Consider the following 107682-nt stretch of genomic DNA (forward strand, 5'->3'; position numbering starts at 1 on the left):
GGGGGGGGGGGGGGGGGCGGGCAGAGGCGGGGCGGGCCAAACGGGGGGGGGGGGGGGGGCGCGCGGGGGGGGGGGGGGGGGGGGGGCGGGCCGCCCCCCCCCCCCCCCCACGGCGGAACCGTCGACGGGGCGGGGTTCGGGGAGGTCATGTCCCAAGGACGACGGGACGGCGCTGACGGTTGCCAGGGGGTGGGTTGCGCCTCGACGTAGGCGACGATCGTGATCGTGCGCGCAGTGTGTCGCCCAGTGGGCTCCCTGGTCGGCTGGCTCCGACGGGTTCACGCAGCGCGGTCCGCACGCAGTCCTCTCGCCGGGGAGCGCCGGACCGCGCTTCGGTGTCAGCGCCCGGTTTGCATCATGCGCAGGGCGATGGGCCGGGACACCGCCGGTTCCGCCCGGCGCGCGAGGGCGTTCGCCCCGTGGCCAGCTTCCCGGGCCTCCCACAGGGCTTCCGCGAGAAGGGAGTCCGCCGTTCGGTCCAGGTACCGGGCGTAGAGCTTAGCGTCCCGCGCGATGTCCACAGCACGGAGTTCGGCGGGGCTGGTTTCGCTGTCGAGCTTGTCGGACCCGACAGCAGCAACCTCCTCGTTCTGCTCGTCACTGTCGCCGCTGAAACGGACGATGCAGCGCAGGTAGGGGTTGCCGTACTCGTCGGTGAGCCGGACGGGGATGTCGGGGTCCTGACTTTCTTCGTCGACCACCCAGTTCTGGAGCACCTCCCTGCCGTATTCGGTGGAGGTGCCCTCGTACTCCTCGATCTCGTCTCCGATGATGACGACGTACCAGTTGGGGTCTTCGGCGTTGTCGGTGGCTTCGATGGTGTGGTGGAAGCGCATGGGGTCCCCCTTGTTTGTGGCGGTTGCCGCACCTCCACCGTAACGGTAAACGCGTTGACCAGTCAACGCGTTTACCAGCATGCGGGGGGCGTGGACCCGGAAGCGGCCCCTCCGGCAGGGGTGATGAGTACGGGCCGAGACGGCGGCCAACGCCCCTGGTACACAGACCAGTTCGTCGGATCCCACGGTGGACGCTCTCGTGTGCGCGGGCATCGGGGTGGCGGCTCCCGGCCCAGCGGCGGCCTCACCCGCTCGGACCGCCGCCGACGCCCAGTACGCCCAGTACGCCCACGGGGCGGCAATCGGCTGGTACCGCTCGCCGCCCTGAGGCCGGCGGTGCCGGGGCGGGTCAGCTCCAGGCCCAGACCATGTGGCGGCGCGCGGATGCGATCGCCGGCCTGGAGCTCCTCTGGCGGTGCTCCAGTCGGTTACGCCTCGCGTGTCCGGACCGGCACCTTGCCCCTCCCGGGATCACCGCGCGCCACCTCCGCGCGGTCCGGGCGTCCCGGAACGGGCCCGCGAGAGCTGTCGGAAGCGGGGTACGACGGCGCCGACGGACGAACCGCCGGACAGACCAGCGTCTCCCCCGCCGCCCACCTCCGCGACGTGTGGGCTTGACCGTTCACTCAACTGCGCCCCACGACCGGCCCCGTCTGCGTCCGGGCGTCCCGGCAGCGGTTCACGGTGCGACGTCGTACTCCACGACAGCGTCCGGGCAGGCGGCGGCGGACTTCAGCAGCGCGGCACGCTCCGCCTGGTCGGCGTTCAGCCCCCAGCGGAGCTTGGTGGCGGTCCAGTCGGTCACGTAGCCGCACCGCGCGTCCTCGGACGGCGGGAGCCAGGAGGCGGGGTCCTTGTCGCCCTTGGACCGGTTGGTCTTCGCGGACACCGCGATGAGGGACCGGTCGGAGCCGAGGTCGTTGGCATACGCCTCACGGCGCTCCGGGGTCCAGTCGTACGCCCCGCTGTCCCACGCCTCGGCGAGCGGCACCATGTGATCGATGTCCAACTTCCCAGCGTCCGTCACCTCGATGCCGTCGTACGCCGACATCCACGCCCCACCGCTGAGCACGCACCGAGCCCCCTGGACCGGCTTCGTCGTCGCCTCGGCAAGCAGAACCTCGGCCCGGGTGGAGCAGCCGTCGCCGTCCTCGTCGATCCAGTGGTGGAAACTGTCGCGCTCGTACCCGTCACGCCGTTCCGCCGCTTCGGGGAGTTTCGCGACGGCATCCGCGAGCGGCAGTCCGCCGTCGGCGGGTGCGCCGCCGGGCGCACCGGACGGTGACGGTGTGGCAGCGGAGGCGGAGACGCTCGAGTCGGGCTTCGCGTCGCCTTCCGGGCCTGCGGCGCTGGGGTTGCAGCCGGTCAGGCAGACGGCGAGCAGGGTGAGGGTGATCGGGACGAGACGACGGCGCACGGTCGCACTCCTGGGCTGGGGAGGGGAAGGTCGCCTCATGTTCCCAGGCAGGGGATGGGTTGTGACAGACGGTCATGTGTGCTGGATGTCGCCCTGCCGTGCGGGCGGTCCTCCGGTGGCGGAGGGCTCGTGTGCGCCGACGGCGGTGGAACGCCGGCTGCCCGGGACCAGGGGTCCCGGGCAGCGGTGTGGTCGAGCGGCCGGTCAGCAGGTCTTGTAGTCGACCTTGGTGGAGTTGTACGAGCAGGAACTGGCCTTCGCCCCGTTCGCGCGCTTCAGCGTGGCGGTGTCCTTGTCGTTGTTCCAGACGTACGCGGCGCGGCCCTGGTACCGGTTGGTGGCGGTGTTGGTGCCCTTCCCCGTTCGGACCGTGACGGTCTTGCCCTTGGCCAGGGTGAAGGTGCCGAAGGTGTACTTGTGGTTCGAGGCGTCGGTCAGGGTCCAGCCCTTCAGGCTGACCGCGGCCGACGTGCTGTTCGTGATCTGGACCCACTCGCCGTTGAGGCTGGAGTTGGTGCGGATGTCCGAGCCGGGACTGTCGTAGTACACCTTCGAGATGTGGACGGTGCCGGCGGCCTGCGCGGACGTCGGCAGAACCAGGAGACCGGCGGCGGCCACCACGATCGTCGTGGCGGCCAGGGTGCGGGTACGGAGCATGTGCTTCCCTCGTGATCGGAGCCGGGCAACCCCCCTGTGCGGGCCCGGCAGACGATCACCCTACGAACCACCCGCCCCCGAAACGTTCCCTGTTACGCAACCGGGACGAATACCGCCAAGAGGCGGCCCTGCTGGCTGGTACCGCACTGGACGGAGTGAACTGTCATTCAGGTCTGCTTCAAGGTGAGACGCACACAACGACGGGCCCCTTGGCCTGCCGTCGGGCCGCCAAGGAGCCGGGGCGTAGAAGCTACGCCTCCCGGGGCTGACCACTGGGACGATCGCGGGACTTGGTGGAAGGGATCACGGTGTGACGTGGAGATCGCCGGAGCCCATGCTGAGTACGCCCGTTCCTGAGCCGGTACTGCGGCCGAGATGGGCGGCGGAGCCGAAATGGGACGGGTTCCGGGCCCTGGTCTCGGTCGAGGATGGCGGCCGGGTGGTGTTGCGGTCTCGGCGAGGCACCGACATGGCGCCTGCATTCGTGGAGATCGTGACGGCGGCCGGGCAACTGCCCGAGGAGACCGCGCTCGACGGGGAGCTCGTCGTCTGGGACGACGCGGGCCGTCTCGCGTTCGAGTGGTTGCAGAACCGGCTCGCCCGGCGCGGCGCCAGCGCCTTACGGGCCGCAAGTGAGTGGCCGGCGCACTTCGTGGCATTCGATCTGTTGCGACTGTCCGGTACGGACACGATGTCCTGGCCGTACGAGCGGCGCCGGGCCGAGCTGGCAGCGCTGTTCGCGGAGCGGCGGCTGACGGCTCCGTGGACGCTGTGCCCTTCGACGACCGACGCCGCCGTGGCGGGCCAGTGGCTGACCTGGTCGTCCGTCGGGATGGAGGGGCTGGTCTTCAAGCGGCTCGACGGTCTGTACCGGCCCGGGGTGCGGGGGTGGCAGAAGTACAAGGTGCGTGAGACCAGCGAGGCGATCGTCGGCGCGGTCACCGGGCCAGTGTCCGCGCCCGGCACGCTGTTGCTCGGCCGGTACGACGAGCAGCGGCGTCTCCAGTACACCGGGCGCACCACTCGCCTCCCCCGGGCCGGGGCCTTGCTGGTTGGTGGCATGCTCGCGCCGGTGCGCGGCGGGCATCCGTGGGCCGGGTGGTCGTTCTCCGCCGGGTGGGGCAGCCGGGAGAAGCTGGCCGTCACGCTCGTCGAGCCGGTGCTGGTGGTCGAGGTCGGTGTCGACGTCGCCCGCGACGCCTCCGGGCGATGGCGCCATCCCGCGCGCTGGCACCGCCCGCGCCCCGACCTCTCCGTCGCCGAGGTTCCCCGTCTGGCCGGCCCGGCCGGGAGATCGTGATGCCCGGCCCGGCCGGTGCACTTCGTCCTTCCCGTTATGACATAGCAGCGAGAATCGAACTAAATTAGAACAGTGAGTGATGACGATGCCTTCGGCCCTGCCCGCACGGCCCTGAATCTGCCGAAAGCGGACGGCCCTCTCGTGCAGGTGACACTCCCGGACGGGCAGACGCTCTACGCCGTAGTGAAAGCCCGACGGCGGGAGGCCGACGACACCTGGTGGTACGACCTCCAGGTCCACGTCCCCAGCCAGGGCCACGAGCGGGGACGGCTCCTCGTTCTGCCCGCCGCTGTCGACTTCCGGGTCCCGGCCTCCCTGTGCGGGCCGGTCGACGGACAACCGTACGACCAGGTTCCCACCGAGCGGTACGGGGTCGCACCCACATGGACGGTCGAAGCGCCGGTGTACTTCGGCCCGGAGCGCGGCCCGGCCCGGATCGTGCACCGCGGGGACTGCCACGCGGTCGGTGATGTCTCCCGGCCCGCGACCACCGACCAGGCCCGCACCATGCTCGCCCGCTCTGATGCCGCCTCTTGCCACACCTGCCGGCCCGACCGGGTCCTCGGACGCGCTCCGTAGCCGAACTGGCCCGCGCGAGGAACGCGGGACGCACTCACCCGGGAGACATGGCGGTTTCTTGTTCAACGCACCCGGATCGTGCACGTGGGGGCAGGAGCAGGAGCAGGTCGTTCACGATGTTGGCGGCGTCAACAGCGTCCTCCAGCAGGCGCAGGGCGTGGCGAAGAGCGTTCGCGAGGGCCGGGTCATGGACGAGTCCCCCCGGACCGCGGTCCGGGGCGGGGCCGCGCATGACGTCGTCGAGGAGTTTGCGTTCCACCACGTCCTGCGGATAGGGCAGCTCGGCTGTTCCTTTATCAGGCAAGGGCGCGCCCGCGTACATGTGCATGACGGCCTGGGCCAGGCCGATGCGCAGGCTGTGGGCGTCCATACGGATCTGCGCGAGGTACCGCGACAGATCGCCGGGGGTGGAACAGGCCGCGCCCTGGATGTCGCGGGCCCGGCGGTAGGCGAGCTTTTCGTTCATGGCGCCATCCTGGCGTGCCAGGCGGGAGCTGGTGCAGTCCAACACAGTTAAGCCGACGTGCTGTTCGGCGTTCTCGAACAGCAGCTCCTCTGCGGTGGGAGAAGTCGTGGGTTACCGCGCGACACTCCCGCTGCCGACTTCGAGGAGCAGGAGGTCGTAGACGGGGCCGCCGGGTTCGTTGCGGTAGGGGCCGGCGTAGGTGTAGCCGAGGCGTTCGTACAGGGTGCGGCCGGCGGTGTTGTCCGGGCGGACCAGGAGCGAGGCGTAGTCGGGGCTGATGGCCTTGAGGAGTTCGGCGTGGAGGCGGGAGCCGATGCCCTGGGACTGCCGGGCTGGGGTGACGGCGAGCTCGCACAGGCCCATGAGGCGTCCCGCGCGGACGTGCTGCGGGATCTCGGGCAGGAGGTCGCCGTACCAGTACTCGGGTGTGCAGGGGAAGGCGTAGCCGAAGCCGGTCATGGAGCCGTGCGCGTACGCGGCGACGAGGGTGAAGCCTTCGTGGCGGAGGTGGTTGGTGATCTGGTGGCGTAGCGCGGTGGTGGAGTGGCCGTCGGTGGTGGCGCCGGGGGTGTTGACGAGTTCGGGGTGGGCGTCGGCCCAGAGGTCGGTGAGGGTGTCGAGCAGGGGTGGGATCTGGCCGGGGCCGTAGGTGCGGATGGCGAGGTCGGTTTGGGTGTGGGTCACGGTCGTCCTCCTCCGGGGGCGGTGGTGGTGCGGTATTCCTCGATCCAGTCGGCGACCGCGGGGGTGCGGCTGTGTCGCTGGAGTGCGGTGTGGACGTTGTGCAGGGACTGCAGCAGGCGGTCGGAGCGTACTTCGGGGAGGAACGCGAGGAGTCGGCCTGCGGCTTCGGCGGCCGCCTCGGGCTCGGGCCGGTCCCTGACTGCATGGTGGATGGCGACGTCGGCGGTGTACAGGGCGCGGTTTCTGGTGAACGCGTCGCCGTGGAGGAGGACGGCTTGTTCGGCTCCGGCGGCGGCGCGGTCGTGCTGGCCGAGGTCGGCGCGGGCGAGGCTTTCGAGGCCCGCGAGTTCGCCGGGCGCGTAGAAGTCGAGCCAGCCCGGGTCGGCGTCGTCGCGGGGGCCCTGGGCGTAGAGGGCGTGGGCGCGGACGATTGCCTGGTCGGTGGCGGTGGCGTCGCCCATGAGGGCCCAGCCGCCGGCTTCGCGCATGTGGAACAGGGAGAGGAGTCTCGGGGAGCCGAGGCGGCGGGCGACGGTCTGGGCGCCCTGGGCGGCGGCGATCGCTTCGCGGGGGCGGCCGGAGGCTTTGGCGAGGAGGGAGAGGCAGCCGAAGGCGTGTGCTTCGAGGGCGGGGTCGTCGGCGATCCGTGCGGCGGCGAGGGCCTCGCCGTACAGGGAGTGGGCGTCGGCTGAGCGGCCGGAGTCGTAGGAGAGCCATCCGGCAGCGATCGAGAGGGCGCCGGTCGCGGTGCGCAGCTTCGTCTCGGTGCGGTGGGTGTAGGTGCCGGACTGGAGCCACTGGTAGGCGGTGTGCAGGGCCTCGGCGGCGGCCTGGCGCAAGGGGGCGGAGCCGTGCTCGTGGTCATGGGCGTAGAGAGTGGTGACGGCGTCGTTGACGGCCCGTACTTCGCGTGCGCCGATCTTCCCTGGTGTCGGTCCGGTGGTGAGCGGGAGAACCAGGAGGGTGGCCGCGCCGTCGAGGAGGAAGGTCCGCCGGTCCGGCGCCCGGGCCGGTTCTTCCTGACGCCCGTACGCGCCGGTGAGGGACTGACCGGACCGGGCGGCCCGCGCGGGGAGGGTGAAGCCGAGGTCGGTCATGCTCCGGCCGTGGGTCATCTTCGTGAGGATGCGCTGGTAGACGGCGCGGGGGCACCGGACGTTGCCGTCTTCCCAGTCGGCGACCAGGCGCGGGCCGCAGGCGACGTTCTCGCCCATCGCCTTGCCGGTCTCGTTGACCTTCGTCGCGAACTCCGTGCGGCTCATCTGGAACTCGAGTTCGCGAACCGCGCGCAGCCGGGTGTTGGGGACGGGCTTGCTGGGGTGGTCGTTCATGCCGGCTCCGGGTCGGGTGCGGCGACCGTATCCCTTCCCGGTGCTGCTCCGCCCGGGATTCGGCCTGGTTCACCTGGACTTGCATCGCTCTTTCATCGGTGTGACATCGCGTCCGCACAGGCGTTGCTGCTTGGGTAGTGCGTTACGTGACGTCTGATCAGGGAGATGGCGATGGCACCTGCTTCCATCGGGAGACCGGCCAGCTCGGGGGAGCCTGCGGCCCCGGAATGGCGTGAGCTCGCCACGGTCACGGATGCCCAGCGGATCCGGTGGCGGGGGCACCGGGCCCGTACGCGGTGGGTGGAGTGCGGACGAGGGTGGGACGCGGTGGCCGTCGAACCGATGGCCGTTGGACTCGACGCGCTCACCGCGATGGGCGCGGGCACCCGCGACGGCTACCGGGTCCTGGTCGACCACCTCCGCGACCAGTTGTACGTCCTGGTGCCGGCGGACTCCCGCGACGTGTTCGCGGGCGTCCCTGGGGTCCGGGTGCTGTCCGTGGGGCACCAGCTCCTGGCCCCCATCACGCCGCAGGACGGAACGGCCGCCGCCGACTGGATCAGCCACCCGGACACCAGCACCCCGAGCGCGGGGCTCGTCCCGGCCGTCCCGTTCGCCGACCGGTTACGGCACCTCGCCTCCCCCTCCTGCGCGACGGCCGCGTCGTGAACGGGCACACCGTGCTCTACGACCCCGAAGGCCGCGTGGGCGCCCACCTCCCGCTCGACCGGACCACGCACGAGCACCTGCTCCGGGCGGTGCTGTCGTGGACCGATCCAGGGGCGTTGCGGCCCGACGACTACGAGCAGATCGGGCTTCTGCTGACCGGAGCCGCCCGCGCCGTCGCTGTCGACGTACACGACTGCGCGAGCCGTCTCCCGGACCACGACGGCCGGCGCCTGTTCACCGAGATCGTGCTCGCGGAAGCCGACGGCCCCCTCTCACAACGCTCCCGCAACCTGAACGGAGTGAAGACGAAGGCCGGTGTGCTGCGTGCGCTCTACGGACGGCTCGACCGGCTGCAGGACGTGGCTACTGCTGGGACTCCTGGGCGAGGACTCGGGTGATGACCCGCATGGGGATGTGGCCCTTGTAGTGAAGGTCGTGGCGTTGAGCTTGGTCGGTCCAGCGGATCAGGTGGTCGCGACCGGCTCCACCGGCCCCGGCCCACCGGTTTCGCAGCAGCTCGTAGAGCTTGTCCCGCCAGCGGTTGCGCGGAACATCCCAGGTCCGCCATGCGCGGGTGAGGGGCGGGAGCGGGGCCTCGCTGGCGCCGGGCAGAGAGGCGACGGCGAGCTCGACGGCGGCCTGGGCCTCCGCCATCACGGCTCGGGCTCTGGCGATTTCCTCTTCGGAGTGGGGGCAGGGCCACGTACCGGGCATCTCGGGATCGTCGCGCAGACGCGCGTCTGAGTCGATCTCCACGGCCTCACGTGTGCGCAGTCGGTCGGCGCGGGCCAGGAGGAGGATCGAGGTGACCCACGGGGCCAGTTCGGCGGCAACAGCGTGCTGGGCGCGCGCCAGGGACTCGGCGCTCGTGGCGGTGATCGAAACCCGGGCCACCGGATGGTCCCCGTCGTAGAAGAGCACCTCGTCCGGAAGGGTCTCGCCCGAGTTCTCGGGGTCGGCTCGCCGGAAGGGCGGGAAGTAGAAGTGCGCCCCGATGTCGTCAAGGGCGTCGTCGGTGCGGACGGGAAAACGCAAGCGGGGCAGCGGGACGTGGGGGTCGATGGCGTCGGCGTGCACCGTGCTGGCCTCGTACTCCTCGATCTCCTGCACGGTCGGCGGCGCGAGGGGCGGTAGGCGGCGCTCGATGACGGACTTGGTCTCACCGTCCGACGTGCTGCCCCAGAGGGTCACCCGCACCGCAGCCGGGACGAGGTGCCGCCCGGCCCCGGGGCGTGTCCAGTCCAACCGGCTGTCACCGAACGACTGGGCCGCCGCGCTCAGCCACCGTTCGCGCCCTGCTAGCGTGCGCGCCTGCATCACCTGCGAAAACGCGGCCTCCGCGATGTCGTCGAGGGTGCGCGGGGTGTCCTCCAGGTCGAGCTTGTGTGGGCCCGGTCCGCCCCACACCAGGCGTTCGACGTGCTCCAGCTGCCAGCCCTCTCCGACCCGGACCTCGACCTGGTACCCGTACCGGGCCAGAGGGATGCCGGGGACGTCGCTGTGAGTCCAGCGCGGCTGTCCGTCCAAGACCGCGCCGGCGCGGACCGTTTCCTCGTACAGGGCGTTCGCCTGGTCGTGCTCCATACCCTGGCCCACCGTCGTCCACAGTCCGGTGGCGTCGTGGCGGAGGACCGCCCACTCGCGGTCCCAGACAGCATCCGCATCGAGCGCGAGGTCGACACGGCGCTCGGCCTTCTCACCCGTGCGGTACAGGGTGGTGCGCACCGATTGGACCATGCTCACGGAAGTGCCTTCCTTCTGGGGCCGCCATGGTGCATCGCTCCCCCGGCAAGCCTGCTCCACGCTGCGGCATCGACCTCTGCCCTCAGCACCACCCGTATCGCTGTCGGAATGACACTGATTGAGAGGCTTCGCCGCCCGCTGGTCCGATTCTGACAGCATCACCCGAGCGCGTCCGATGAATCACCGAACCCAGACTCGCAGCCGGAGTTGCGGGATGTGCTGCCCTGAGCCGCTGGAGTCTGCGTGCGGTTCACTCGACGGACTGAAGGACAACGCCTCGGGCTCACCGGGCACCGCCCCCGTTGGGAACCTGGAGGGCTCTCGGCCCTCGCAGGTCCTCGCTTACCACCATGGGTCCGCCGGCCATCGGCCCGAGACCATCTTCGGTGGCATCTGCTACGAGTTCTCCACTGGGACAGTCGACCTTGCCCGTGGCGCTGATTGACCTTCGGGCCCTGGGTCTGGACAACTTGGTCGGCGGCGAGCTGGCCCCGCAGCCTCAACGTCTGCGGGGCCCGTCGGCGCCTGGCTCGACGACGGCGCCGAATGGTGCTCGTGGTTCGCGAGCACGTTGCTGCTGCGCAGCGTGGAGTGGAGTCCGGTCAGACCGAGGCGGGATCTGTCAGACGAACGGTGTCACCGGCTTCGGAGGTGGGCCTGGGGTTGGCCGTCTGGGTTTTCGAGCGCGCCGGTGAGGGTTTGCCCGTCTGGGTGTCCGTAGCGCCACCAGACAGGTCCGTGAGGCCCTTGCCGCTGCAGGAGGGCGAGAGTGGTGGCGATGACGGGGACGGTTCCGGTGTAGTCGCGATAGCCGCTTGGTCCGCTGTTCGCGGTGGCGGCACCGCTGTGCCATTTGCCTTCCCAGGCGGTGGTGGAGAGGTCACGAATCGCCGTGATGCGGTTCATTGCCGAGGTCGGGCTGAGGCTCTTCGCGAAGACCAGGGCGAGTGGTGGGTACCCGCCTCGGCCGGAGTCATCCCACAGCGTTGACCAGAGCGCGGTCTCACGGCCCTGATGGCCTTTCACCGTGCGCTCGAAGAACGTCCGGTAGGCCATGATCTTCTGCGCGACCGCGGCGGCGGGTTCGGTGTGGGTGTCCACCTCTACGAAGAGGACCGGCACGCCGTCTTCTGGGGCGGTCAGGATCGCGTCGGCGTAGAGGCTTCCTCGCTCGGGCGCTGCGAACGTCCCGCTGACGGGGAGAGGGACGTTGGTCTCCCATCCCCGCAGGTGCCCGAGCCCTCTCGGTCGTGAGGGGAGCGTGTCGGCCGGTCGGTCGAGTGCCAGCGGCGAGGGTGAGTGGGGCGTTACTGCGGCTGTGCGGCGAACTGGCTTCGTGGGCAGCGGTGGCGACTGGCGGAAGGCATCGACGGTGTCTGTGACGGCGACGGCGTGCGGGGCGCCGATCATCGCTGCGTCTCGTGCGGTACCGCCCATCTCGTGGACCGGCCGCCCTACCTCCGAGGCTGCCGCCGCAAGGCCGGCGGAGGTCAAGTTCCAAAGGTCTCGCCGCACGGGGCGCCCGGTCGGCGACATGAAGGACGTCCGGCCCACGGACTCCGCCAATCCGGCGTACCGCAGGTCTTTGCACGCGTTGCGTACCGTCTGCACGTCAGCGGTTCCCGGCAGCACCAACTGCCGCAGTTGTTCGGCCGTGGCGACCTTCACGATTCCCAGCGCGAGGAGCACCAGCCCTCGCGCCTTCGCGGTCGACTTGTACGGCCATGCACTCGCCCCACCCATACCTGCCCATCCCTCTCCTGACGCCTACCAGCGTCAGGTGTTCCCCGGCCGCCCCGTGTCCCGGCTCGGCGCTCCGCGATCCGGCCTCGCCAAGAGTGAGACACCCCGCTCTCGCCGATGGTGTCGCCGAGGTGCCCGGGGCCCCTTTCGCGGGTCTACCTGCGCAGACACGCAGCAGCACCATGATCACTGTAGGGAGAAGTGTAGGGACAACTGTAGGAACAGATGTAGGGGGGTGGGTGGCAACCCGAGGGCCGGAGCTCAACCTAGACAGCCAGCCGAGAGGTGAGGGCCGTCGGGTACCGACTTGGATCGGCCGCCATCATGACGCCGCACCGAGGGAGGTCCGTTGCCCGGTACGCCTCGACCCCACAGGGCGCCAAATGGGGTCCGACCTCGAAGGAGGTCGTCCCGGGGCCGTTTCCAATGGAAACGCTGGTCAGTCGCGGGCGGAGAAGCAGCTGGCCGACAACTGCGCCTGTTGGCACGGCGACTGGTCGCACCGGTGGGAGCAGCACATCCCTTCTTCTTCTGACGCAGCCAGGAGGCCACCCTCAGTCGGTGGCCGGTGTCGAGGCCCCGGGCTACAGCTCGCCCGCGCGCGAGTCCTTGAGCCACCGCCAGACGCCTGCCGGATCCGGGGCGTAGAGGGAGCGGCCTCCGGGGTATGTGCCGTGGTCGCTGAGGATGGCGGTCCACGGGTCGTCGTCATCGAGGAGCACCGGGACTTTCTGCCCGTCCAGCGGCCCTCCGTGCAGTTCAACATCGATCGGCTTGTCCATCCCGCCACCGTACGGACACGCGGTCCCCGGGGTGGTGAGAACTGCATGTTCACGGGCGGTGCTCTCGGTAGCTGGTAGCGCCCGGCTCCGAGCAGTTGACGTGTCACTCGCCGCCCGCGTCCTCGCCCTCGTCTTCGTCCTGAGCGTCGGCTTCGTGCGCGGGTCCGGGCGGCACAACGGGTTGCATCCCGTGTGGCCACACGTATGTACGCGTCACGATGGAGCCGGGGCCACCGGCCAACGCACCGGAGACCGTGTAGGTGATATGCCCGTCGGGCCAGTCGTATCGGGCCTCGACCGAGCAGTGGATCCAGCTGCTCCCGTCCCATACGTACATGCCCGGCCTGCGCCCGGCGGGGTAGGCCGTCACCCGGGGCCGCGACCCTTGCTCCGGGGACCATGGTCGGCGCTCTTGCGGGTCTCGGTCCGGACGCCTCTGCGGGGTCCCGTCGTCGGTGTTGTCGTTCTCCACGTCGTCGAGGGTATGCAGCCAGCCCCCCGTCCGGAGGGGACGGGGGGCTGCTGTCGTGTGGGGTGCGGCGGGGTCAGGTCGCGGAGAGCGCCAGGGCGGCGACCAAGAGCACCAGGATGTGTGCGGTCTGGTCGACGTGTGCGGCTCCCCCGCGCTGGGCCCAGGCCTGCTGACGGGCGATCCGCATCCACGCGGTGATCGGCCACCGACGGTCCAGGATCGCGTGAGTGGTCGTGATCCAGGTCAGGGCACCGAGGGCCGGGAGCGCCGGGATCGGGAGGTCGAGGACGAGGTGGCCGATGACGAGCATGACCCCGGCGACAACGAGGTGGGTCCCGGCGTGGGCGGCGTTGGCCCGCCATCCGGCGGCGCCCGCGGCGGCCTTGTGCTCGGCCTGGTGGTCGGTCTGGAGTGCGTAGTCGGCGGTGAGGTGTCCGGCGTAGAGCAGGACGAAGAGTTCTGGCAGCATGGGGGTCCCCTCGGTCTCACGTGGCTGGGCGGGAAGCAGGGGCGGCCGGCGCCGGGAAGTGACGGCCGCCCCGCCTTTCACTCTGTGCTGCTGGTGCCGAAGTTGAAGGTGCCGCCGTTGATGACACCGCCGACGATCCCGCCGTTGTTGACGCCGCCGAAGAGGCCGCCGGTGATCGATCCGCTGTTGTTGTACTGGGGCTCGTCGCTGTTCGGGTTGTCGGTGTTCTCGCTCGTGTTGTCGTTCTCGTTGCTGTTCTTGCTGAAGACGCCCATGGTGTTCCTGCTTTCGTTCGGGTGATCGGTGGGTGAGTGGTCAGCGGCCGAGGTGGCGCAGGCCGCTCTCGTACATCCGCCGGATAGCGGACTGGCGCTCGGCGTCGCCGAGGACGATGACCGCGATCCGGCCCCAGGAGACGCTGTACCTCTCCCGGATGGTGACGACCTGCTTGGCCGCCCGCCGGTCCAACTCCTTCGCGAGGGCCTTGGTGTGCATGGCGGCCTGCAGAGCGAGGTCGACGCTGTACTCCGTCACGTTCGCGCCTTCACCGAGGGCCTCCAGGGCGTAGGCGAGCTGGTCGCCTTCCACCGCGCGGAGGAGGTAGCCGTGCGGGTCGTCCTCGGGAGCCCAGGTGATCTCGACGGTGCGGCCGGCGGTCTTGGTGATGGTCACGGACATGGTGGTTCTCCCCTGATCAATCGGCCTGCACATTGTGCATAGGAAGAGAATGGCAGACCCCTGCACAATGCGCAAGGGGTTCCGGTGATGCCCGCCCAGCAGCCCGACCTCGCCCCTCCCGAAGAAGAATGCGCGGCGCCCTCCCGCAGGACGTCAGACGCAGGGCAGGCAATCGGAGACGGGCCAGTCGATGCGCACCCCCCGGCGGATCAGCGCGGTGAAGCTGTCGACCTGGCACATGGGCGGCTGCTCCTGGGTGAAGCGGCGCAGCGCCCGGTACACGCTGTCGCGCAGCTGGCCGTCGGTCAGCGTGGACGCCTGCTCCTGCACCTCGTCGAGGAGCTGCCCGGCGCGGGCCGCTCGGGACAGGGCGGCGTCGGCGAGCGGCCCTTCGGCGAAGCCGCCTCGTACGGACAGGCCGGGCTCGATGAAGGTCATGGTGACGGTCCTTTCCGCCCGGCCCCGCCGGTCTCCGGGGCGGAGACGCGGTCGCGGAACCGAGCGGGCGGGAACCTAGAGCACCGGGTTCGCTAGTGTCGCGTCCCGCTCCTACCGGCGGCGCCCGAACAGGCCGCGGCCCTTCTTCGCCTCCGCTTCGGCCGCTTCCCGCACCGCGGTTTCCTCCGCCTCGCGCCGCGCGACGCGTTCGGCCTCGAGCCGGGCGACGTGCTCCCTCTCGCACGGCCCGCGCAGGCCGTCCGTCTCGCTGCGCCAGGAAGACTGCCGGTTCGACTGCCAGCGTTCGTCGGTGAACTTCGTGCCGCACCGGGTGCACACCGGCCGCTGTGCCCCCGCTCCGCGGCCTTGCGTTCCGCCTGCCGCCGGCGGGACTGCTCCTTTTCCCTCTGGTAGAGCCGCTCGCCGTCCGGGTTGTCCAGGGCCTCGCTCAGCGTCTGCCACTCCTCGCGCCCGAGCCTGCGCCACACCCTTCCCGCTGCCCCGGCCTGGTCGGCGGTGATCCGCTCCAGCTCGGTGACGACCACGGGCGGCGCCCGGTGGTAGTCGACGGCCGTGTACCCGGCCCACGGGTACGGGGTCCCGGCGAAGTAGCGGCGGGCGGCCTGCTCGGCCGATCCCGCCGGACGCGCATCCGCGGCGACGTCCTGCCCGCCACGCGAACACCGCCCGGAGCCAGGCAAATGCTGCGCGGCAACGAGCCCCACGCGCCTCACACACCCCGAAAACGCCAAGTAACCGACTCCAGCGGTATCCAGCGCACCTTCACGCACCGCTCCCCGGACGACGACCAACGACGCACCCGGCCAGCACTCACGTCGCCGACTCCCTTCACCCCAGACAGACCCCCACCGCCCCCGGCAGCCCCCGGGGGCTTCGTGCTTCCTGGAGGACTCCGTCGTGCCGACCTACGAAACCCTGCCGCGCTTCGCCGTCGACCTTGACCGCCTCACTCCGGAACAGCGTCGGAAGTTCCGCCAAACCGTGGCGGCCTTCGTCGAGGACCTGCGCACCGGAGGACGTTTTCGCGCTGGCCTCCGCGTCAAGCGCGTCCAACGCGCACCCGGCGTCTACGAGCTCACCTGGTCCATGGGCGCCGGCCCCGCAGGCCGCGCAACGTGGCAGTACGGTGCGGCGCTCCGTCCTGGCACACCGCACGTGATCTGGCGTCGCATCGGTACTCACGACATCCTCACCGGCCCCTGACGCGAGGACTCCCAGTTACTTTCCCGCGTGAAACCAAGCCGGTCCGGCTGAGGTCGCGGGCGACGGTCGGACTCCCAGGAGCTGGAGTCCGACCGTCGCCCGCCAATCCGAGAAGGGCTAGATCACTCCGCCTTCGGGAGCTTGATCGCCACGGCCCTGTCGATCTGCTGGAGCAGCGACCCGATCGCCTGGATGAGCGGCACGGCGATGTACGGCTGCGCTTCAACGGCTCGTCGGGCTGTCGCCTTGTTCACCGTCTTGGCCGCTTCCTGGAGGGAGGCGAGGGTGTTCCGAAGACGCTCGATGTCCTTCACGGCAAGGGGGTCGGCCTTGCTATTGCTGGGTTTCCGGCTCGACTCCCCACTTGGGGAGTCCGTTCCCAGCGAGCTGATGTCGGGGACGTCCTTGGTCTTCTCTGTGCCGTCGGCGCTCTCGTTCGGGGTCGCCAGGAGTTCACGGACCCGACGACCGACGTCGGCGGCTTCGGCGTCCTTCGGGAGGACACCGAGGTCGTTGACGACCTTCTCGACGAGGTCGCCTGTGACTCGGGTCCGGCACCGGACGATGGTGTCGTAGACCGTGATCGCTACCTTGTCGCTGGTCTGGCGGCGCAGCTCGGTCATTTTCCGGACGTGGTACTCCAGCGGTTTGTGGCCGAGGTTGGCGAGGGCTTCACCGACGCGCCACTCGTCCTTGAGCCGGTGCAGCTGGGACTCGGAGATCTCCCATTTCTCCCAGATCCACTCCGCGAAGTTGGGGTTCTCCTCGCGGTGCAGCTGGGCGGTGCTCATCGTTTCGAGGGCCTTGCCCGCGATCCAGAACGCTTGGTGCAGGTTGTCGACGCCCGCCTTGCAGACGGCGAGGTCTTGGCGCTCCTCGTCGGAGAGTTCGTCCGTGCCGTGGGGCTGGTAGGGCGACGGGATGGAGGCGAGGGTGGTGCCGGGGAGCGCCTGGACCACGATGCTCGCTGCGCCGCCTGCGGGCATGCCTCCGAAGAGGCCGCCCGCCTGCTGCTGGGGGGCTTGGGTGTCGACGTCGAACAGGCCAGCCATCAGGCAGCCCTCCTGTGGTGCTCGAAGATCTCGGTGGTCAGCGTCCGCATCTCTTTGGCGAGCGGAATGATGGTGTCCGGGATGACGTCTTCCGCCTCCGCGCGCCCGGCCCTCACATCGCTCTGGCTCGCGGACTTCGGAAGCAGGTCGGCGTACTCAGCGAAGAGCAGCCCCTTCTTTCGGGCGTTGCGGGCGGGGACTTCGCGGTAACCGACGAGTGTCTCGAGGATGGGGGCGCCCTCTCCCAGGGTCTTGCGGATGTCCTTGCGGACCGCCGCGTGCATCAGGGTGGCGGAGGGGTTCGAGCCGTAGAGGAACGCTCCGGCGATCTGGAGGTGGGGGTTGATCTGCTGCTTGATGACCTTGAAGTTCTTGCTGATGCGCTCCATGCCCGAGATCGAAGAGTCGTCGGAGCGGGTCGGCACGATCAGGGTGCGGGCGGCCGCGAGCACCAGCTGCTCAAGGATGTCGTTCTCGGGGGCGCTGTCGAAGATGATGCGGTCGTAGAGCGGGGCGATCGGGGCGAGCGAACGGGCGAGGCTCTGCACGACGCTGGGACCCTCCTGCATGAGGCGCGCCATGAGGATGTTCGCGATGTCGGCGACGCGGGGGCCCCCGGGGAGCACGTCCAGGTTGGGGCGGACTTCGCGGATGGGCTGGAGCGGAACCCGGTCGTGGATGGCCCGGTAGAGGCCCTCGCCGTCTATGGCGGAGGGTCCTTGCGGGTGGATTCCGCGGCCGAACCGCTTGATGCCGAGGTCGTCATCGTCCTGGCCTGTGACGCAGATGAGGAGGGTCCGGTGCCCGTCGGCTGCGGACTCGCCGGCGAGGTGCGCGGAGACGGTGGATTTGCCGACACCGCCTTTGCCCGTCCCGACGGCTGTGCTGCCTTCGGGGGGTTCGATCGTCTGCGCTCCGTCTGGGTTCAGCACGGGGTGCCCTCCTCTTGCTCGTGTGTGGACCGCACCGTGCGCGGCAACCGCATCTTGACATACCCCGATCCCTTGGCAGGACTGGCCTGAGGGCATCACTCCCCACTTGGGGAGTCGACAGCAGCGCGCAGGATCCATCAGGTGTCGGACGGTGCGGAGTTGACGCGCTGGGCCCCAAAACGCAAAAAAGGCCCGCACTCCCCCGTGGCGTGTTCGCCGGGGAAGTGCGGGCCTTGGGTTCGGAGTGCTTCAGGTTCGGTTGCCCACCTGTGTGGAGGGAGTCGGCCTGGTCGGACGCCAGCGGTTCCAGCGGGTCGTCCAGTAGCCGCCGTTGGGTGCGACGGCGGCTGTGAGGAGCTCGTCGAGTTCCCGCAGGCGCTCGGCGGCGAACCAGTTGGGCTGGAAGTCGGCGCCGTGGCAGACCGGGCAGAGGTGGTCGTGGCCGGCGTACTCGTACTGGGGCGGGCAGCCGACGTCTTGGCAGGTCGGCTGGGTGGGGTCTTCGCCGATGCCGGCGCAGTAGGGGCAGGGGGTGTGGCGGTAGTCGATGGGTGCGCCGTCGTGGAGGTCGGAGTGGAGCTGGGCAAGGCCGGGGACGCCGAGCTCGCGCAGCAGGGCGTCGGCGGCGAGGACCTGGCGGTCGACGGTGGTGTGGTGGTGAGTGGCGAGCATCTGGGCGGCGGTGCACCAAGCGAGTGTGGAGCGGTCGATCGGGGCGACGTAGGAGCTGGCCCAGGGGTCGGTGGGGTCGAGGTCGGCGACCGGTGCGGGCGGGGCGGTGAGCGGGATGTTGTGTGCGGCGAGCTGGACGGTGACGTCGGTGATGCGGCGGTCGAACTGGTCGAAGACGGTAGTCATCGGGTCTCGATTCCTACGGCCGCCGAAAGCGTGCACCCTCGGCGGCAGGGCGGGTGTCAGGTTGCCGGGGTGGTGGCGGCGGTCTGGTTGAGGACGTAGCAGCGGAGGTCGATGTCACCGAGGAGAGCGGGTGCCTCGTTGCCGAAGACGAGCGAGCCGACCGTGACGACGAAAGTCCTCGTCACGGCGTCGCTCCCCTTCTTCATCTCAGCGCCCTGGAACAGGAGGTAGCGGGCCGTCAGGTACGTCGCGACGGTCAGGCCGGGGTCGGCCAGCAGGGCGAGGGCCGCAGCGCGCAGCGTCGCGCTGTCGCGGGGTTCGGGGGTGGCGGTGTAGATGGGGTTGCCGCCGGTCTCCATGCGGGTGGCGTCGATGCCCCGGGCGGCAACGCGGGCGGTCAGCTCGCGGGCGATGCGACGGGCGGTGCGGCCGCGGATGATGCGGTTACCGGGGACGTGTTGTCCGTCCGGCAGGCGCACCCAGGTCTTGAGGATGTCCCCGTCGACGTCCTCGACTTCGAAGCGCTCTTGGGCGAGGCGGCCGTAGCGGAGCATCGCCTCGTAGGCCGGGGTGGGGAGTCCTCCGGCGTAGGTGCGGGAGCCGGGGTCCCACTTCGCGCCGTCGCGGAGCCGGCCGACGCGGCCGATGCGGTCGTAGTTGTGGTGTCCGGGGCGGATCGGCGTACGGAAGCGCTCCGCGTCGTGAGGGATGCCCTGACCGAGGCGACCGCCCGCCTGCACGGCCAGGGTGTAGCGCCAGGTCACCAGGTCGGTGTGGACGGTGCGGAGCGCGGCAATCCGGTCAGCGCTGGTCGCGGCGGCGGCCCACAGGTCGGAGAGCCGGTCGCGGGCGGTGGTGGCGGCCTCGGCCTGCCGGTCGGCGAAGGCTCGGATCTCCGCCTGCTTGTCGGGGTCGGCGGTGCGCAGGGCGAGCGGGCTGGTGGGGAAGCGGTCGGGGGTGATCAACGCGGCGGTCATGGCTCTCCTGTTCAGATGCGTCTGTCTGGTGTGGTCACTGGCAGGGGGGGTGCAGAGCGGCGGAGCGTCGCACCCGGTCAAGCTGGTTCCGAGGGCCGGGTGCCGGGTGCTCAGCAGCGACGGCAGCGGGGGCCGTGCGCGATGCGGCACAGTTCGGCAACGGTGAAGCCTCCGAGAGTGCCGGTGTGGGTTACCTCGGATTCCGTCACGCGTCCGCGTCCGCTGCCGTCGGGGACGTCGATCTCCCACCCGGTGGTGACGTAGCGCCCACGGCCGACCTTCTTGATGTGGCCGACCGTCTTAATCCGGGCCCGCTTCGCCGTCTTCGCCTCTCGGCGGTCCTGCGCACGCGCGGTCGCCTCCCCGCTGGCCGTCTCGTACGCGCTCTGCTGGTCCGCCGCTGCCTGTGTGACTGCCGCCGCTTGCGCGGCGCGGTAGCGGTCCTCCTCCGTGCTGACACGGTCGATCTTGCGGGTGAAGAAGCCCATGACGCCTGCTTTCAGATGCGGGTGAGGTCTGGGGGTGTACGGGTGTGAAGCGGCGGAGCACCGCGCCTGGCCGGGGTAGGCCGGGCGCGGTGCTCCGGTGCCGTGGTGGTGTCTCAGGCGCCAGAGTTGGTGGCGGCCTTGAGGATGGAAGCGTGGTCGAACGCGAGGGGCGGGAGGTTGTGCAGGGGCCACCAGCGGGCGGTGGCGGCGTCGTCTCCGGCGGTGATCTCGGTGTCGGCGGGAACGACGGCAAGGTAGGCGGTGGTGCTGTACCGGCCGCGGGGGTCGCGGCCGGGCTGGTCCCAGGTCCCCAGTTCGAGCAGCTCGGCCGGAGAGACGTGGACGCCGGTCTCTTCGGCGAGCTCGCGGACGGCGGCGTCGCGGTTCGACTCGCCCGGGTCCCAGTGGCCGCCCGGGAGAGCAAAGGCGCCCTGGAAGGGCGGCCAGCGACGCTCGATCAGCAGGACACGGCCGTCGGGGGTCAGGGTGACCACGTCGGCGGTGTAGCGGATGGTCTCGGTGTTCTCGGTCATGTTCACCTTTCGATGTGGCCGGCGGGCTGGTCCCGTCGGCTCAGGCGTGGTCGTCGTCGCGTCGGCCCTTGGGCTGGGCGTCGGAGGCGTACCGGCCGGTGCGGCGCGCCTCTTCGGGGTTAGCGGTGAGCCAGGTCTCGGCGCAGGTTTTATGGGTCGGCTCTCCGGAGTGGGAGCGCAGGGAGGTGGGGTGTCCGCACAGGGTGCAGAGGCGGTCGGGGCGGTGGTCGTAGTGGCGGCTGTCGCGCCAGTCGAGAAGGCCGCCGGGGGCCGGGACGTAGCCCGGCTCCCACAACAGCTTCCTGGTGCGGCGGGTGCTCACGGGCTCAGGCCGGGCAGCTGCTCCAGGACCACGGCGAGGAGGTCCGGGTGCGGCCGCCAGGGGCCGAGCTGTCCGCGTGCGGGGATCGGCCGGGCGAGCGCCTGGACGTCGTCGAGCACCAGGTGCCAGGAGCCGGGGTGTGCCCACGGGGTGCAGGGCGGGGCGCCGTCGGGGTCCTGGTGGCAGTCGTTGATCCGGGCGACGCCGACCACGGCGCCGGTCACCAGCTCCCGGTCGCGGACCGTACGGGCGACCTGCGGCAAACGCAGCGCGGGCCGCTCGATCTGCTGGGCCGCGTGCAGGAGCACCCAGCCGGTGCGCCACGGTCGGGGCCGGTTCTCCACCGTCTTCTCGCCGGTGAGGATCGCGGTCGTCCACGGCTGTCGGATGGTGATGCCGCGGATCCAGTCACCGGCCGGTACGGCGGTGGTGGTCATGCGGCACGTCCCGGTAAGGCGGTGCCCGGGCGGCCGAGGCGGCGGCCGTTCACGGACGGCACTGCGGCGTGGCCGGCGGTCGCCAAGGTGACGGTGCCGGTGTGCTTGCCCTGGTACATCGCCGCGTCGGCGGCGCGCATCAGGGTCGGCAGGTCGCGGTGGCCGACGGCATGCGGGGTGGCGGCGCCGAGGGACACGGCCAGCGGCAAGGTGCCGTCCGCGTACGGGACGGCACGCTGCATCAGCTGGGCGAGGTGGTCGAGGCGCAGCGCCTGGTGGCGGGGTTCGATGCGGGTGATGGCGGCGAACTCGTCGCCGCCGAGCCTGCCTGCGACGCCTCGGGGTCCGGCCCATTCGGTGAGGCGGCGGCCGATCGCGGCGAGCGCGGTGTCGCCGGCGGCATGCCCGTGCGTGTCGTTCAGCTGTTTGAACCTGTCGGCGTCCGCGAGGACCAGGACGACGTCGCCGGGGTGGCGGTCGAGAAGGCGCTGGGCGCGGGTGGTGAAGGCCTCGCGGCGCCAGCATCCGGTGAGCGGGTCACGGTGGGCCTGGGTGAGGCGGTGGTGCAGGACGGCGGTGTGGAGGGTCCATCCGGCGAGCGGGACCGCGAGCGCGGTGATGTGCAGGACCCGGGGCGGTAAGGCGGTGGCGGCGGGCATACTGGTGGCTTCCTTCTCATCTCTGGCATGGGCGGGAAAGTCCGGGCCTGCCGATTTGAGCGGCAGGCCCGGACGCTTTTGTGTTCAGGGTGGTGCGGCTGAGCGGGTGCGTCGTGGTGGCGGGCTCGGTGGCCCGCCACCACGACGCTGAGAGACGGTCAGCAGCCGCCGTCGCGCTGGGCCGCGTCGGCCATCGACTGGGTCAGGCGGCGCTCGGCTTCGAGCTGCTCCTCCGCCGCCCGCTGCAACTCCGCCAGGCGCTGGGCCTCTTCGTCGGTCATGGAAACTCCCTCCGTATGAGCCGGCTGTTCCGGCTCCCCGCCCGCCCCCGATCCCGGGCCGGAGCGCGGGAGCGGGAACGGACGGGGAAACGTCCAGATACTCAGCGGGAGCGGTGGGCGCGGTCGCGGGCGGCGCCGAGAAGAGCCGCCCGGTCGGGGTGCTCGTCGACGACGGCGTGCAGGGCGTTCCACCAGGTGCGGGCGTAGCGGTCGCGGCGGATGAGGTCGCGGAGCTGTTGGCGGGCGCGGCGGTAGTGGGCGGTGAGGGTGTCGCAGAGGCACTCGGCGTCGGGGTCCTGAATGCGGGCCATGCAGGCGGGTGCCAAGCAGAGCACACCGTCGGGGTCGGTGAACCAGAAGCACCCGGTCGGCACGGTGTCGGGTGTGGTGGTCACGGGGTTGGTGCGGGTGCCGCGTCGTACGGATGCGCGTCGGGCGGTACGGGGGGTCACGCGAGCTCGTCTCCTTTCTGGTCTTCGCGGGAGCGGGGGAGGGGGTGGTGCGCCGTTGTTCGCGGTGGGGTCTGGAGTGGGGCCGTCCCGGCCCGGTGGGCTGGGCCGGGACGGCCGCCGGTTCAGTCCGTCCGGTAGCGCTTGGTCTGGCGCAGGATCTGGTTGCGCTGGATGTCCAGGGTGTCGGCGATGTCCTGCTGGGCTCCGTGGTAGCTGGCCTGCAGGGCGTCGATGGTCGTCCAGAACTCGGTCTCGGCGCGCTCGTGCGCGGCGTCGCGGCGCTGTTTGGCCTGGGCGACCAGGTCCCGTAGCTGGGTGCGGGACTGCTCGTCGGGTCGGGGGGGCATGGTGAGCTCCATTGAGGTCTGGGGGACGATGTGGCTGCCCCCCGTTTCTTTGGAGCGGGTTGGGAGGCCCGGGGCGGCCGGTGAGGTTGGTAGCCGGAAGCGGCCGCCCCGGGGCGCAGTCACCGGCTGCGGTGCGTGCCGACGAGGGTGCTCACGCGCTCGGTCAGGTGGCTGGTGCCGCGCGTGGTGATGTCGCCGGAGACCGTGTTCGCGTGGAGCACGCCGTAGGCGGCCGGGGTCGCGGAGACGTGGATGTCGCCGGAGACGGTGTTGGCGCGGCCCTCGGTGCCGTTGTACGCGCCGATCTCGATGTCGCCGGACACGGAGTTGATGTCGACGCGGGCGTCGACCCGGTCCACCCGGACGTAGCCGCTGGCGGTGTTGACCCGCAGGGTGTGCACACCGCGGGCTTCGATGTCGCCGGAGAGCGAGTTGACCTCCAGGAGCTGGAGGTCGCCGCGGGCGGTGAGGTCGGCGCTGGTGGTCTCCAGGCGGAGCGAGGACATGTCGCTGGGCAGGCGCACGTCGACGGTGATGGTGCCGTTGCGGAAGCCGGAGACGGCGGTGCCCGTCGTCATCGTGCTGCCCTCGGTCTTCGGGACGCTGACGGTGAGGCACTTGAGGTGCTTGTAGGGCCTCTCCTTCATCGTGGTGGCGCGCACCGCGTCGGCGAGGGGGCCCTCGATGTCGCTGGTGCTCACCGTGATGACCGTGTGCGTCAGCGTCGGGTCGACGGTGACGTTGACCGTTCCGACGTGGCTGATGACGTCGGTGAAGAGTGCGCCGGGGGCGAGGGCGGTGAAGGTCTGAGAGGTGGTCAAAGCAGCTCCTGGGTGCGGAGTGTGTGGGGACCGGTCGGCCCCTACACCTCGATAATGCATCCTTCGAGGATGCATTTCAAGCGGATGGCATCTTTCAGGGATGCGTTTTCTGGTGCCGGTCAGGCTGCTGCCACCACCGGGGCCGGGGAGTCCAGCCCGGTCCCGCGCAGCGCGTCCAGCACGTACGCGTCGAGCCGGGCCTCGTGCTGGGCGGCGGTGGCCAGGCCGGCGGCGCGGGCACAGGCGTAGTAGACGGCGTCCCGGCTGGCGCCGGTGCCCTCCAGGGCGTGTTCGGCGGTGTCCTGGGCAAGGTGCTCGGCCCACTGCTGGGCGGCGGACTCACGGCGGGCGCGAGAGATCGCGATCGCCGTCGACTGTGCCCTGACCCCGCTGCCGGTGCTGCGGCTGCCGCACAGGTGCCAGGTCCGGCGCCGCTCGCGCATGCCCTCGGGGTCGGCGTCCCAGCTGGCGGCCCACTCGATGGCCCGCTGCGGGATCTGCTGCTGGACGACGTCCAGGACCTCACGCCCGCGGACACCGAGGGCGGGCCAGGCGTCGGTCTCCTCCACGACGCGGATCTGGTGGGCGAGCAGACGGTAGGGGTAGTGGTGCGGGCTCCAGTTCCCGGTGTCGCCGACCGGCTCCACGATCCACAGCCGCACCGGCCAGACGGCGGACCGGATACCGGTGTCCTCCAGCGCCTCGCCCACCCGCTTGACCATGCGGAAGTAGCTGAACTCGGACTCGTCGAACCAGGGGCGGCCGGGGCGGGGGTGGTCGATGACCTGGCCGACGTGGTCGGCGAGGCTGACCGGTGTGCCGGCCTGGCGGCTGCGCTCGATGATGCCGTCGGCCGGGGTGGCCATGTACCAGGAGACATCCTTGGGCGTGCGCGTCATACGGTCCTCCGTGAAGGTGTGCCGGCCGGGGCCGGTGCGGCAGCGGGCGGTGAGGCCGGTCCCCTCGTGTCTGGCGGGTTGAGGGGCCACTGCGGCCGCCCCGACCCCGGCGGGTGCGGGATCGGGGCGGCACAGAATGCGCTCAACTAGGCAGGCCAGCGGGGTCAGCGGGCCATCTCGATGCCGTCACGCAGATGGGTGCGCGCCCAGGCCAGCAGCGACGCCTGGTCACCGTCCGGGCTGGTCAGCGCGTCGGTGAGGTGGGTGACCGCGATGTCCAGCTCGGCGCTGGCATCCCGCCAGCTGCTGACACCGGATCCGCCGAGGACACCGCTGACCCGTTCGACCAGATCGATGAAGGCGTTCGGGGCGAGGCTCCTGGGCGGTTGCTCGCCGAGGAGAGCGGCAAGGTCGGTGGCGAAGCAGTCGCTCAGCGCACCGAAGGTGTCGGTCTTGGTCTGGACGGCCACAGTGGGCCTCCTTGTCAGATTGAGCCGGACGGGAAGAGGAACGGGCGGGTCACCGGCGCTGGTGGGGCCGGTGACCCGGGGACAGGCGGGGGCGGGTTGTCGGTGGTTCGTCTCAGTCGCGGATCGCGGCCGCGGCCTGCTCCTCCAGGTCGGCGCGTCCGTCGGGGTCGTCGTCCTGGTCGTCGTAGGCGGGGCCGTGGACGGTGCAGGCGATGTCCTCGTCGCCGTCGAGTTCGCCGTTGAGCGCCCGGTACAGGCAGGTGACGCTGTAGGCGGGCACCCACGCGGTGCCGGTGCACTCGTCGTCGTGCGGGCACGGCACCCGAACGTCGAACCCGACGTCGCCCGCGCCGTCCACGTCGGTGCGCAGGGCGAGGGTGAGGTACTGCTGGCCGAGGCGGATCTCCGCGACGCGGTCGCCGTCGGCGATGTCGGAGCCGGGCTTCCACTGCCACAGCGGCAGGATCTCCGCGCCGAAGATCCTGCGTACGAGGTTGAGATCGCCGAGGCCGTCGCCGCCGTCCAGGCCGAGGTCGGCCTGCCGCGTCCCGCTCAGGTGCTCCAGGTACGGCAGCAGCCGGTGAAGGCTGTCGGCGAAGACCACCTCGTTGAAGCCTTCGGCCAGGAGCGTCGGGTGGGAGCGGACCATCGCCGTATGCTGCTGGCGGACCGTGTCGTCCGGCACCGTCCGGTTGGCGGGGCGCGGCCGCTGACGGTCCGTGCACACCGTCGCCGGGGTGGCGACCATGACCGCGATGGCGGGCATCCCGTGCCGTTTCGCGGCGGCGACGAGCGGCTCCCTCGTCGCCCTGGACACGTTGGTCGCGTCCACCACGGTGAACAGCCGTCGGCGCATCCGCGCTTCGAGGAGCAGGTGCAGAGCGGCGACGGCGTCACCGGTCGCGTCCTGGTCGCCGGCGTCGTCGCTGACGGTCTCGCGCAGCGCGTCCAGGGACAGGACCTGCGAGGCGGGCCACGTGCGCGCGATCGTGGACTTCCCGGCGCCGGAGGCCCCGATGAGGACCACGAGGCTGTGCTCGGGCACCTGCGGGTAGGTCGGTGCGGTCATACGGTCTCTCCTTGCGGATGAGGCGGGCCGCCTGGAGGCAGGGCCCGCGGGGGCGTCCCAGCGTTCGGCCGGGACGCCCCGGAAGGTCAGTCGCTGGTGGGCTGGTCGGTGGAGCGGTAGCGCTTGGTCTGACGCAGGATCTGGTTGCGCTGGATGTGTTTGGCGAGGTCAGTGGGCCATCTCAATGCCGTCACGCAGATGGGGCGCTCACTGCTCGCCGTCCGTGCCGGTCAGTGCCTCGGTGAGGTGATCGGCGGCGTAGTCCCGTCGTCGCGCTCGGGCGGCGGGCCCGGAGAGCAGGCGTTAGCGATCACCGGCCCTCGCGGGGTTCCCCGGGACCAGCGGGTGTAGCCGATGGCGCTGGACACATAACTCGTGAGCATCATGCTTCCCGCGTTGTCGATGCGGTCCCGCAGCTCCTCCATGTGCCAGTCCGCGCGCGCGAGCCGGTCAAGAAGCCAGCGCGCGTCTTCCTGCGTGATCCGGTCGGGGCGGGCCTGAAGGGCGGCGATCCGGGCTCGCTGCTCGGAGATGTAGTGGTCGCCATCCAGCGTCGGCACGACGGTCCCGGGCGTGGGTTCGGGCATACGAGATCTCCTTGCGGGTGAGGGTGCCGGCCAGGCCGGATGAGGCGCTGGCCCGGCGTGGGCGGTGAGCAGCCGGGCGGGCCGCACGCGGCGGCCCGCCCGCAGGACGTCAGAAGGGCGGTTGATCCGTCCAGGTCGGGACGGGCAGGAGCCGGACGCGCAGCTCCGGCCGGTCCGACCAGCAGTCGCATGCCTCCATCTCCGGGAAGGGGCCGCCGGTCCACCAGCCGCCGTCGCCGTGGCAGCGCGGGCAGTGGGGCCGGGGGCGGGCGGTGACACGGATGTGGTGGCGGTCGGCGGACACCTTCCAGTGGCCGGCCTTCAGCGCGACGGCGGCCGCCGTCGCCGCGGTGAGCGGGACGGCGGCGGCGAGCAGCAGGGCAGCGCGTGCGGTCACCGGCCCGCCCTCCAGGACCGGTGCGCGGCGGGGGTGCTGTCGCAGTCGTTTCCGCCCGCGTCGCTTTCGTGGGGCATGAGGCCGCCGGAGGTGCTCAGCTCGTCGAGGATCTGCAGGAGGTCGGGTTCGTCGGCGAGTTCACAGCCGGTGTAGCCGCGCCCGCAGGCGCACGGCACGAGCAGGGTGAGCACGTGCTGCTCGGGGTCGGCACTGGTGGCGGTGTGGTGCAGCCAGATGCCGTTGCCCAGAGACGTGATGGCGCTCGGCGTGATGTCCTGCTGCGGAAGCGCGTGGTGGCCGGTCCAGTCGCAGGCCTCCAGCACGCTGCCCAGGGTGTCCTGGTAGTGGCTGTAGACGTGGTTGTCGGCCTCCGTGGCGGCGGCGTCCCGTTCCTCCTCACGGCGGGCGGCAGGGCCGAGCTGTGCGGCGATGTCCAGCAGTCGGGCGTACGGCGACGTGGCCGTGCGATCGAGCGTCTCGGTCATCGAAATTCCTTTCCGGAGTGATCAGGCGGCGAGCCGGTGAGTCACCGGAGCCGCAGTCGTGAAGTACGTGCCGGGGCTGGGTTCGTAGCCCTTGTCGCAGGGGTCGCAGCGGCCCTGGGTGCGCAGCGGAAGGCAGTAGACGTACCGGCGCTGGCAATCCGGGCAGGTGGACCTGGCGGCCATGGCCCGGTCCAGTGCCCATTCCTGAGCGAGCGTCGGTGTCCTCTTCGGGGTCGCCAGGTCGATGCGGAGCAGGTAGCCGCGGGTGGGGTGGCGGCAGGACCAGTTCGGGCGGGTCGCGCACAGTCGGCACCGCAGGATCGCGACCGGCCCGGTGTTGTCGCCGGGGCTCAGTCCCATCTCCCGCAGAGCACGCCGGGTGACAAGGCCCTCGGGAACGGCGCCCCGGTCGAACTCGGGCAGGAGGGCGTCGCTGCGCGGTACCCGCACCGCCTCGCGGTGGCGTTTACGCCGGGTGCGCATCACCGGCTCCAGGTTCCGGGCAGCGGGTGGGGGCGGTAGGGGTGGCGGGGGCCGGGGCGCTGCGGGCGGGGCCGGCCGGTCCGGCGGCGGGGGCGGGGCGAGAGCACGGAGGACCTCCAGAGAGCGCGATGCGGTGTGGGCCTTGCACGCGGCCCGGTGCTGGGCTGGGTGGGGCTCCGGGGCGGCCGGGCCTGTGGGCCGGCGGCCGCCCCGGGCGTTCAGTGACCCGCCGTGCGGGCGGTGAGGGTGGCGCGGGCGGCGTCGGCGAGGAGCACGGTCAGCTGGTGGCCGGTGTCGACCGCGTCCTCCAGGCGCTCGATGAGCTCGGGGTCCAGGCCCTGCTGGCGGGCGCCGATCAGCAGGCCCTCCAGGTAGTGGACGTCGGCCAGGACGTCGCGGCGGGCCTCCAGGAGGCCGGGCTGCACGTGCAGCTCGTCGACGTTCCAGGCGGCGGCCTGCGCCGCATGGTCGGCGGCCTCGCGGTTGGCGGCCGCGGCCTGCTCGGCGAGCAGTACGTCGAGCAGCTCGGGGTCGGTGCGGGCGTAGGACCAGCGGGGAGAGGTGAGAGCGGCCAAGGCCTGCTTGAGGGTGCGTCGGACGGACACGGGACCTCCGTGAAGCGGGCAGCGGCGCGCCCCGGCGACGGGCGTCGACGGGGCGCGAGGGCGTGGTGCGGGGGGGGTGTGTTCGCGGGCTGGGGGGAGTGGCTCCCTGTCAGCTGGCCGGGGTGTACGGCCGTACGAAGAAGCGGGGGGAGCCCTCGTGGCTGGTGGTCCTGACGAGCAGCAGGTCGGGGTGCGCGTCGGCCAGCTTCCGCAGCGCGACCTCGATCCAGGGGGTGGTCCGCTGGATCGTGAGCCGGTCCCGGTCCAGCGCGTCAATCCGGAACTCCTGCTCCTCGACCCTGTTCTGGCGCACACGCACCCGCTTGTGCAGCAGGTTGTGGACGGTGTCGTCGTCGGGTCGGGCAGGGAGGTCGCGGGGCAGGGCCCGGCAGGTGCCCGCGTGAGTGTTGGCGGCCTCGGCGGCGTCGAAGAGATCCATCCAGTCTCTCGCCGTGCTGGGGGCCTTGGCGTAATGGCAGCCCAGGCAGGCGACGGCGTACCTGTACCGCTGGGACGCGGTGTAGACGAGTACGACCGCGTGGGCCTGGGTGTCGTACCGCTGGACGACGGTGATGCCCTCGGGCTTCCACGTCTCGCCGGTCACGATCTCCGGCCGCACCGCGGGGACGGGCTCTTGGGCCTGTGGGACGGGTGCGGCGGGCCTGCGGGTGAAGAGGTCGCTGAAAGCCACGGTGGGCTCCTTCGTGTTCGGGCGGGTGAGGGGGCAGTGCTGCGCCCCGCCGACCGGGGTGGTCGGCGGGGCGCCGGGGTGGGACGGGTGGCCGGGCGGCCTGTACGGCTCTCGCCCGCGTACGGGGTGGGCGAGAGCCAGGCAGGACGACGGGTCAGCGAGGTCAGCGCTTCTGGAGCGGGTGCACGTTGTCCGGGACGCCGGGGGCCGGCGGGGTGGGGACGTGGATCTCGGGGCGGATGTCGATGGTCGGGGCCTCGGTGTGGACGAACAGCGCGGTGCGCAGGGTCAGGCCGCGTAGCGCGAGGGTGGAGGCGGCGGCCCAGGCGAGGACGGCGAGGCCGGTGGCGATGGTGCGGCCGTCGGCGGGCGTCGCGCTGTGGACCATCGCGATGCTGACGGCGCCCCAGGCGGTCCAGGTGAGGCGGGCGCCGCTGCTGCGGAAGAACCCGCCGACCAGGCCGAAGAGGCCGACCACCTGCCAGAGGGTGTAGACGGTGGAGGCGGTGATCGGCAGCGTCGCGGAGCGGGTGGCGATGTAAGAGCGGACCGGCTGGTCGACCACGGCGAAGACGCCGGTGGACGTGTCGGCGCCCACCTCGACCCGGGGCATAGCGGTGAGTAGGCGGTGGAGCGCGTCGACCAGGACGTCGGCCGCGGTGTCCATCAGGATGAGGACCGCGCAGATCCCGGCCAGGCCGATCGCGGCCTTCAGCCAGGTCGCCATGGCGTGCCACCCGAGTTCCGGGGCCTGGCGCAGGTCTTCCCACCGCTGGTAGAGAACACCGCCGTCGTCCCACGCCTCCTGCCACGCCCTGCCCAGCCGGGCGAGTAGCGCGGTACTGGGCGAGTCGTCCGGGTCGGCGGCCGACCGCTGGCTGGTCTGGTCGGAGAAGTGCGGCTTGGGCTGGCCGTTGAGGGGCTTGTCGTCGAAGGGCATGGGTGGTGGCTCCCTGGTTCAGTTCGGGTGAGGACGGGTGGTACGCGGCCGGGCGGCCTGTCCCGCACCCGAGCGCCCGGGTGTTCCGGGGTTCGGGTGCGGGGCGGGTAGTCCGGGGGAGCGGGTCACAGGCCGCGGGTGTCGGCGAGGTCGGCGGCCTGGCCGAGGGTGCGGACCGGGACGCGGCCGTCGGTGCCCTTGAAGGAGTCGTTGAACGAGGGCACGGAGTCGTAGCGGTCGCCGAACTGACGGCGGATCGCGTCCATCACGACGGCGACGGCGTTCATCTCCAGGCCGAGGTCGCGGCGGGACTCGACGCGGATCGCACCGAACAGGCACAGGGCCCCGTCCTCGTCCTGATAGGCGCCAGCGCACCAGCCGCCGGTGAGAAGCCGGTGGTGGGCGCGCTGGAGGAGGGCGGCGACGGGGGTCGGGTACGGGGTGGGCGGCGGTTGGAGCGTCGGGGTGAGCGGGACGGTGACGGTGTCGGCCAGGTTCACGTGCTCGGTGGAGATGTGGGCGGTGTTGACCTCGTGGGCGACGGCAGCCTCGTCCAGGCGCAGGGTCATCTCCGTGTTGATGAGGGCGAGGCGCTCATCGAGGGACAGGGGCTTGGGAGGGGTGGGGGCGACCAGGGCGTTCCGGGTGCGGGCGGGGGTGGGTGGCATCGGGGTTCCTGGATCGTCGGGGGTGAGCACGGCCGGTGGGGGTGCGTCCTTCCGGGTGCGGGCAGGGCCCGGCCGGTTGGCCGGGCCCTGCGGGGTGTGCGGGTGGGTCAGACGCCGGTGAGGTTCTTGAGTGCCTCCAGTGCCTGGCGGGTCGTGGTGACCGTGTCGCGGCGTGCCGTGGGCTTCGCGCCGCTGGGCCGCTTGCCGCCGCCCTTCTTGGGCGCCTCCCCGTCCCCGTTCTCGTCCTCGTCGAGGTCACCGAACTCGCCGGGGCGGGGCGGCAGGGTCCAGTCGAACCACAGGTCGCGTGCCTCGAGTTCGCGGATCTCGTGGTCGGTGAGGGTCGCGACGACGTCGGGGAAGAAGTCGTCCAGGCCGTCCTTGAAGTTCATGAACAGGGTGCGCAGGACCTCGGGCTGCTTGGCTTCGACGATCCAGCCGGCGCCGCCGGTGTTGGAGTCCGCCGGGGGTTCGGGCTCGCCGCGCATCACCCGGTCGATCCGGCCCGCCTCCTCCGGCGAGAAGCTGCGGGGGAGGGGGTCGGGGACGTTCTCGGACGGGATCCCCAGGTCCTTGAACATCCGTCCCACCTTGCCGGGCGCGACCTTCAGCACGACGGGGATGCAGTTCTCGCGGAGGTTCTCGCACAGCAGCTGCGTGAAACCGTCCTGGACGAAAATGCTCTGTCCGGCGACCTTGATGCCGACGCCGTACTTGCGGCCCTTGACCGACACCTTCTCGGCGAGGTCCATGATCTCCGCGCCGTAGTCGCCGTGGCGGGCCGCACTGAGGAACTCGTCCAAGTAGGCGGACAGCATCCGGTAGGGGCAGCCCGGCGACTTGGGGTCCCAGTCGTAGACCCGGCCGTCGGCCCACACCATCTCGCCGCGGATCTCCATCAGCGCTTCCAGGGTGCGCAGGAGCCGGATCATGTAGAGCGCGCCGACGCCGTAGCGGTCGGCGTACTCGCCGAGCTTGGCGGCCTTCTCGTCCGGGGCTTCGGCCGCGAGCCAGACCACCGCGCCGAACAGGGCGTCGGCGGCGACGTGGAGAGCCATGAGCTGGGTCTTGCCGCCGCCGGACGGGGCGACGAACAGGCCGTGCGCCGCGCCCCGGTCGGTGAAGACCCGGTTGCGGGCGGGCTGCCCGTTGCCGAGGTAGCCGGTCACCCACCGCCCGTTCTCGTCCGGGGTGAGGAGCTCCCGGGTGGCGGGGAAGACCTGCGCCAGCGGGCTGGAGTCCCAGAGGGAGACGAGGACCTGGCTGCCGTCGAGGGTGACGAACAGGCGGCCCTCGTCGTACTTGGTCTTCAGCACGGCGGCCAGGGCGTGGAGGTTGACGCGCGGTTCGCCCATCTCGTCGGGGACCTGGGCGATGTAGTGGGTGACCTTCCGCTCGCCGTCGCGGACCTTCTTGACGAACTTTGAGCCGGGCACGGGCCCGCCGGCGATCCGGTCGGCCCACCACTCGTGGGTGGTGGGGGCCTTGCGGCGGCGCTCGTTCGCGTCGGGGGTGACGTGGACTTCCTTCCAGCCGGGTCCGCCTTCGCGCCCGTACTGGCGCACCACGTCCTGGATCCGTACGTCGGTGGTCTCGATGCCGAACGCGGCGGCGACCGCTTCCTCGGTGAGACCGGAGATCGGCCGTCCCGGCTCGGCGGCGCGCAGCAGCAGGGACAGGTCGTGGGGCATGCCCGGCTCCGGGGTGGCCTTGACGACGATGGTGCGGCCGGGCATGCCGCGGTTCTCCCACAGCCGGCGGACCTGGCGGGTGAAGGCGTCGGCGCCGTCGTCCGGCTGCGCGCGGGACGGCTCCGGAGCGGGAGCGGGGCGCGGCTGCGGTGCGGGGACGGGGGCGGCGAGGGCGGGGCGGTGATGGCGGCGGGTGTGCCGGGAGAAGGGCATCACCGCCCAGCCGGCTGCCGCCCAGGAGGCGGCGAGGATGCCGTCCAGGCACCAGGGGCCCCAGCCGATGGTGTGCCGTGCGGTGATGTCGATGGCGGCCGCGAGGACGAGCGGCGACCAGCGCAGGATCCGGCGGCCGGCGCCGGTGTCGTCGCTCTTGGCGGCCAGGACCCAGCCGCCGACACCGGCCGCGCCCGCCAGCTGCACGACCGTGTTGACGGGACTGTCGGCGAGCAGGTTCGGGGCCGCGGCGAGCACGGGGGCGGTCAGGGTGTAGAGGGTGCGCTCCAGGGCGACGCTGCGCGGCACGGACACGGGGTGCTCCTTCGGGGATGCGGCGAGGGGCGGCCCGCCGGTACGTGGCGGGCCGCCCCTCGGGGGCTCGGGTGGGGTGCGGGTCAGTGGGCGAAGAAGCCCGGCTTGGGGGTGCGCTCCTTGCGGTTGGAGCGGAGGGTGTCCAGGCCCTCGTACAGGCGGGCGTGGGTGCGGCGGGTGTCGTGGGCGAGGCCGGAGACCTCCTGGGCCGTCTCGTGGAGCTTGCGGACCTCGATGGCGGCGCCGCCCAGGGCGACGGACACCTGGTTGGTCATCTCCACGAACTTCTTGTCGAGTTCGGCGTTGGCGATGGCGACGGCCAGATCCTCGGTGCGCTGGGCGTTCGCCTTCATGCGGCGCAGCAGCGTCCCGAGTTCGGTGTCGGCCGTGTCCATGGCCGCGCCCAGCGTCTTGAGTTTCTGCTGGACGGCCTTGTAGCGGTTGTCGCCGTCCGTGCGGGCGGCGGCACCGCCACCGGTGTGGGGTACGAGGTCGCTCATCGGCGGGGTTCTCCCTTTCTGGTTCTAGTCGTGGTGGGCGGCGGACGAGGCGTGGGCCAGGCCCACCTCCTCCATGGCCTGCATGTCGGCGCTGTACGTGCGCCCGACGGCAAAGGCGGCGAGCAGGGCGGCCTCCGAGGCGATTCCGCACTCGGTGGCGCACCGCTCGGCGACCTGCTTCATCCGGGCCGCGGCGTCGGCGAGGTCGGTGATCTGGTCGACGACCCGGGTGTCGATGTTGTGGTCGCCGACCAGGTCGGCCGCCATGTCCCGCAGCGCGTCGGCGACCTTGCCGAGCGCGACGGCCAGCTCCTCGGCCCGCTCCGCGTCGAGCCCGGCGGCGATCGCGATGTTCACGATCTCCGTCAGGTACTCGCCGAAGGTGACGTCGGTACGGTGCCGGGCCGCCATGCCGACCTGGCCCGAGGAAGGCTTGCTGACCTGGGATGCCACGGGGTCCTCCTGTGCGGTGGGACGGCTGGTGCCGGGACGCTGGGTGTGGGGCTCCGGGGCCCGGGGCAGGCCCGGCGGACTGCTGACGTGCACGCCAGCCGGGTCGTCGACGACGACCGCGTCGACGATGTCCTCCTCTTTGGCCGGGGCGGGGCGCGGCGGCCGGGCGGGATGGTCGGGCCACTCCGGCGGGAGGGGTTCGCCGTGCACGCTGAAGAACGGATCCCCCTCTCCGGTCCCGGACCCGGTGCTGAAAAAGCCGGGGCCGGGACTGACGAACGGGTCCTCCGCCCCGGCGCTGTCGAACCCCGGCCCGGGCCGCGAGTCTGCCCCGCCGTCCCGGTCGCCACGGTCGGTCCTCAGCCGATCCCGGAGCCGCTCGGAGAAGCTGCGGTCATCGTCCGGGTCGTCCTTCAGATCGTCGTCCTCCGGCCCGCCACCGGACGTGGCGCTGGACGGGTCGGCCGGCTCCTCCTTCCCCTCCCTGGATGTAGCGTCGGGCTCCGCGTCCTCGGCGTTGGCCTTGGGCTTGGGCTCGGGCTCGGGCTCCGCGCCCTCGGCGCCTTTGGTCTTGGCGTCCTTGGCCTTGGGGTCGGTGTCCGTCCCGGTGCCGTCGTCCGGCGTCGTGGCTGCGGAGGCGTCAGGTGTCGTCTCGTCGCCTTTCGTGCCGTCGCCCGGCTCCTTGGCGGCGGAGCCGTCCTTCGACGGTTCTGAGGGCTTCTCAGGCTCATCCTTGGCCGTCTTCTCGGTGGTGGCCTCGGTGTCCTTGTCACCGGTGCCGTCCTTGGACTCGCCGTCCTTCTCGGCCTTGTCCTTCTCGGCCTTGTCCTTCTCGGCCTTGTCCTTCTCCGCCGCGCGGCGGAGCTCCCAGCGCCGCTGCGCCTCCTCCTTGACGGCGGCCCCGAGGGTTACGCGGTCGTCGGTAGCCGCCTTGGCCGCCTCCCGCTTCGCCTCTGCCGCCGCCTCCCGCTTCGCCTGCCCTGCGGCCTTCCGCTCGGCTTTCGCCTTGCGGCGTTCCTCGCGGGCCGCCTGGACGGCGGCGCGGTCTTGGTCGCGGTCCTTGGTCCGGTCGGCGAGCTTCGCGGCCTGGTCGGCGCCGCGCCGCTGGTCGCGTGCCGCCTGACGGGCGGCAACGCGCTCCTGGCGACCACGGACCCGCTCCGCCCGGGGGCTGGCGGCCGGCGCGTCCTTCGACTTGCCGCCGCCGCCCTTCGAGCCGCCGTTACCGGTCCCGGAACTGCCCGAGCCGCTCCTGCTGCCCGAATTTCCCTTGTCCGTACCGGCCTTGCCCGACCAGGGCCCGCCAGAGCCGTTCTGACGGCCTTTCGGGCCGCCGGACGACTCATTGCCCTTCGCGGCACCCTTCCCGCCACCAGCGGGGCGGTCAGGGCCCTTCCCGGGCGAGTTACCGCCCCCCGGCCCGCGCCCCACGCTGCCGGAACCGTTCGTGCCCGAGCCCCGGCCTCCGCCCCGGCCGGAACCGCCGCCGGCCTTCGAGCGGTCGCCCTTGTCAGCGCCCAGGCCGGAGCCGGAGGACCGCGCAGCGTCGGCCTTGCTGCGCGCTGCCGCTCTGTCGCCCTTCGCTTTCGCCAGTGCGGCGTGGAGTTTCGCGTTCTGCTCCATCATCGCGGTTTCCTGAGCGGTACGGGCCCCGACCAATGCGGCTTTGCGTGCGATTTCCGCCTCACGGAAAGGCGCTTCACCGGCATGCCGGTCACGCGCCACCATCAAGCGGAGTTCCAGCCAGTCACCGAGACGGTCGGCGAGAGAGCGGCGCTGCACATATTCGCCCTCTTCGTATTCGCCGCTCTCTTCTTCTATTTCCGGCGGCGCAATCCCTTCCGACCGCAATGCTGCGGCCGGGTCGGGGGCGGCCGGAATGGCGGGGAGTTCCATAGTGGTCTCCTCCGGCGTTTCCGGGGGAGCGGCGGGAATGTCCTCGGGGGCGGGGACGGTGTCGCTGTAGTCCGGCATCGGCGGGGGGACGTATGAGGGATCGTCGGCCCAGGGGCCGCGGACCAGAGTCCCGCCGTCGTCGTCGTCGGACACGGCGCGCCTCCTTCCAGGGGGTTGACAGAGCGTGGGGTCTTGTGTGCACGCGTGCACGGGTGCACGTGTGCACGCTTTACGCGAGGCGAAGGCCCCGCCGGGAGCCGGCGGGGCCTTCGCTGGTTACGTTCAGTGACGCGGGGGGTTCTTCTCCACGACCCGCTCGGCGTAGGTGAGGAGGTCGGTCCAGAGCCGTTCGCGCCCGGCGGCCCGCTCGTCCAGCGCCGTGATGAACAGGCGGCATACGAGCGCGAAGCCGACGTGGACGTCGGTGCGACCGGCTTTTGCGCTTTTCGAGATCCCGGACCGTGCCAGGCGGAGCCAGAATTCCATCTGGCCGAGTTCGCCGCGAGATTCGCGGGCTTTATCCGCCTCTTCCTTCAGCCACTGCTGGCGCCGTGCGGCGGAGCGTTCTGTGCTGGTGAGGGGGCGGTTCACGCCGAGTTCCTGTTGCGCAGGTCGTAAATCGACGTGGGTTCACTGTAGCGGGTGCCGGAGCCGTTGTCACCCCGCTGTTCCCCGGAATTCGGGGTGGGCGGCGCGGCCTGAATCGGCTGCGGGTTCTTCTTCCGCGCCTTTTCGAGTTCCTTTTCCTTCCGGGCGCGCAGGGTATTCACGACCGTCTCGTCGTGCGCGTGCCTTTTGTAGGCGCTCTTTTCGAGGCCTTCGGTGAGGCTGTTGAGGTGGTGGAGAACGTCCTTGAGGGCCCGCTCGACGGGCATCGCCCGCAGCTTGGCGTGGTACCAGCGGTCGCCCTCGATGTGGTTCCTGCGCAGGTGCACGCGGGTCTCGATGGCCAGGGTTTCCACGTTCTTGCCGATGTCCAGCAGGACCCTCTGGATGTCGGCGAGGTAGCGGGCGGTGGCCTCGGGGTTGGCGGCCACGTCCGCCAACGGCGACGACGTGGCCCGGTTGGGGGTTTCGTTCACGGGAGGTGCCTCCAGGGCGGGGTCGGAGCTGCTGTACTGGTGGACGTGACTGCTTCCGGCAGTCGCAGCGAGGGCCAGCCCGATGACTGCGGGCTGGCCCTCACTGGTGTGTGCCGGACGGTTGGGGCGGGCCCGGCTCGGAGATCCGAGCCGGGCGAGCACGGCGTGACGGATGCAGCGTTGGGGAGTTGCACGCTGAGGTCAGTCGTACCGCTGACCGGTCCGGACCACGGGCCACCGGTCCGGACCGGTCAGTGGACCGGGTTCTGCTTGAGGGCGACAGAGATCTGTCCGGCGCGGTCCGTGGAGATGGACCCGCCCTCAGTCCGGACCGCGTGGGCGATGTTGGTCCGATTCAGCGGCTCGTTCGCGGTCCGCAGCCGGTCCAGCGCGGTCCGCTCCAGGTCCGTGAGCGTGATGACCGTGAGGTCCGGACCGTCGTGCGCGTCCCGGTCCGGACCGGAACCGGCGCCCTCACCCGGGCGGGGGTCCGGCCCGGACCGGTCCGGGCCTTGCGGTCCGGCCTCGGGGTCGGCGGTCCGGACCGTGACCCTGGCCGCCGCGGGTGCGCCGTGGGTGGCGGGCACGGACCGGGCGGTCCGGTCCGGACCGGCAGAGGTCCGCTGGTCAGCGCCGGTACGACTGGCCGGACCGGACTCAAGGGCGAGCGCCGGTCCGGCGGTCCGGTCCACGACCCCGGCGGTCCGGACCGGACCGTGGACCGCGTCCGTCCCGTCCGGACCGGTCCGGACCGGATGGGCGCCGTAGTGGACCGGGCGGACCTGGGAGGGGATCTGGTCCGGTCCGGACCGGTCGGCGCGGGTGATGGTGAGGACGGTGGGGATGGCGGCCGGTCCGTGGTCGCCGGTCCGGACCCGGGGGACGACGACTCGGTGGAGTGCCCGTCCGGTCCGGACCGCTTCCCGGTCCGCGAGGCGCGCGGTCCGGACCGCGTCGCGGTCCGCGAGCCGGGCACCCGCTGCGGTCCAGGCCCGGTCCAGGGTGGTCAGGTTCGCATCGGTGATCGCCAGCGACCAGGCGGTGAAGCTGTGGACCGGGTAGCGGGCCCAGCGGACCAGCCCGATCGACGGGCGGGCCTTGGCGACCTTGCCGTCCTCACGGAGCTGGCGCCGGTGGATCAGCGAGGCGTACAGCTCCCACAGGACCATCCCGACGATCGACATCGCCGCGAAGGCCACGGCCTTCGGCGTGAAGTGCCAGTAGGTGATCTGCTCCGTCCAGATGCCCGCCTTCGCGTCCCAGACCCGGCTGCCCTCCTTCGGCAGCCCGGAGGCGTGCCAGAAGTTCATGACCGCGGCGCCCATGGCGAAGATCCACGTGCTGACGCGGTAGAGGGTTCCGGCGTCGCCGCCCTGGCGGGCCTGGTGGTACATCCACCCGACGAACGCGGTGGACAGTTCCCAGGCGGCGGCGAACAAGATCGTCCAGGGGACGACCCAGCCGAGGATGTCCTCGGCGAAGCCGGCCTGCCCGGTCCACGCGACCGCCATCGGCGCGGTGATCGGACCGATCACCAGCAGGCGCTCGGAGTTGACCTTCATGAACTTCTTGGCCCGGGCCGCCTTGGTGGGCTTGCCCTCACGGGCCTTTGCCTTCCGGGCGTCCTGCGCGTCCCGGCGCTCCTGGTGGGCCTGGCGCTTGAGGCGCTTGCGCTCCAGCGCCCGCTCGGTACGGTCGGTGGCCTGCTTCATCCGGGCAGCGGCCTGGGCCACCAGGTCGTCGGCGGCCTTCAGCGTGACCTCGGCGTCGGCTTCCCGCAGCCGGGCCTTCGCCAACGCCTGCTCCGCCTCCTGGAGGTCCGACGTCCTCTTCGTGCGGGCGTCGGCCAGGATCCGCTCGGCCTCCTCACGCTTCGTGCGGGTCAGCCGTTCGGCGTCCGCGGCTGCCGTCGCCAGCTGCCGGGTCGTGTCCTCCTCGGCCAGCTTCCGGGTGCGGGCCGCGTCCTCGCGGGCCTCGGCCAGCTCCCGGGCGGCGTCCTCACCGAGCCGGGCCGCCTGCGCTCGTGCCCGGCGCAGCTCCTGCTCCGCGTCGGTCGCCGCCTCACCACGGACCCGGTCCGCGTCCTCGGCGGCCGCCGCCCGCGCACCGGCCGCCTCCCGCGCCGCGTCCTCGCGCAGCGCGGATACCTCCTGCTCGGTTGCCTCGCGCTGCGCGGTGAGCTCCAGGACGGTGCGGGAGTGCAGCGCGTCCACGTCGGTACGGGCGGCGGCGAGCTGCTGGCCCGCCTCAACCCGCGCCTGGTCCAGCACTCCGAGCGCGTCGACCCGGATGGCGGCAGCCTCCTCGGCTGCCTGCTCCAGCAGTCCCCGGGCCGCCTGCTCGGCGTCCTGGCGGATCTGCTGTGCCTGCTGCTGGGCGCGGCGTTCGATGACCCGGCCGGATCGCTCGCCCTCGGCGCGGTGGCGGGCCGCGACCGCACGCGCGGTCACCTTGGCCTGCGCCGCGTCGGCGTGCGCTTGGTCGCGGATCTGCTGGGCCTCCTGCTCCGCGTCGGCGTGGAGCAGGCTGGTGCGGGTGGTGGACTCGGCCAGCCGGCGCCCGGCTTCCTCGGCGACCTCGCGCATCACCTGGCGGGCGTGACCGTCCGCGGCGGTGCGCAGCACGGTCGCCTCCCGGTCGGCGGCGGTCAGGAGGTCTTGGGCGCGGGTCTCGGCTCCGGCCACCAGGACGCGCGCCTCCATGAGGGCGGTGTCGCGGATCAGGTCGGCGGCGTCGGCGGCCCGGTCGCGGGTATCCGCGACCAGGGCAAGTGCCTCCATGTCCACCGTCAGCTCCGCCGCCGGCCCGGCCGGGGCCGGGACAGTGTCGGGGGAGGTGGCGGTGGGCTGCGGAGCCGGGCTGGTGGCCACCGGCGTCGGCTTCTTGCGGGCGGGGGGCCTCTTGCGGGCGGTTCGTGTGGCGGCCACGCCGCCTCCTTCCAGGTCGGTGCCGCCCTCACAGGGCAGCGGGGTTCGAGTGGTCCGGGCCATGCCCGGAGAGGGAGGAGCGAAAAGCGGGCATCCCGGCGCGCGGGCGGCCGGTCCCAGAGGGGGCACCGGAGGGCGGGCCGAGAACCGGTTGCCGCTCCCGGGGTACGGGAGCGGCAACCGGGCACCGCGTTCTCCGGGTAGGACGGGGGTAGTCAGGCCGCCGGGGCGTCCGGCACCTGCGGGGCATGCTCGGCCGCGCCGTAGGTACGGGCGAAAGCCGCCGCGGCAGCGAGCAGGCCGAAGACTTCCTCGACCCTGCGGGCGGGGTGCTTGTCCCAGTCGTTGTAGTCGGCGTGGGGCGCACCGGTCAGGGCCCGGATGAGCAGCGCGAAGATCCAGCGCAGAGCTACACGTGTGTCGGTACTGAAGCGGCGGTCGGAGTCGGTGTCGATGGCGTGGGTCAGGGCGTCGCCGATGCTGCGGCCGGCCGAGTAGGTGGGGTTCCAGCCCGCGGTGCGCAGGATCGTCATGGCCGTCTCGGCGTGGGCGGCGATCCGCTCGCCGGTCAGAGGCATGCCGCTGGGGCCCCAGCGCAGCCAGTCGGTGTAGTCCTCGGCCAGTGCCCAGGCGCGCTCGATCAGCGAAACCGGGGTGCTGGACGAGGTGGAGGCGGCGATCGTTCCGGCGACAAACGTCTCGATGTCACGGACGAACTCGTCCGCGGTGGCCTCCAGGTCCTGGCTGCGGCGCAGGCCACGGTTCAGCTCGAACATGTGCTGGTCCTCTCGACGGCGTGGTTCCGGGCTGTCCGGCTCCCCCTCACCGCCGCTGCCCGCCCCGCCCCGCAGCGTGTGCGGGCCGGGGCGGGCAGCGGCAGATCGGGCAACCGTCAGACCGGGCTGCGGTCCGTATCTCCGGCGAGGGTGGCGACCTCGCGCAGCCGCTCACGCTGGGACTCGATCAGCTGCTCGGCGGCCGCAACCATCGGGGTCGCCCGGCCCCAGAGCACGGTGCCGTTGCGGACCACGGCGTACTGGGGGAGCGGGCGCGTGTAGCGGCTCGCGAGCCCGACCTCCCACGCGGACGCGTCGATCCCGCAGCCCTCGGCCACCGTCGTCAACGACAACCCGTACTGCCAGCCGGTGACCACGTGCTGCTCGTCCACGGCGCCGGCGAGCTCCTCCGCGACCGTGTCCCACGCGGCGGCCGCCGACTTCACCACGGTCTCCACGTCGGTGAGCCGCAGCAGCTGCGCCCGCCACATGCCGTCCGTGCTGCGCCAGAACTGGTCGAACGTCGCCGTCAAGCGGCTGCGCGCGGACGTCCAGGCCGCCCAGAGTTCGGCGGCCCGGGGCAGGAGCGGGGCGATCTGACGGCGTAACCGGGCCTGCGCCCACAGGATCGCCGCCGCCTCGTACTCGCGGTCCAGGGCGTCGGAGTCCTCCCGGGACAGCTCGCGCCACGCGCCCGCCGGTACCCGGGGCTGATCCTCGGTTCCGCTGAACGGCTCGAAAGAGAAGCACAGGTCGCCCTGGTACCTGCCCGCCGCCACGCCCCGGAAGTGCGGGTGGTGCAAGCGGGCGATGGTGAGCTCGATGTTCGCGGCCACGGTCGGCTCGGCGGTCGCCGTGATCGGGTGGACGGGGTGGCGGCGCAGGCCGGTGTCGTCCAGGGGGTGGCGAAGCGGGATGGTGTGCGGCACCTGCGGTCTCCTCGTGATCGAGAGGTCGGTTGAAGCACCCTCGGCGGGTGCGGTGGTGGAGCGGCGTGCGGGCTCTCTCCGGCCCCCTCACCGCCGCTGCCCGCCCGCGCACGGTGCGCGGGCGGGCAGCGGCGGATCGGGAAACCGTCTGAGCGGGCGGGTCAGACCTCGTCGAGCGGGACGCGAACGGTGCCGTCGTCGCCGTTGGTGCTGTTGATCGCGTTCATTGGGGCCTCCTTGGGCGTTTCCCGAGCTGGTCGGGCTCGGCACCGCCCCGCCGGAAGGGCGGGGCGGTCCCGGGCTGGGCCAGAGGAGAGAGCTGTCCGGCTCCCCGTCACCGCTCGTCCCGGCCGCCGGGGTTCGGCGGCCGGGACGAGCGGATCAGGTAGCTGCCAGCTGGCAGACCGGTCAGGCCGCGAGCCGGTGCGGGGCAACGGCCCGGTTGTCGGGGAGCAGCTCGCCGGTGTCCTCGAAGAGCAGGACGGCGTTGCACAGGAGGCTCCAGCCCTGTTCGGGGTGGGCGGCGATGACGCGGGCGGCTTCCCGGGCGGGACTGGTGGCCGTGGGGCACGTCGGCGTGTGGGTGCACAGGGAGGCCGGCAGGGTCTGGGCCGCGTCCGGGGTGACCGTCATCGGGTCGGCGTGCTGGTCAGAGGACTGGGCGGGCGTCAGGGGGTGCGGCATGCGGGGTCTCCGATCGGTCAGAGTGCGCGGAGGGTGCGGAGGTAGGCGTCCTGGAGGTCGGCGAACCGCTCGTAGAGCGGACGGCCGGTCTTGCAGGGGGTGTCGGGCTGGCAGGTCGTGCAGTCCCCGCTGTGGTCCCGCCACGTGCGGTGGGCGGCCATGTAGCGGGTGAGCAGGCTGTCGGCCATGGGTGACGTCCTTCGGTGGTACGGGGGTGGAGGTCGGCGACGGTGTGCCCGCGGTCCCACGCCCTGGCGGCCGCCGTGGCGGCGGCGACCAGGAGCGCGAGGGTGACCGGGTGGGCCAGGCCGTACGCGGTGATGGCCCGGACCGCGCGGTGCTGGGCGGTCCGGGCTGCTCGTATCGGGTGCACCAAGCTGCTACGGCTTCTTCTTCGTGCCGCCGCCGCAGGTGCACGGCTCGTGCTGCACCGACTGGTACTTCTTGCCGTCAGCGCCCACGTGGTTGACCGTCACCAACTTCGCCGGGTGCCCGCAGGAGCTCACCGGACCGGCGCCTTCGCCGAGGTCAGGGCAATCGCCTGGGGGCAGGGGCCGGAATGCCAGCCGCTGCACGTCCCGCACGCGTACTCCGGATTCCGCGCGGCACGGTGCACATCAGCCGGAGGGATCCACGGCGGGCAGGTGCAGGTCCAGTTGTTACACACCCCGCACGCCTCCTCCGCGCCCCGCATCGGCAGGGGACGGGTGAGGCGCAGGACCGGCTGACGCTCGTAGCCGGGCATCATCTCGGCGAGGGTGCGGCGCGCCCGGCGGCCGGCGGACCGGGCCCGGGCGTCTCCGTCGTCGACGAGCTCCTGGACGAGCTGGTGGAACTGGTCGGTCTCGTCCCGCTCGGGACCGCGCTTGTTGTCGTCCCGCTCCATGTCCTCGAAGAGGCCGGCGCGCGGAGCGAGGATGACGGTCGCGAGAGTGGTGGTCATGCCGCCACCCCCCAGCCCGCCCGCGCCCGGCGGCCGGTACGGATGGTGCTGATCCGGGCGGCGAGGGTCCGGAGGACGGCGTTCTGGGCGGCGGTCCGCAGCGCAGTGTTGCGGACCGCCCCGTACCGGCCGCTGTCCGGGCTGGTGATCGCCTCGGACCGCAGCTCGGCCACCAGGCGGTCGAGCTCCTGGCCCTCGGTGTCCCGGTCGACGGCCGTCGCGGCCGCCAGGCGCACGGCCTGACGGTCACGCAGGTCGGCGAGCTCGGGACCGGTGAGACCAGCCCGGACCATGTCGTCACGGTCCGGGCGGCCGTCCCCGTCACGCAGGGCCAGTTCGGTGCAGGCCGCCCGGGCCGGGCAGCCGACACAGACCCGGACCACCTCGGCGCGGCGGGCCTGCCACTCGATGTACGGCTCGCCGTCCTCGCGGAAGAAGAGGTCGAGGTCGACGGTGGCGCACTCGGCGCTGGCGTCGACCGCCGCCTGGAGTACGGCCCGGCGCGTGTGCCGGGCCTGGGTTGATGTCATCCTGGGCATGCGCGTTTCCCTTCGTGGAGGGTGAACTGCGAAGACGAACCCCCGGGGTTGCACCCCCGGGGGTTCGTCGTTTTCTGCGGCCGGATGGCCAGGACTGCTCTACGAGCAGCCACGGCCGTCGCCATCCGAGTGCGGTGCGGATGGCGGCGGCCGTGGGCGTTCGTCGGCGGACGGGAGGTCAGGCGGCCAGCGGTTCAACGACCGCCGGAGTCGTCTCGGGCAGCGTGACCACAGTCGTGAGCTGGGCCGCGTGGTACGAGGGGGACGTCCTTTCACGGACGACCTGCCGGGCGGCCTGCGCCAGCCAGGTAGGGATGTCGGCCTCCATACCGGCATCCGTTCCGACGTGGAGCGATCCGAGTGCCATCGCCCACGCGGCCCGGGAGATCTCGGGACCCCGCCGGTGGTCGGCGAGGTCGAGCATGTCGTTGACGTAGGCGAGAAGGGGCTGCTGGTAGCGGCCGAACTGGGCGGCGGGACGGAGCAGTCGGGGGGCGTTCTGCATTGGGGTTCCCTTCGGGGCGAGGATCGGCCTGGGCCGAAGCCCAGGGGCTACGAGCAGCCACGGCCCCGGCCGCCCCCGCGTGCGAGGGCGGCCGGGGCCGTGGTCGATCGTCTCGATGCGTGGGTCAGGACGCCGGAGTTTTCCGGGTGTACTGCCTGCCCAGTTCGGTCTGACGCCGCTCGTGCGCCTCTTCGTTCTGCGGCAGCATCGGGAGGTCGGGGCCGCGGAACTCGGAGAGCGAGCCCGGAGACCGCGGCGCACAGCGGTTGTTTGCCCTCTCGACCGCCTCACCGCCGTACCGGGCCCACTGCGCCTCGCGAACGGACCCTGCCGACTGCTGCCGCGCGGTGCGGCGTTCCCGGCTCCCCACCTGCTCGCTGGCCTCGCGGCGAGGCAGCTCCTTACCGAGCACGCGGACGTAGCGATGGGCGAGTACACCGCCCTCCCCGCAGGGCTGGCCGGTGCCGCACTCGACGCATCCCGCGTAGTGGGCGAGGTAGGCCTGGCGAGCCGTCTTCAGCGTGGTATCCGCGAAAAGGCGAGTAACCGGCGGGGCGGGGGCCGGAATCGGCTTGTAGAACTGCTGCGCCGAACGCCGGTTGTCCTGCGGCATCGCGTCCCGCAGCAGGCGGTTCTGGCGGGCCTCCCAGCGCCGCACGTCGATGTCGATGACGACGAGCTGGTCGCTGCCGGGACAGCGGGGAAGCTGTTCTCCCTCGTGCTCCCGGATCTTGAGGACGGTGTCGCCCATGATCCGGCGCCAGGTCCGGCAGTCCGGACACGCGATCGATTTCGTTTCGCCCTCTCGGACGTTGTAGTCCTCGGGAGCCATGCTGCTGAGACGTAAGGGGGCGCGGTGGTTGGTGTTCTTGGTCCGGACGCGGCCGGGACGAACGCGGGGCATCGAGTCCTCCTGATGGCGAAAGGCGTGATGCTGCCTTCTCCGCCGCGCCAGGCCGACGAGCCTTCCGGTTCGCGGTCCTGGCGGACAGACAGCGCAGCAGCGCTGATCAAGGTGGATCTGTGGTGCTCGATATTCGGTACAGGCGCCCGGCCGGGGGAGCTCGGCTCACCCCACTGCCCCGCCCCAGAGGACGGCGACCTCCTGCTGTTACAAGTCACTCAGTGCATCCAAGGGATGACCGAGAACCGCAACTCAACTAGTTGTGTTGCGGTCTCGATTAACGCACCTTCGTGTGCCCCTGTCAACACAACTAGCTAAGTTTTGTGTGTTTGGTTGTGACCTGGCGTCCCCGCCGCGGGCTATGCGCCACCAGCCCTCATAGGCGCTACGCTTGCTGGACTTAGCTAGTTGTGTTCTCATCATCGGCATGACGATCGAAAGAAGGGCCGTGGGCACCAAGAAGGAGCCGGGAAAAGCGGACCGGATCGCCGCAGACTTCGCAGCAATGATCAGGAGTGGCGAGCTCGCCCCCGGCGCGCAGCTCCCGAGCGTTTCGGAGCTGCGCGCGGAGCACGGGGTCGCCTACCAAACCGCGCGCGATGTGTACCGGACCCTTGAGCGCGAGGGACTCGTCTACACCCGCCACGGCAAGGGCTCATTCGTCTCACCCATCGTGAACAAGATCAACCGAGACGGAACGTCCCGATATCAGCCGACAGCGCGAAGCGCCGGCCAGGCCCGTGGGGCATTCGCCGCGGAGTTGCAGCGGTTGGGGCTCGTACACAGACACGACTCCAGCCCTACGGTGATCGCGCGCCAGCGTCCTCCGGAGGAGATCGCGAGCATCTTCGGCCTCAGCGCCGACGCCGACGCCGTGAGTCGGCTTCGCGTGATGCGTGCGGGGCGGCTGGATGCTGCCGTGGATCCCGACGAAGGATTCCCTGTGCAGATCGCGATCTCCTGGTTTCCTGCGGAGATCGCGGCCGGAACGGTTCTTGAACAGCAGGACACGGGACCGGGAGGGAGTAAGAGCCGTCTCGCCGATCTGGGGTACACGCAAACCCGGATCACCGAGTCCCTGGAAGTCCGGCTGCCCATGGATTCCGGTGTCGGTGGACTGGACGAGTCGGCGGCCCTCGGTATCTCCGATGATCAGCCGGTTTTCGTCCTTCAGCACGTCGCAGTGACCTCTGCTGGATCTCCGGTTGAGGTAGCAATTCACGTGATGCCCACCAGCATCTGGCGCCTCACCTACAGCTGGGACATTTCCACCTAGGTTTCCAACCGTCAGGAGTAGATTGCATGGCCAGCAACATCGTCCACGGCGACAAGATCATCCGTGATGCAGGTAGTCGCTACCGCACAACACAGCGCGAGGAGGGCGGCGCGCGAGGGGCGTTCGACGGCGAGGTTCGACGCAGCGGCGGAACTCCTCGTTCAGAGGTGACCGTTCGCTCCGAGGCCGCCCCGGTGAACGTCGCGTCCGCGCTGGGACTGGAGCCCGGCACGGAGGTGACGGTCCGAGCCCGCCGCATGTACGTCGGTGACCGAGTGGTACAGCTCGCCACCTCCTACATCCCCGGTTTCGTCGCAGACGCGGCACCGGCGGTGAAGGAGCTGGACACGGGGAAGGGCGGCATCATTTCCCGTATGAGCGACGCGGGCTATGCCCAGGTCTCGGTGACCGAGGACGTCGATCTCGAACCGGCATCGGAAGACCAGGCGCGCGCCCTGGACACTGCCGCAGGTCACCCTCTGCTGACGATCACCCATATCGGATACGCCGAGGGCGGCCGGCCGGTCGAGTTCACCCGTCATACCCTCGGCCCGGGCTGGACCCTTCGGTACGAGGTTCCTGTCGCCTGATTCGCCTGACGCAACTCCGTTAGAAACACGAAACCGCTCCGTCTGCCAGGACGGAGCGGCTTCTGATCGACTCGCCCGAGCTCCTACACTCCCGAGTCGTGTCCGGTGAGGTGACCTCGCCGGGGTGATGCCCGTGGACCCAAGGGTCCGCGTGGTCACCTGTACCCAGATTAGGCGGTCCGCCTCGCGGATCGCCACCGTCTGCGTACCCTACTGGGTCACATTCCCTGGTCATGGCTCCCCTATCGGGGAGATCAACCGTTATGTACCGCCTGCTCAACCCAGGTCCGCGCAAGAGCGCCGCGCCGGCTGCCTCAAGCGTGAACCGAAGCGTCCCCGTGGGGGGCGTCGAGCCTCTTCTCCATGAAGCTCCACCGGCCACCTGGAGCCGGGGGGGTGGTGGTCCCCGGCGGGACGGTCCTCCACAGGGAACCGTCGTCGGCGACGAGCAGCAGTCCCTTCGCGTGAAGGTAGTGCAGGGACTCGCGGATCCCGTCGCGAGCCGCGCCGAGGTACTGGGCGAGCTCGGATGCCAGTTCCGTGTCGCGGAGGATCAGGTCGATCTGTCCGGCCGCCGCGAGCGGGATGTTCAGACCGTAGAACGCCGAATGCGGTCGGTGCCGGTGCAGGCTGGTCCGGTACCGGTGCGGAGGGCGGGGCAGCCGCTGGCACTGGGCGGTGATACGCGGGCCCGTCTGGGTAGTGCGGTACGTGCGCTGCTGAACGAGAACGGCCTTAAGGGTGCGCCGGATTCAGTGCGGCTGGCGGTGTTGGTGCTGGCCTCGCGGACGCCGTGGGAGACGGGTGTGGTCGAGATCCGCACGCGTGAGCTGGGCCGGTGGATCGGGTTGTCCAAGTCCCGTACGGCTACCGCCGTCGTCCCAGTCATGCGCACGTCCGGCGTCGTCACGGTGGAGACGGCAGAAGGCGAGTTCACGCAGCACGACGGGCTGCTGTGCCAGGTGGAACCCATGAAGGCGGCCCGGGGTGTGGTGGGTCACCCGTTGAACCTGCAGAAGAAAGAGCTCGCCACCTTCTGGGCGCTGATGGAGGCCGTGATGGCGCCGGGCTGGGCGCGCCGGGACGGCTCGGTCACTCCGGCCGGGCTGCTGGGGAAGCGGACGGGCCGGGGCGGGGCGACGGAGCGTCTGGCGCTGTTGTTGCTGGTGCTGGAGGCGCGGGAGAACGGGTGGGTGCGGCTGGGCAGCGGCCGGGTGGACACACGGCATGGCCGTCCGGTGGCGACTCTGGCTCGGCTGCTGGGCTGCTCTGTGTGGGTGGCTGAAGGAGTGCTGGAACGGCTGGAGGACATGCAGCTGGTGGTGCGGCCCCGGGTGAAGACGGTGTCCAAGCTGAACCATCGGAGCCGGTTGGTGGTGCCGGCGGTCGCCGCCGCGCACGGCCGCAGGGCCGCTCTTCGCATCGTGGAGGAGCGCACGGACGCCCCGGATCCCGATTTTTCAGACCTCGTCGATCCGGTAGGGCCTAGTGAGCCCGTCGGCGCCGAAGAAGAAGTGCAGGCCAGCGGCCCGGAGGAAGGCAGCGGCCCGGGGTTTTCAGAGCCCGGCGTTACAGGAACCCTTCACACTGATCACACTCACCTGGTTCCCCCGGTCGTTCCTCTTCAGCTCTCTGGTGGCTTTTCCGGCGAAGGCCGTGGAGCTGGAGGTCCGCTGCCGGATGGCGCCTGCGAGCGCGAGGACCAAGCCGTCGACGGCGAAGACGCCGCGGCCGTCCCCGGGCCCCGGGCGGCTGAGGTCGGCCCGCTGCGCGGGGAACAGCCCAAGAAGTCCCCGGTCGATGAGTGCGACGGACAACGGGCTGCCGCCAGGCCTGGTGCCGGTACCGGTGTCCGCCAGCAGGCCGTTCGTGGTGGAAAGGCGCAGCAGCACAAGCGAGTGGACCTGCCGGAGGATTCTGGTCTGCGGGTCGCGTTGGGGCCGGTCTCGTGGCTGTGGCAGGGGCTGTCCGGGTTCCAGCAGGCCCAGGTCGAGGCGGCCGTCGGGGCGGAGCTCGGGCGGCTGGAGGGCTGGACGGGGCAGCAGGAGCGGGCGGCGAGGCGGCTGGCGGCCCGCCTCGCCGCCCGGCTGGAAGAGACCGGCGGTGAGGACCGGGTCGACCGCCCGTACGGGTGGCTGATCGGGCGGGGCCTGGTGCAGCGTCAGGCGTGCGCGGACCGGCGGTGCGACGACGGCACCCGCCTCGACACCGGTGCCGCCTGCGAGAGCTGCGCCAACGTGCTCCACGTCCGCCGGGCCGCCCGGATCCAGGTCACGGCCGGGGTCGACCAGGAGCTGCCCGGCCTCGATGACGCCGCCCGCCGCCAGGTCGTCGAGGAGCGGCTGCGCACCCGGACGGCCGTCGACGCGGAGCACTTCGTGCGGCGCCGCGAGGCGGCCCGCGTCCGGGAAGCCGAGCGTGAAGCGGCCCGTGCCGCCGCCCGGGAGCGGGCCGAGCTGGAGCGCCAGGCCGTCGCCGTCGTGGAGACGGTGCGCCAGGCGCTGGCGTGCGAGGACTGCGGGCAGGACGCGGCCGGTGGGCTTTGCGAGGCGTGCGGCTGCCGCCGTGAGACCGAGACGCTCACCGCCCGGACCGTGCAGCTTGTCGCTGTCCGGACGCTCGACCCGTCGGCCAGCACGGTTGACGTCGCGGCTCTCGACGCCCGGGTCCGTACGGCCATCGACCGCAAGGTCGCCGTCGACTGGGCGGAGTTCCTGGTGCTCTCCGGCCCGGCCGACCTCGAGGACGACCTCGCGCGCGCCGACCTCGCGGCCGCGCTCACCGCCCGCAGCACCGTCCAGCAGATCGCCGACCAGGCCGCGGCCAGCGCGCTGGCCGCGTTCGGCCGGACCGACGAAGCCGAAGCCGAAGCGGACCGGGCCTACCGGACCGAGCAGGGCAGGAGGTGGTTCCAGCACAACCCGACCGGTGAAGCCGCCGTCGCCGCTGCGACGAAGGCTGCCACCACCGCCCGGAACCGCGTCGCCCAGCACCTGCTCGCGGTGCGCCTGGAGCAGCTGCGTGAGCAGGCCACCGCAGGGCGCCGGTCCGGGCAGGCCGGGGCCGGGTCGTGGACGGACCGGCTGCCGGAGCTCGCCGCCCGCGCTCTCGACGGTGACACCGCCGGGGCGGTGATGGCGTGAGTGCCGAGTCGGAGTTGAGCGGTGTCGACCTCGCGCGCCAGGCACTGACCGCCGCCCGGGAAGCGGCGAGGAAGAACGGCGCCGGTCGGCCGAAGCCGAAGCGGCGCCCGGCCAGCACCGTCGTACGGCGTGACGGGCGCGAGCCGCTCGGGCTGGGCAGCGCGATCAGCCGGATGCTGACGGAGCGTGGCATGACCGCCCCGGCCGCTGGCGGCAGCGTCCTCGCACAGTTCGACACGATCCTCGCCACGGTCGCGCCCGAACTCTCCGGACGGGCCCGGGCCGTGGGCTACGACGCGGACACCGGGCGCCTGGACGTCGTCCCCGACAGCCCGGCGGCGGCCACGAAACTCCGGTGGACCGCCCCGAAGCTGAGCGCGGCCGCCAACGCGCAGGTCCCCGGGGCGAACGTCCGTACCGTGCATGTCCTGGCGCCCGCGACGGCCGGCCCCGCCGTGGCAGCCGAGCCGGTCCCGCCGACGGTGGTCCCGCCGACGGTGCCTGCTGGACCTGCCGTGCGTCTGCCCGCACCGGAGGGCTACCACCAGGCGCTCGCCGCCCACCGCGCCGCCCGCCCGGCGAAGACGACCACCGACACGAAAGTCCGGGCCGCCATCGAGCGGCAGATCCGCGAGCAAGCCCGCGAACCCGAAGACGACTTCGGCGACGGCCGCAAGGCCCTCGAAGAGCTCCGCGCCAAGGCCGCCGCGCAGCAGCGGTCGTCCTCCAGCGACGCCGCACGGGCCCGAGCTCTCCAGCGCCTCGCCGCCGAACGCGCCGGACTCGCCACGCTCACTCCAGCGAGGCCGGCCGCCACGCCATTGACGTTGAATCAGACAGCCTGACCCCACCCGACCGGCCACGCATACCTCATGCGGAGTACGCATATGCCCAGTACAGAAGACGTGTTACGGCTCACGATCGGCGCCCTGATGCGCCTGACCGGCGAGCGGCAGGCCGACCTCGCGGATGGAATCGGGCTGAGCCAGACCCAGATCAGCCGCAAACAGGCCGGGAGCGCCGCGTGGTCCCTGAACGACGTCGACCGGCTGTCCGCCCACTACGGCATCCCCGTCCCCGACCTTCTGGCCGGAGTCGACCGCGCCGTCCACTGCCTGCCCGTACGGCGCCGAGCACCCGCACCCGGCGCCGCCCAGCTCACGATCAGCCCGTAGCCGTGGCGCTCGGGGAGTTCGTCGCCCAGCAGCGTGGGGCGACCTCCAGCGACGCGACCCGAGCCCGGGCACTTCAGCGTCTCGCCGCCGAGCGAGCCGGGCTCCCTACGCTCGCGCCCGCCGCTACGGCCCCGCACCTGCCGCGAGCGGCATAGCGTCTGCTGGAGCGCGCACCCGCTCCATGTCCTGCGGTGCAGGTCAGGGCTTCGGCTGCGCGATTGTCAGTGGCGTCCTCTACTGTCAGTTCCGACCGGTTGACACTGTGCAAGGGCGGGGGTGGTTCATTGTGGAGACTGAAGTTCTCAAGGCGTTCCGTTTCGCGCTGGACCCGACCCCTGCTCAAGAGCAGCAGCTGTTCCGGTGGTGTGGGAACGCGCGGTTGGCGTTCAACTACGCGGTGGCGGCGAAGCGTCGGGCGCATGAGGAGTGGCGCGGTGGCGTGGCCGCTCTGGTTGAGAGCGGTGTTCCGGAGGCGGAGGCGCGGAAGCAGGTGCGCGTCCCGGTTCCGGGGAAGCCGGCGGTGTACAAGGCGTTCGTCGCGGAGCGGGGTGACACCCGGTCAGGCGCGGAGGGTGTGTGCCCGTGGTGGCACGAGGTGAATACCTACGTGTTCCAGTCGGCGTTCCTGGACGCAGACGCGGCGTGGAAGAACTGGCTGGAGTCGTTCCGAGGGGCGCGGGCGGGGCGTCGAGTCGGGTACCCCCGGTTCAAGAAGCGTGGGCGGGCCCGGGACAGCTTCCGTCTCCACCACGACGTGAAGAGGCCCGGCATTCGGCTGGTGACGTACCGGCGGCTGCGGCTGCCCGCGTTCGGCGAGATCCGCCTCCATGAGTCCGCGAAGCGCCTTCAGCGCCTCGTCGGCAAGGGGGAGGCGGTCGTGCAGTCGGTGACCGTCTCGCGCGGCGGCCACCGGTGGTACGCGTCCGTGCTGTGCAAGGTGACCGTCACCCTGCCCACTGGCCCGACCCGGGCCCAGAAAGCCCGTGGCACAGTTGGCGTCGACCTCGGAGTGAAGGTCCTGGCCGGACTGTCCCGCCCGCTCGTCGACGACGACCCGACCAGCCTCCTCATCCCGAACCCCCGCCCCCTGCTCGCGGCCGCCCGCCGGCTCACCAAGGCACAGCGCAACCTGGCGCGCACGCAGAAGGGATCAGGACGCAGGGAGAAAGCCAAACGGCGCGTCGGCCGGCTCCACCACGACGTCGCCCTCCGCCGCGACACCGCCCTGCACCTGCTCACCAAACAGCTCACGACCCGGTTCGCGACCATCGCCGTCGAAGACCTCAACGTCGCGGGCATGACCCGCTCAGCCCGCGGAACCCTCGAACGCCCCGGCAAGAAGGTCCGCCAGAAAGCCGGACTGAACCGCGCCATCCTCGACTCCGCCCCCGGCGAGCTGCGCCGCCAGCTCACCTACAAAGCTTCCTGGTACGGCTCCCGTCTCGCGGTCCTGGACCGCTGGTGGCCCTCCAGCAAGACCTGCTCGGCCTGCGGGTGGCAAGACCCACGCCTCACGCTCGCCGACCGGGTGTTCACCTGCGACACCTGCGGCTTCTCCATGGACCGGGACCTCAACGCGGCCCGCAACATCGAACAGCACGCCGTCGCACCCCCTGTTCCACCCGTCGCCCCCGGTAGGGGGGAGACGCAAAACGCCCGTGGAGTCTCCGTCAGACTCCCGGTCCCACGGGGCCGGAAGCAGAAGACCGCGAAACGGGAAGACATCAGGCCCCCGGGCCCGATGCCACCTCGGCGGAGCGATCCGCCGACATCCCCCAACCGGCGTCAAGAGCAAGCAAAGCTGTTCTGAACGTGCAGGTCGCTAAGGGTGCGGCCCGTGCGCGCAGGGGATGACCGCATGGACTGGTAGGCGATGTGGGCCGATTTATGTGCGGCCCGTGCGCGCAGGGGATGACCGATCGTTCATCGTCGCGTCCGTCCCAGGCCAGGGTGCGGCCCGTGCGCGCAGGGGATGACCGTAAGCGGCTCCGGCGCCTCCCTCCTGGTACCGGTGCGGCCCGTGCGCGCAGGGGATGACCGGATCGACATTGAGCAGCTGCTCGGCAATGCGCGCCGTGCGGCCCGTGCGCGCAGGGGATGACCGCCGTCGCTGTACGCGGCCGCCGGAATCTGGCACTACTGGCGCGTCGAGCTCGACCCCGCCCCACGCGTCCTCGCGGCGGGCGGTGAGGTGCTCCTCCGGTGGACCGCCCCGAAGCTCGTGGCGGCCGCCAGCGCGCAGGTTTCCGGAGCGGACGTCCGGACCGCGCACGTCCTGGCGCCCGCGAGTGCCGGCCCGGCCGTGGCAGCCGAACCAGCCCCGCCGACGGTGCCCGCCGGACCTGCCGTGCGTCTGCCCGCACCGGAGGGCTACCACCAAGCGCTCGCCGCCCACCGCGCCGCCCGCTCGGCGAAGACGACCACCGACGCGAAGGTCCGGGCCGCCGCCGAGCGGCAGATCCGCGAGCAGGCACGCGAACCAGAGGAAGCGTTCGGTGACGGCCGCCGGGCGTTCGAGGAGCTCCGCGCCAGAACTGCCGCGCAGCAGCGTTCGTCCTCCAGCGACGCCGCACGGGCCCGGGCCCTGCAGCGACTCGCCGCCGAACGCGCCGGACTCGCCACGCTCACTCCAGCGAGGCCGGCGGCCGCCGCGCCAGTGACGTTGAATCAGACAGCCTGACCCCACCCGACCGGCCACGCATACCTCATGCGGAGTACGCATATGCCCAGTACAGAAGACGTTTTACGGCTCACGATCGGCGCCCTGATGCGCCTGACCGGCGAGCGCCAGGCCGACCTCGCCGACGGGATCGGGCTGAGCCAGACCCAGATCAGCCGCAAGCAGGCCGGGACCGCAACATGGTCCCTGGCCGATGTCGACCGGCTGTCCGCCCACTATGGCATCCCCGTCCCCGACCTCCTGGCCGGAGTCGACCGGGCCGTCCACTGCCTGCCCGTACGGCGCCGAGCGCCCGCACCCGGCGCCGCCCAGCTCACGATCAGCCCGTAACCGTACGCGTCGCCCTCGGGCCCGAACTGTTGGTTCGGGCCCGAGGGCGACGGGTCAGCCGGCCGGGGGCCAGGGGCGTCGTCAGGCGGGTCCGGTGCCGCTGTCGTCCGCGTCAGGGTTCGGGCCCGGTTCCGGGTCGGGGTCGGGGCTCGGTCCCGGCAGCGGCGCCTTCCGGCTCCTCGGCCGGGGCGGGCTCAGGCGGGGCGTCCGGGGTGCTCGCAAGGGGCGCGACTACCGCGTCGCCGCCGGCCGCCTCCATCGAGGAGACGGGGCGCGCACGGCCAGCGTGGCAGGCTGTATGGGCCCGGTGGCGCCCATCACGAAGCCGATGCCGCCACCGGACACACCTCTGCCCCCACCCGATACTCGCGGGTGGGGGCAGACTCAGTGGTAGACCTTGTCGTGAGCACCCGAGGTGTAGGCCATGTCCTCGTAGCATTCGACACTGCACGCGAGGCCGGCGTTGGCCCCCATCCACTTGTATTCGGGTTCGGGGGAGCCGCAGTTAGAGCAGTGCGGGACTCCCTGATGCGGGCACTCGCCAGCACGCTTCCGTTCGTCGTTCATGATTTGCTCCTGTCGCGCGGGAGGTTGATGGTTGCCCGGATGTGCGCTGCTGTCTGCGTCCAGTCGGTGTGCGCGTGTCCGTAGGGGGTGACCTCCAGCGGGCTGGTGAGGGCCAGTGGGGTGCACAGCACCCGCGTGGTGTCGTTCCAGTAGGCAAGGGGTTCACCGGTTGTGGCTACGGCGGGGATGCCGTGGCTGGTCAGCCACGCGGCGACTGCCTGCTGGTCCGTGCGCTGGCTGCGGGCAACGACGGAGTAGCCGTCGGCCATGAGGGCGAGGACGGCGTCGCGGGCGCCAGGTGCGATGTCGCCGTACATTTTGCCGCCCTGCCACCCGCGGTCGCGGGTGTGCAGCGGGCCATCGACCTTGATCGTGATGCAGGGCGGGCGAGGTCCGGGGGCGGGTTCGGCGGGGTACCGGGCCCAGAGGGTGGTGGCGGCGCGGTGAAAGAGCGACGCGAGCTGTCGAGCGGCGGGGCGGAGCAGGGTGGGAGACACGCAACCTCCAGAGAGTGCTTGGTCCAGACGTGTGGCGAGGAGGCCGTCTCCCGTGGTGGCGATCAGGGCTCCGCAGTCTTGCACTGACCCCAACATGCCTCACGTGAGGCGAAGTTGGCAAGGAGTGTCACCCGAAAGGGTGAAGCCCCTGCCGGGACACCCCTGCTCCGCTCGCGGAGAGAGGGGCCCCCGCCGACTTCCGTTACTTCGCCGGGCGAGCACCGTTTACTATCCGCGAAAGGGAGGCTTCCGTGAAACGGTGCCGGAACTGTGGCCAGCCGCCACAGCGGGAGAAAACGTACTGCCGGTCCTGTCTGGAGCGGCGGCGACCGAAGGACGAAGCGCGACGCCGAGAGATCAGCTCGGTGGTGTTTCGTGAGGAGGATCGGGCCGAGCTGCTGCGGCTCCTGTTGAGCTCGACCCCGCTCGCCGTCGCCTGCGGCGCGGTGGGCGTGTCCGTGAACCAGGTGTACGGGTACCGGCGGTTCGACCAGGGCTGGGCCACTGCGCTGGATGAAGCGTTGATGGCTGGCCGGGACCCGTCGCTGGAGCACGGGACGCACAAGGCGCACCGGTGGGGTGGGTGCCGGTGCCCCGAGTGCCGGGCCGTGAAGGCGAGTGCGTTGAGTGCCCGTAACCCCACCCTGTCGAAGCGCAAGGTTCCACCCACGGCCCGGCAGCTTGAACGGTTCCTGGAATTGGCGCGGCAGGGAAAGCCGCTGCCGGCGGCAGCTTCGGGGGCCGGGTTGAGGGTGAAGGCGGTACGACGGGTGCTGTCCGAGGACGCCGGTTTCAGGGCCGCTTGGGAGGCGGTCCGACACAACGGGCGCCCCGCGGCGCTCCGGTTCGATGCCGCCGAAACCCTGCGCACCGAGTGGATGAATGGGACCCCGGCGTCAGAGATTGCACAACTCCTCGGCGTCGGGGTCGGCACTGTCCTTCACTCCCGGGCAAAGCAGGGGCTGCCTCCGCGCCGCGGTTGAGCCCTGCCGCAGAACCGCCAGGCTGGCCCCGATCGCGTCCAACCGGTCGGGGCTTCGTGCTGTCGGGGCTCTCGGCTGGCCGTCTCTGAGGGGTTTCACTCTTCCGGGTGACACCCCTTGCCGACTTCGACTCACGTGAGGCATGGTTGAGTCGTCGCAAGGGAGACAAGGGGGACCCGATGAACACCACCGCAGTAGCCATCGAACACCGCCTCCCTCGCCCGCCGCATCGCCATCGGCGCCATGCTCCGCCCCGCCCGCCCGATCGTCTTCTCCACCGAGACGATGGTCACGATCGGCGGCAACCGCTGGCAGCGCAACGGCATGGACCGCGTCTATGTCTGGGCCGCCGTCGTCGCCGGGATCCGCACCGCCAACACCAACTCGAAGGAGCACCACCATGGCCGTCACCACCAACTATGGCAGCTGGTTGAACCGCGCGAACGAGCTGACCGTCGGCCACACCATCAACATTGTCGTCGGCGACTACGTCGACGAGTACGACCTCGACGGCATCGACGAGGACTACCGGACCGCGATCAACGCCGCCCTTCCCCACGGAGTGTTCCTGGTCGGGGACGAATTCCACGGTCCGTACTACGACGAGGACGCCGACTTCGACGGCTACCCGGAAGACGAAGACGGCCAGCTCGACATCGCAGCGATCGTCGAGTCCGTGGACCTGATGGCCATCGTGGAACGGCACGAGCTGTGGACCATCGACCAGGTCGCTGACCACCTCGGCTACAAGGGCACCTCGGCCACCGGAACGGCCCGCAAGGCTCTGTCGCGGTGGGGTGTAGAGCGGCACGACATGGTGGAGCACCCGACCAGCGGTCGCCCTCAGGCCCGGTACAAGGCGGCGGACGTGAAGGCAGCCCAGGATGCGGCGCCCGGCCAGGGGAGCCGCACCGACTTGCCGTGACGTCGAGCCCTACCGCCACGGCAAAACCGATCACCAGAATCGAGGGCACCACAATGAGCGACAGCGACGACTTCACCACCGACGTGCTGCAGGTACGGCTGACCTTCCACCCGGTCTATCTGAGCGGGCGGATGGAAGTGGAGCTGCGCAGGGTCAGCTACGGCGACGACGTGGCCGGCGAGTACGAAGAGATCGAAGAAGGCGAGATCGTCCGCCGGGAGTTGACCGCCCCGGCCGGGGTTACGCCCGACGCCATCAGGGCCGGGCAGGCCGAGGTGCAGGAGGTTCTGCGCGAGTTCGACCTCCAGCTCTGGGACGACGACTGGAAGGAGGAGGGGGAGTACGCGCTTTACAACGACGTCAAGCCCCTCGGCTCCGGCACCAGGCCCCTCGACCAGGCCGCGAGGTCTCTCGACTCCGGTTACCCGCACCTGGAAGCCAGCCTGCCGCAGAGCCGCCCTGCGCCGCCGCAGGTCCTCCCCGGCACGTTGTTCTTGACGCCAACGGAACGCCAGGACCTCAGGCAATGGCTCCAGCTTGAGCCTGCGGTGACGCTCAGCATGGATTACGACGAACCGTCCTGGTCGTCGGCCCGCCGCTCGGGGACGCAGTCCTGGTGCGAAACGGGCCGGCACGGCGACACTCCCCCGCTCTGCCAGTGGCAGGAGCTCATCTACGTATGGCGGGAGGAGATGGATACGTTCGCGAACTGGAACAGCTGCGAGGAGTGCCACAACACCAAGGCGCTTCCTGTCCTGTAGCTCAGGGGTAGCGCGATGTTCGCTACGACGCCCCGCACCCAAGGTCTCCCGGGTTCGGGGCATCGTGCTGTGAGGTCAGCACCGACCGGTGACTCCCCACCCGAAGTCGTAGCCCCAGTCGATGTCGCCGCGCCCAGGGGCAACACCCCATCCGAGGTCGTCGATTCCCCAGCCGACGTCGCGGGTGGTCGGGCGCGTGTTCTTTGTGATCATCATGGGGCGGATCCTGCCACGCCTACTGCCCGGCGACCAGGGTCGCCCGCGGATCGCAGACCTGGGCCCGCCGACACCCCGCCGCGTCCACTCGACAGGCACGACCCGCAACCCTAGGGTTGACATAGACGCAACCCTAGGGTTGACTGCTCTTTGTTACCAAGGGGGAGAACAGCATGGACGTCGCCACCGCAGCCCGAAAGAGCAAGGTCACCGCCGCCACGATCCGCATCTGGTGCCGCACCGGCGTCATTGCCGCCACAAAGGCGGCAGGCCGCTGGGACATCGACGTTCAGAGTCTCCGTGCCCACCGCCGCCGGATCCTCGCCATCCGCCAGGCCCGCCAGGCCCGCACCGCCGCCCGCATCCACGCCAGCATCGCCACCCAGCTCGCCCTCCCCGCCCTGACCGGCAGCCCCAAGCAGATCGCATGGGCGACCGACATCCGCGACCGCGCCATCGCCGCCGCCCTGGTCCTGGTCACCCACGACTTCTCAACCGGACTGCCCGGCGGCCCCCTCGTCTACGAGCTCGCCACCGGCTACACGATGCTCGACCACGACCCGCTGAACGCCTACGCGGCCATTGGCTCGGACGCCTACACCGAGCACGCCACCCAGGCCGACTATGTCGCCGCCTTCAACCGGGTCCTCGCGGCCCGCACCAGCGCCTGGATCAACCCCCTCTACCGTTGAGGAGAACCCTGTGTCTACCGCCCGCCACGCCCGCCTGGTCCGCAAGATCCGCCGCGAGGAAGAGCGCGCCGCCCGCCAACGCGCCGAGTCGTCCCTCGTCCGAGGAAAGCTGGTCCGGGAACTCGTCACAGACGCCGGCTCGCAGCAGGCCGCCGCCGAACTGCTCGGCGTCAGCCGCCAAGCCGTCAACAAAGCGGTTCAGGGCGCCGAGGACGCCTGGAGTGAGCTCCAGCAGGCGGCACCGGCGCTCACCTACTTGGCCCTGGCCTGGCCCAAGTACGGGGCCAATGTGGTGCGGGAGGAAGAGTGGGCTGCGCTGGATGGCGAGGAAGCCGTTCAGGCCGCCGAGACCGCACGGGATAAATGGGACACGCTCGCCTCCACCCTGGAAACCCTGCACCTGTACGTATCCGACGCGCTTGGCGAGGTGACGGAAATCCTTAACACGCCGGGCCAAGAGGAGGCGCTACAGGATGCGCTGGAGGAGGGGTTGAAGCCGTACCGTGAGGATCTGTGGGAGTCGGACTACAAGCTGCTCGGCCGCACATTCCGCCCACGCACGGTGGCCCAGGCGAAGCATCTGCAAAGCATCCTTTCAGGCATGGAATCAAGTCTGGCCCTAGGCACCCTAGAGGCTCGTGGACAGCGGAAGACGTGGGCTGAGCGCACCTGAGCACCGGACCGGACGCCACCAGAACACAACACGGCCGCGACAATCGTAGACACCACCAGAGAAGCCAACCTGGCGCGCTACGGTGAAGCCGTCACTCCCCGCCGATGCGGGGGTGTACCAGTTGGTGATTGTGGGGCCGAGAACGCCTCAACTCCTTCCCCGCCGTTGTGGGGGGTGCTCCCAATGCCGCTGTACCTGAACAACGCCCCTCGTTCGGCCGGTAGGTCGGACAGGGGGCGCTTTCGTTACCCCAGTGGCAAGCAGACCGCCACCTGATAGGTCACCCCGGGGCGACGTACGGCACCAGCACAGTGTCCCTCGAAGTCCCCCACCCGTGCGGATGCTCGTCGCCGGCTGGGACTCCGACCCGCTGATCGTGCTCGCCACCGCAGCCGCGGTGAAGTTCGGGCTGCCCGAGCGCCTGGAGGACCGCCGAGGCCTGCGTCCACGTGTGGCCTGGTGAGTGCTCTGACTTCCCCTGCTTCTCCCGCCGCGCCCGTAGTGGTGGCTGAGCGTGGGCGTCGAGGCAGGGGAGCCGCGCGGCCGCTGCGCGGCGGCCCGACCGGAGCGCTCGCGCGGCCGCGGCCCCGGCCGCGCGACCCCAGGAAAGAGAGGGCGTGGCGAGCCCTGGAAGCCCGGAGGTGGGGCCGCGTCCGGGCAGTGGCCGACATGGGCTGTTCCTGTAAGCCTCATATGCCGTTTCCGCAGGTGGCGAGGGTGCATGCGCACCCGTGAGGGTGGTGTGACCGGGATCCGCAAACTACGGATCCCGGTCACAGGTGGGAGATCCGACCGGCGAAGCGCCCGATTCAGGCTTTCGTTCGAGTTAAAAAAATGGTTCTAGAAAGTGGATAACTTGATGGGTAATCAGAGGTAGGGTGGGCGCTGGAAAGGAGATCCCCCCATGGCATCCGAAGAGGAACTGTTCGAGCTGGTCGACGCGTTGTTGGAGGAGGAGCCGCAGTTGCCGCCTCCGGCGGAGCGGGCCCGGTTGCGTGAGGCCGCGGGTATCACGCAGGCGCGGCTCGCGGTCGCGCTGAAGACGTCGACGCAGTCCATCAAGAACTACGAGAACGGCCGTTCCGAGCCGAAGTCGCCGCGTCTGGAGGCGTACCAGCGGCTGCTGAACGGGTGGGCGGCGAAGTACCCCGCCCACGTCCTCCCCGCCGCTGCCGCCCCGGCTGTCGTGCCGCAGGCTCAGCCGGTGCCGGGCACGTTCGCCGGCCCGGCTACGCCCGAGGTGCACGAGCCGGAGACGGTCGCGCCGGCCCCGGCGCCCGTCGCCTCGGCCGTACCGGAGCGCCCGGCCGCCCGTCCGGCGTCGTCGTCGCGCCGCCCGGCAGCGAAGAAGGCCGCCAAGGCTGCGAAGCCCGCGATCGACCCGCGCTTCCCGCACGGGCCGCTCGCCGTGCTGGACGAGCACGGCTCCGCGTACGGCATCGACGACCTCGTGCTCCACTGCCCGGCGACCACGATCGTGGAGCTCGTGGAGTGGACGCTGCGCGAGTCCGGCCTCGGTGCGCCGAAGCTGCACCGCAACGGCAAGGACTCCGACCCGCTGATCGTGCTCACCACCGCAGCCGCGGTGAAGTTCGGGCTGCCCGAGCGCCTGGAGGACCGCCGCGGGCTGCGCCTGGAGGAGGACCACCCGGTCGTCAAGCAGGTCCTCAAGGCGAAGTGGCAGCTCACGAAGCGCGGCTTCGGCCCCTGGGCCCGGATCTACCGCAAGGCGCAGGGCCGCGAGCGGCAGTGCGTGCAGCTCGCGATCCTGCCCTGGGACGCCCTCGACACCCGCTCCTGGCCCGGCGTCGCGGACATGGCACCGGCCGACATCGCCCAGGTCCTCGGCCTCTTCGCCCAGCGCGTCATCACCCCGCGCGGATCCACCGCTGTCTCCGGCCTGGAACTGATGACCGCGCTGCGCCCGCCGACGCGCGCCGTGCGGGACGAGGAGACCGGCAACTGGGTGTCCGGCCACAACCCCGGCAGCCTGGGGACGGAGCCGATGGACCCGGCGCCGCCGGAGGGCCAGATCGAGCACCCGGCCGTCTTCAACATCGGCTGGAAGGGTGGCTTCCTTCGGGAGGAGGCGTACCAGTGGGTCCGGCCGGTGGACAGCCTCACCTACGACGAGTGCATGCTCCCGTACGCGGTGGGCTTGGACATGAACACGGCGTTCCTCGCCTCCGCAGCCCGGCTCACGGTCGGCCTGTCCGCTCCCGACCACTTCGTCGGCCCCAAGTTCAACCCGAAGATCCCGGGTTCGTGGCTGGTCGACCTCTCTCACGTGAAGTTCGACCCTCGCCTGCCGTCGCCGTTCACGCCGACCGGCGAGCACCCGACGGGACCGGCCTGGTACCAGACGCACACCGTCGCCTACGCCCAGGAGCTCGGCTACAACGTCGAACCCCTGGAGGCATACCTGCGCCGGGAGACCGGTGCGTATCTCGACCCGTGGCACGACCGCCTCAAGACCGCCTACATGGACACCCTCGCCGACATGGGCGTCACCAAGGACCTCACCGAGGCGGAGTTCCTTGCGGCGATGGAGCGGCACAAGCAGGTCGACCCGGTACTGACCGCCGTGCTCGCCGGGATCAAGGGAGCGGTGAAGGGCGGCGTCGGCAAGCTGTTCGAGAACCCGCAGGGCAAGGGCCACAAGGACGGTGAGCCGTGGCCGGCCATGATGCGCCCGACCTGGCGCCCCGACATCCGGGCCGCCGTCATCGCGAAGTCCCGGGTCAACATGCACCGCAAGATGGCGAACATGGCGAAGATGACCGGCATGTACCCGGTCGCGGTGCTGTCCGACTGCGTCGTCTACCCGGCCCCCAGCGCCAGCCCGCTCGACTTCCTGCCCTACGCGGCGTCCGGGAAGCCGCAGCCCGGCGCCTTCCGCCTCGGCCCCACCCCGGGCCTGGCGAAGCTCGAAGGCGTCCAGCCGATGGACTGGGCGGTCGACCTGATGGAGAAGGGCCTCAACCCGGCCCGCCACATCAAGGGCGGCGACGCCGTCCTCGACGAAGGAGAGTAGGACCGTGGGCGAGATCGACGACGCGATCGAGCGCGCCGACCGGGAGCACGTCACCCGCCAGCCGCCGAAGACCCTCAAGGGCCAGATCCGCTACCTGCTCCGCCAACTGGGCAGCGCGCAGGCCGTCGCCCAGGAGCTCGGCGTCACCGCCGACTCGGTCAACCGCTACCGGCGCGGCGCCCGCAAGCACCCCCGCGCCGACGTCGCCTCGAAGATCGACGACGCCGTACGGGCCCGGTGGCAGCCCCAGGTCCGCAAACGCCGGCGCCAGCAGGCCGCCGCCTCCGGCGGGATCACGGTGGAGACCCGCGCCCGGTTCGGGTACACATCGTCCGCCGGATCGACCGACGACGGCCGGTTCCGCCGCCTCACCGTCAAGCTTCCCGCGACGTACGCGCAACGCCTGTTCGACGCCCGCGACACGGGCTCCAGCGACCAGCAGATGCGCGAAATCATCGCCGAAGGATTCAAGGACGTGTATTTCCAGGACGGTGGTGGCCGGGCCATGGGACTGTCCGACGTGGAAATCAACGACATCGATTACCTCGACCTCGAATACTAAATTCGGAGCCCCCATGGCCAGCATCAATTACCCGTACCCGGACCCGAAGAACGACGCCGAACGGGACGCGAACCGGCAGGCCGCCGACGACTACCAGCGCCAGGAGGAAGAAGCCGACACCCTCCTGCGCCTGGCCGAGGACCTCACGCCCATCGCCCCGGAGCTGCTCGTCGAACAGGTTCGCCTCGACCTCGCCGCCGCCGGGCTGTACGTCGTACCGCTCGGACAGTGCACGACGGACGAGGACCAGGGCGGCGTCGTGGTCTGCCTCGACGACGACGGCCAGGTCGTCGTGGACTGGCTGCCCCACGCCCGCCTCGACCGCCAGGCGCTCGACATGGTCGACGCCGGCCGGACGGACCATGAGGCCGTGATCCGCTACGAGACCGTCCGCGCGGCGATGAACACCGCCCTCGGCACGGTCCTGACCGGCCTCGGCTACACCACCCGCCGCCCGTTCGGCTACGGCCACATCATCGAGCAGACCTCGGCCGCCCGTCCCTGAACGGCTCGGGTCCCCGGCATGTCAGCTGCCGGGGACCCGAGCCACCAGTGTCCCGCAGCCCCACCAGCACGCGCACCCCCACCCCCTCGACAGGAGGAACCCATGCCGTACGACGACGACGACTTCGACGACGACTACCGCGCGAGGCGCCGCCAGGCCCACGACCTCGACTACATCAACACCTACTACCAGCTGCCCGAACGCCTCGGTGCCCGCGCCACCATCGGCGGCCGGGTCCGCTGGACCGACCGGGAGGGCACGATCGTCGACACCGCCGGCACGTACCTGCGCGTCCTCCTCGACGGCGACACCGAGCCGGTCACCTGCCACGCCACCTCGAACATGGCCTACGCGTCGCCGACCGGCTGGGTCCAGGCCACCCGCCGGCCCGACCCCTGCGCCACCCAGCTCTCGCCCACCGGCCCCGGCCTCCCGGAGCGCACCGGTGCCTGAGCCCGACCACAGCCCCGCACGAGCCCAGGCCCGCGCCGTCGCCTACCAGCACCCGGACCTCGACGGTGTCCTGCTGTGCCGGGAGCACGGCGAGGGCTGGGCCGGGCTGATCCCGCTGACCGCCGCCGATCTGCCGTACGGCGGGTTCTGCGGATGGGGCACGCCCGACGGGCACGTGTGCGGCCGCGCCCTCCCCGCGAAGAAGCCCCGGCAGTGACCCACCCACCTGCCCCAGAAGGAAGACGAAAAGCGCCCATGACCACCGACCCTTCCCTCATCGACCGCGACAAGAGCCCGCTGCTCGACGCCGACCACGACGCCGTCCGTATCGCCGACGCGCTGCGCCGCAGCCCGCACATCACCTACGTCGCCCCGGCCGCGCCCGGCGACGAGAGCGTCTGGTTCCGCGACGCCGACGGCACCGGCTTCGAGCTCTCCCTGACCACTGTGGAACCGGACCCCGACGCGGAGCGGGTCGCTTACGCCTGGGACGCCGTCGCCGCCGCGATCGGCAACCACCCGCACTTCATCCGCGCCGCCCTCGACCAGCCATCCTCCGGCCCGCTCAACCTCAACACGGTCACCGCGCTCACCCGCACCGGCAACGAGTACACCCTCACCCTGACCGCCTGCTACCGACCCGTCGACGACCAGGAGCACTCCCACCCGGCCGAAGACGTCGCCTACGCCGCCGACCGGCTGCTGACCACCGACCCGAGCGACTCAGAACGCGCGACGGCCGAACTCCTCAACTACCTGTCGGCTACCTGGGAGAAGCAGGACCTGCCGCTGCGCCAGCACGCCCAGGCCGTCGCCCGCGCCCTGCGCACCCGGTAGAAGGGGATCCACCCATGTCCGCTTCCACGGCTACCTGGCGCGCGTACGGTGAGGTGACGACCCGCCGGGAGGACCAGATGAGCGCGCAGCCCGACCACGCACCCGCCCTGCCGTACACCCCCGCACCCGGAGCGCCGGCCGAACTCCTCGCCCAGCTGCGCGCCGACAAGCGCGCGGACCGGTGGGTGCCAGCCTTCGAGCGGCAGTGGGCGGCCGCGCTCGAGGAATCCCGGCGCACGTTCTCTCTCGCCGGGCTGTACGAGGTCCTCCAGGACTGGCAGAGCCGCATCGCGCACGCCCCGGCCGTCGACGCGTTCGTCGCCTCCGGCTACGACGACAGCGACGCCGTCGACCTGGCGGAGCTCCGCCGCCGTCGCCGGTGAGCACCTCGCCGTACGCGGTCCGCGTCTCCGCCCCGGCCGCCAAGACCCTCGACGCCCTGCCCGAACACGCGGTGGACACCGCGTGGGACATCCTCGCCGCGGCCGCCGACGATCCGTGGGGGTTTCGGCAGTTCGACACTAGCGACGAAGAGGGCGAGGACATCCGCTACGCCGCCGTCGGCCAGCTCTCCGTCACCTTCTGGATCAACCGGCCCCTGCACAGCCTGACGGTCCTGAACATAGTCTGGCTCGGATAGCCATCCCCGGTGACAACGCCCTGACCCCGGCATCGCAACTGCCAGGGCCAGGGCGTTTCCGATCGAAGCCACGGCCGTATCCACCCGGGCGGCGACGGGACCGTCCTGTGAGCCTGTGAGGTGGGCTGCCTCAGCCAGCGCGGCGGCGGGTCAGGTCCTCCAAAACCTCGTGCCAGACCTCACCCTGACGCCGCCGATGGACTGCCTCTTCCATGGCGTGGGGCGGCAGCGCGGCGAACATGACCGCGAGCGGCCCGCCCCGGCCTTCCTGCTCGCCCCACCACAGCTGCTCGGCCACCACCATGTCCCGGGCGATCCAGAATTCTGGAACGGTGTGCCGCCCCGCCGGCGCCGGAGCCGCAGCCGTCCGGGGAGGCCCCGGCAGACCCGAGGCATCCCGCCCGTCGTCGGACTTCATGAGGAGCGCGCGGGCCGCCGCGGTCGCGGCGAGCACGGGTGCCAGTGCCCCGGCGAACTGCGGCCCGAGCCGGGCGAGCGCGTCGACCAGAGCGTCCACGGTGGCCAGCGTGTCCGACGCCGACGACGCCGACCATCCCTCCTTGTCCACTGCCTCCCACACCTCGCACGCCGCGTCCGACAGCACCTCGACCAGCTCCGACAGCTCCATGCCGGGCTCAACGATCCCGCCCGGTCTGCGTACCGCTGGGGAGCCGGCCCGCGCCCACGCCCGCGCTTCCGCACGCCCTGGTAGGGCTGACGGAGGACGATGGAGTCGTGGGCGAGCACAACGAGGACCAGGAGCACAGCGTCGAACCGGCGCAGCCGCCGCTCACCGTCGCCCGGGCCCGGGAGATGACGGCCGGGCTGCGCGAGGCGATGGACGACGTCCAGCGCTCCGTCGCGCTGCTCGCCGCCCTGGTCCGCGCGGCCCACGCCGCGCGCGTCTGGGCACCCCTCGGCTCCAGCAGCGGGAGTCGTACTGGGGCGGAGTTCGGCATCAGCCGCGCCCAGTCGTACCGGTTCCTCGACGTCGCCGACGCCCTGGCCGCGATCCACAACGCCGTCGCCGCCGGGCCCGGGACGTCTCGCACGCGAGACAGCGGCCCGGCGGCTACAGCCGCGCTTGACTACGGCCTGTCCCAGCGGGCCCTGATCGCCCTCCCCGGCCGTACGGACGCCTCAGGGAGTCGGAGACCGCCGCGCCCTGATCGGGACCGTGCTGCTGCTCTTCGGTGCTCACCGGGCTGTGGTCGAGGTCAGCGCGTCAAGATCAGTTCGCCTTGGTACACGTGCGGTGGGAACCGTCGGCCTGATCAGCGCAGGCTCGAACCCGGACCCCGGGGCCGTCACCCACCTCGGCAGTAGACAGGAGAGTCTGGCCGGAGGCACCGTCACGTGGAGCGGTCCGTACGGACACTCGCTCGACGCGGCCCTGGTACGTGCGCTCCAGCCACAGACGGCCGCCGTCCGACACCATCCCGCTCGCCCAGGCGGCATCGTGCCCCGAGCGCGTTCGTACGTGCAGCGCAACCCACGGTCCGGTCGAGTCGTTGGCCTCCAGACACAGCCGGTCAGCGCGGTCACGCATCCCGTGCGCGCCGCCAGCGCACGGCCCCCGGACGACGTCAGCGCCTGCCGGAGCAGCACCGGCGAGGAGTGCAACGGGCACGAGAGCGAGAGCTGCAGTCAGAATCGTCATTCGCATGACTGGAGAACGCACATGCCCGGTAAGGGACACTGCCGCAGCACGGCTGAGGCGGTGATGTTCGACAGAGACCGGACGGTCAAACCCCGGGTAGCCGGCGCACCACGTACAGCCGCTGGTTGGTCCGGATACCGGCCGGACGTGTTGAGCTTCTCGATCCGGCCGACGATGCGCTTGGCGAGCGAACCGTAGCCAGACACCATTTACCGCGGCATAGTTCGTCCGCTCGGCCGCTGAAGTGCGCGCGGAGCTCCTGGTGCGCCATGCCGGTGATGTATTTCCTCCGATCGAGTGGCGGGCGCCGATCCGCGCTTGGCGGAAGCCACAGGGTGGGGGCAACACCCACGGCGGAGATACGGAGTCCAGCCATGACGTTGTTCAGTACCGAGGACATCCTGCCCCCCAGCACTGTGACGGCAATGACCAGGACCGAGCTGATCACGCACGCAGACCAGGCTTCCCGGGCCCTTGCCGCGCTCGTCAATGAGGACCACCAGGAGCTCCTTATGCGGATCCTGAAGCTGGTGAACCTCCCCCGGCTGTCCATGGCCGACGACCACGATCTGCGGGAGATCAACCGCGAACTGCGCCTGTGCCTGGAGAAGGGCGGATACAAAAGCCGCCTGCGCCGGCGTACCCATGTCGACCGGCCCGCAGGCATCGGCCGACTCCCTCGGCCCCGCTGGGTGAAGGAAGCTACTGCAGACGGCTCCTGCGGGCTGTGCGGCGACAGCTACAGCTGCGGGGACGAGATCGGGCGGGCCTACCGCGACCCGAAGGTCCCGCACTACTACGCCCAGCCGGGCTGGCTGTGCTGGCACTGCCTGGTGATGCGACGCCAACAGCCGACGCGCCGCGACCTTCTGCTCCGCTTTTTCCATGGCCTGTTCGCCCAGGACGGGATCGGGCTGAACGGCCACGAGTGCGGGGTGCTGCTGAGGTGGCTGAACGTAGATCCCGTTCTGCGCACCAGCAAGCCGTGGGCAGACGATCCTCTGGAAAGCACCCTTGCGCGACTTGAGACCAGCGTGGCCGAGGACAAGCCGGTTACGTGGCTCAGCCCGCAGACCGTTCTCACCATCATCGCGGTTCTGCAGGAACCGGGCTCCGCCGTGACCCTGCTGGAGCCGGAGGACCAGGTACTCACCACCGTCACCCAGCACCTCGCGGAGTGGGAGACCAATTCCTCCAACGTGACTTCCCTGTACGGGACCGGCTGGCGCTACCGTCAGCGGACCCTCGAACTCACCGCCACACCCACCGTTCTTTCCCGTGCTGGCGGTCCATTCCATCTGTTCCAGTGCAAGGTCACGGCCACGGGCAGGCTCCAGGACCCTGACAAGCCCTGAACCCGACCCGCCGCGCCAGAACCGCCAAGAAACGGAGCCATCCACTGTGCCGGAGTCCAGAACGTTGCCAGCTTCACTCTCGACCGACGGTACGGGTTGGGTTGGCATCTTCGCGTCACCAGAGTGGTGGCGCGCCCTGCCCGACGCAGCAAACCTGCGCGAGCTCGTCGAAGAGGCTGCCGCGAAGGGCGAGGCCAGCGTGAACCGGTCGTGGTGTCTCGCTATCGGAGCTGCTACGAGGCGCCCCTGCAAACTCCCGCGAGATGAATGCCCCCACCACGGCGAGGATGTAGACGCACACCGCTGCGGCGTCATCGGCAAGAACAAGCGCCCATGTCGCTGGAACACCACAGCCAGCGGCCCCTGCCCGAACCATCACTTCGGCGCGGCGGCCGACCCCCCGCACCGTAGCGCGGTCAAGACAGCACCACCCCGACCGCGACCCGCAGCACGCCTGCTGAAGAAAACCCCGCTTCAGGTCGTCTGCCCGCACTGCGGGGCCGATGCGGGTGCGAAGTGCCGCTACCCCAACGGCGGCGAGACCAGTTTCCACCTGCCTCGCCGTAAAGCTGCCACCCAGAGCGGTTCTTGAGATCTCTGCCTGCCTGAACAGGTCGTCGCCCCCGCTCGGCTTCCGAACGGGGGCGACGGCCGACGACGTTCTGTGTGTTCAGCGATCGGTCAGGCCCCAGTCGATGTCACCGAATCCCCATCGAGGTCGTCGACGCCCCAGCCGACATCGCCCCGGGTGGTGATCGCGCGCGCGTTCTTCATGATCGTCATGGACGCACCCTGCCACGACCTCGCCCCAGGTCATCAGCGTCGTCTCACCGCGATTTATACGTACCTGCCGTACCGGCCAGCACCACAGCAGATCGAGGCCACCCCGTACGTGGCCCCGGCCCTCGCCGACTTCCGCCGAGGTGAAGAGCGCGCTTCGGAGCCGCCGGCGCTGTGGAGTTGCCTCAACGGACCGCGCGAGTTTCCCGGTCCTTCCGGCGCTCGACCGTCCCGCTCGCTGGGTGGTCGTACCTGTCTGGCGCGGCCTGGCCGACAGGTACGCCCGACGCCTGCCGGGCGTACCGGCACGATCGGGGTTCGGTCTCTCCGTGGCAGGGGGCCGACTTCCTCATACTGTTGCTCCGGGGAACAGTATGAGGAACGCCGTTTCCACACACTGTTGCTCAGAAGCACAACATGGGGAACGAGGACTTCTCGATAGTGTGCGGGTGGGGCACAATCCCAGGTCAGAGCCGAGACTGTGCCCCACCCGTGAGTAGCTCAGGCGGAACGTCGGAGCGGAAGCACGTTGCTTCGAGGCTTGCTCTCGGCGCGAGGCCCGAGCCCGTAGTACCGGATGTTTCCGTGTCGTGAGGCGACCCTGAGCCAGCCGTCCTTGATGAGCTGGGGAACCGTTCGCGACAGCAGCGGACGGTTCATCCCGATCTCCATCGCGACCTTCTCGCCGGTCTTGACCACCGCGTCGTCGAACTCGGGGTCCTTCTTGGCGGTGAGGTAGTAGATGACGATCCGCATCTGGGGATGCGGGAGGGACAGGGTCTCGTTCAACACTGCGGGATCGATCCCGTCGCGTACGAGATCACTCATCACGCCGATTCCTTCCTCTCGGGGATGCCCGGCGCCACGGGCCGTCGGTACGCCGCGGAGTCCTTTGTCTGTTGGGTACCGCCCATCCTGGATGCCAGGTGCGGGGTCGCCCGGTAGTAGATGGTCCGGCCGTGACGCTCAGCCTCAACGAGCAGCGCGGCCTTCGTGAGCTTCTTGAGCGACGTCGCCACCGTCCGGGGAGTGATCCCGACCCATTCCGCCATCTTCTGGCGAGACCAGCGGAGAACATCTCCCCGCTTCTCGGGACCGTGGACGTGCAGGGCCAGGATGTCGCGGTCGGAGGGCGTGAGCCCTGCCTTCTTGTTCAGGATGGCCAGTCCGATTTCATTGCTTACTGCGGTGAAGCCTCCAGGGAAGTTGTAAGCGAGGCGGCCGCGCTCGTCGTGATCGAGGTCGTGGAAGTCGACCTGCTCGCCGGTGCTGACGTCGACGAACCGCCGAATCCGGGCGGGCCCAGCAGCGGACATGAGCCCAAACCTTTCCTCTCGGGAACAGTGACGCGTCGATCATTGCATAACACTGTTCCTGAGAGTGACAGTCAAACCGGCGTGTCTGCTGTTGCTCTGAGAAACAGTCAGTGGTCTCTGACTTCATCATGTTATGAAGCCAGAGACCCTTCGCGAACCGACGTTTCTGCAGGTCAGAGGCGGTATGGGCGCCGCGTCCTCTACGTACGTCACATGACCCTGGTCCCCGGGGACCGATCCTCGGGTGGTGCCACCACGGACATCACCTGAAGGGGGAGGCGGAGTGTCCATCGTGCAACGCCGTCTTGACGAACCGTTACTACCCACAGCAAGGGGGCTGAGCCCCAGCACGGGGCTGAGCGAGCCACACGTGGCGGGTCGTGGCTATCAGCGGAACCGGCTCTGGCTGGCTTTCTGGGGCTGATGTCCACGACACTCACCCGGCCTGCTCACCGTCCGAACCCTTCTGCCAGGAAGGGGGCTTGCCCTCCAGGAAGGCTGTTCGGACCAGCGTGTTCACTGGGCAGCAGCCATGTGAACCACCGGCAATTCCCCTGCCGTGCCACGCCGGCTGAGTGCCGCCTCCCGCAGACGAGGCAGGGAGGCACCCGTCTCAGCGACGGACAGTCCAACTACGGCTTGCTCACGAAGACGGCCCCTGGTGCCTCGGACAGGACAAGCGTCATGGTCTGCTCAGTCAGAGGCTCTGGAGAAATGTCGTAGGTCCGCGCGACCTGCTGGAGCCGGGAGATCGCCTTGCGGACACCGGGGCCGTTTCCGGCAGCCCACTCGATCCGCATCCAGTCACGGAAGAGGACCTCCGATGTCTCATCGATGTCCAGGCCGCGCAGCACCGCGTGCCGTGCCGCGTCGAGGTCGGGCCGCTCCCCTTCGCTGAGCCAGGAAGCCAAGGTGTGGGCGACGTCGACCACACGGGAGATGATCTCCTGCTGGACGGAGTCCGCCCACGGATAGTCATGGCCCTCAAGGGGCTTTCCCCGTACCAGACCCAGGGCGTTCTCCAGGTAGGGGATACCGCTCTCGGCGCCTGCGGACAGTGCGCGGGTGGCCATGGCCTGAAAGCGGTCCCAGTCCGATGTCACCGCGCCGGGACGGAACCGGTAGCCGTTCTGCGGTCGGGGGAGACGAGGCTCGCCGGCCTCGGTGTTCCCGAATCGGGCGCGGAGTTCGGAGAGGCGCGACTGCAACGTCCGGGGTGACCAAGGGGATGCCGGGTCCATGGCCGTGCACAGCCATTCGGCACTCCGCCCCGGGCGCAGGAAGATCAATGCGGCCAGCGCGGCGACCTTCGGGCCGTGGCCCGATCCACTGATCTCGCTGACCTCCAGAGGGCCCAGTACGCGGATTTGCGGCAGATCAGCACACTCCTCCCGCTGCTGCGCGGCTTCGACCCGCTCCGGCGTCCGTGCGCCGCCAGGGACGCCGCCCGGGCCACTGTCTTCCTGGGCAGCGGAGGTGAACGCGAGGAGCGCGGGAAAGGGGTTGCCCGGGTCCTCTCCGCCTTCGCCGACGTACACCGCGCGAGGAGCCGTCGCCGCGTGCGCGTGGTCTTCGGAGAGCTGCCACCCGGCCACCGCCGGACGAGCGGGTTCGTCGGCTACTTCGAGCGCGTGGATGAACTGCCGGTACTGCTCCTCCTCCAGTCTTTGGAGCCGGATCATGCCCTCGGTCAGCTGAGGCACTGACACGGGGGTGTCCGGCGCGACGGTGACGACATCGGCCTCGGGGAAGGCCTGGCGGGCGGCCGGCCCGGCAGGAAGAACCACGGCGACCGGCAGCGTCCGGGCTGCCGAGACCGCGTCGGCGAGCTGCCAGACCTGCTCGTCGGCCACGTCTCCGGCGCAGATCAGGAACCAGGGCAGCGGGCGGGGGGCGGTGTCCTGATGCACTTCGACCAGGAGTGCGCCGAGGTCGGCGACGACGGACTGCACCGTGGGCATGCATTGCACCCTGCCCTTGGGCAGAAGCGTCGCGAGCCGGCTGCCGAGTCCGACGGTGATGATCTCGGTGTGATCGGTCCAGTTGCTCGTGCCCGCCTCCAGCGCCATGGCCCGGGCGATCGCGAGGACGTCGGCCGGGTCGCCGTCCAGCAGCAGGACGGTGTTCATCAGGTCGGCGAGGATCAGGTCACCTGCCTCGGTCGCGCCCAGGGTGACCAGGCCCGGGTAGGGGGCGGCTACCTGACGGGCCGTGTCGCCGTCCAGCAGGACCGCCGCCGGATCCAGGACCCAGACGCCTGGGCTGCCGGGGACGCTGGTGAACGGAGCCGGGGCGGGCGCGTTCTTGTCGTCGGGCAGCAGATGCACCGTACGGCTGGAGATCCGAGCTCCCCGGATCGGGGGAAGTCCGTCGGAGCCCGCCGTGCTGGCCAGGGTACGGAGCGCGGTGTCCAGCAGCGCGGCGGTCGCGGGTTCCCCGCCGGAGTTCAGGACCTGTTCCAGCAGCGTCGGATCGGCGTCGATCGTGATGGTCTCGCCTGCCCGTCGGCGACGCTGCTGCAGGACGCGCTTGACCCCGAGAGCTCCGGCCAGTGAGGCGGCCAGCAGAGCCCCGATCCCGCCGACCAGTGCGGCCTGCCGCGCTGTACTGCCGGTTCCGCCGTCGGGCTGCGCTGCGGTGGCGAAGGTCCGCGCCTGCGGTGGGACCGAGGGCTGTGAGGCGGTCGCGGAAGGCGGCGCGCTCACGGACGGCGTGCCGGACGTCGCGGGGGACTCCGCCCGCGGGGCGCGAGGTGACGAGGCGTCCGGCGCGGAGCTGGGCGCAACGGAGCGCGGGGACGCCCCCTCGGGGGACTCCTCCTTGTGCGGTGCGGTGTCGGACGTCCGCTCGTTGGAGGTGCCGGAACCGTCTCCGGCGGCTTGCTCCGGGGTGGCGTCCGAAGGGGCAGCGGCCGCAGGCAGGGTGAGGTGCTGGCCGGGGTAGATACGGTCAGGATCGGTGAACCGTCCCCCGCCGGGCTGCTCCTGGTCGCGGTTCAGCTCGAAGATGGTCACCCACCGTGACTCGTCGTCGAGTTCCTCCGTCGCGATCTTCGAGAGGCTGTCGCCCTCTTCCACGGTGTACGTACGGGGAGACCGGCCGGGGGCGCCCTGCGCCGCCATACCTCCGCCCTCAGCGCTCTGCGCGACGGGCGGCGCGCTGCTGGCGGCGTCGGCGGTACGGGCGGTGTCGGGCAGGCGCAGGACCCAACCGGGCTGAATGGGGCCGTCGGCACGGAAGACCTGGCCGTCGGCCATGACCCGGCCCGCGTTCAGCGACGCGATCTCCTCCCACCGGTTGCCGTCCCCGAGCTGCTGTTCCGCGATCGACCACAGGCTCTCGGCCGGCCTGGCCGAGACGACGGTGTGCGTGAGGTGAGCGGCGTGGCCGCCCTCCTGGTCCGCGCCGTGCGCGGTGCTGATGGTGGAGGCCCTGGGCGTGGACACGGAGAGAGCGGATGCAGATGCGGGGGCTGCTGTGGCGGGTGACGCTGAAGCCGCCAGCGCCGTTCCGGCCGGTAGAGCCACCAGGACCGCGCCGACCAAGGCCGCGGCCATCCGCTGCCCCACCGCCAGACGAAGCCGCGGCGCGGCGCGGCCTCGTAGCTGCGCAGGGATTTCCACCAGTACGGACAGAGCGAACAGGGCCCACCCGGCCCACCCCGCGACGGCGAGGAGCAGCAGGAACACCTGACCGGAGTCCTGTGTCGACAGCAGACTGCCCAGGGCGTTGATCCCGGCCGGAGCGACCACGGCCGTTCCCCACCACAGGAGAGCCGGGAGCCCGGCCAGCAGGGCGATCAGCACCACGAGGCTGACCAGGGCCCGCAGTACCGCTGCGGGGCCCGCGCCCCGGCGGCCCGTCCGAACGGGCGGCCGGACAACGCCGGTGGGGGAGTGATCGGGCATGGACTACGCCTCTCTGTACGGTCTATCCGGCCTGGTGCAGCAAGGTGGCGGTCCCGTGCCCGGACACCGGCATGGAACCGATGCCGACCACGGGCAGGAAACGGGTCTCGTAGGTGTCGGTGACCGTGACCGTGAGCCGGGAACTGTCGCCGGAGAAGCTGACCTTCCCACTGACTCCGGCCCGGCTCAGGTAGGCGTACGCGGCGGCGGCCGCGCTCTGCTGGTCCACCCGGATTGCCTCGCCGGTGACGGCGGCGGTGGGGTCGATGGCCTGTCCGCCGGCTCGCGCGGCCTCGAAGGCGACCGCGTCGGCCCGCTCGGTGGCGCGGAGCTTCCCGCCACCGTCCAGGACGAGGCCGGTGATCGCGAGCAGCGCGACGACGCACACCGCGACGAAAATGGCGATGCCGCCCCGGTCCTGGTGCCGTGGCTCGTTGAACCTGTGCACGTCAGCCCTCCCTGGAGCGGTAGGCGTCGATGACGGAGGAGAAGCTCCCGCGCAGCGTCTTCGCGCCGGGAGCGCCGGGCAGCAGCAGATCCGAGAACGCGACAGTGCACTCGACGGTGACGGTCGCGTACCCGACTTGACCCACGGGGAGGTTCAGCCCGGCGGCGTCGACGGAGACCCGCGTCGACGTGCAGGCGATGCCCTGGTCGTCCAACGAGCGGGCGGCGGCGGCCGACGCGGCGGCGGTGGCAGCCCCGTAGGTCCGCTCGATGGACGCGGCCCGGGCTGCGTCCTCCGCGGCGGCGTCGACCTTGCTGCCCGAGGTCACCAAGCGGCCGGCGGCGACCGCCATGCACACGAACATGATGAGGAGCGGAGTGATGATCGCGGCCTGGATCGCCTCGCTGCCCCGGTCGTCCAGCGGCCGTCCGGCGCGAATTCGCGCCCTGCGCCCCACTGAGGCGATCACGGTGATGTCCACCGCTCGCGCGGGCCGGTCGCTGACTGCGAGATCAGCTTCCCCGGCACACCGGGCAGCAGGGACACGGCCCGCCCCGTCACGGTCACCTTCATCGTCTCGGCGGTGCTCCCGCTCGTGCTGACGCCGGTCGCGCTCAGACTGTCCCCGGCGATCCGGTCCAGCGTCTCGCGGGCCCGGGCCGCTCCCTCCCCGACCGATGCCTGGTAGACGCGGCCAGCGGAGACGCCCTCGCGGGCAGCGGTCAGCGCGACGCTGCGGGCGTAGTACTGCATTCCGACCTGTACCGCCGCGATCGTGAGGACGATGATGAACGGGAAGACGATGGCCATCTGGACGGACGAGTCTCCCCGGTCGTCCGCGGTCCGCTCGCGCAGGCCCCGCACTCGCCGGTGGACCTGCTTTGTTCCTGGCGTTGCTCTCACGGCGTCAGATGCCTGCGAGAAGGCCGTTGTACTTCGTGACGACCACGGCGATGGTGCCCGCGATGACCAGGGCCCCGGCGACTGCGGCGACCCAGATGATGACGGTCGTGATCGAGATGTCCCCCCGGTCCGGGGACCCGCTCTGATCGGTCCGTGCCCGGAGCCACTGACGGGCGGCGGACAGAGTGACGGCGAGCTTGCGCATGACGATGTCTCCCTCGTGCGTATTCGGGTTCGGGTTCGGTGTCAGCTGTTCAGAATGCGGATCACCGCAGGAAAAGCGATGAGGAGCATGACCAGCACGGCGAGGAAGGCCCCGGGCGCGGTCATTTTCTCGCTGTCGGCGTTGGCCTCGGCGGCCTGCCCGGACAGCAGCTCGGCGCGCAGGTTCCTCGACCGCGACCTGAGGGTTGCGTAGACGGACGCCCCGTCATCGCTGGACTGACGCATGATCGCCGCGAGATCCTCCAGCACCGGTAGGTCGAGCTCGGCGGTCAGCCGGTCCAGCGATTCCCAGTGGGGCACCTTGTCGACCCGCGAGCGGGCCAGGGCCTCCTGGATCCGTACGAAGGCCCACCCCTGTCCCACCTGGGCGGCCTGCTCCATCGCCTGCTCCGCGCTGGTGTTGCCCGCACGGCGCAGGGCCACCAGGTCGAGGTACGCGGCCATGGCGTGGGCGAACTCTTCCCTGGCCCGGCGCGCCTGGTCGCGCAGGGCGAGGTCCGGTGCGAACCACAGGGCCGCGCCGAACACCAGGCCTGCGCCGACCGGCAGGTAGAACGCCATCCCCAGCAGCAGGAACGGGATCGTGGACAGCGGGGGAAAGAGCAGTCCGGCCGCGCCGAGGGCGACCTTCGTCAGCATGAACTTCCCCGGTGTCTGGCCGACGAGCGACAGGTCCCGGCGGGGAATCCGTACGCCCGGAAGCCGTCCGAGATGGTCCACGAGCCAGGCGCCCCACCGCTCGTCACGGTCGGCGCCCACGGCCTCGGGGGGAGGCACCACCGGCCGGTTCAGCCGTTGCAGGGCGGGCCCCAGCGCCGGCGCGGGACGGACCAGCTCCCTGATGAGCAGGGCTGCGCCCGCACCGGTGGTGCTGCCGGCCAGAACCGCTCCGACGGAAATCACAGGGTCTCCTCAAGTACTGGGCCGTCACCGGACGGCGGGCCGACGGCGACTCGGCTGCGCGGGTCGGCGACGAGGAACCGGGGAACTGGCTTGTGGTCGGCCAGCGACCGCATCCAGGCCAGGACCGCGACGAACCCGGCCACCAGCAGCGCCAGCACCAGCTGGCCGAGCAGTGTGCCGTAGGGAGCCGAGTAGCTGGGGACAAGCATGCCGACGCCCACGACACCGAGGGTGATGACGGTCATCCACCGCACGGTGGTGCGGGGCTTGGCCCGGTCGGCCTCGATGGATCGCCGCTTCGCGACCTCCTCGTGCACGGACTCCGCGAGATCGTCCAGCGCCTGAGCGAGGCCGGGACCCCGGTCGGAAGCCGAGAGGATCAGCGCCGCGACGACTTTGTCGGCCGTCACGTCATCGAGGGCGTCACCGAACGACCGGAGCGCCTCGGTCGGCCGCCATCCCACCTGGAGCCGGTCCACCAGGTCGCCGACTTCGTGCTGGATCGCGTCCGGAACGCCCTTGCGGGATACCTTCAGCGCCTCGTCGAGCCCGCGGCCGAGCCGCAGGACGTTGCTCAGGCGCTGCGTCCAGTCCCCGAGCGCTTCCAGCTTCCCGATCCGTCCGGCCGCACCCTTCGTCGGGGCCAGCAGCCACGGCACGCCCACCGTGGCGACCAGGACAAGAACACCCAGCACGAAAACGCCGGTGACCAGCCACAGCAGCGCACCGGCCACCCCACCAGCGATCAGCCGGTTGCGGCGGCGAGCACGGGCGTCCCGGCTGGCGTACCCGGTGCGCGCCCGGACCCGCGCGCCGAAGGGCGAGCCCTTCGGCAAGGTCGTGCCGACGACCCCGGCGACCACGCCGACCAGCCCGCCGGACAGCGCGAGCCCGCACAGAACCCACGGCAGCAGTGCGTCCATCACGACACCTCCCTGATCTTGAGCGGCAGCGCTCCGGGCCACGTGCCCTGCGGTGCGTTCAGAAGGTCGGCGTCGAACCCGACCCGCCGCAGGTCGTTGATGCACCTCGGGAACATCAGCGGAACCGCGCGCGGCTCGTTCCAGTCCGGACGGGGCCCGAAGATGGTGTTCGTGTCCGGCCGCCCGCCCTCACCGATGCCCGTCACCTCCACGACGTGGCTCAGGAACCGGTGACGGTGCCCGGCGATCTTCGTCTCGTCGACGGAGCTCACGAAGACGATGAAGTGCAGGCCGTTCGCGGCCTGCCGGTAGGCCAGCTGTTCAGACATGTTCGCCTGGGCCAGCAGGTACAGCTCGGCGATCCGGTCGAAGACGACACTGGGATGGATGGCGTGGAGCGTGCAGAGGTTGCCGCCCTGACCGTTTGTCATGGCTTGGAGCATCGCCACGATCTCCGGGCCCCGGACCTCGCCCACCACGATTCTGGCCAGCGACATGCGCAGCGCCCGGTACATCAGGTCCATCAGCGAGATCTCGCCCGCGCTGTGTCCGTCGACCCGCTCGCCGTTGGACTGCCGCGCCTCCATCGGCACGACCTGGCGGTGGAAGCCGTTCTCGTGGGCGAAAAGCTCGAACTCGGTCTCCAGCGTCGCGAACCGCTCGTCCGGGTCGATCTCCTTGAGGAGCGCGCGCAGCAGCGTCGTCTTGCCCGCCGCCTGCCCGCCGACGATCATGATGTTCTTCTCGGCCCGTACGCACGCGCGCAGGAACTGTTCCAGCGTCGTGTCGAGCATCCCGAAGCGCACCAGGTCGTCCAGGTTGGCGTGCCGCATGCCGTGCCGGCGGATCGCGACGTAGGTGCCGGGCGTGACGTCGATGATGGCCTGGAGGCGGGAGCCGTCGGCCAGCCGGAGCGCGAGGAACGGGTCCGCCGTGGACAGACTCCGCTCGCTCTGGCCCGTCGTACGCCGGGCCAGGTCCCGCAGCAGCTCGCGCAGCTCTTCGTCGGAGTCCGCGACCGGGGCGACCTGGACACGACGCCCGTCGGTGAAGTCGAGCCACACCTCGCGGTACCCGTTGATCAGGATGTTCTCCACCCGGTCGTTGTCGAGGTGAGCTTGTAGGCGGCCAGCCCGGAACTGGAGATCGAAAACAGCCTGGGCGACCGCCGCGTCCTCGGCCGGCGTCGTGGCCACCCCACGGTGGACCGCCTCGGCGTCCGACCAGATCGCCACCTGCTCGTTGATCAGAGCACGCCCACGCTGCTCCCGCGCCGCCTCGGACATGCCAGGGTCCGACCGCAGCAGCGCGGTGAGCCGCTCCCCGACCTCCTTCTTGATCAGCCGGACCGCCGCGTAGTCGATGACGACCCGCGGCGGCCCCACCTCGGCCGCGGCCGCGCGGACCCGCTGCCCCTCGGCGGGGGGCGGTACCTCGGCCGGCTGCGCCGGGGTACCGATCCGCCCGGCGAAGGGCGCCGGATTGTGGAAGATCGGCTCAGCGCGCATCGAGCACCACCCGTCCGTCGAGGCCGGGAGAGCCCAGCCGGGCCGTGCGGGCCGCGAGGACCTGCACCAAGCGCTCCGCCGACGACCGCGCGCTGCGCATGAGCGCGCTGGACTCGAACTTCCGCGGCTGACGCGCGCCGTCCGACAGCACTTCGGCTTCCTCCGGGCGCCACGGCATCACGGCCACGACGTCGGCGCCCAGGTGCTTTTGCACCTCTTCCCGGCTGTACGGACCCCGGTCCACCAGCAGCAGACCGAGTTCCGGGGTGCTTCCGACCTGCTCGCGCAGAGCGGTCAGCCGCACCTCCGCACTCTGGAGACCTCGAAGGGTGTTGCGGGCCACCACCAGCACCATGTCCGCGCGCTGCGCCAGGACGCCGGACGGCCCGAACGCCCCCCGCCGGCCCAGGTCGACGAGGACGTCGTGGTGATGCTCCTCCACCCCGGCGAGCATCCGGGCCAGCTGCTCCCAGACCGGTCCCATCGAGGAGGCATGAGCAGGGTCGTACAGGCCTGGCAGGACCAGGCGGTCCCGGCTGCCGGTGTCGGTGACGTCGACCAGCTGGCGCCAGAACGCCTCGGCGAGCTGGTTTTGGCGCCCGGCGAGGGCGAGGTTGCGCAGCCCATGGGTGTTGCCGAGCGTCCCTTGCAGAGCGCCGGGCAGGATCGCGCCGCCGTCCGGGTCGCACTCGGCGAGAATCAGCCGGTGCCCCGTCCGCAACGGCCACGAGAGCAGCAGGGCCATGGCCGTGGTGGTGACTCCGGGGGCGCCGAGTCCCCCGGCCAGAGCGATGACGGCCATCAGCGGCCGTCCCGGGCGGCGACGATCACGGCGACGTTCCCGGTGGCGGCCTGGGCGGCGAGGCCCGGCCCGTCCTTCACGGGGACCGCGACGTCGACGACGACGTTGCCGGTACCCGCCGCCGGAGCGCCCACGGTCACCACGGACGCGGCGAGCGTTTTCGGTGTCCGTTCGAGGCCGGTCTCCTGCTGTGTCGCAGTCTGATCAGCGTCCGGGGTGCTCACGATCAGTACCTGCTGCCCCGGCGAGAGGCGGGTGGCGGGCAGCTGGGAAGGCTTCACGCTCACTCCGACGACCTGTTGGCCGGGCCCCACGAGGGACTTGTCCGTGACTTGGGACGGTGCAAGCAGCGATCCGGCCCGGAGATCGGTGGCGGCCCGTTGCCCGACGATGCTGCGCGACCTCGAGGACGCCACGGACTTGACTGCCGGGTCGAGCGCGACGGACACCTCACCCAGGTCCGCCTTCGAGAGCATCGCGCCGGCGGGTACGTCCCGTGTCACGACCAGGACTGCGGTGCGCTGTCCCGACGCGGAGTACAGGACGGCGCCGGACAGCCCGCCCGCCGCGATCAGCGCGACGGACAGGGCGATGAGCCCCGGTCTGCGCCGGCGCTGTTTGACCATCCGTGGGGCTGCCACCGGTGCGGCGGCCCCGTTCGGGCCGGGGACCGTGAAGGTCCGGTCGGCCGTGGGGATGGGGGTGCTCTTACTCACGACTGCTGCCTCCTGGGACACGCAGGTGCTCATGGATGCCGGAAAAGGGGTGGACCGGCAGGTCAGTTGACGACCTGGACCTCGGCCACGGTGATGTCGACGGCGCTGTCGCGCAGTTCGGTCAGGCGGCCGGTCGCGCCGCCGCCGGCCCAGTCGATCGTCCACGTGGACGTCGCGGTGACGTGGTACTTCCCCGATGGGTCGGAGGATGAGGGGCGGGTGTACCGGTAGCCGCAGTCCGGCGACGGCCGGGCGCCGTACGACGCGCGGTAGGGGGTTCCCGGGCCTGTGCACTCGACGTTCTGCCCGTCGCCCATCGACCAGACGATCGTGGTGACCTTCGCCGTGGCGGTCACGGTCACGGCCCCGACCGAGGCGCTCGCCGTGTTCGGCCCGTATGTCTCGGGCCCGGCGTGCGTCCACAGGTAGACCGGCATGCCGATGACCCCTGTGCTGCCGGGCTTCGGCGTGATGCCGATGTCCGGTCCGCGCAGCAGCATCTTGTCGACGGCCTGCCGGGCGACGACAGCCGGGTCCACCGCCGTCGGCTCGTCCTGGGCCCAGAAGGCGTGTCCGATGGTGGTGTCGTTGGCGGTGCCGACGCCGGACTCCGCGCACGGAGCTACGTAGACGGCTCCGTCTCCGGGGTCGTGCCCCTGCCACAGCTCGCTGCCGGCGGGGGGCTGCGGATCGAGCCTGCGCGGCGAGCAGTCCTCCCCTGGGAGCGTGCCGCCCTGCTCGCCAGACGGCACGGTCGAGCTCGGCTGTTGGCCCGAGCCGCCGGAGCCGCCGGAGCCGCCGGAGCCGCCGGAGCTGCCGGGCGTCTCGGCCTCGACGCAGATCCACTGGCTGTGGCAGTTCTCGACGCCGCCGCGCCCGCTGCCGGCAGCGTGGGCCGCACCGGTGAGAGCGAGGGAGAGGACGCCGGAGGCCGCAGCGGCGCGGCTCCAGGTCAGCACGCCTTCTCCTGCGGTTCGTCCTTGATGACGCGCCACCCCTCCGGCCACTTCTCCACGACGGACAGGACGATGTACTTCGTCAGCCGGTCTGCCGGGAGGGTCACTTCCTTGCCGGTCTTCCGGTCAACGGCCTTCCACGACGAGACGTCGAGGCAGCTGGTCAGCTTGACGTTCGGGATCTTGCCCGAGAGGTCCGCCGAGGTCACCGTCGGGCTGTCGACGGTGACCTCTCCGACAAGGATCTGCCCCGTCCCCGCCAGGTTCGCGATGTCGTGATCGGCGTTGACGAGCGCGGCGCCAGCGGCGTAGTCCGTCAGCCGGGTGCCCTTGGAGCTGCCCTTCGCGTATCCGCGCTCCATCTGCTCCCAGTACGCGGTGTACGTACGGACGGCCTGCGTGCCCGCCGTCTCCGCGGGATCAGCGGGCAGCGACGGTTCAGCGGTCGCGCTGGAGGCCGGAGGATCCGAGAGAGGCTTCGCGCCGTCCGGTGCCGGGCCGGACGAGCAGGCGCTCAGAGTGACTGCGGTGGATGCCGCCAGAAGTGCCCAGACGCCTCCGGAGAGGTTCCGGGTGCGAACGTCTTTCCGGTATGACCGTGATCGCGATGCCACTGTTTCTCCTGTGCATATGCCTAGAGATGGTCTGACCTGCGCAGGGCGCGCGAGGAACTCGCGACCCGCGAAAACGAACCCGGCGGTCAGATTCGTACCTTACGCAAACCTTCGCCAACAACCCAGCCGGTAAAGGGTGTTGAAATGCCGCTAGATTACCCAAACCGTCGCAACTGGACTTCCTGGGCTCGTCAGTTGCAGGTGCCACGAGCAGCGAAAAAGGCGGGGCCGCTTCACGGAGAGGCCCTACCCGTCGAGCAAACAGGCCGTGCGCCCGACGAGTTCCGCTCTATGTGAACCGCGTGACCGGTTTTTGACGAACCGTCGGGCTCACCGCTCCGCCCCCGGGCGGTCACAGGCCACCGCCCGCTACCCCTCCGGGCCGCCGCCCGCCATCCGCGACTCCCCACCCCGCGAGGAGCGCCTGCGCGGCCTCCTCCGCCTCACGCGCATCTTGCTCGCAGCCAGGACACAGCCGCCCACCTCCACGCAGGATCGGCTGGCGGCACGACGGCTCCGCGCAGTCCTGGAGACGGCCGCTCCCCGAAAATCCGTCGTCCCTGGCACGCCGCCCGCTGGCCGACCCTCGGCCGGGGGCCGACTGTCGCCCGCCCCCGGCCCTGCGCTCGGACTTCCAGTCAGCGAGACGCACCGCACAGAGCCTGCACTCCTCGCCCGTCATGACGTCGCGCCCGCTCTCGCACCGCGCATCAGCGCAGGCGAACCGATCTCCCCGCCGCAACGGACGCACCAAGGCGATGGCGACCCCAACCGGCTTCCGCAGCTCCCCGGCGGCATACTTCGCCGCGAACCCGTGATGCACCCACCGGTAGGCGATCCTCTCGCCGAGCTGCTCGACGCTGCGCCCGTCGGTCCGCATGGCCGCCAGGATCGCCTCGGACACCCGCGGGAGTTCGGGAAGCGCCTGAGCCAGCTCCTGCGGATAGAAGCGGCGCACCGCACGCACCGTAGCGAGTTCGGCCGCGGTGTGCCGTGCCCGGCCCCCTTGGCGCTGCCCCTCAGGGCCGTTGCGCTGTTCCGGGCCCGAATCGCGCGCGCCACCAGCTCCCGGAGTCGCGGAAAGTCCTTCCGACGCGGCGAAGCCGCCTTCGCCCGCTCGCGCGCTACTACCTGAGGTTGAAGTCCTTCGGACGTCCCAGCCGCTACGCGGCACAGCCGCCTCGGTGTTCTTCCCGGTGGTCTTCTTAGAGGTAGTGGTCTTCTTATGCGAGCGATTTCCCTCCGCTGGATTCCCCTGCGCTGGAAAACCGCACCTAGGCTCCGACCTGCCCACGTCACTCTCCGTGGCCTGGGCGAGGTTTTCGCATCCTGGTCCTGACCTGCGGTTCTGCTCCGCTCCGCCTTGGCGGTCCTCAGGGTCCCAGCCGGAGTCGAAGGACAGCACCAACCCGTCGGGCATGTCCGTGATGAAGTAGACGGCGTCACCGAGCTGCCCGGCGGCGTTCCTGACCCGGTCGCGCTGGAGGTACCCCAGCGCGACGAGCTCCCGCAGAGCCGAACTCACCGCCGACACCCCGTCGGTCGAGAAGCTGGCGATCGCCTCCCTGCCCACCCCGAACCCGTCGCGGTGCGTACTGATCAGCCCGAAGACGCCCTTCGCCTTGAACGACAGACGCCGGTCACGGAAGAGCGCGTTGTGGATCTGCGTGAAGCGGGCCTGGAACACGTCGGCCGCCATCGGCCCCCGCCGGATGGTCCCCCCGAACCGCTGCTGACTCGGCACGGCTACAGCTCCGTCCACGCGCGACGCTCCGCCGGCCCGGACAACGGCGTCCACACCGGAGCCGACGGCCCGTGCTCTTCGATCTCCTCCAGCACCGCCGCGCCCAGTGCGACCCTCGCGGCGAGCTGAGCGACCAGATGATGCCCGGCCGCCATCGCCCGCAGGTCCTCCGTACGCTGCTGGAGGGTGCGCGGCGACGCGCCGGTCAGCACGAACAGAACCCGCGGGTAGACCGGATAGAACCGCTGCCAGGCGAACATCTGCCCCTGCTGCGCGATCAGTCCCCGGCGCCCCGCAGGCTGCGGGGAGTAGTCGTGGAAGCGGGCGTACGAGATCAGCTTGCGCGCCAGACGCTCCGAACTCATCGTCGCCCGGTCGATCTCGACGAACGCCCGGTACTGCAGGCGCCGGGGCGAATTGACGGTGTAGTGCATCATCGCGTCCGCGACCAGCTGCTCCTCCCCGCCGGTGTCCGGCAGGCGGTGACCGACTTCCGGCACCCAGTCCAACGGCCCGTAGTCGTCTCCGCGACGGCGCGCGTCGGCGAGGAAAGCGAGGTGCGCACGGACGCCGGCCAGCGTGTGCGCGGCGCGCAGCGAAGCCTCGGTCGCGTTGGCCGGCGGCACGACGGACCGCTCGCGGAGCTCCGGCCACAGCGTCGCCACCTGGGCGCCGCGCAGCGTGAGGAACCACAACCGCTGCCCACGGGTCCGGGGCAGGGTCGCGAACGAAACCAACTTCTCGCCGCGCAAGGTGGTCATGAGGCGGGAGGTAGCCTGCCGCGCACCGTGCGGCCAGAGCAGCTGGTGCAGCAGCGGGGTGGAGATGACCCGGTGCTGGGCCAGCAACGCCATGGCCCGGTGAGCGGGGGTGTCCTGGACGGAGAACTCCAGCGCTTTGGCGCTCGGGACGGTGGTGCTCATCGGTATTGCTCCTGACTGGTCGACTCCGGCCCCGTGGCGGTCGGATGTGTCCCGGGTGCGCTCAGATGCCGGGGTCGGGCGGTGAGGAAGGACGCGACGACGGCGTCGTGTCCGGCTGCGGCCCCGGTGAGTTCGGCCAGCGGCCTCGCACCGGAGTTCTTGTGTGCGGCCCGTCGCAGCGCACGGACCTTGTCGCGCTTTTCGAGCGAGCCGAAGACCTCGGCCAGCTCGGGCCCCCGGATCAGCAGCGGACCGACGCGCCCGCCGTTCACCGTGAAGGACGCCCAGTGGTGGTAGCGGTCGAGTTCGGCGGCATCGAGGGGGCTGACCTGTTCGCCCCACTCGTTGGTGATGTGGCGCACCGCCTCGACGGAGCCGGCGGTTGTCGACAAGCACGAAGCGTTCTGCAACAGCGCCGTACGCACGTTTCCGCTGATCCGGTGCAGGAGCTGCGTCATGCCGTGCATCCGCACCCCGAACTTCCTCAACTGCTCGGTGATCTCCGCCAGGGACGTCGACGCGGCACCGTCCAGAGAGATCAGCTCATCGAGATACGCGCGGAACGACGCCCGCTGCCGCTCGGGCAGGTCCCGGCGTGAGAGTCCCGCGCGCAGCAGATCCCGAACCAGCAGCGACACCAGCAGCCGGTCCGTCGGGCCCGTTCCCGCCGGACAGACCCACACCACCGCGGACTCGTCCATCGCCCGCCGGATGTCGTAGCTCCCGACCGGCTGCCCCAGGAAAGCCCTGATGACGGGGGAGGCCGTGAGCCGATCCAGTGGGTTCAGCACCGTCGGCAGTGCGTCCTTCGGGATCTCCACGAACGACGTCTTCCACCAGGCCGCCGCTCCCGCGTCCAGCCGGCTGACGACCAGGTCGCGGAAGGACGGGTCGGAGAGCAGCGGCCTGATCTGGAACACGGTGGCCTGGCAGTGCGCGGCCTCGTGCGCGACGGCCAGCTCGTTCACCGCGACGAGTGCCTCCACGGCCTTCGTCAGGATCGTGATGGCGCGAGGCGCGTTCGCGCTCTCCCACCCGAGGCTGGTGGCGAAGGCGTCGATCACCGCGGCCGCGACCTCGTGGGCGGCCCGCCCACCCGTCATGCTCAGCGGGTTCCAGCACGCCAGCAGATCCTGGTCGCCCCGGACGGTCAGGTCGTACACGAACGTCCTGCGCATGATGCGTGGGTGCGCGAGGTACGGTGCGGCCGTCGCCCACGAATCGCTGTGCGGATCGATAAACACCAGACCACGGCCGTTGTGGGCCCTCGCAACCGCCTGGCAGAGCGCCCGCATCGTCTTGCCCCACCCGGCTTTGCCGACCTGCACCTCGAAGAGGGTGTCGGCCTCCCGCGTAGCGACCAGGCGCTCCCGCCCGTCCGGACCCCGGTGCCAGCCCTGCGGCACCAGGTCCTTGCCCAGTTCGAACGTCGGGATGTCCGCGACCATCAGCGGCAGCCGAGCATGCAGGGTCGGCGGCTTCAAGAACCCGGCCAACTCCTCCACCCGCGCCCACGAATTACGCCCCGGGCAGATCCGGCCCGTCGCCCACCGCTCGTCGAACCGCTCCCGCCACGGCCACCGGTCCGGCCCGATCCGGACCGGTCCCAACGACCACCCCACCGACGAGAGCCTGCTCCGTGCCGCGTACACGTCGAGCGCCGCCCCGATGTGCCGCAGCCGCCGCTCCGCACGGCCCACCACGTCCGACGAACACCGGACCAGCAGCTGTACCCGCACGAGCCCCGCCTCCTCGGCGAGCTTGCCCAGCATCTTGTCCCGGTCCAGGCGCGGCGGCCGGGGCGCCATCAGCAGACTGCGCTCCCGTCCCCCACGCTGCTCCCGGGGCGTGGTCAGCTTCGTGAGCTGCCAGGCCAGCGCGTCCTCCATCGTCGCCGCGTCCTGCGTCATCCACCGCGCTTCCCTCCTCGACTCACGGCGGGCGTGCTCACGGGCGCGATCGACGACCTGCCACCGCCTCGCCCGCAGCGGCCACTTCGACGCCGGCGACAAGTCCAGACAGACCTCCGCCAGATCGCCCATGTCCACCCGCAGGTCCGCGACCGCGTCGATCAGCGGCTGCAAGGGGTCGGGCTCCAGCGGGACATCCCGCAGGCGGGAAGCCGGAGCACCGTGCAACGCGAAGACCGCCCGCACCGTGTGCTTGGGCTCCTTGCGCCTCTTCCCCGGCCGGACCGGCTCCGTACGGACCCGGGCGTACGGGGTCTGCAGAAGCAGGTGCCGCGCGGACGACGGGCCCTCGACCACGTAGGCGAGCGGCTTCCCGCCGTCGGCCCGCAGCCGAACCCGCACCGCACGTGCGGCACGCGGCGTCCACCACGGGCCCGCCCCCGCCGCACGGATCAGCTGCGCCCCGAACCGCGTGATCTCCTCCGCCGTGGTCTCGAACTGGCGGGAAGGAATCAGCTCAACGCACGTACGCCGCCCCAGAGCCAGCGCCGAGAGGCGGCGTTCCACCACGCTCCACGCGCTCCACAGAATCCCGCCGATCAGTCCCAGCAGCCACGCGTACGCGTAGAGCCACTGCGACCACGACCAGGCCAAAGAGCCGAGAGCGGTCAGGGCGGACCAGGCCGCCCCGGGGGCTGAAGCGGCCATCACCGTACGGGCGTCCATGTCTCTGTCTCTCCTTGGTGAGTGAAGTGCAAGGTGGCGGTGCGGTCCTCGACGAAGGTCCCTGCGGGATCGGCGCCCGCCCACACGAGGTGCACCACCGCAGCGGACCGGGCGCCGGTACCGCGCCGGGCGGTCACCGCCTGGATCCGGACCCGGGAGTACGCCGGTGGCACCGTTTGGGGGGAGAAGTAGGAAGGCCACCTGGAGCGGCCGGTCCCGGTGACCTCCGCCAGCCACACCAACCGCCCTAGGGAGAGGAGTTGCTCCTCGTCGGTGGGATTCAGGTCGTCGGGCGTCGCGTTGTCCAGGGCCGCCTGTACCAGCCGGTCGGCGCCGGGCCCCGCGCCCGGCTCCGGCAGCCCTGCCTCACTCGACGTCGGGTTCGGATGCGGGGCCGCACGGGGAGCGTCTTCGCTGTCTGCGGCAGATGCGCTTTCGGTGACCGGCGCCCGCGACGGGGCGGCGGTCCGGCGGCTTGGGCTCCCGGCCCCGCCGAGCGCCGGTGAGGCCGAGGGGAACGCGAGGCCTGTCCCACCGTGGGCCCGCTCCTGATCGGAGGCGGCGAACAGGACCAGGGCGCAGCCGGCGGCCGCGAGCGAAGCGGCCGCGCCGAGCAGCGTGCGGCCTCGGATGGGCGGGCGCGTACGACGGTAGGTCGTCATAGGATTCGGGCTCCTCCCGCGTAATCGGCCATGGAGCTGACCGGGTCGACGCGGACGGTTGTGCCGGGACGGGGGGCGTTGACCATCTGGCCGCCACCGAGGTAGATCCCGACGTGGTGGATCGTGGAGTTCTGCGTGGGGATGTAGCCGTAGAACACGAGGTCACCCGGCCGGAGAGCACCGATCCCGGCCGACGCGGGGATACGGGTCCCGACGTCGGCCTGGGCGGCGGCCGTCCGCGGCAGCCGTATCCCGGCCTGCGCGAACGCGTACAGGGTCAGGCCGGAGCAGTCGAAGCCGACGACGGTTCGCCCGTCCTGACCGCCGGGGGAGCAGCACACTCCGCGAGAGCGGCCGGACGCCCCGCCGCCTCCCCACGAGTACGGGGTGCCCTTCTGTGAGAGGGCCGCCGACAGGACCGTACGGGCGTTCCCGGTGACCTGGCCGAGCTCTACGCCGCCCGTGGCAGCCTCGTCGTACCGGTGGATCCAGCTCAGGACATCGTCGACGTAGGCGTGGGACCTGTTGTAGGCGAACAGGGCCTGCTCCAGCTGGGATTCGTCGCCCACGTCCCGACCGTCCCCGCACAGGTAGACGGCCGCTCCCAGCGCGGCGTCGTCCGCGTTGTGCGGGTCGATGGCACCGTCGTGGTTGGCGTCGCGCCCCACCCTGCGGAACGTCGCCGGCAGGAACTGGAACGGGCCGACCGCCCGCTCGAACACGACATCGCCGTCCCACCGGCCACCGTCCGTGTCGAAGATGGCGCTCGTGTTCCCGCCTGCCCCCGAGCCGTTCAGGACCGGGCCCAGGATGCGCGGACTGATCTCTCCCGCCGCGCTGATGCTGTGTCCGTTCGCGTGGTCGGACTCGATGCGGGCGATCCCGGCGAGGATCTGCCACCGCATGCCCCGGCAGCCCGGGACGACGTCCCTCACCCCGGCCACAGCCGTCTCGTACGCGGACAGCATCCGCTCCGGAATCCCGGGAGCAGCTGCTCCGATGACCTCCCCAGAACCGCTCAGGCTGATCGCCGCCGAGTTCATCGACACCATCGGTGCGACGCAGCTCGCCACGCACACCAGCACCACCACGCCGAGACAGCCGATTCGCCAGTGCCTCACGGAGCCTCACCGCCCCAGGACGGGTCCTTCTCCCAGCTGGTCCGCTGTGCCCGCATCAGGGCGTCGAAGACCCGGCGGCGCGCGTCGACGGCGGGGTCCTCCAGCCGTTCCGCCGTTGTCTCGCCCCGCGTCGGGAGCGTGGACGCAGACGCCACCGGCGCGGTCGCGATGACTGCCGCCGTCGCCGTACTGCCCAGCTGTGCACGTGCTGTGCCTACGGGGTCATGGACCTTCCACGTCGCAGCGGCCCGCTGCGAGACGTGATCGACGCCCGCCACAGCCGATCGACCGACCGAAGCCCACTCGCCGGCGTCCTCACGCACCTGGAGCGCCGCGACCCGCAGCTGACGGCGCGCGTCCTGCGTGAACTCGGTTCCTTGCCGTACTCCAGAACGCACGTGCCGGGGTGCGCCAAGGGTCGCACCGTACGCGAAGCGGGCGGTCCGGCTGGCGACCCGGTACCCGCGGAACCGCATCGCGCGCCGGTGGAGGCGAGGACCGGGCAGTGGACGGTCCGACGACGGGTCGTGCAGGACCTCCCCGGTCCGGGTGTTCACGACCATGCGGTTGGCACCGCCGTCGCGCCGGGAGGGCGGGTCTTCGCGATCCGCTGCACCAGCCGTTCCGGGCGCGCTTCCGTTCGCGATCCGACGCAGGAGCCGAACGGACTCGTCCTCCTCCTGCGGGCGGCGCCCGATCAGGGCCCCGTACGCGCCTCGCAGGGCGGCCCGCCCGCCGGCGAGACCCAGCATGAGCGGAGCCAGGCCGCGACGGCCCTCGGCCGACGCCTCGCCGAGGAGGCGGGTACCGTCGACGGGCTGTCCAGCACCGTCCGCCAGCGCCATGACGCTCCCCACGAGACGGTGGCGCAGCCCCAGGGCGTGGTGACCGCCGGCGGACTGGCCCAGGAACCCGCCCGGCCCCGCACCGCGGCCACCCACGTTCATCGCGAGCGCGGCTCCGAGTTCCGACGAGTCCCCCGCCAGGTGAGTCCCGCCGATCTTCGCGTACCTCATGCGCATCGCCATGCGGTTCCCGAACGAGGTGGTGCCGCTCAGGAGACGGCGGTGGAAGGCGAGCCCGGCCACGGACAGGACGTCCAGGAGCAGGATCCTCTCGATCATCAGGTCGGGGCCCGATGTCAGCACCGCGTCGACGGCGATACCGAAGAGAGGGATGAACATGCAGATCGCGAACGTCGACAGCATGCTGATCGCGAAGACCGACATCCACTTCCACACGGCCTGCCGGCTCGGGCCCGGCAGCATCCCGACGACGAAGGCGACGACACCGACTGCCGCCGCGGCGACGTCGGCGGCCTGGGCGCCCAGCAGCACGGTGGCGGACGACAGCAGCAGCGCGCAGATCAGTACGGCGGCGACCAGCAGCAGCACCGCGCCGCCTGCCCGCCACCATGTCGGCTTGCTCGCGTACTCGGCGCACGCCTTCCCGACCGGGCCAGCGCTTTCCATGTCCGTGAGCGCCGCCGCGAACTGCTGGTCCTCCTCGGTCAGGACCGGGCTGGCCGCGTCCAGCAGCGAGTTCCCCGCGGTGAGCGGAGGCAGAACCGCCCGGCCGTTCGCGTCCTCGCAGAACTCCTTCGCCGGGCCCTTGATCTTCTTGCACGGGCTGTCCTTGTCGCTCCCCGGCCGGTAGCCGCCGCTGACCAGGCGCAGATGGACGGCGTACGCCTTACGGTCCGACGGCTTCGCCGGGTCGAGCGTCCTGCCCCACTGCAGCAGCATGTACGGCTTCACGATGAGCGCGTTGGTCACCGATTCCTGAAGCGGACGCGCCACGTCCGCCGCCGACACCGGCCTGCTGCTCTCACGCTCGTAGCAGTTCACCTCGGCCTGTCCCGCGATGTCCGGACAGGGACTCGCGCTCGCGACCTTCCCGCCCCACGAGTAGGAGTTCACGGTCAGCTGCGCGACCTCCGCCGCGCCTTCCTGCGTCGCCGCCAACGGCCCCTGCTCGGCCAGCAGGTAGTCGGGCCGCACGAAGGCCGAGGCGGCGAACGCGGCGATCAGCAGCGTCAGCACGATCTCCCCCAAACCGCTGCCGATCTTGCCGCGAACGACCATGACCAGCCCGAAGATGAACGCCCACCCCAGCAGCAGCCCCTTGAGGCCGAGGGAGTCGACGACCGCGTGCTCGTACGCGTCCGAGACTCTCTGCGCCGGCCCGGCCAGCATGTGCAGCAGCGGGAACCGGAAGGCGAACTCGACGGCCCAGCATGCGAGCCCGACGAACACCCGGATGATGGTGAACAGTCCGCTCAGCACGAACGCCAGAACCTGCGACTTCAGCGAGACGACAGAGCCGCCGTTGGCGGACAGCTCGTATCCCTCGATCGGGACACCCTCGGAGGACAGGACGTTCAGCGGAGACAGGAGATCCGCGGACTCGCCGCCGCCGGTCGCGGCGTGGGCGACGGAGGCGTTCACGCCCAGGAACACGACGAGCAGGAGGCAGATGTATCCCGCCCTCAGTACCGTGCCGCGCCCCGGAAGGCGACGCAGGGCCCGGTCGACGACGCTTGTGCTCTTCGCCTTGATCACCGGCATGCCTCCGGCCGGCCGGAGTACCAGGACGGCGGCGGTACGCGGGGGCACGTCGTGACCGCCGTGAGGACCTGGTGACGGACGACGAAGGCGATGGTCGACATCGGCGGGACGAACAGGCCCAGGGCCAGGAGTCCGGTGAGGACCAGCAGGCCCAGGCGGTCCCAGTCAGAACTCCGCACGGGGGCCTCCTGCGGAAGCGGACCCGGAATCCTTCGGGCCGGTGGTGCGATCCGACCCGGGGGTGGTGTAGATCGCCCGCTCGATGCGCGGGACCGGCGGCACGTGCACTTTGATGCGTCCCACCTGCATCCGCGGGTCGCGCAGCAGCATCTCGCCCTCGCGCCCAAGCTGGCCCACCGGCGAGAGCCCGGTGGTGACCAGCCGCACCAGGTCCTCGTCGTCCGGGTCCAGCCCGAGGAAAGCCAGCCCCTTCCGGGCCCGGGCCTGGTCGCTCGTGCGGGCCAGCACCTTGTACGCCAGGAGCCCCGCGTCCTTGCCCAGCTCGTCGGAGTCGTGGGCGGCCAGAAGACAGCCGGCCCCGTGCTTCCGTCCGTCGTGCAGGATCTCGTGGATCAGCGCGCTGCCCTCCGCGCTGCTGGTCAGCCAGTACACCTCGTCCATCGCGACGGTGCAGAACCGCGACGGGTCGCTGAACGCCGCCTGCCGGGCGATGGCCGCGACCAGGTAGAGCACGGCACGGCCGATCAACGCCTCCAGCGGCTGCTGCCGCAGTACCTCGACGTCGGCGAAGGCTTCGCGCGGCGGCAGCGTCAGCCCGGCCGTGGTCATGACCACCATGTCCGCCCCGAGGTCCCCGTCCAGGGTCACCGGCGCGAGAGCCGGATCGAAGATCATCCGGGCCAGCGGGTTGGCACTCACGATCCGCAGCAGTTCAGACATCGTGGCTGCCGCGTCTCTCCTCGCCGCCCCGGCAGACCTGCTCGTGGCGAGCTTCCGCAGAACCCGCAACGCCGATGCCATCGACGGCTCGGGACCGGCCGCCGCCTCCTCGACCGCGTGGTGCAGCACCGCGCCCGACGCCGACATCGGCCCGATCCCGAGCTGCAACGTGAGGTAGGACAACGCGTAGTGGGCGCCCACCGGCCCGCCGAACACCCTCAACGGGTCGATCGACACCTGCGCCTTCGCCGCGTCGATGACCTGGCAGCGGCCCGCGGCCGCGGACTCGGCGAACGTCGCCCATTCCCGGATCGGTGTCCGGTCGATGATGATGGCCCGCCCGCCCCGGTCGGCGACGGCGGCCGTCAGGAGTTTCTCCAGGACGCTCTTGCCGCCTCCCAAGTCTCCGACGATCCCCATCGAGGCGCTCGCGTTGTGCTGCGGCGCGTCAGCCAGGTTGATCAGAACCGGGCGAGCGGTGCCGGAGTCCAGATCGACGCCGATCATCGCGCCGGTCGGATCCCCGAGCCGCGTGTTCGTGAACGCCCCGCACGCCGCCCAGTCCTCGGAGAGCTGATGCTGCGTGAACTCCCGCACGGCGGCCGGCCGGACCGCACCCGGAAGCCCCAGACTGAGCAAGGCCTCCTGCATGCCGTGCGGTCGAACCGCCCGATAGTCGCCTCCCGACAGCAACGAGGCGAGCGTCCGGGCCCGAGCGTCACACACCTCCGAGTCCGGGCCCCACACGGTCAGCACCGTCACGGACTGGACCTCCACCTCCACACTGGAGCGCGACAGCCGGGCGTCCTCCTCGGCCAGGTCCCCGGCCGCCTCCGGAACCGAGTGCGGCATTCCCAGCGGCCTCGCCCCGTACTGCTCGGCCTGGTCCAGCAGATCCTTCTTCTTCCGCCGCACCTGCTCCAGAGCGCGGTCAGCCGGCACAACCTGCATGTCGACGGTGAAGTCGACCGGGAAGTCCAGGGCCTCCAGCTGCGCCAGGAGATCCGCCGAGTCCAGCGCCTGCGCCGCCGGAACCTCCGCCAGCGCGAGATGTGCCTGATAGCCGGTCCCGTCCTCGCACTCCACCTGCAGCCATCGACGTCCGAGCGGGGAGGCGCCGCCCTCGCGCCACCATGAACCTTCGCTCCGGGCGGTGCGGCCCCGGCCTGCCGCCCTTCTCCCAGGCGCGCCTTCGTTGCTTTGAGTGGAACGGCCGCCCTCGGTGATACGGATCTGTCCGAGGTGGGAGTACGACGGCGAACGCAGCACCTCCTGGCGCACCAGCCCACCGAACTGCGAGGACTCCTCCGCGTCGGAGAGCAGCGGCTCCTCCAGGCCGCGGTGCACCGCGTGCTGCACCATCCACACGATCTCCGCCGGTCGGGCCGGCCGTAGAGTCAGACCACCGCCCAGCGCCGACTGAACCCGCTCCGCCCTCCCCGCGTACTCGGCGACCTCGTCCGCCGCCACCGGCGTCGGAGCGAGCCCAAGGAGACCAGAGAGCTCCGCCCACACCGCCGATCCGTTCGCCGAAAGATCGAACCGGCTTCCCCGCCCTGTCAGCGGAACCGCCAGCCACAGCGTCCGACGGTGCATTTCCTGTCCGTCCAGCAGGTCCAGGGCTGCCGCCGTCATCTCCGCCCACGCCGGAAGCCGCTGCCAGTCGACGCCCTCGACCATCTGCTCTGCGACCTCACCGGGGTCCACCCGGGCAGCCAGACCGAACAGTCGCGGAGCCCCCGCCAAGGACCGGATCAACGAGGTCACCCGCCCCAGCAGTTCGTCCCGCACCTGGGGTGCCGCATAGCGCCCTCCGGCCGGAGCCACCCTCCACACAGCCCAGACGGTGCCGGACACCGACCAGACCAGATGCCCGGCGATGTGCCGGAAAGGAATCCTCATCACCGCACCCCCGCCGAGACGGGAATCCGCGCCAACAGCCCGGTAAGGCCGCTCACCGGCACCGGGAGAGGGGCAACGCCCGGACGTTCCGCCCCGCGCCGACCGCGGCCCGGCCGGCGCCGACTCACCACCGCTTCCCGGCGGTCCACCACCCCGATGGCGGGGGGCGCGAGGGGACCCACGACGAACGTGCCCGACAGGGTGGAGGGCCGGCGGTCCCGCGCCACCCGGCCGCCGATCCGCCCCGCCGGATGCCGGGCCAGCAGCGCGACCCAGCCCGCCGCCGCGACCAACGGTGAACGGCCACCGATCTTCGCTCCCCGGACAGCCCACACGGCGACCAGCCACACGACCACCGGTACCGGCCCCAGCCACGACCACCAAGCGAATGTTTTGACCAGCAGCAGTGCGCCGCCGCCCAGCACCAGCAACTGGGCGGGCGTATACGGGCCGAACCAGATGACCCAGTCGCCCAGCTTCCCCAGCACCCACGGGTGCCGGCGGGCCGCGGTGTACACCCGGGCCACCCGCTGCCTCTTCGGCTCATTTCCGCTCACAGGGCGCCCTCCCGACCGGAAGGCCCGGAGACGACGACGGTCACCGCGGCCCGCCCGCTGGCAGGGTTGTTGACCTCGTCCTCGAAAATGCCGGCCAGCGTGTCCCGCGAGTTGTAGATCCCCAGCGCGATCACCAGACCGATCAGCGCACCGATGCCGGCCTTCAGGCTGACCTTGCGCACCACCGTGATCACGACGATCGAGATCAGCGCGACCTTGAGCCCCTTGTCCCCCCAGTCGCCAAGCGTCGCCAGCCACGAATCACCCAGTGCGTCGAGCTTCCCGGCCACCACTACGTGCCCCATCACCTCTTCTCACCTCCGGCCGGCGCCGTCGTGCGGGCGCCCGCGTCCAGGGACGTGACCTCCCACCGCCCCGACCGCGCGGTCAGCGTCAGCGCGTAGGACAGCGGCCACTCCGCAGACTCACCACCGAGCGCGGTGACCCGCACCTGGACCCGCACTCTGGAACCGTCGCGAGGCACCGGCCCGTCAGCCGCCTGCGAATCGGCGAACACCTCCTCGACGCGGACCGCCGAATACCCCGTCCCCGACACGGCCGTCAGTTGCGTCTGCGGGGACAAGTACCGCCCTACCTCGCCCACGCCGGCGAGGTACGCGCCGAAGAAGGCCTCCAGCGACGTCACCACCTCTCCGTCAGACGGCAGCCTCCTCTCGTACCGCGACGAACCGTTCAGAATCGTCGACGGCCCTGCGACCTGAGCCGGCTCACCAGTCACGGTGAATCCGCCGGCTCCGCCCGCAGAAGCGGAGGCGAGCACCGGCACGGCGAAGTACTTCACCATGCTGCTGGCGCCGACGCCCTCCGACGTCTGGTCACCAACGAACCGGGCGGCGACGACCACCGACCAGCTGTCGCCCTCCAGACGCTCGCTGCGCACCGCCACCACGCTCGCCAGCGACTGGGAGGGGGCGGCGCCGGACACGGACGGCAGGGCGACGTCCGGTGCAAGCGAGCGCACCGCGACGGCGGTGGCGCCATCCGGCGCGTCGGCATCACTGCGCAGCCACAGATCGCAGAACAGCACGGCCACCCCGGACGGGTCCGCAGTGCGCACCGGCACAGTCGCCGTCGGCTCGGGCCGCGAGCCGGACACCACCGTGCGCGGTGTCGCGCAGGCGACGACCAGCGCAACGGGACCGGCGACCACCGCAGTCCAGGCGCCGACGCGGACCAAAAGCTCCCGCCGCCGTCCGAACCGCAACGTGCCCACGGGGGTACCGGATCGGCGCAGCGGGGGCGAGGAAGGCACGCCCACGGGGGCTGTCCTCCGGGAGGTTCGCTCGGGCATAAGGGGCTCCAGGTGAGAGGCGAATGCGTCTTGCCTCAAGGAACCCCGGGCTGCTCACCGTCTCGCTCGCCACAGCAACCTGGTTGGCATCACGGTTGCGCTACGCCTGCGCTGGTGAGTTGCCCGCGGCCGTGGTGAGTTCCGCGCGAACCCTCCCCACGCCTGGTCAGAGCCCTGCAACTCGTACGACAGCCCTGCCACTCACCACCTGATCAGCTCCACTCAGCGGCGACCGGGCAGGCATTCAGCGGGGCCTCGTCCAGTGAGCGGACGGCAAGTGTCGAAGCCGGCACGCCCCACCGCCGGATGCTGGCGAAGGTTCCGTTGTCGGCCCCGGCACTTGCGAAGCCTCGGAAATGCGGGCCGTCCTGATGCTGAGCGGCACGGGGCCGTCCGAGTGGCGCATACGTGTCTGGCGGGAGAAGCGCTCGTTGGCCGCTCCGGGGAACCAGCGAGCGGGGGAGATCCAATGGGGAACATCCCTGTGCGAGAAAGAGACCGCCCATGACAGTGATTTCGCCGGAGAACTTCGGCAGCGACGGTGCCCTCACCATGGACGGGCCCACCCACGACTTCCTCGGTGAGCAGGCTGGGCAGTCCGATGGACTCCACCAGCAGCTCTCCCTGTCTCCGGTGATGAAGTTCTACGGAGAGACGGAATCAAAGGCGTTCGCGGCCGCTGCCCGCTGGGCGGAGAAGTACGTAGACGGTGCGGAGGTCACGGTCCTCAGCACGTTCTTCCGCCACATCGACGACGACCTGGACGACGAACCGCCCTGGGAGTTCGGCCTTGTCCTGGAGGTGATGTAGCCACGGGCCGGCCTGACGAAACTACTCGGCGTCCGAGCGGACCTCAGCCAGGATCCGGTGAGCCTGCCGCTCGGAAACGCCCTCGGCCTCGGCCACCTGGGCGGCGGAGAGCTCACCGGCCGCGTTTTCGATCATGGCGCGGATGCGGTCCTTCCGTGCGTTGGCACGCGCAAGGCGCGGGTCGCTGCTCCGGTCTCGAGGCTTGGTGTCCAGGCTTCCCTTGGGCCGGCCGCCACCTGCACGCTCACCGGGGCGGTTCGCGTCCCAGTTTCGGATGGTGCTCCGCTTCCAGTGGGGAACTCCGCACGTCGCGTCGATCTCGTCCGGTGCGGGCGCGAATCCGTGGGCGACGTAGGACGCCCACGCAGTCGGCTTGATGACGTTCTTCAGCTGGTGACGGGCTTCCTCGCGGTCCAGAAGGTCGTCCGGCGATTCCTCCGCGGGGAGCTCAGGAATCTCCTCGCCGGCGACGTGCGCGTCGATCTGCTCGGCGTCCCAGATCCGTGTCTGCGCGCCGGTCCGGCTGATCGGAGCGGGCAGGGATTTGGCCACGGCGGGGGGAAGGGTCTTGCGCCCCAGGCGCTCAAGTACTTCAGCGGTTCCGAGAGGGGTACGGCCGGCGAGAATCATGTCCAACTCCTCCTGCCGACTGCGTTCATCGGCTGGGCAGGTCCGGTTCGGGTGCCGCCCTGGGACCAAACAGCGCGACGCTAAAAACTGTACACCAACTATTGCGATTGGATAGCCGGCGGAACGAGCCGCACCCCGCGTCCGGGGGTGTCCGGTGACCAGCCAAGTCCCGCGCAGGCTCACATTTGCGGGCTGAAGATGGTACGAACCGTGGTACGGAAAAAGGGGCGTGACGGCCCTTCACGCAAGAGGGGAACACATGTACTCATTCCGGGTACTGCTCGTGCCGCAGTGCGCCGAGTGCCGCACCCCGGTCCTCGACGACGCCGGCCGCGAGCTCACCGTCGAGGCGCGGCTGCTGCCCGCCGAACTCCGCGACCGGCTCACCGCGACGGGCTGGGACGTCGCCCCCGGCAACCCGAGGATCAACCGCGGCCCGTCCGACCCGATCGGCGAGGACCGGCTGAGCTGCCCCCCGTGCACGACGGCCCGCCAGGCCGTCGCCGCCGCCGCCGAACGCCGCCTCGTGCGGGACCTGTCCCGGCCGAGAGTCCGGCACGTCGGCATGGCCGACCGGCTCGGCGAGGGCTGGGCCCTCACCCAGCGCGAGGGCGACGACGACATCCGCCGATGGCTGGTCGAGCACCAGGGCCAGGTGCGCGGCGCGGTGAACCGCTACCGCCGCACCAGCGGCGGACTCTCCCCCGGGTGGGAGGCCCACCGGCTGCTCGGCTCCGCCTTCGTGCGGGTCGACGCGATCACCGCGTGCCAGCACCGGCCCGGCAGCAGCTACCTGTGGGCGGCCCGCGACCTCGCGGCGTGGGGCGTGGCCACCCGGCCCGCGTACAACGAGCCCCGGCCCGAGTGGGCCACCCGCACCCCGACGAAGGCGAGCACCCGATGACCACCCTGCCCCCTGTGGTGTCGTGGGACGGCACCATCCGCGAGCGCACGCGCGGCGAGGTCTTGCGCGTCGAGGGCACCGCCGCCCGCATCCGCCGCGAGGTCGCCGAGATCCGGGCCGCTGCCGAGCAGCTGGCCGCCGCCGGACCGGTCGAGGCCGCCGTCGCCGAGTTCCTCACCGTCCAGGCCGTCCTGCTGGAGCGCGCCGGCGCGACCCCCGCGCGCGCCGACCGGATCCGGCCGGACGACGACACTGCCGAGGAGCCGGGCGCCTACCCGAGCGCGGCCCGCTCCGCGCTCCTGATCGCCCGCGCCCACCAGGGCGCCCGCCGGTGAACCGCGACCACCGCGGCGCGGACCCGGACCCGGCGACCGGGCTGGTCCACGCCGTGCCGAGAAGCGCCAGCGCGCACGTGGATGAGCCTCCCAGCATGGCGGCACGATGGGGGGCTCGGTCGCCCCGCGCTCTCCGGGGAGAAGAGGCGAGCGAGTCGGGGGAACGTCGGGCGGTCGATGTCGAGGGGGGCTCGTTCGTAGTTACAGCAGGCGGGCGGCGGTCTCCGCCAGGAGCGCGGTCGCGGTGGTGGTGTCGTGTCCGAGGACGAGGGCCTGGTGCGGGAGGGCGGCCAAGGCCCGCATCAGTTCGGGGGTGGGTCCGGTGAGGGGCAGCAGTCCGAAGATGTCGGGGTAGCGGTCCTCGGTGGCCGCGCTGAAGAAGTCGCCGTCCTGGACGCCCCGGGTGGTATCGGCCGGCGCGGGGGCGGCGCCGGCCTGGATGCTCGGGAAGAGAATGGCTGCGGCGTGGCTCTCGGCGGCCAGGTCCATGGTCAGGCGGCGAGGCGCCGGAGGTAGTCCAGCGTTCGGGCCTCGCCGATGTGGCGACCTGGCGGTACCGCGGGGATGCCGGACGGCCAACCCGGTGGCAGCGTCTGCGGCCGCGCCCCGCCGGACGATTGTCGACGGTGAGTCGCTGGTGAGTGCGGACCGCGGTCGTCATGTCTTGCCGGGCGCGCCGGGTGCCACACCTCGGGCCTCCTGCGTGCCCTGGAACAGGACGCCCCTGCGGCCGGCTCCCGGTTCGGCGGGGCGCCGCAGGCCCCTCGGGCCGAGGGGTTGACGGTGCCGCAGGCCGCGCACGACCACGACGGGCCGCCACAGTCGTGGCACGCGTCGTACGTCGCCGGGTTGTCGGCCCCGCACCCGCAGCCCTACGCCCTGCGCGAGCGCTTCGCGGCCGCGCAGGGCGATCTCGTAGGTGCTCAAGAATCTTTTTTTCGTACGGGCCGGAGTGTTCCGGCCCGGGCTGGGCGGTTCACGGCGTGGCGACCCACGCCCGTGAGGGATCTAGAACGGCTGCTCGTCGTCGTAGCCGAGCGTGCTGGGGCTGGTCGCCTGGGACGTGGGCTGGGTCCAGTCGTCCGTGGGGTCGTCCGGCGGTGCCGCGCACCGGCTGCATTCGGCGTGGTTGGGGTGAGATCCGCAGGTGCACATGGTGTTCAGCCTCCTGGAGGTGTGGGTCCGGGGTCTTGGGTGATGGTCTTTCTGGCCAGATAAAGTGCGTCAGATGGCCCGCAGGCGACGCGGGGAGCGCGCCGGCGGTGGGGCGCCCGCGTCGGGCCAGCCGTCAGCGGAGAGGCCATACGAGGGCGGCTTCCAGCTCGCCGGGGCGTAGTGCCGGTAGACCTCCTCCCAGGGGGCGTTGAAGTACGCGGGCAGGAGACCGCCCCGGTTCGGGATCGGTTCGGGTGCGGCAGCGTTCTGCTCGCGCACCTGGTCCGCGACCCGCTCGGCGTGGTCGACGTGCCGCTTGCAGAACCAGTGCGGCCGCACCCAGCCGGTGCGCGGGTCCAGCTCCAGCACCTTGTGGTGGGAGTCGGCCCCGCAGATCCGGTGCTCATTGCGGTAGTCGACCGGCTCGACGTAGTCGGGGCCGACGTGCACGATCGGCTCGGGCAGCGGCCGCAGCGCCACCACAGTCTCGTCGTCCAGGGGGGAGGGGGCAGGGCGAGGCCGGTAGACGTACGGGCGCAGGCGCGGAGCCTCGCACCCCGGCGCCTGCCCGGGGCCCCAGGTGCCCGCCGTGCGGGGCGGCTCGTAGCGCGGGGCGTCGTCGGCGACCAGCGCGTCGAACCGCGGGCGGCCCCCCTTACGGCCCAGCACCCGGGCGGTGGTGCTCAGCACCTGGCCCGGATCGCCGGGGGCGATGGCGAGGACGTACGACACGGCGAGCAGCAGCTCCCGCGCCGGCGGCGCGGCCCGCCGGTCGCCATAGATGCGGTGGACGGTTTCGGCGTGCTTCTCCGCACGGTCCAGGCGGGGGAGTTCGTCCCGCGCGCTCATCCGAAGACCTCCACCAGGCGGATCATCGCCTTCGGGTTCTCGCGCTGCTGCTGGCGCCGTACGTACTGGTTCCAGGTGCGGTTATCGCAGCGCACCGGGATGCCGTCGCCCGGGTCGTAGTCGACCAGGCAGGTGGTGTGCACATCCTGCGTGAGGACGTCGGCCAGGTCGTCAGCGTCGTACAGGGGCTTCTCGCCCCGCCACATGCGCTGCCGGTCGACCCGGGCCCGGGCCGAGGCGATGCGGACCTCCAGGGCGAGCGGGGAGAGCGCGGCCCACTCCAGCAGGACGTCGGCGTGGCACGGCTCGCCGGGCGCGCACGGGCACTTGCCGGATCCGCCGGGGCCGATCGCGACCACGAGCGTCCCGGGCGGCAGGTTGAGGAATGTCTCGCTCACAGCGGCTTCCCGTCACAGTCGATGTATCCGTCGGCGGACTGGTGGGGCTCGATGCAGCCGGCGTGGGCGTCGTCGAAGTCGTCATCCTCAGGGTCGTCCACCTCCGGGATGTACGGGCGCGAGAGGTCCACGACCGCGAAGAACTCGCGGGCGGTCAGCGGCACGCCGGTGCGGACCCGGGTGCCCGACGCGGTCTCCACGCTGGTCCCGTGGTCCACGACGGCGTCGAGTTTGCCCCGCTCAGCGGTTTCGTCGGTGTCGGTCAGCCGCTGGAGTGCGTCCTTGACGGTGACCGTCGGGTCGAGGCGCGAGGCCTCGGTCAGCGGGCCGTTCAGCGCCGCGTACCCGGTGGCGTAGCCCTCGTGGTAACGGCACGGCCGGTCGAGTCCGGCGCAGGCCGGGCAGTCCTCCCAGTCGGCGGCGTTGTACGGCTCGATCTCCATGGGCACCTTGGCCGTCGGGGGCAGCTCCAGCGCGGCGTGCGGCCGGGCGACGCCGAGGACGCGCGGAGCCCAGTCCTCGGGCAGGTCGCGCAGCCGCATGGCGAGCGCGGCGGCGACGCCCGGTTCCTGCTCGGTGAGCGCCCGCCACAGGGCATCAGCCCGGGAGGTCGAGTGTGTACCGAATAACGTCATGTCCGTTCCTTTCAGGATGAGTTGGTCAGAGCTTGCGATGCATCCAGGCCGGAAAGCGGCTCGCGCAGCGGGAGCAGGCGGAGCCACCCCAGAACGAGGCGCCACCCGGCAGCGGCCGCCCGGACGAAGTTGATGTCCGTGGTGCCGCAGAGCCCGCACGCGGGCTGGACGGGCCCCGTCATTGAGACGCCGGCGCGGACTCGGGGAGCGGCTCCCACTGGCCGGTCAGCCAGTCAAAGGCCACCCATGTGCCGTCCGCGCGGCGGTCGGCGTAGGCGTTGGTCTGCTGGCTGCGCTCGGTTCAGAGCGGGCGGGTGGGTCAGGCGGCGGCGAGGCCCGTGATGGCGTTCATCACGGGGAGGTTGTGGCCGCCGCTGTCCTCGTCCCAGTCGGTGGCGATCTGGACGGTGCCGATGCCGGGCAGCGTGGCGGTGACGGTGATCTCGACAGCGGGGAACGTTCCGCCGCTCCAGGTCCGCTGCACGGTGCGGGCGGTGACGACGCCGCCGGCGCGTTCGTAGATGGCGTTCAGCTCCTGCTGGGACCAGACGCTGACGCTGGTGGCGGTCTCGCCGTCGATGATGCGGGCGGAGCGCAGACCGAGCGCGTGGCGAACCTTGGCGGCGAGTTCCCTGGTGGCGGCCTGCTGGGCGGCCTCGGCGGCGGCCACCTCGGCGATGTGCTTGGTGTCGACCGGGGTGGCGACGGGCCCGGCGATGACGTAGGCGACGACGTACAGGTCCATGGCGGTCATCAGATACTTCCCTACTGGTTCCGTTGCGATGGCCCCACCTTATAGGCCAACGTGTTGGCCTCGCAAGTGGCCGACACGTTGGCCCCTATGCTTCTTTCATTAGAGCAACCCAGTGGCCTTACAGGTGGCCAACAAGATGTGAGACCATGACCCCATGGCCACCGACTACGCACCCGACGAAGAAGCCACCCGGCTCTACGCCCGCTACAAGCGCGCCCGCGAAGCCGAAGCCGAGCTCAAAGACCCAGTGCGGACGCAAGCGGCAGCCGACCTCAGGGCCGGAGCCACCGTCAGTCAGCTCGCGAAGCTCACCGGACTCACTCCGGAGCACTTCCGACGCATCGCCCGAGCTGAAGGCGTCGAGCGCCTTCGGCCGCCCACCGTCGGCAAGCTCAAGCCCGCAGGCGGCAACGAGTGACCGCCAACCTCGCCGCTCCCGAAGGCGGGAGGGCTGCTGACGAAGAAGGCCAACCTCGACTTGGGACGAGGCGCAGATGACCGCGTGGTCGCCGTGCTCGCCGATGACGTGCCCGGTCACAGCTTCGACGGGTACGGCGAGGTGGCGTGCCAGGGCAATCCGGTAGCGGGCGGTGTCGGTGTTCGATCCGACGCCGTAGACCCGCTCGCATCCAGACACGTCGGCGAAGAGCCGGGCCAGGACGTCGATTGGCTCGGGCGGGCGGGGTCAGAGCCGTGCGGGGAGTCCGCACGGCCCCTGGTGAGAGGAGACCTGCGGGCAGGGGCGGCCGACCCGGTCGATCCACCGCGAGCAGCGGCCCCGGAGGAACTCCCCCTCCGGGATGTGCCAGGACCGCTCGTCCTGCTCCCGTTCCCACTCCGAGGGCTGCTCGGGTACGCGGACGACGTCGCCCTCGGCGAGGGACAGTTCGGGGCCGCTGTCGAAGGCCACGATGTACGGGAACCGGCTGACGTACTGCCGGACGAGGATCACTCGACCGAGTGATCCCGCCGCCACGTCGTACGGGACGCTGTAGTCGGCCGGCTCCGCGCCCCAGCCCTCTTCGTCCTCCAGGTCCTCATCGAGGTACGACCCGCGCAGCCGGTGAGCAGCGCGCACGCGGTCGCCGTCCCGCAGGATCAGTGAGTTGACCCTGACCCGGCGCACGAGCTCCAGCCGGTCGGCGAGCGTGAGGGTGCCGAGGGCGGCGTCGAGGGAGGTCTGCATGCCGCCACCGTAGAGGCGCGGCAGGGGCGTCCGGGACGGTTCGGCCGGACGCGTTGGGGCCCGCACCGTACGGTGCGGGCCCCAACAGGCTTTTTACTGCGTCTTTTCGGCATGCTCGCGGATCGCCGCGGCGACGTCGAGGCCGAGCACGGTGACGTCCAGCTGTGCGCGACCATCCCGACCGCGCATCGCTGATCGTGGTGAGTCGGTGCGCCGGCCGACGCCACCGCGCACCACCACGGCGGTGGCACTGTGCGCAGTGGTCGCGCCGAGAGGTTGAGGAGGCCGTGACGTGCTGCCGAGACATCGCGTCGGCAGCACCGGTCAGGCGGCGAGGCGACGGAGGTAGTCCAGCGTTCGGGCCTTGCCGATGTGGCGGGCCATGGCGGTACCGCGGGGGTGCCGAACGACCGGCCCGGATGCAGCCTCTGCGGCCGCGCCCCGCCGGACGATCTCGGCGATGGAGAGGTTCTGCTTGAAGCTGTGGCCGACGTACTCCTCCAGCTCGACCATCTCAGCGGCCTTCTCCGGCCGCAGACGGGACGCGAGGGTGAGGTCAGACTCCGACGCGAGCACGCAGAACGAGCAGGAGAGACGAGACATGCCCCAGTCGTAGACCGGGCTGTACGGGAGCCCGGACCGGGCGATCTCGGCCCAGACCTCCTCCACCGTCCAGGCGTGGAGCGGCAGCCAGGTGAAGACGGTGCGCTTGGAGTTGCTCGCTCCCCCATCGAAGGCGAGCTCGGCGCGCTTCATCCGGGCCGGACTCTCCTGGGCCCGCATGCCCATGCAGTTCAGGATGCGTACCGGGCGCCCGAGCTGTGGTCCCAGTTCACTGGTCAGCCGCGTCATGAGCCGCCGCACCTGGGCCCGCTTGTGGTCGCTCGTGCAGTATCGGGCTTGGGAAGAAGGCCAGGCAGGCGTGGTGACGTCGCCCTTCGCACGCAGGGTGTGGTGCCGCTCCCTGATCTGCTGGACGAGGTCGCCCTGCTTGCGGGAGACGACCTCGAAGCGCAGGCCGTACGCGGCGGCCTGCGCCGCGGCCAGCGCGCGGGTTCCCTTCCATTCGACGTCGCCCAAGTCGCAGTGGACGACGACGATCCGGTGAACGACGCTGGAGTGGGTGGCCAGCCGGACGATGTGCGACTCCATCGCCTGGGAGTCCTTGCCGCCGGAGCTGGATACGAGGATGACGTCCGCCCACGTGAGCAGCGGGGCTGCGACGCGTCCAGCAGTCGCCGGGGTGAGCCTTGAGGCGTACGCGGTGATCTCGTCGGTGGTCGGCCGCGTTGGTGAGTAGTCGACGGGGGAAGACTTCCGGGACATGCGAACTCCTTTGTGAAGTGGTTCGGGAGCGCCACGAGCGCGGGGCCGACCGGTACTCGTAGCGAGAGGCGTAGCTGGTTGGTGAGCCTGAGGGAGTCACTGGTCTGGTGCGAGGTGTTGCCGGACGATGCGCCGGTGCCAGCGCACCGCCCAGTCCGGGCAGCTGGAGCAGCTTCTGTGGGTGTGCCCGGGCAGGGGCGCGGAGTAGCGGGCGTCTTCGGACCAAGCCATGGAGTCCGCGGAGACCAGCGCGTCCGCGTAAGAGGCCAGACCGAGGGTTTTCACCCCGAACCCGTGCAGCCGGACACCTTTCGTTGCGAAGTGGCGGGCGATTCGCCCGATTTCGGATGTGCCCTGTCGTCGGCACACGGAGCCGAGGCCGACGACGGGTTCGGCGGTGAGATCGATACCCGCTTCGGTGTAGAGCTGCGCGCAGTGCGTGTAGTCCTCGAACGTGTTGCCCTGGAGGACCAAGATGAACGGGATGTCGGGCGCCAGGGCCCGTAGTTCGAGTGCGTTGTCGACGGTGAGTCGCTGGTGAGTGCGGACCGCGGTCGTCATGTCTTGCTCGGGCGCGCCGGGTGCCACACCTCGGGCCTCCTGCGTGCCGTGGAACAGGACACCCCTTCGGCCGGCTCCGCCGAAGATGACCTGCCGCTCACACATCCAGTCCTGGGGTGCGACCCATCGGCAGCTGGAGGCGCCGAGCTCGGCGAGATACCGGCGGATCTCGGCGACGTACTCCGGGGCGGTGAGGGTCCACCGGCCGTGACGCTGAAGTTCGGTGAACCCCCCGGAATCGATGCAGTAGGGGTGAAGGGCACGGAGAAGCCGGCTGACGCGCGTGGCGATCCGCACTCGGGAGACGAAGAACGTGACGCCCTGAAAGAGGGGGAAGAGATCCCTCTCCCAGAGCCAGTTGACCATGTGTGTCCCAAGGTAGAACTCGGTGAGTTCGGAGCGTTCACGGCCCTTGGCCTGTCCGTGGTGAGCCGGGCAGGGGCACGGGCCGCAGGCGTCGCCCACGCACTGACCGCACCTCTGGCACTGGCCACATGCGCAGTGACCACAGAGGCGGATGGCGACGCAGGAACAGGAACGCGCGGTCAGGATGGGCATAGCTGCTTCCCGGATTCCTGGCGGGGTGAGTGGACGGCGCTGACGCAGGGAGAGGTGCGGGTCCCGGCCTGGCCCCTGCGAGGCGCTTGGGCTCCGTAGGGGCGCGGTGTCTCGCAGGGCGGGGTGGGTTCAGCCGCAGAGGGGGCTGTCGGGGTGCTGGTGGAACCTCGACGACCGGAACGGATCCAGCCCGCGTTCGTCGAGGGTTCGAACGGTGTCGCTCCCGGCCATTTCGCCGAGCGTGCACCATTCGGTCATGACGCGGCCGTTGCCCGCGTAGTAGGCGAGGATGCGGGAGGAGGGCGATCCGCCAGGAAGGGCGTGCGAGGCCTTGTAGACGAAGCCGCCGCAGGTGATGTCGATCGAGTCCTCGGGCCACCATGCGCTGGTCTCGGCGGTGAAG

Annotated in this window: 130 protein-coding genes and 1 CRISPR repeat array (1 of these 131 only partly in view); of the genes, 35 read left to right on the plus strand and 95 right to left on the minus strand. The window is 71.1% G+C overall.

Going from position 1 to position 107682, the window contains the following annotated elements; genetic code table 11:
• Window positions 1-338 precede the first annotated feature (338 nt).
• Window positions 339-836, minus strand: a complete 498-nt coding sequence (locus ACWCWD_RS28925; RefSeq protein ID WP_450777204.1) for a hypothetical protein — start codon at window positions 834-836, stop codon at window positions 339-341.
• A gap of 187 nt (window positions 837-1023) precedes the next feature.
• Here ACWCWD_RS28925 and ACWCWD_RS28930 point away from each other — a divergent pair, with 187 nt between their 5' ends.
• Entirely contained in the window at window positions 1024-1164 is a 141-nt protein-coding gene (locus tag ACWCWD_RS28930) for a hypothetical protein (protein WP_450777205.1), read from the plus strand.
• 351 nt (window positions 1165-1515) lie between these two features.
• Here ACWCWD_RS28930 and ACWCWD_RS28935 read toward each other — a convergent pair whose 3' ends face one another.
• Window positions 1516-2292, minus strand: a complete 777-nt coding sequence (locus ACWCWD_RS28935; RefSeq protein WP_450777207.1) for an HNH endonuclease family protein — start codon at window positions 2290-2292, stop codon at window positions 1516-1518.
• Between the two features lie 165 nt (window positions 2293-2457).
• Window positions 2458-2910: a lamin tail domain-containing protein gene (locus ACWCWD_RS28940; RefSeq protein WP_450777209.1), complete on the minus strand. Its 453-nt coding sequence runs from the start codon at window positions 2908-2910 to the stop codon at window positions 2458-2460.
• A gap of 334 nt (window positions 2911-3244) precedes the next feature.
• Here ACWCWD_RS28940 and ACWCWD_RS28945 point away from each other — a divergent pair, with 334 nt between their 5' ends.
• Entirely contained in the window at window positions 3245-4210 is a 966-nt protein-coding gene (locus tag ACWCWD_RS28945) for an ATP-dependent DNA ligase (RefSeq protein ID WP_450777211.1), read from the plus strand.
• A 72-nt stretch (window positions 4211-4282) separates the two neighbouring features.
• Window positions 4283-4789 (plus strand): DUF6233 domain-containing protein, encoded by a 507-nt coding sequence (locus tag ACWCWD_RS28950; RefSeq protein WP_450777213.1) that lies wholly within the window; start codon window positions 4283-4285, stop codon window positions 4787-4789.
• A gap of 34 nt (window positions 4790-4823) precedes the next feature.
• Here ACWCWD_RS28950 and ACWCWD_RS28955 read toward each other — a convergent pair whose 3' ends face one another.
• The 3 genes from ACWCWD_RS28955 to ACWCWD_RS28965 all read right to left on the minus strand — a co-directional run bounded on the left by ACWCWD_RS28955 (window position 4824) and on the right by ACWCWD_RS28965 (window position 7270).
• The gene (locus tag ACWCWD_RS28955; protein WP_450777215.1) at window positions 4824-5255 is read right to left on the minus strand and encodes a hypothetical protein; all 432 of its coding nucleotides are present in this window, start codon (window positions 5253-5255) and stop codon (window positions 4824-4826) included.
• A gap of 111 nt (window positions 5256-5366) precedes the next feature.
• Window positions 5367-5939 carry an N-acetyltransferase family protein gene (locus ACWCWD_RS28960; RefSeq protein WP_450777217.1) on the minus strand — a complete coding sequence of 191 codons (573 nt, stop codon included), beginning with the start codon at window positions 5937-5939 and terminating at the stop codon, window positions 5367-5369.
• A complete protein-coding gene (locus ACWCWD_RS28965; protein WP_450777219.1) occupies window positions 5936-7270 on the minus strand; it encodes a hypothetical protein in 1335 nt (444 codons plus the stop codon). Before ACWCWD_RS28965 ends, ACWCWD_RS28960 begins: the two co-directional genes overlap by 4 nt.
• 327 nt (window positions 7271-7597) lie before the next feature.
• Between ACWCWD_RS28965 and ACWCWD_RS28970 the strand changes: the two genes are divergently transcribed.
• Both ACWCWD_RS28970 and ACWCWD_RS28975 read left to right on the plus strand, forming a co-directional pair.
• A complete protein-coding gene (locus ACWCWD_RS28970) occupies window positions 7598-7939 on the plus strand; it encodes a hypothetical protein (protein ID WP_450777221.1) in 342 nt (113 codons plus the stop codon).
• Window positions 7936-8337 (plus strand): restriction endonuclease, encoded by a 402-nt coding sequence (locus ACWCWD_RS28975; RefSeq protein ID WP_450777223.1) that lies wholly within the window; start codon window positions 7936-7938, stop codon window positions 8335-8337. Before ACWCWD_RS28970 ends, ACWCWD_RS28975 begins: the two co-directional genes overlap by 4 nt.
• Here the strand turns inward: ACWCWD_RS28975 and ACWCWD_RS28980 are convergent.
• The 9 genes from ACWCWD_RS28980 to ACWCWD_RS29020 form a co-directional block, all read right to left on the minus strand.
• Window positions 8303-9682, minus strand: coding sequence for a hypothetical protein (locus ACWCWD_RS28980; RefSeq protein ID WP_450777225.1), 1380 nt, complete (start codon window positions 9680-9682; stop codon window positions 8303-8305). The two genes, ACWCWD_RS28975 and ACWCWD_RS28980, sit on opposite strands and share 35 nt — an antisense overlap.
• A gap of 636 nt (window positions 9683-10318) precedes the next feature.
• On the minus strand, window positions 10319-11371 hold the full coding sequence (locus ACWCWD_RS28985; RefSeq protein WP_450777227.1) for a replication-relaxation family protein: 1053 nt from the start codon (window positions 11369-11371) through the stop codon (window positions 10319-10321).
• Between the two features lie 638 nt (window positions 11372-12009).
• Window positions 12010-12207 (minus strand): hypothetical protein, encoded by a 198-nt coding sequence (locus ACWCWD_RS28990; protein ID WP_450777229.1) that lies wholly within the window; start codon window positions 12205-12207, stop codon window positions 12010-12012.
• A 103-nt stretch (window positions 12208-12310) separates the two neighbouring features.
• The gene (locus ACWCWD_RS28995) at window positions 12311-12679 is read right to left on the minus strand and encodes a hypothetical protein (protein ID WP_450777230.1); all 369 of its coding nucleotides are present in this window, start codon (window positions 12677-12679) and stop codon (window positions 12311-12313) included.
• A gap of 73 nt (window positions 12680-12752) precedes the next feature.
• On the minus strand, window positions 12753-13148 hold the full coding sequence (locus ACWCWD_RS29000) for a DUF3307 domain-containing protein (protein ID WP_450777232.1): 396 nt from the start codon (window positions 13146-13148) through the stop codon (window positions 12753-12755).
• A gap of 77 nt (window positions 13149-13225) precedes the next feature.
• Window positions 13226-13423 (minus strand): hypothetical protein, encoded by a 198-nt coding sequence (locus tag ACWCWD_RS29005; RefSeq protein WP_450777234.1) that lies wholly within the window; start codon window positions 13421-13423, stop codon window positions 13226-13228.
• Between the two features lie 40 nt (window positions 13424-13463).
• On the minus strand, window positions 13464-13826 hold the full coding sequence (locus tag ACWCWD_RS29010; protein WP_450777236.1) for a hypothetical protein: 363 nt from the start codon (window positions 13824-13826) through the stop codon (window positions 13464-13466).
• Between the two features lie 153 nt (window positions 13827-13979).
• On the minus strand, window positions 13980-14264 hold the full coding sequence (locus ACWCWD_RS29015) for a hypothetical protein (RefSeq protein WP_450777238.1): 285 nt from the start codon (window positions 14262-14264) through the stop codon (window positions 13980-13982).
• A gap of 111 nt (window positions 14265-14375) precedes the next feature.
• Window positions 14376-14603 (minus strand): hypothetical protein, encoded by a 228-nt coding sequence (locus tag ACWCWD_RS29020; protein ID WP_450777240.1) that lies wholly within the window; start codon window positions 14601-14603, stop codon window positions 14376-14378.
• Between the two features lie 579 nt (window positions 14604-15182).
• Between ACWCWD_RS29020 and ACWCWD_RS29025 the strand changes: the two genes are divergently transcribed.
• Complete coding sequence (locus ACWCWD_RS29025; RefSeq protein WP_450777242.1) at window positions 15183-15488, plus strand: hypothetical protein; 306 nt, start codon at window positions 15183-15185, stop codon at window positions 15486-15488.
• A gap of 122 nt (window positions 15489-15610) precedes the next feature.
• Here ACWCWD_RS29025 and ACWCWD_RS29030 read toward each other — a convergent pair whose 3' ends face one another.
• From ACWCWD_RS29030 to ACWCWD_RS29220, 39 genes are all read right to left on the minus strand, one after another.
• Window positions 15611-16540, minus strand: a complete 930-nt coding sequence (locus tag ACWCWD_RS29030; protein WP_450777244.1) for a hypothetical protein — start codon at window positions 16538-16540, stop codon at window positions 15611-15613.
• Window positions 16540-17472, minus strand: a complete 933-nt coding sequence (locus tag ACWCWD_RS29035; RefSeq protein ID WP_450777246.1) for a ParA family protein — start codon at window positions 17470-17472, stop codon at window positions 16540-16542. Before ACWCWD_RS29035 ends, ACWCWD_RS29030 begins: the two co-directional genes overlap by 1 nt.
• 249 nt (window positions 17473-17721) lie before the next feature.
• Window positions 17722-18330 carry a hypothetical protein gene (locus tag ACWCWD_RS29040; protein WP_450777248.1) on the minus strand — a complete coding sequence of 203 codons (609 nt, stop codon included), beginning with the start codon at window positions 18328-18330 and terminating at the stop codon, window positions 17722-17724.
• Between the two features lie 56 nt (window positions 18331-18386).
• Window positions 18387-19307, minus strand: a complete 921-nt coding sequence (locus ACWCWD_RS29045; RefSeq protein WP_450777250.1) for a hypothetical protein — start codon at window positions 19305-19307, stop codon at window positions 18387-18389.
• A 110-nt stretch (window positions 19308-19417) separates the two neighbouring features.
• Window positions 19418-19795 (minus strand): hypothetical protein, encoded by a 378-nt coding sequence (locus ACWCWD_RS29050; protein ID WP_450777252.1) that lies wholly within the window; start codon window positions 19793-19795, stop codon window positions 19418-19420.
• A gap of 113 nt (window positions 19796-19908) precedes the next feature.
• Window positions 19909-20328, minus strand: a complete 420-nt coding sequence (locus ACWCWD_RS29055) for an NUDIX domain-containing protein (RefSeq protein ID WP_450777254.1) — start codon at window positions 20326-20328, stop codon at window positions 19909-19911.
• A gap of 40 nt (window positions 20329-20368) precedes the next feature.
• The gene (locus tag ACWCWD_RS29060) at window positions 20369-20650 is read right to left on the minus strand and encodes a hypothetical protein (protein WP_390965841.1); all 282 of its coding nucleotides are present in this window, start codon (window positions 20648-20650) and stop codon (window positions 20369-20371) included.
• Window positions 20647-21087, minus strand: a complete 441-nt coding sequence (locus tag ACWCWD_RS29065; RefSeq protein ID WP_450777256.1) for a hypothetical protein — start codon at window positions 21085-21087, stop codon at window positions 20647-20649. Before ACWCWD_RS29065 ends, ACWCWD_RS29060 begins: the two co-directional genes overlap by 4 nt.
• A complete protein-coding gene (locus ACWCWD_RS29070; RefSeq protein WP_450777258.1) occupies window positions 21084-21746 on the minus strand; it encodes a GGDEF domain-containing protein in 663 nt (220 codons plus the stop codon). The genes ACWCWD_RS29065 and ACWCWD_RS29070 overlap by 4 nt, the downstream gene beginning before the upstream one ends.
• Before the next feature lie 158 nt (window positions 21747-21904).
• On the minus strand, window positions 21905-22027 hold the full coding sequence (locus ACWCWD_RS29075) for a hypothetical protein (protein ID WP_450777260.1): 123 nt from the start codon (window positions 22025-22027) through the stop codon (window positions 21905-21907).
• Window positions 22028-22128: 101 nt separating this feature from the next.
• Complete coding sequence (locus tag ACWCWD_RS29080; RefSeq protein ID WP_450777262.1) at window positions 22129-22479, minus strand: hypothetical protein; 351 nt, start codon at window positions 22477-22479, stop codon at window positions 22129-22131.
• Window positions 22480-22601: 122 nt separating this feature from the next.
• The gene (locus tag ACWCWD_RS29085) at window positions 22602-22826 is read right to left on the minus strand and encodes a hypothetical protein (RefSeq protein ID WP_450777264.1); all 225 of its coding nucleotides are present in this window, start codon (window positions 22824-22826) and stop codon (window positions 22602-22604) included.
• A gap of 119 nt (window positions 22827-22945) precedes the next feature.
• Entirely contained in the window at window positions 22946-23647 is a 702-nt protein-coding gene (locus tag ACWCWD_RS29090) for a DUF4097 family beta strand repeat-containing protein (RefSeq protein ID WP_450777266.1), read from the minus strand.
• A 119-nt stretch (window positions 23648-23766) separates the two neighbouring features.
• On the minus strand, window positions 23767-24546 hold the full coding sequence (locus ACWCWD_RS29095; protein ID WP_450777268.1) for a hypothetical protein: 780 nt from the start codon (window positions 24544-24546) through the stop codon (window positions 23767-23769).
• Window positions 24547-24710: 164 nt separating this feature from the next.
• Window positions 24711-25016, minus strand: coding sequence for a hypothetical protein (locus tag ACWCWD_RS29100; RefSeq protein WP_450777270.1), 306 nt, complete (start codon window positions 25014-25016; stop codon window positions 24711-24713).
• Window positions 25017-25128: 112 nt separating this feature from the next.
• Window positions 25129-26085 (minus strand): AAA family ATPase, encoded by a 957-nt coding sequence (locus tag ACWCWD_RS29105; RefSeq protein ID WP_450777272.1) that lies wholly within the window; start codon window positions 26083-26085, stop codon window positions 25129-25131.
• A gap of 230 nt (window positions 26086-26315) precedes the next feature.
• On the minus strand, window positions 26316-26672 hold the full coding sequence (locus tag ACWCWD_RS29110) for a hypothetical protein (protein WP_450777274.1): 357 nt from the start codon (window positions 26670-26672) through the stop codon (window positions 26316-26318).
• 109 nt (window positions 26673-26781) lie between these two features.
• Window positions 26782-27069: a hypothetical protein gene (locus ACWCWD_RS29115; protein ID WP_450777276.1), complete on the minus strand. Its 288-nt coding sequence runs from the start codon at window positions 27067-27069 to the stop codon at window positions 26782-26784.
• Window positions 27066-27554: a hypothetical protein gene (locus ACWCWD_RS29120; protein WP_450777278.1), complete on the minus strand. Its 489-nt coding sequence runs from the start codon at window positions 27552-27554 to the stop codon at window positions 27066-27068. Before ACWCWD_RS29120 ends, ACWCWD_RS29115 begins: the two co-directional genes overlap by 4 nt.
• A 21-nt stretch (window positions 27555-27575) precedes the next feature.
• Window positions 27576-28037, minus strand: a complete 462-nt coding sequence (locus tag ACWCWD_RS29125; protein ID WP_450777280.1) for an RRQRL motif-containing zinc-binding protein — start codon at window positions 28035-28037, stop codon at window positions 27576-27578.
• 218 nt (window positions 28038-28255) lie between these two features.
• Window positions 28256-28642, minus strand: coding sequence for a hypothetical protein (locus ACWCWD_RS29130; protein ID WP_450777282.1), 387 nt, complete (start codon window positions 28640-28642; stop codon window positions 28256-28258).
• A gap of 109 nt (window positions 28643-28751) precedes the next feature.
• On the minus strand, window positions 28752-29333 hold the full coding sequence (locus ACWCWD_RS29135; RefSeq protein WP_450777284.1) for a hypothetical protein: 582 nt from the start codon (window positions 29331-29333) through the stop codon (window positions 28752-28754).
• A gap of 163 nt (window positions 29334-29496) precedes the next feature.
• Window positions 29497-30273, minus strand: coding sequence for a hypothetical protein (locus tag ACWCWD_RS29140; protein WP_450777286.1), 777 nt, complete (start codon window positions 30271-30273; stop codon window positions 29497-29499).
• Between the two features lie 125 nt (window positions 30274-30398).
• Window positions 30399-30941 (minus strand): DUF6197 family protein, encoded by a 543-nt coding sequence (locus ACWCWD_RS29145; RefSeq protein ID WP_450777288.1) that lies wholly within the window; start codon window positions 30939-30941, stop codon window positions 30399-30401.
• Between the two features lie 107 nt (window positions 30942-31048).
• The gene (locus ACWCWD_RS29150; RefSeq protein ID WP_450777289.1) at window positions 31049-33160 is read right to left on the minus strand and encodes a chromosome segregation protein ParM; all 2112 of its coding nucleotides are present in this window, start codon (window positions 33158-33160) and stop codon (window positions 31049-31051) included.
• A gap of 83 nt (window positions 33161-33243) precedes the next feature.
• Window positions 33244-33660, minus strand: a complete 417-nt coding sequence (locus ACWCWD_RS29155; RefSeq protein WP_450777291.1) for a conjugal transfer protein TraB — start codon at window positions 33658-33660, stop codon at window positions 33244-33246.
• Between the two features lie 24 nt (window positions 33661-33684).
• Window positions 33685-36162 (minus strand): ATP/GTP-binding protein, encoded by a 2478-nt coding sequence (locus ACWCWD_RS29160; RefSeq protein ID WP_450777293.1) that lies wholly within the window; start codon window positions 36160-36162, stop codon window positions 33685-33687.
• A gap of 129 nt (window positions 36163-36291) precedes the next feature.
• Entirely contained in the window at window positions 36292-36600 is a 309-nt protein-coding gene (locus ACWCWD_RS29165) for a hypothetical protein (protein ID WP_450777295.1), read from the minus strand.
• Entirely contained in the window at window positions 36597-37091 is a 495-nt protein-coding gene (locus ACWCWD_RS29170; RefSeq protein ID WP_450777297.1) for a hypothetical protein, read from the minus strand. The genes ACWCWD_RS29165 and ACWCWD_RS29170 overlap by 4 nt, the downstream gene beginning before the upstream one ends.
• 251 nt (window positions 37092-37342) lie before the next feature.
• A complete protein-coding gene (locus ACWCWD_RS29175; RefSeq protein ID WP_450777299.1) occupies window positions 37343-40018 on the minus strand; it encodes a hypothetical protein in 2676 nt (891 codons plus the stop codon).
• Window positions 40019-40233: 215 nt separating this feature from the next.
• On the minus strand, window positions 40234-40794 hold the full coding sequence (locus ACWCWD_RS29180; protein ID WP_450777300.1) for a DUF6197 family protein: 561 nt from the start codon (window positions 40792-40794) through the stop codon (window positions 40234-40236).
• Between the two features lie 116 nt (window positions 40795-40910).
• Complete coding sequence (locus ACWCWD_RS29185) at window positions 40911-41723, minus strand: hypothetical protein (RefSeq protein WP_450777301.1); 813 nt, start codon at window positions 41721-41723, stop codon at window positions 40911-40913.
• A 408-nt stretch (window positions 41724-42131) separates the two neighbouring features.
• Window positions 42132-42314 carry a DUF5999 family protein gene (locus ACWCWD_RS29190; RefSeq protein WP_450777463.1) on the minus strand — a complete coding sequence of 61 codons (183 nt, stop codon included), beginning with the start codon at window positions 42312-42314 and terminating at the stop codon, window positions 42132-42134.
• A gap of 110 nt (window positions 42315-42424) precedes the next feature.
• Window positions 42425-42595 (minus strand): hypothetical protein, encoded by a 171-nt coding sequence (locus ACWCWD_RS29195; RefSeq protein ID WP_450777303.1) that lies wholly within the window; start codon window positions 42593-42595, stop codon window positions 42425-42427.
• 192 nt (window positions 42596-42787) lie between these two features.
• Window positions 42788-42913 carry a hypothetical protein gene (locus ACWCWD_RS29200; RefSeq protein WP_390965889.1) on the minus strand — a complete coding sequence of 42 codons (126 nt, stop codon included), beginning with the start codon at window positions 42911-42913 and terminating at the stop codon, window positions 42788-42790.
• On the minus strand, window positions 42910-43350 hold the full coding sequence (locus tag ACWCWD_RS29205) for a hypothetical protein (protein ID WP_450777305.1): 441 nt from the start codon (window positions 43348-43350) through the stop codon (window positions 42910-42912). Before ACWCWD_RS29205 ends, ACWCWD_RS29200 begins: the two co-directional genes overlap by 4 nt.
• Complete coding sequence (locus ACWCWD_RS29210; RefSeq protein ID WP_450777307.1) at window positions 43347-43880, minus strand: WhiB family transcriptional regulator; 534 nt, start codon at window positions 43878-43880, stop codon at window positions 43347-43349. Before ACWCWD_RS29210 ends, ACWCWD_RS29205 begins: the two co-directional genes overlap by 4 nt.
• 187 nt (window positions 43881-44067) lie before the next feature.
• The gene (locus ACWCWD_RS29215) at window positions 44068-44394 is read right to left on the minus strand and encodes a hypothetical protein (protein ID WP_450777309.1); all 327 of its coding nucleotides are present in this window, start codon (window positions 44392-44394) and stop codon (window positions 44068-44070) included.
• A gap of 124 nt (window positions 44395-44518) precedes the next feature.
• The gene (locus ACWCWD_RS29220; protein WP_450777311.1) at window positions 44519-45298 is read right to left on the minus strand and encodes a hypothetical protein; all 780 of its coding nucleotides are present in this window, start codon (window positions 45296-45298) and stop codon (window positions 44519-44521) included.
• A 427-nt stretch (window positions 45299-45725) separates the two neighbouring features.
• Here ACWCWD_RS29220 and ACWCWD_RS29225 point away from each other — a divergent pair, with 427 nt between their 5' ends.
• The 8 genes from ACWCWD_RS29225 (at window position 45726) to ACWCWD_RS29260 (ending at window position 54492) form a co-directional block, all read left to right on the plus strand.
• A complete protein-coding gene (locus ACWCWD_RS29225; RefSeq protein WP_450777313.1) occupies window positions 45726-46574 on the plus strand; it encodes a GntR family transcriptional regulator in 849 nt (282 codons plus the stop codon).
• Between the two features lie 26 nt (window positions 46575-46600).
• A complete protein-coding gene (locus tag ACWCWD_RS29230; RefSeq protein ID WP_450777315.1) occupies window positions 46601-47164 on the plus strand; it encodes a GntR family transcriptional regulator in 564 nt (187 codons plus the stop codon).
• 755 nt (window positions 47165-47919) lie between these two features.
• Window positions 47920-50307 (plus strand): hypothetical protein, encoded by a 2388-nt coding sequence (locus tag ACWCWD_RS29235; protein WP_450777317.1) that lies wholly within the window; start codon window positions 47920-47922, stop codon window positions 50305-50307.
• Window positions 50304-51152, plus strand: a complete 849-nt coding sequence (locus ACWCWD_RS29240; RefSeq protein WP_450777319.1) for a DciA family protein — start codon at window positions 50304-50306, stop codon at window positions 51150-51152. The genes ACWCWD_RS29235 and ACWCWD_RS29240 overlap by 4 nt, the downstream gene beginning before the upstream one ends.
• Before the next feature lie 42 nt (window positions 51153-51194).
• Window positions 51195-51482 carry a helix-turn-helix domain-containing protein gene (locus ACWCWD_RS29245; RefSeq protein ID WP_450777321.1) on the plus strand — a complete coding sequence of 96 codons (288 nt, stop codon included), beginning with the start codon at window positions 51195-51197 and terminating at the stop codon, window positions 51480-51482.
• Between the two features lie 286 nt (window positions 51483-51768).
• A complete protein-coding gene (locus ACWCWD_RS29250) occupies window positions 51769-53292 on the plus strand; it encodes an RNA-guided endonuclease InsQ/TnpB family protein (RefSeq protein WP_450777323.1) in 1524 nt (507 codons plus the stop codon).
• 18 nt (window positions 53293-53310) lie between these two features.
• Window positions 53311-53586: direct repeats of the CRISPR family, unit length 29 nt; unit sequence GTGCGGCCCGTGCGCGCAGGGGATGACCG.
• A 198-nt stretch (window positions 53587-53784) separates the two neighbouring features.
• A complete protein-coding gene (locus ACWCWD_RS29255) occupies window positions 53785-54162 on the plus strand; it encodes a hypothetical protein (protein ID WP_450777325.1) in 378 nt (125 codons plus the stop codon).
• Between the two features lie 42 nt (window positions 54163-54204).
• Complete coding sequence (locus tag ACWCWD_RS29260; RefSeq protein WP_450777327.1) at window positions 54205-54492, plus strand: helix-turn-helix domain-containing protein; 288 nt, start codon at window positions 54205-54207, stop codon at window positions 54490-54492.
• A gap of 384 nt (window positions 54493-54876) precedes the next feature.
• Here ACWCWD_RS29260 and ACWCWD_RS29265 read toward each other — a convergent pair whose 3' ends face one another.
• Window positions 54877-55059: a hypothetical protein gene (locus ACWCWD_RS29265; RefSeq protein ID WP_450777329.1), complete on the minus strand. Its 183-nt coding sequence runs from the start codon at window positions 55057-55059 to the stop codon at window positions 54877-54879.
• Window positions 55056-55376, minus strand: coding sequence for a hypothetical protein (locus ACWCWD_RS29270; RefSeq protein ID WP_450777331.1), 321 nt, complete (start codon window positions 55374-55376; stop codon window positions 55056-55058). The genes ACWCWD_RS29265 and ACWCWD_RS29270 overlap by 4 nt, the downstream gene beginning before the upstream one ends.
• Window positions 55377-55921: 545 nt before the next feature.
• Between ACWCWD_RS29270 and ACWCWD_RS29275 the strand changes: the two genes are divergently transcribed.
• The 3 genes from ACWCWD_RS29275 (at window position 55922) to ACWCWD_RS29285 (ending at window position 58225) form a co-directional block, all read left to right on the plus strand.
• On the plus strand, window positions 55922-56539 hold the full coding sequence (locus tag ACWCWD_RS29275) for a hypothetical protein (RefSeq protein WP_450777333.1): 618 nt from the start codon (window positions 55922-55924) through the stop codon (window positions 56537-56539).
• Window positions 56540-56939: 400 nt separating this feature from the next.
• Window positions 56940-57464: a hypothetical protein gene (locus ACWCWD_RS29280; RefSeq protein ID WP_450777335.1), complete on the plus strand. Its 525-nt coding sequence runs from the start codon at window positions 56940-56942 to the stop codon at window positions 57462-57464.
• Window positions 57461-58225, plus strand: a complete 765-nt coding sequence (locus ACWCWD_RS29285; RefSeq protein WP_450777337.1) for a hypothetical protein — start codon at window positions 57461-57463, stop codon at window positions 58223-58225. Before ACWCWD_RS29280 ends, ACWCWD_RS29285 begins: the two co-directional genes overlap by 4 nt.
• Before the next feature lie 75 nt (window positions 58226-58300).
• Here the strand turns inward: ACWCWD_RS29285 and ACWCWD_RS29290 are convergent, their stop codons facing one another.
• Window positions 58301-58441, minus strand: a complete 141-nt coding sequence (locus ACWCWD_RS29290) for a hypothetical protein (protein ID WP_450777339.1) — start codon at window positions 58439-58441, stop codon at window positions 58301-58303.
• A gap of 173 nt (window positions 58442-58614) precedes the next feature.
• Here ACWCWD_RS29290 and ACWCWD_RS29295 point away from each other — a divergent pair, with 173 nt between their 5' ends.
• From ACWCWD_RS29295 to ACWCWD_RS29345, 11 genes are all read left to right on the plus strand, one after another.
• Entirely contained in the window at window positions 58615-59133 is a 519-nt protein-coding gene (locus ACWCWD_RS29295) for a hypothetical protein (RefSeq protein WP_450777341.1), read from the plus strand.
• A 10-nt stretch (window positions 59134-59143) separates the two neighbouring features.
• Window positions 59144-59806, plus strand: a complete 663-nt coding sequence (locus ACWCWD_RS29300) for a hypothetical protein (protein ID WP_450777343.1) — start codon at window positions 59144-59146, stop codon at window positions 59804-59806.
• Between the two features lie 334 nt (window positions 59807-60140).
• Entirely contained in the window at window positions 60141-60269 is a 129-nt protein-coding gene (locus ACWCWD_RS29305; protein ID WP_450777473.1) for a hypothetical protein, read from the plus strand.
• Window positions 60270-60710: 441 nt separating this feature from the next.
• Complete coding sequence (tap, locus tag ACWCWD_RS29310) at window positions 60711-62840, plus strand: telomere-associated protein Tap (protein WP_450777345.1); 2130 nt, start codon at window positions 60711-60713, stop codon at window positions 62838-62840.
• 4 nt (window positions 62841-62844) lie between these two features.
• Window positions 62845-63402, plus strand: coding sequence for a telomere-protecting terminal protein Tpg (tpg, locus tag ACWCWD_RS29315; RefSeq protein ID WP_450777347.1), 558 nt, complete (start codon window positions 62845-62847; stop codon window positions 63400-63402).
• A 13-nt stretch (window positions 63403-63415) separates the two neighbouring features.
• Window positions 63416-63907, plus strand: a complete 492-nt coding sequence (locus ACWCWD_RS29320; RefSeq protein WP_450777349.1) for a hypothetical protein — start codon at window positions 63416-63418, stop codon at window positions 63905-63907.
• 102 nt (window positions 63908-64009) lie between these two features.
• Complete coding sequence (locus ACWCWD_RS29325) at window positions 64010-64360, plus strand: hypothetical protein (protein ID WP_450777351.1); 351 nt, start codon at window positions 64010-64012, stop codon at window positions 64358-64360.
• Window positions 64353-64577: a hypothetical protein gene (locus ACWCWD_RS29330; protein WP_450777352.1), complete on the plus strand. Its 225-nt coding sequence runs from the start codon at window positions 64353-64355 to the stop codon at window positions 64575-64577. Before ACWCWD_RS29325 ends, ACWCWD_RS29330 begins: the two co-directional genes overlap by 8 nt.
• Window positions 64578-64615: 38 nt before the next feature.
• A complete protein-coding gene (locus ACWCWD_RS29335) occupies window positions 64616-65197 on the plus strand; it encodes a hypothetical protein (RefSeq protein ID WP_450777354.1) in 582 nt (193 codons plus the stop codon).
• 77 nt (window positions 65198-65274) lie between these two features.
• On the plus strand, window positions 65275-65580 hold the full coding sequence (locus ACWCWD_RS29340) for a DUF6247 family protein (RefSeq protein WP_450777465.1): 306 nt from the start codon (window positions 65275-65277) through the stop codon (window positions 65578-65580).
• Window positions 65577-65837, plus strand: a complete 261-nt coding sequence (locus ACWCWD_RS29345) for a hypothetical protein (RefSeq protein ID WP_450777356.1) — start codon at window positions 65577-65579, stop codon at window positions 65835-65837. Before ACWCWD_RS29340 ends, ACWCWD_RS29345 begins: the two co-directional genes overlap by 4 nt.
• Window positions 65838-65967: 130 nt before the next feature.
• Here the strand turns inward: ACWCWD_RS29345 and ACWCWD_RS29350 are convergent, their stop codons facing one another.
• Entirely contained in the window at window positions 65968-66465 is a 498-nt protein-coding gene (locus ACWCWD_RS29350) for a hypothetical protein (RefSeq protein WP_450777358.1), read from the minus strand.
• 107 nt (window positions 66466-66572) lie between these two features.
• Here ACWCWD_RS29350 and ACWCWD_RS29355 point away from each other — a divergent pair, with 107 nt between their 5' ends.
• The 3 genes from ACWCWD_RS29355 (at window position 66573) to ACWCWD_RS29365 (ending at window position 69444) form a co-directional block, all read left to right on the plus strand.
• Window positions 66573-67163 (plus strand): hypothetical protein, encoded by a 591-nt coding sequence (locus tag ACWCWD_RS29355; RefSeq protein ID WP_450777360.1) that lies wholly within the window; start codon window positions 66573-66575, stop codon window positions 67161-67163.
• A 708-nt stretch (window positions 67164-67871) separates the two neighbouring features.
• Window positions 67872-68852, plus strand: coding sequence for a hypothetical protein (locus tag ACWCWD_RS29360; RefSeq protein WP_450777362.1), 981 nt, complete (start codon window positions 67872-67874; stop codon window positions 68850-68852).
• Window positions 68853-69051: 199 nt separating this feature from the next.
• Complete coding sequence (locus ACWCWD_RS29365; protein WP_450777467.1) at window positions 69052-69444, plus strand: zinc finger domain-containing protein; 393 nt, start codon at window positions 69052-69054, stop codon at window positions 69442-69444.
• Window positions 69445-70133: 689 nt separating this feature from the next.
• On the opposite strand, the gene ACWCWD_RS29370 is transcribed toward ACWCWD_RS29365, so the two are convergent.
• From ACWCWD_RS29370 to ACWCWD_RS29490, 25 genes are all read right to left on the minus strand, one after another.
• On the minus strand, window positions 70134-70460 hold the full coding sequence (locus ACWCWD_RS29370; RefSeq protein ID WP_450777364.1) for a hypothetical protein: 327 nt from the start codon (window positions 70458-70460) through the stop codon (window positions 70134-70136).
• On the minus strand, window positions 70460-70948 hold the full coding sequence (locus ACWCWD_RS29375) for a winged helix-turn-helix domain-containing protein (RefSeq protein ID WP_450777366.1): 489 nt from the start codon (window positions 70946-70948) through the stop codon (window positions 70460-70462). The genes ACWCWD_RS29370 and ACWCWD_RS29375 overlap by 1 nt, the downstream gene beginning before the upstream one ends.
• A 632-nt stretch (window positions 70949-71580) precedes the next feature.
• Window positions 71581-74856 carry a LysM peptidoglycan-binding domain-containing protein gene (locus ACWCWD_RS29380; protein WP_450777368.1) on the minus strand — a complete coding sequence of 1092 codons (3276 nt, stop codon included), beginning with the start codon at window positions 74854-74856 and terminating at the stop codon, window positions 71581-71583.
• 22 nt (window positions 74857-74878) lie between these two features.
• Window positions 74879-75304: a pilus assembly protein TadG-related protein gene (locus ACWCWD_RS29385; protein WP_450777370.1), complete on the minus strand. Its 426-nt coding sequence runs from the start codon at window positions 75302-75304 to the stop codon at window positions 74879-74881.
• A gap of 1 nt (window position 75305) precedes the next feature.
• Window positions 75306-75773, minus strand: coding sequence for a TadE/TadG family type IV pilus assembly protein (locus ACWCWD_RS29390; RefSeq protein ID WP_450777372.1), 468 nt, complete (start codon window positions 75771-75773; stop codon window positions 75306-75308).
• Window positions 75770-76207: a TadE/TadG family type IV pilus assembly protein gene (locus ACWCWD_RS29395; protein ID WP_450777374.1), complete on the minus strand. Its 438-nt coding sequence runs from the start codon at window positions 76205-76207 to the stop codon at window positions 75770-75772. Before ACWCWD_RS29395 ends, ACWCWD_RS29390 begins: the two co-directional genes overlap by 4 nt.
• A gap of 4 nt (window positions 76208-76211) precedes the next feature.
• The gene (locus tag ACWCWD_RS29400; RefSeq protein WP_450777376.1) at window positions 76212-76412 is read right to left on the minus strand and encodes a hypothetical protein; all 201 of its coding nucleotides are present in this window, start codon (window positions 76410-76412) and stop codon (window positions 76212-76214) included.
• Window positions 76413-76453: 41 nt separating this feature from the next.
• On the minus strand, window positions 76454-77335 hold the full coding sequence (locus tag ACWCWD_RS29405; RefSeq protein ID WP_450777378.1) for a hypothetical protein: 882 nt from the start codon (window positions 77333-77335) through the stop codon (window positions 76454-76456).
• Window positions 77332-78258, minus strand: coding sequence for a type II secretion system F family protein (locus ACWCWD_RS29410; protein ID WP_450777469.1), 927 nt, complete (start codon window positions 78256-78258; stop codon window positions 77332-77334). The genes ACWCWD_RS29405 and ACWCWD_RS29410 overlap by 4 nt, the downstream gene beginning before the upstream one ends.
• Window positions 78258-79766 carry a CpaF family protein gene (locus tag ACWCWD_RS29415; RefSeq protein WP_450777380.1) on the minus strand — a complete coding sequence of 503 codons (1509 nt, stop codon included), beginning with the start codon at window positions 79764-79766 and terminating at the stop codon, window positions 78258-78260. The genes ACWCWD_RS29410 and ACWCWD_RS29415 overlap by 1 nt, the downstream gene beginning before the upstream one ends.
• Window positions 79756-80568 (minus strand): hypothetical protein, encoded by an 813-nt coding sequence (locus tag ACWCWD_RS29420; RefSeq protein WP_450777382.1) that lies wholly within the window; start codon window positions 80566-80568, stop codon window positions 79756-79758. The genes ACWCWD_RS29415 and ACWCWD_RS29420 overlap by 11 nt, the downstream gene beginning before the upstream one ends.
• Complete coding sequence (locus ACWCWD_RS29425; protein WP_450777384.1) at window positions 80568-81284, minus strand: SAF domain-containing protein; 717 nt, start codon at window positions 81282-81284, stop codon at window positions 80568-80570. Before ACWCWD_RS29425 ends, ACWCWD_RS29420 begins: the two co-directional genes overlap by 1 nt.
• A 62-nt stretch (window positions 81285-81346) precedes the next feature.
• Complete coding sequence (locus tag ACWCWD_RS29430; RefSeq protein ID WP_450777386.1) at window positions 81347-82243, minus strand: ATP/GTP-binding protein; 897 nt, start codon at window positions 82241-82243, stop codon at window positions 81347-81349.
• Window positions 82237-82854: a hypothetical protein gene (locus ACWCWD_RS29435; RefSeq protein ID WP_450777388.1), complete on the minus strand. Its 618-nt coding sequence runs from the start codon at window positions 82852-82854 to the stop codon at window positions 82237-82239. The genes ACWCWD_RS29430 and ACWCWD_RS29435 overlap by 7 nt, the downstream gene beginning before the upstream one ends.
• A 352-nt stretch (window positions 82855-83206) precedes the next feature.
• On the minus strand, window positions 83207-84553 hold the full coding sequence (locus tag ACWCWD_RS29440) for a hypothetical protein (protein WP_450777390.1): 1347 nt from the start codon (window positions 84551-84553) through the stop codon (window positions 83207-83209).
• A 47-nt stretch (window positions 84554-84600) separates the two neighbouring features.
• Window positions 84601-85521, minus strand: a complete 921-nt coding sequence (locus ACWCWD_RS29445; protein ID WP_450777392.1) for a replication-relaxation family protein — start codon at window positions 85519-85521, stop codon at window positions 84601-84603.
• Window positions 85518-88157, minus strand: coding sequence for an ATP/GTP-binding protein (locus ACWCWD_RS29450; protein ID WP_450777394.1), 2640 nt, complete (start codon window positions 88155-88157; stop codon window positions 85518-85520). Before ACWCWD_RS29450 ends, ACWCWD_RS29445 begins: the two co-directional genes overlap by 4 nt.
• Entirely contained in the window at window positions 88139-88819 is a 681-nt protein-coding gene (locus ACWCWD_RS29455) for a hypothetical protein (RefSeq protein WP_450777396.1), read from the minus strand. The genes ACWCWD_RS29450 and ACWCWD_RS29455 overlap by 19 nt, the downstream gene beginning before the upstream one ends.
• A complete protein-coding gene (locus ACWCWD_RS29460; protein ID WP_450777398.1) occupies window positions 88816-89940 on the minus strand; it encodes a C40 family peptidase in 1125 nt (374 codons plus the stop codon). The genes ACWCWD_RS29455 and ACWCWD_RS29460 overlap by 4 nt, the downstream gene beginning before the upstream one ends.
• Window positions 89937-92507 (minus strand): hypothetical protein, encoded by a 2571-nt coding sequence (locus tag ACWCWD_RS29465; RefSeq protein WP_450777400.1) that lies wholly within the window; start codon window positions 92505-92507, stop codon window positions 89937-89939. Before ACWCWD_RS29465 ends, ACWCWD_RS29460 begins: the two co-directional genes overlap by 4 nt.
• Window positions 92498-92686 carry a hypothetical protein gene (locus ACWCWD_RS29470; RefSeq protein ID WP_450777402.1) on the minus strand — a complete coding sequence of 63 codons (189 nt, stop codon included), beginning with the start codon at window positions 92684-92686 and terminating at the stop codon, window positions 92498-92500. Before ACWCWD_RS29470 ends, ACWCWD_RS29465 begins: the two co-directional genes overlap by 10 nt.
• Window positions 92673-95309, minus strand: coding sequence for an ATP-binding protein (locus tag ACWCWD_RS29475; protein ID WP_450777403.1), 2637 nt, complete (start codon window positions 95307-95309; stop codon window positions 92673-92675). The genes ACWCWD_RS29470 and ACWCWD_RS29475 overlap by 14 nt, the downstream gene beginning before the upstream one ends.
• Window positions 95309-95866 (minus strand): hypothetical protein, encoded by a 558-nt coding sequence (locus ACWCWD_RS29480; protein WP_450777405.1) that lies wholly within the window; start codon window positions 95864-95866, stop codon window positions 95309-95311. Before ACWCWD_RS29480 ends, ACWCWD_RS29475 begins: the two co-directional genes overlap by 1 nt.
• On the minus strand, window positions 95863-96171 hold the full coding sequence (locus ACWCWD_RS29485; protein ID WP_450777471.1) for a hypothetical protein: 309 nt from the start codon (window positions 96169-96171) through the stop codon (window positions 95863-95865). Before ACWCWD_RS29485 ends, ACWCWD_RS29480 begins: the two co-directional genes overlap by 4 nt.
• A complete protein-coding gene (locus ACWCWD_RS29490) occupies window positions 96171-97100 on the minus strand; it encodes a conjugal transfer protein (RefSeq protein WP_450777407.1) in 930 nt (309 codons plus the stop codon). Before ACWCWD_RS29490 ends, ACWCWD_RS29485 begins: the two co-directional genes overlap by 1 nt.
• A gap of 582 nt (window positions 97101-97682) precedes the next feature.
• Between ACWCWD_RS29490 and ACWCWD_RS29495 the strand changes: the two genes are divergently transcribed.
• Complete coding sequence (locus ACWCWD_RS29495; protein WP_450777409.1) at window positions 97683-97988, plus strand: hypothetical protein; 306 nt, start codon at window positions 97683-97685, stop codon at window positions 97986-97988.
• 21 nt (window positions 97989-98009) lie between these two features.
• Here the strand turns inward: ACWCWD_RS29495 and ACWCWD_RS29500 are convergent, their stop codons facing one another.
• On the minus strand, window positions 98010-98618 hold the full coding sequence (locus ACWCWD_RS29500) for a hypothetical protein (RefSeq protein ID WP_450777411.1): 609 nt from the start codon (window positions 98616-98618) through the stop codon (window positions 98010-98012).
• 259 nt (window positions 98619-98877) lie between these two features.
• On the opposite strand from ACWCWD_RS29500, the gene ACWCWD_RS29505 reads away from it, so the two are divergent.
• On the plus strand, window positions 98878-99522 hold the full coding sequence (locus ACWCWD_RS29505; protein WP_450777413.1) for a hypothetical protein: 645 nt from the start codon (window positions 98878-98880) through the stop codon (window positions 99520-99522).
• Window positions 99519-99857: a hypothetical protein gene (locus ACWCWD_RS29510; RefSeq protein ID WP_450777415.1), complete on the plus strand. Its 339-nt coding sequence runs from the start codon at window positions 99519-99521 to the stop codon at window positions 99855-99857. Before ACWCWD_RS29505 ends, ACWCWD_RS29510 begins: the two co-directional genes overlap by 4 nt.
• Before the next feature lie 201 nt (window positions 99858-100058).
• On the opposite strand, the gene ACWCWD_RS29515 is transcribed toward ACWCWD_RS29510, so the two are convergent.
• The 7 genes from ACWCWD_RS29515 to ACWCWD_RS29545 all read right to left on the minus strand — a co-directional run bounded on the left by ACWCWD_RS29515 (window position 100059) and on the right by ACWCWD_RS29545 (window position 103648).
• A complete protein-coding gene (locus tag ACWCWD_RS29515; RefSeq protein WP_450777417.1) occupies window positions 100059-100346 on the minus strand; it encodes a hypothetical protein in 288 nt (95 codons plus the stop codon).
• 168 nt (window positions 100347-100514) lie between these two features.
• Window positions 100515-100784 (minus strand): hypothetical protein, encoded by a 270-nt coding sequence (locus tag ACWCWD_RS29520; RefSeq protein ID WP_450777419.1) that lies wholly within the window; start codon window positions 100782-100784, stop codon window positions 100515-100517.
• Window positions 100785-100865: 81 nt separating this feature from the next.
• The gene (locus ACWCWD_RS29525; protein ID WP_450777421.1) at window positions 100866-101012 is read right to left on the minus strand and encodes a hypothetical protein; all 147 of its coding nucleotides are present in this window, start codon (window positions 101010-101012) and stop codon (window positions 100866-100868) included.
• Between the two features lie 69 nt (window positions 101013-101081).
• Window positions 101082-101861 carry a hypothetical protein gene (locus tag ACWCWD_RS29530; protein WP_450777423.1) on the minus strand — a complete coding sequence of 260 codons (780 nt, stop codon included), beginning with the start codon at window positions 101859-101861 and terminating at the stop codon, window positions 101082-101084.
• Window positions 101858-102259 (minus strand): hypothetical protein, encoded by a 402-nt coding sequence (locus ACWCWD_RS29535; RefSeq protein WP_450777424.1) that lies wholly within the window; start codon window positions 102257-102259, stop codon window positions 101858-101860. Before ACWCWD_RS29535 ends, ACWCWD_RS29530 begins: the two co-directional genes overlap by 4 nt.
• On the minus strand, window positions 102256-102894 hold the full coding sequence (locus ACWCWD_RS29540) for a hypothetical protein (RefSeq protein ID WP_450777426.1): 639 nt from the start codon (window positions 102892-102894) through the stop codon (window positions 102256-102258). The genes ACWCWD_RS29535 and ACWCWD_RS29540 overlap by 4 nt, the downstream gene beginning before the upstream one ends.
• A gap of 319 nt (window positions 102895-103213) precedes the next feature.
• Window positions 103214-103648, minus strand: coding sequence for a hypothetical protein (locus ACWCWD_RS29545; RefSeq protein WP_450777428.1), 435 nt, complete (start codon window positions 103646-103648; stop codon window positions 103214-103216).
• Between the two features lie 154 nt (window positions 103649-103802).
• On the opposite strand from ACWCWD_RS29545, the gene ACWCWD_RS29550 reads away from it, so the two are divergent.
• Window positions 103803-104066 carry a hypothetical protein gene (locus tag ACWCWD_RS29550; protein WP_450777430.1) on the plus strand — a complete coding sequence of 88 codons (264 nt, stop codon included), beginning with the start codon at window positions 103803-103805 and terminating at the stop codon, window positions 104064-104066.
• A 267-nt stretch (window positions 104067-104333) separates the two neighbouring features.
• Here ACWCWD_RS29550 and ACWCWD_RS29555 read toward each other — a convergent pair whose 3' ends face one another.
• From ACWCWD_RS29555 to ACWCWD_RS29570, 4 genes are all read right to left on the minus strand, one after another.
• Complete coding sequence (locus tag ACWCWD_RS29555; protein WP_450777432.1) at window positions 104334-104834, minus strand: hypothetical protein; 501 nt, start codon at window positions 104832-104834, stop codon at window positions 104334-104336.
• 324 nt (window positions 104835-105158) lie between these two features.
• Window positions 105159-106160 (minus strand): phosphoadenosine phosphosulfate reductase domain-containing protein, encoded by a 1002-nt coding sequence (locus ACWCWD_RS29560; RefSeq protein WP_450777434.1) that lies wholly within the window; start codon window positions 106158-106160, stop codon window positions 105159-105161.
• A gap of 96 nt (window positions 106161-106256) precedes the next feature.
• Window positions 106257-107186, minus strand: a complete 930-nt coding sequence (locus ACWCWD_RS29565) for a deazapurine DNA modification protein DpdA family protein (RefSeq protein WP_450777436.1) — start codon at window positions 107184-107186, stop codon at window positions 106257-106259.
• Window positions 107187-107408: 222 nt separating this feature from the next.
• Window positions 107409-107682, minus strand: the 3' portion of a protein-coding gene (locus tag ACWCWD_RS29570) for a hypothetical protein (protein ID WP_450777438.1). 221 nt of this gene lie beyond the right edge of the window; the window shows 274 of its 495 coding nt (coding positions 222-495); its start codon lies off the right edge, out of view; the stop codon is at window positions 107409-107411.

It is taken from the genome of Streptomyces sp. NPDC001493 (genome assembly GCF_053597235.1).

Excerpts from the sequence above, each read along its gene's own strand:
- ACWCWD_RS28925 (WP_450777204.1), bottom strand. The coding sequence starts at position 836 with ATGCGCTTCCACCACACCATCGAAGCCACCGACAACGCCGAAGACCCC.
- ACWCWD_RS28935 (WP_450777207.1), bottom strand. The coding sequence starts at position 2,292 with ATGAGGCGACCTTCCCCTCCCCAGCCCAGGAGTGCGACCGTGCGCCGT.
- ACWCWD_RS28940 (WP_450777209.1), bottom strand. The coding sequence starts at position 2,910 with ATGCTCCGTACCCGCACCCTGGCCGCCACGACGATCGTGGTGGCCGCC.
- ACWCWD_RS28945 (WP_450777211.1), top strand. The coding sequence starts at position 3,245 with ATGCTGAGTACGCCCGTTCCTGAGCCGGTACTGCGGCCGAGATGGGCG.
- ACWCWD_RS28955 (WP_450777215.1), bottom strand. The coding sequence starts at position 5,255 with ATGAACGAAAAGCTCGCCTACCGCCGGGCCCGCGACATCCAGGGCGCG.
- ACWCWD_RS28965 (WP_450777219.1), bottom strand. The coding sequence starts at position 7,270 with ATGAACGACCACCCCAGCAAGCCCGTCCCCAACACCCGGCTGCGCGCG.
- ACWCWD_RS28990 (WP_450777229.1), bottom strand. The coding sequence starts at position 12,207 with ATGGACAAGCCGATCGATGTTGAACTGCACGGAGGGCCGCTGGACGGG.
- ACWCWD_RS29000 (WP_450777232.1), bottom strand. The coding sequence starts at position 13,148 with ATGCTGCCAGAACTCTTCGTCCTGCTCTACGCCGGACACCTCACCGCC.
- ACWCWD_RS29005 (WP_450777234.1), bottom strand. The coding sequence starts at position 13,423 with ATGGGCGTCTTCAGCAAGAACAGCAACGAGAACGACAACACGAGCGAG.
- ACWCWD_RS29010 (WP_450777236.1), bottom strand. The coding sequence starts at position 13,826 with ATGTCCGTGACCATCACCAAGACCGCCGGCCGCACCGTCGAGATCACC.
- ACWCWD_RS29015 (WP_450777238.1), bottom strand. The coding sequence starts at position 14,264 with ATGACCTTCATCGAGCCCGGCCTGTCCGTACGAGGCGGCTTCGCCGAA.
- ACWCWD_RS29030 (WP_450777244.1), bottom strand. The coding sequence starts at position 16,540 with ATGGCTGGCCTGTTCGACGTCGACACCCAAGCCCCCCAGCAGCAGGCG.
- ACWCWD_RS29040 (WP_450777248.1), bottom strand. The coding sequence starts at position 18,330 with ATGACTACCGTCTTCGACCAGTTCGACCGCCGCATCACCGACGTCACC.
- ACWCWD_RS29045 (WP_450777250.1), bottom strand. The coding sequence starts at position 19,307 with ATGACCGCCGCGTTGATCACCCCCGACCGCTTCCCCACCAGCCCGCTC.
- ACWCWD_RS29050 (WP_450777252.1), bottom strand. The coding sequence starts at position 19,795 with ATGGGCTTCTTCACCCGCAAGATCGACCGTGTCAGCACGGAGGAGGAC.
- ACWCWD_RS29055 (WP_450777254.1), bottom strand. The coding sequence starts at position 20,328 with ATGACCGAGAACACCGAGACCATCCGCTACACCGCCGACGTGGTCACC.
- ACWCWD_RS29065 (WP_450777256.1), bottom strand. The coding sequence starts at position 21,087 with ATGACCACCACCGCCGTACCGGCCGGTGACTGGATCCGCGGCATCACC.
- ACWCWD_RS29070 (WP_450777258.1), bottom strand. The coding sequence starts at position 21,746 with ATGCCCGCCGCCACCGCCTTACCGCCCCGGGTCCTGCACATCACCGCG.
- ACWCWD_RS29075 (WP_450777260.1), bottom strand. The coding sequence starts at position 22,027 with ATGACCGACGAAGAGGCCCAGCGCCTGGCGGAGTTGCAGCGGGCGGCG.
- ACWCWD_RS29085 (WP_450777264.1), bottom strand. The coding sequence starts at position 22,826 with ATGCCCCCCCGACCCGACGAGCAGTCCCGCACCCAGCTACGGGACCTG.
- ACWCWD_RS29095 (WP_450777268.1), bottom strand. The coding sequence starts at position 24,546 with ATGACGCGCACGCCCAAGGATGTCTCCTGGTACATGGCCACCCCGGCC.
- ACWCWD_RS29105 (WP_450777272.1), bottom strand. The coding sequence starts at position 26,085 with ATGACCGCACCGACCTACCCGCAGGTGCCCGAGCACAGCCTCGTGGTC.
- ACWCWD_RS29110 (WP_450777274.1), bottom strand. The coding sequence starts at position 26,672 with ATGCCCGAACCCACGCCCGGGACCGTCGTGCCGACGCTGGATGGCGAC.
- ACWCWD_RS29120 (WP_450777278.1), bottom strand. The coding sequence starts at position 27,554 with ATGACCGAGACGCTCGATCGCACGGCCACGTCGCCGTACGCCCGACTG.
- ACWCWD_RS29125 (WP_450777280.1), bottom strand. The coding sequence starts at position 28,037 with ATGCGCACCCGGCGTAAACGCCACCGCGAGGCGGTGCGGGTACCGCGC.
- ACWCWD_RS29140 (WP_450777286.1), bottom strand. The coding sequence starts at position 30,273 with ATGCCCTTCGACGACAAGCCCCTCAACGGCCAGCCCAAGCCGCACTTC.
- ACWCWD_RS29145 (WP_450777288.1), bottom strand. The coding sequence starts at position 30,941 with ATGCCACCCACCCCCGCCCGCACCCGGAACGCCCTGGTCGCCCCCACC.
- ACWCWD_RS29155 (WP_450777291.1), bottom strand. The coding sequence starts at position 33,660 with ATGAGCGACCTCGTACCCCACACCGGTGGCGGTGCCGCCGCCCGCACG.
- ACWCWD_RS29180 (WP_450777300.1), bottom strand. The coding sequence starts at position 40,794 with ATGTTCGAGCTGAACCGTGGCCTGCGCCGCAGCCAGGACCTGGAGGCC.
- ACWCWD_RS29195 (WP_450777303.1), bottom strand. The coding sequence starts at position 42,595 with ATGGCCGACAGCCTGCTCACCCGCTACATGGCCGCCCACCGCACGTGG.
- ACWCWD_RS29205 (WP_450777305.1), bottom strand. The coding sequence starts at position 43,350 with ATGACCACCACTCTCGCGACCGTCATCCTCGCTCCGCGCGCCGGCCTC.
- ACWCWD_RS29210 (WP_450777307.1), bottom strand. The coding sequence starts at position 43,880 with ATGACATCAACCCAGGCCCGGCACACGCGCCGGGCCGTACTCCAGGCG.
- ACWCWD_RS29215 (WP_450777309.1), bottom strand. The coding sequence starts at position 44,394 with ATGCAGAACGCCCCCCGACTGCTCCGTCCCGCCGCCCAGTTCGGCCGC.
- ACWCWD_RS29220 (WP_450777311.1), bottom strand. The coding sequence starts at position 45,298 with ATGCCCCGCGTTCGTCCCGGCCGCGTCCGGACCAAGAACACCAACCAC.
- ACWCWD_RS29225 (WP_450777313.1), top strand. The coding sequence starts at position 45,726 with ATGACGATCGAAAGAAGGGCCGTGGGCACCAAGAAGGAGCCGGGAAAA.
- ACWCWD_RS29230 (WP_450777315.1), top strand. The coding sequence starts at position 46,601 with ATGGCCAGCAACATCGTCCACGGCGACAAGATCATCCGTGATGCAGGT.
- ACWCWD_RS29245 (WP_450777321.1), top strand. The coding sequence starts at position 51,195 with ATGCCCAGTACAGAAGACGTGTTACGGCTCACGATCGGCGCCCTGATG.
- ACWCWD_RS29260 (WP_450777327.1), top strand. The coding sequence starts at position 54,205 with ATGCCCAGTACAGAAGACGTTTTACGGCTCACGATCGGCGCCCTGATG.
- ACWCWD_RS29265 (WP_450777329.1), bottom strand. The coding sequence starts at position 55,059 with ATGAACGACGAACGGAAGCGTGCTGGCGAGTGCCCGCATCAGGGAGTC.
- ACWCWD_RS29270 (WP_450777331.1), bottom strand. The coding sequence starts at position 55,376 with ATGTACGGCGACATCGCACCTGGCGCCCGCGACGCCGTCCTCGCCCTC.
- ACWCWD_RS29280 (WP_450777335.1), top strand. The coding sequence starts at position 56,940 with ATGGCCGTCACCACCAACTATGGCAGCTGGTTGAACCGCGCGAACGAG.
- ACWCWD_RS29290 (WP_450777339.1), bottom strand. The coding sequence starts at position 58,441 with ATGATGATCACAAAGAACACGCGCCCGACCACCCGCGACGTCGGCTGG.
- ACWCWD_RS29295 (WP_450777341.1), top strand. The coding sequence starts at position 58,615 with ATGGACGTCGCCACCGCAGCCCGAAAGAGCAAGGTCACCGCCGCCACG.
- tap (WP_450777345.1), top strand. The coding sequence starts at position 60,711 with ATGGCATCCGAAGAGGAACTGTTCGAGCTGGTCGACGCGTTGTTGGAG.
- ACWCWD_RS29320 (WP_450777349.1), top strand. The coding sequence starts at position 63,416 with ATGGCCAGCATCAATTACCCGTACCCGGACCCGAAGAACGACGCCGAA.
- ACWCWD_RS29325 (WP_450777351.1), top strand. The coding sequence starts at position 64,010 with ATGCCGTACGACGACGACGACTTCGACGACGACTACCGCGCGAGGCGC.
- ACWCWD_RS29335 (WP_450777354.1), top strand. The coding sequence starts at position 64,616 with ATGACCACCGACCCTTCCCTCATCGACCGCGACAAGAGCCCGCTGCTC.
- ACWCWD_RS29340 (WP_450777465.1), top strand. The coding sequence starts at position 65,275 with ATGAGCGCGCAGCCCGACCACGCACCCGCCCTGCCGTACACCCCCGCA.
- ACWCWD_RS29350 (WP_450777358.1), bottom strand. The coding sequence starts at position 66,465 with ATGGAGCTGTCGGAGCTGGTCGAGGTGCTGTCGGACGCGGCGTGCGAG.
- ACWCWD_RS29360 (WP_450777362.1), top strand. The coding sequence starts at position 67,872 with ATGACGTTGTTCAGTACCGAGGACATCCTGCCCCCCAGCACTGTGACG.
- ACWCWD_RS29370 (WP_450777364.1), bottom strand. The coding sequence starts at position 70,460 with ATGAGTGATCTCGTACGCGACGGGATCGATCCCGCAGTGTTGAACGAG.
- ACWCWD_RS29375 (WP_450777366.1), bottom strand. The coding sequence starts at position 70,948 with ATGTCCGCTGCTGGGCCCGCCCGGATTCGGCGGTTCGTCGACGTCAGC.
- ACWCWD_RS29380 (WP_450777368.1), bottom strand. The coding sequence starts at position 74,856 with ATGCCCGATCACTCCCCCACCGGCGTTGTCCGGCCGCCCGTTCGGACG.
- ACWCWD_RS29400 (WP_450777376.1), bottom strand. The coding sequence starts at position 76,412 with ATGCGCAAGCTCGCCGTCACTCTGTCCGCCGCCCGTCAGTGGCTCCGG.
- ACWCWD_RS29410 (WP_450777469.1), bottom strand. The coding sequence starts at position 78,258 with ATGGACGCACTGCTGCCGTGGGTTCTGTGCGGGCTCGCGCTGTCCGGC.
- ACWCWD_RS29415 (WP_450777380.1), bottom strand. The coding sequence starts at position 79,766 with ATGCGCGCTGAGCCGATCTTCCACAATCCGGCGCCCTTCGCCGGGCGG.
- ACWCWD_RS29420 (WP_450777382.1), bottom strand. The coding sequence starts at position 80,568 with ATGGCCGTCATCGCTCTGGCCGGGGGACTCGGCGCCCCCGGAGTCACC.
- ACWCWD_RS29440 (WP_450777390.1), bottom strand. The coding sequence starts at position 84,553 with ATGGCGGCCGACGTGTTCCAGGCCCGCTTCACGCAGATCCACAACGCG.
- ACWCWD_RS29445 (WP_450777392.1), bottom strand. The coding sequence starts at position 85,521 with ATGAGCACCACCGTCCCGAGCGCCAAAGCGCTGGAGTTCTCCGTCCAG.
- ACWCWD_RS29450 (WP_450777394.1), bottom strand. The coding sequence starts at position 88,157 with ATGGACGCCCGTACGGTGATGGCCGCTTCAGCCCCCGGGGCGGCCTGG.
- ACWCWD_RS29455 (WP_450777396.1), bottom strand. The coding sequence starts at position 88,819 with ATGACGACCTACCGTCGTACGCGCCCGCCCATCCGAGGCCGCACGCTG.
- ACWCWD_RS29465 (WP_450777400.1), bottom strand. The coding sequence starts at position 92,507 with ATGCCGGTGATCAAGGCGAAGAGCACAAGCGTCGTCGACCGGGCCCTG.
- ACWCWD_RS29475 (WP_450777403.1), bottom strand. The coding sequence starts at position 95,309 with ATGAGGATTCCTTTCCGGCACATCGCCGGGCATCTGGTCTGGTCGGTG.
- ACWCWD_RS29485 (WP_450777471.1), bottom strand. The coding sequence starts at position 96,171 with ATGGGGCACGTAGTGGTGGCCGGGAAGCTCGACGCACTGGGTGATTCG.
- ACWCWD_RS29495 (WP_450777409.1), top strand. The coding sequence starts at position 97,683 with ATGACAGTGATTTCGCCGGAGAACTTCGGCAGCGACGGTGCCCTCACC.
- ACWCWD_RS29500 (WP_450777411.1), bottom strand. The coding sequence starts at position 98,618 with ATGATTCTCGCCGGCCGTACCCCTCTCGGAACCGCTGAAGTACTTGAG.
- ACWCWD_RS29505 (WP_450777413.1), top strand. The coding sequence starts at position 98,878 with ATGTACTCATTCCGGGTACTGCTCGTGCCGCAGTGCGCCGAGTGCCGC.
- ACWCWD_RS29510 (WP_450777415.1), top strand. The coding sequence starts at position 99,519 with ATGACCACCCTGCCCCCTGTGGTGTCGTGGGACGGCACCATCCGCGAG.
- ACWCWD_RS29515 (WP_450777417.1), bottom strand. The coding sequence starts at position 100,346 with ATGGACCTGGCCGCCGAGAGCCACGCCGCAGCCATTCTCTTCCCGAGC.
- ACWCWD_RS29525 (WP_450777421.1), bottom strand. The coding sequence starts at position 101,012 with ATGTGCACCTGCGGATCTCACCCCAACCACGCCGAATGCAGCCGGTGC.
- ACWCWD_RS29530 (WP_450777423.1), bottom strand. The coding sequence starts at position 101,861 with ATGAGCGCGCGGGACGAACTCCCCCGCCTGGACCGTGCGGAGAAGCAC.
- ACWCWD_RS29540 (WP_450777426.1), bottom strand. The coding sequence starts at position 102,894 with ATGACGTTATTCGGTACACACTCGACCTCCCGGGCTGATGCCCTGTGG.
- ACWCWD_RS29545 (WP_450777428.1), bottom strand. The coding sequence starts at position 103,648 with ATGACCGCCATGGACCTGTACGTCGTCGCCTACGTCATCGCCGGGCCC.
- ACWCWD_RS29550 (WP_450777430.1), top strand. The coding sequence starts at position 103,803 with ATGGCCACCGACTACGCACCCGACGAAGAAGCCACCCGGCTCTACGCC.
- ACWCWD_RS29555 (WP_450777432.1), bottom strand. The coding sequence starts at position 104,834 with ATGCAGACCTCCCTCGACGCCGCCCTCGGCACCCTCACGCTCGCCGAC.
- ACWCWD_RS29560 (WP_450777434.1), bottom strand. The coding sequence starts at position 106,160 with ATGTCCCGGAAGTCTTCCCCCGTCGACTACTCACCAACGCGGCCGACC.